Source organism: Plantactinospora siamensis (assembly GCF_042434095.1).
In the GTDB taxonomy this organism is placed as follows: Bacteria; Actinomycetota; Actinomycetes; order Mycobacteriales; family Micromonosporaceae; genus KBS50.
Genome location: NZ_JBHLUE010000034.1, coordinates 282,130 through 396,424, shown reverse-complemented (window position 1 = coordinate 396,424; position 114,295 = coordinate 282,130). Strand labels below are relative to the sequence as shown.

Sequence of the window (114,295 nt, the reverse complement as noted above, 5' to 3'; positions counted from 1 at the left end):
CTGGCGTCGGGAGCGGGAGCGGGGCCTGTCCGCGGGCGAGAAGCGGATGCTCGCCAAGGCCCGGGACATCCTGGTCGGCGAGGTCGCGCTCGCCGAGAAGAGCACCAAGGACGAGGCGGAGACCCTCCTCGACAAGGTGCTCACCGAGGCCTGAGACCCTCTTCGGCCCACCACCCTCGAAGGACCGCGACGTGACCGCGCAGCTCAATCCGCGCGGTGACGTCGCGGTCCTTGTTCCTGCCGGTGGCGCCGGGGTACGCCTCGGCCCCGGCGCTCCCAAGGCGCTCCGCCCGCTCGCCGGTGAGCCCCTGCTGGTGCACGCCGTCCGCCGGGTTTCGGCCGCGCCGTCCGTACGGGTGATCGTGGTGGCCGCCCCGGTCGTGGAGGTGGCCGCCGTTCGGGCCATGCTGGCCCCGGTGGCGCCGGTGATCGTCGTGCCCGGCGGCGCCACCCGGCAGGAGTCGGTGGCCGCCGCCCTGGCGGCCGTGCCGGCGGGGCCGGAGATCATCCTGGTGCACGACGCGGCCCGGGCGCTCGCGCCGAGCGGCCTCGTCGAGTCGGTGGCCGGGGCGGTCCGGGCCGGCCGGGAGGCCGTGATCCCGGTTCTCCCGGTGGTCGACACGATCAAGGAGGTGTCCGGCGCCGATCTGGTGGTGGGCACCGTGGACCGGTCGGCGCTGCGCGCCGTGCAGACGCCGCAGGGCTTCCGCCGCGCGGTGCTGACCGCCGCGCACGCGGCGGCCACGGATCCGCTCACCGACGACGCGGGGCTGGTGGAGAAGCAGGGCGTTCCGGTGGGCTGCGTGCCCGGATCCGAGTACGCGCTCAAGATCACCCGACCGTTCGATCTGCTGCTGGCCGAGCATCTGCTGACCCGGGTCGGCGCCTGAGGGCCCGACCCTGCGGCCCGCCGGCGGGTCCTGGCGTACCCTCGGCTCATGATCGTTCCGCGGGTCGGGGTCGGCACGGACGTCCACGCCTTCGAGGCCGGCCGACCCTGCTGGGTGGCCGGCCTGCTCTGGCCGGACCTCGACGGGCTGGCCGGGCACTCCGACGGCGACGTGGCGGCGCACGCCGGCTGCGACGCCCTGCTCTCGGCCGCCGGCCTGGGCGACCTGGGCTCGAACTACGGGGTGGCCGAGCCCGAGTGGGCGGGCGCCGCGGGCGTCGCGTTGCTGGCCGAGACCGCGCGCCGGGTTCGGCGCGCCGGCCTGGAGATCGGCAACGTCTCGATCCAGGTCATCGGGGTACGGCCCAAGATCGGTCGCCGCCGCGACGAGGCGCAGCGGGCGCTGAGCGACGCGCTGGGCGCCCCGGTGACGGTGTCCGGCACCACCACGGACGGGCTGGGGCTGACCGGCCGGGCCGAGGGCCTGGCCGCCATCGCCGTGGCCACCGTGTACGCCCCACCCACCCCGCGCATCGTCCCCGTGTAAGGAAGGGCCCCCTCTTACCGTTTCCGGTATAGGAAGGGTCCCCTCTTAACGCCCGAAGGCCGCTCAGCGGGCAGTGCGGCCGGACCAGGTCCAGGCGTAGCCGGGGTCCTCGCAGGCCAGTCCGGCGTCGCAGAGGTCCAGCGGCCGGAAGGTGTCGATCATGACGGCCAGCTCGTCGAAGAAGTCGGCCCCGATGGCCCGTTCCACCGCCCCCGGCTGGGGGCCGTGGGTGAATCCGGCCGGGTGCAGCGAGATGGAGCCCTGCTCGATCCCCGAGCCGCGCCGGGCCTCGTAGTTGCCGCCCGTGTAGAACATCATCTCGTCCGAGTCCACGTTGTGGTGGTTGTACGGCACGGGGATGGCCTGCGGGTGGTAATCCACCTTGCGGGGCACGAACGAGCAGATCACGAAGTTCGGGCCCTGGAACGTCTGGTGCACCGGTGGCGGCTGGTGCACCCGCCCGGTGATCGGCTCGAAGTCGTGGATCGAGAACGCCCACGGGTAGAGGTGACCGTCCCAGCCCACCACGTCGAACGGGTGGTTGGCATAGACGAAACGCGTCCACGCAGTGCCGCTGCCACCCGGGCCGGAGGCCCGGGAGCGGTGCCGGACCAGCACCTCGACGTCCTCGCCGTCGACCAGCAGCGGCTCGCCGGGGCCGCGGACATCCCGCTCGCAGTACGGCGAGTGCTCCAGGAACTGCCCGCGGACCGAGAGGTACCGCTTGGGCGGCCCGACGTGGCCGGTGGCCTCGAACGCCAGCAGCCGGACCGGCCCGTCCCCGGTGGGTACGAGCCGGTGCACCACCGAGGTCGGGATGATCACGTAGTCGCCGGCGGTCACCTCCAGCACCCCGAAGGTGGACTCGACCCGCAGGTCACCGGCCTCGACGTACAGGCACTCGTCGCCGATCGCGCTGCGGTACAGCGGCGAGGGACGGTCGGCCACCGCGTACGCGATCCGGACGTCGTCGTTGGCGAGCAGGTACTGGCGGCCCAGCACCGGGTCGGCGCCCGCGGTGTCCAGCTTGTGGGTACGCAGGTGCCGCGGCTTCAGCGGCAGGTTGGGCGCCCGGGTGACGGCGGGCGGGCTGAACTCCTCGGCCGCCACGATCGCCGTGGGCAGGTGCCGGTGGTAGAGCAACGACGAGTCGGAGGAGAAGCCCTCCTGGCCCATCAGCTCCTCGGCGTACAGGCTGCCGTCGGGCTGGCGGAACTGGGTGTGCCGCTTGCGGGGCACCTCGCCGACGCTGCGGTAGTACGGCATGTCAGCCTCCCGATTTGTCCCGGTCACCGGCCGGTGCTGTCCGATAATCGGACGCGGTTGTCCGTTACTCGTAGCGTCCCGTAAGTTCTCTGTTCGTGTCAACGCAGCTGCCCCGGCTCTTCGACGGCCTCGTCGACGACGCCGCGGTCTTCCCGCCGGGCAGCGCCAGCGTGCCCGACGCGGTCGCCGCGCACCGGCGGCACCGGGCCGCCTGGTACGCCGACCTGGTGGGTCCGCTGCTGCTGCCCGCCTCGGCCGTCACCACCGGCGCGCTGACCGGCCTGGTCGAACCCGGCGAGGACCTCGTGATCGGGCTGATCGGGGACACCGGCCTGGACCGGCTGCCCGCGACGCTGTCGTCGACCGGGCTCACCGGCTGCACCGTCCGCCAGGTCGAGGTGCCGGTGGCCAAGCGTGGCGAGGACCCGCAGCCCGGCCTGACCCGGCTCGGCCCGCTGGTGGCCGAGCGCACCGACCTGGACTTCTACGCCGAGGTGCCGCTCACCTTCGGCCTGCTGGCGGCGCTCGACACGATCGCGGCCACCCGGGCCGGCGGCGGGCGGCTGGCCGCGAAGTTCCGCACCGGCGGCCTGGCCGCCGAGCTCTTCCCGACCCCGGTGGAGCTGGCCGCGGTGATCTGCGCCTGCCGGGACCGGAAGCTGCCGTTCAAGCTCACGGCCGGGCTGCACAACGCGCTCCGGCACACCGATCCGGAGACCGGGTTCGCCCACCACGGCTTCGTCAACGTGCTGGCCGCCACCGCGGCCGCGCTCGACGGCGCCGAGGTGGCCGACATGGCCGAACTGCTCGCGGCCACCGACCCGCTCCGGGTGGTGGACCCGATCCGGGCACGCCGGGACGGCGAGCGGCCGCTCTGGGTCGGCTTCGGCTCGTGCAGCGTGGTCGACCCGCTGACCGATCTCATCCGACTGGGCCTGGTGAACGGGGGATTCGAGACATGACCTGGGTGACCGGCGCGGTGGGCTCGCCGTACGGGACGCACAACCTGCCGTACGGGGTGTTCCGCCCCGCGGCCGGTCCCCGATCCGGCGGCGACGACGCGCGGATCGGGGTCCGCATCGGGGACCTGGTGCTCGATCTGAACCGGGCCGAGGAGGCCGGCCTCATCATGGCCGGTGGCGCCCTGCGCCGGCCGGTGCTCAACGAGTTCCTGTCGCTCGGCCGCCCGCAGTGGACCGCCGTCCGGGAGCGGATCGTGGAGCTGCTCACCGACGAGGCGCACCGGGCGGCCGTGCAGCCGCTGCTCGTGCCGCTCGCCGACGTCGAGCTGCTGCTGCCGATCGCGGTGGCCGACTACGTGGACTTCTACTCCTCCGAGCAGCACGCCGGCAACGTCGGCCAGATCTTCCGGCCGGGCCAGCCCGCCATCCTGCCGAACTGGAAGCACCTGCCGATCGGCTACCACGGCCGGGGCGGCACGGTGGTCGTCTCCGGCACCCCGGTGGTCCGGCCCTGCGGCCAGCGTCCCACCCCGGACGGGCCCGTCTTCGGCCCGTCGGCGCGGCTGGACATCGAGGCCGAGGTCGGCTTCGTGGTGGGCGTACCGTCCGCGCTCGGCCGGCCCGTGCCCGTCGACGACTTCCCGGCGCACGTCTTCGGCGTGGTCCTGGTGAACGACTGGTCCGCCCGGGACATCCAGGCCTGGGAGTACCAGCCGCTGGGTCCGTTCCTCGGCAAGTCGTTCGCCACCTCCATCTCGGCCTGGGTGGTGCCGCTGGAGGCGCTCGCCGACGCCTGGGTGCCGGCGCCCCGGCAGGACCCGCCGGTGCTCGACTACCTGCGTGACGTACCGCACCTGGGGCTGGACCTGCGGCTGACCGTCGAGTGGAACGGCAACCGGGTGAGCGATCCGCCCTTCGCCGGCATGTACTGGACGCCGGCCCAGCAACTCGCGCACCTGACCGTCAACGGCGCCGCGCTGCGCACGGGTGACCTCTACGCCTCCGGAACGGTCTCCGGCCCCGAGCGCGGCCAGGTCGGCTCGTTCCTGGAGCTGACCTGGGGCGGCGCCGAGCCGGTCACGCTCGCCGACGGCACGACGCGGACCTTCCTGGTCGACGGCGACACCGTGACGATCAGCGCCACGGCGCCCGGCCCGGACGGCACGACCGTCGCCCTCGGCGAGGTGACCGGCACGATCATGCCGGCCACCGCCGCCCCGGCCACCGCCGGACCGGCCACCGCCGCCCCGGCCACCGCCGCCCCGGCCACTGCCGCCCCGGCCACCGCCGGACCGGCCGGCTTGGCGTCGTCGGAGTCCGGTCAGGACGACGCGACCGCGTAGTCGGCCCAGAGCAGCAGCGGCGGCTGCCCGTCGCTGGCCACCACCCGGTGCACCCAGCTCCGGATCAGGTCGCGGCGCCGGTCCGGGTCCGACCGCCGGCCGGCGGACCAGGTCCGCCACCGCCGTAGCGTCCAGCGCGGCGCGTGGTCCAGCGCCGCCGTGACCACGGCGCCGAACACCTCACCCTCAAGGCGACCCGCCGGTACGGGAGGCCGCCCGCAACCCGCGTCGCACCGGTAGAAGCGCTCCGGTGGCCCGGATCCGCCGAGCCGGTCCGCCGGCACCATCGGGGTGCCGCAGTGGCACCAGATCAACCCCCAGAGGAGGTACGGCGTCGGCCGGCCGGGGTGTTCCCACCAGGCCCGGGCCGGCCCCGGTTCGTTCGATCCGTCCTCTCCGTCCTGCGCCATGGGCTGTCGCCTCCCGTCTTCCCCCGTCAAACCGCCCACGGCAGCCGGCGCCCGGCCGGAGCGATGCGGGCGAATGCCACCGAGTCTGCCGATTCGCGGTGAGCGACGCAATGCTCACTCTTTGGTGATCAAATTTTCGACCGTATCGCCGAGGTCGGCTTCGGGCGATCGACGGGTCTGACTTCCGGCCGGCGGCCGGCACTCCCTGCCGGTAACCCGGTTACGGATCGCGGTGCCGCGTCGTACCGTGGTTCGGGGAGGTGGCCATGTCGACAGTGGCGGTGACCAGGTTGATCGGGGCCGGTGTCGATGAGCTGTGGCGGGTCTTCACCGACCTGCCGGCCCGGGTCACCAACCTGTCCACCGTGGAGAACGTCGAGGTCCGCTCGGCGGGCGCCTTCGGCCCGGGCACCCGGTGGCGGGAGATCCGCACCCTGCCCGACGGCCTCCAGGTCGGCGAGGAGTACGTGGTGGAACGGGTCGATCCGCCGGTGCTCTGCGCGATCACCTCCCCGGGGGTGGGCGCCGACTACCGCATCACCTACCGGTTCACGCCGGTGACGGTGGGCCGGCACCGCGGCTGCACCACGGTGACCGTGATCCAGGAGGGCGGCCCCACCGCGCCGTACGGTCGGCTGTTGGCGCTGATGTTCGGCGGCCTGGCGGCCCGGACGGTCGAGGGCGCCCTGCGCCGCGACCTGGCCGAGCTGGCCGCGGCCGTCGAGCGCCGCGGCGATCCGCGGCAGGCCGGCGATCCGCGGCAGGCCGGCGATCCGCGGCAGGCTGGCGGCGATCCGCGGCAGGCCGGCGATCCGCGGCAGAGCGGCGATGCTCGCCGGGCCGACGGCGATCCGCGGCGGCGTGGTCGCGACGACCCGGCCACCGCCGCCTAGGTTCTGTCTCGCGCTCAATTCGACCCAGAAGTCGCCGGTCTGCGGCGGACCGTCCAGCAAACGTCATGCCTGACAGGCATAATTATGACTTTCAGGTATAGCTGAGGGCCCCGCCGCCGGGCCGTGCCCAGGTCGGTGGATAGGGTCCGGGATATGGCGATTTCGCGGCGACTCCGCCGGGGCCCGCTGATCGGCGCCGCCGTGCTGGCGGTCGTGGTCACCGGCGCGGTGGCCTACCGGGCCTTCGCTCCCGCCGAGACGCTCACGGTGGCCCGGCCGGCGGCCTATCCGGCCGAGCCGGACAGTCCGGCGGGGGTGCGCGGGACGCTGCCGACCGCCCCGCTCATCGTGGCCGGCCGGATCCGGGTCTACGCCGCAGCCCGGGAGGTGAGCGCGGACGGTCCGGTCGACGCGACGTACCGCAACACGCCGACCTGGGCGTACCGGCGCTGGCCCGCGCAGCTCACCGGCGTGGTGGCCACGGCACCGGCCGGCTCGGCCGACTCGGCCGGCTCGGGCGGGGCGGCCGGCTCGGGCGGGGCGGCCGGCTCGGGCGGCGGGGCGGCGGCACCGGCCGGTGCCACCGGGGACGGCGCCGACCCGCTGGTGGTGACGCGCTGGTCGGACGGCGAGCTGGTGGCGCTGGACGCCCGGACCGGCCGGATCGGCTGGCGGGCCGCCGGTCCGGCGACCGACGCCCGGTACGACGGCCGGCGCACCGGCGCGGGCACCGTCTACGCGCCGCCGGGGCTGCGGCTGGCCGCTCCGCCGGGCGGATCCCCCGTGCTCATCGTGGCCGGCCGCACCGAGCTGGTCGGCCTCGACGCCCGCACCGGACGCCGGCTCTGGCGGGTCGACGTGCCGGCGGCGTGCCGGACCGACCAGCTGACCACCGCCGCCGGCGAGTTCGCCGCCATCGACACCTGCGACACGCCGTGGGCGGTGGAGTTCCGGAACGTCGCCACCGGCGCGGTGCTGCGCCGGTGGCATCCGGAGGCCGGCGCCGAATGGACCGGGCTGGCCGGTCTGGGCTGCGCGGCCGGCCGGTCCGGTTGCCCCGCGATCCGCGTCACCGACCGGGCGGGCGGCGGGCAGGGCTGGCTGGTGGACCGGCCGCAGCCGGCCCGGGACGAGCTGCTGGATCCGTCCGGGGTGGCCGTCGTGGACGGGCTCGCCGTCGCGGTCCAGGGCACCGTGGTGCTGGCCCGGCCCGCGGCCGGCGGCCGGGAGCGGTGGCGGCACACCGTCCCGGCCGGCACGACGGTGCTGGCCGTCCAGCCCGGCCGGGTGCACCTGCTCGGCGCCGACCGGCAGCTGCTCACCCTGGACTCCCGGACCGGCCGCGAGCTGTCCCGCTTCGACCTGCGGTACGGCGAGGACGGGACCGGCTGGGACCCGGGCGCCGCGTACGCCGCCGACGGGTTCGTGGCCGTCGAGCGGCTCGCCCCGCCGGTGGACCCGAGCGCCGGCGACCAGCGGTACTACCTGGCCGCCCGCCCGGTCATCCTCGCCGCCACCTGACGCCCCCGCCTCGCCCCACCCGCCGCGGTCGGGGAGGGAGAGGGGTGGCGAGGGGGGTCAGGTCAGGGTGGCCTCGGCTACGGCCAGGAAGAGGTCGTTCTCGGCCGGCGTACCGATGGTGACCCGGACGCCGTCGCCGGGGAACGGGCGGACGATCACCCCGCGCGCCTCGCAGGCCCGGCCGAACTCCACCGCCCGGTCGCCCAGCGGCAGCCAGACGAAGTTGGCCTGGCTCTCCGGGACGTCCGGCAGCAGCTTGCGCAGGGCCGCGGTGACCCGGTCCCGCTCGGCGATGACCAGCGCGCAGCGCCGGCGTACCTCGTCGGCCTGGCCCAGCGCGGCCAGCGCCGCGGCCTGGGCCACCGCGCTGGTGGAGAACGGCGTGACCACCTTGCGCACGGCGGTGGCCACGTCCGGCTGGGCGACCAGGTAGCCGATCCGCAGGCCGGCCAGGCCCCACGCCTTGGACAGGGTGCGCAGCACGGCCACGTTGGGCCGGTCGCCGTACTCGGCCAGCCCGTCCGGCACCTCCGGGTCGGTGACGAACTCCTTGTACGCCTCGTCCAGCACCACCAGCGTGCGCTCGGGCACGGCATCCAGGAAGGCGTCCAGCTCGGCGCGCCGCAGGCTGGTGCCGGTCGGGTTGTTCGGGTTGCAGACCAGGACCAGGCGGGTGCGGTCGGTCACGGCCGCGGCCATGGCCGCGAGGTCGTGCCCGTGCTCGGCCGTGTTGGGCACCCGCACGCTGGTCGCGCCGCTGGTCGCCGCGATGATCGGGTACGCCTCGAAGGAGCGCCACGAGTAGACGACCTCGTCGCCGGGCACGCAGGTGGCGCGTACCAGATTCTCGGCCAGGGCCACCGAGCCGCAGCCGGTGGCGATCCGCTGCGCGTCCACGCCGAACATCGCGGAGAGGGCGTCGCGCAGCGCCACCACGCCCATGTCCGGGTAGCGGTGCGCGGTGGCGGCCGCCTCCGCCACCGCCTCGACCACGCCGGGCAGCGGGCCGTACGGGACCTCGTTGCTGGCCAGCTTGACGGCCTCCGGCAGGCCGAGTTCGCGGGCGAGGTCGGCCGGGCTTCGTCCCGGTACGTAGTTGGGCAGCGCGTCGAGGTCGGCACGGGTGAGCCGGACGGCGGGCACGGGGTCGCCGGGGGTGGTCATTCGGAACCTCCTTGGGGTTTGTCGGCGCCGCCGGCGCCGTCGGCCTGTGCTGTGTTTTCGCGCGCCCCGGCCCGGGTGGCGGGCCGGGGAACCCGGACGACCACGGTCTGCGCGGCCTTGTCGTGCAGCGCCTGGCGCAGCGGCCGGTCGAACAGCGGGTAGAGGCTGTCGATGAACTGGATCACGAAGCCCACGCAGCAGACCCAGAGGAACACCGGCACGCCCCCCAGCACGTTCCACCGGCGCATGGACCGGCCGAAGGTGAGCCCCGGGTCGGCGCCCACGGAGACGACCTTGACGCCCATCAGCCGCTTGCCGAGGGTCTGCCCGGTGGTGGCCACGGCCGGCACCTCGTAGGCGAACCACAGCGCCACGATGATCAGCAGGATCGCGATCTGCAGCCCGGCCGCCTGCTCGCCGGCCTGGGGCAGGTTGTCCGTGGACGAATCCCCGGCCATCGACCGGCGGAGCACCTCCCGGTAGACCGGGGCGACCTCCTGCACGTACCGCCAGACGAACCAGCCGTTGACCACGACGTTGAGCAGCAGCACGGCGAGGATGTCGATGAGCCGCGCGACGAGCCGCGGGCCGAGGGCGGCGAGCGCCAGGCCGTGCGGGCGCGGCTCGGGGAACCGGAAGCCGGGCGGCACCGGGCTGCCGGTCCAGCCGGGTGGCGGTCCGGCCGACCAACCGGGCGGTGCCTGCCCCCAACCCGGCGGCGGCGTCCCCGGCGGCCAGCCGGATGGCGCGCCCTGGCCCCAGCCGGGCGGTGGCTGACCCTGGCCCCAGCCGGGCGGTGGCTGACCCTGGCCCCAGCCGGGCGCGGCGGCGCCGGTCGGCGGGTGCGCGCCGGTGGACGTACCCCCGGGGCGGTCGGCCGGAGCGGTCGGGGCCGCACCGGGCTCGCCTACGACGCCGCTCGGCGCGCCGCCCGGGCTACCCGGCCCGCTCGCCGGCTCGGCGGCCGGACCTGCCGGTTCGGGCTCGGCCGGCGGGGGGCCGGGGGGCGGCGTGGCGTCCACCGGCAGCGGCGCGCCGATCCACCCCTCGCCGTCCCAGTAGCGCTGCGTGCTCGGCTCGGCCGGATCGCGGTACCAGCCCGGTTGCACCGTCACGGCGCGGACCTCGACATTCTCACGCTGGCACCTTATCCGCGTGTGGGTAGGCGCGAGCGGCGCGGCGGCCCTCCCGGACCGCCACGCCGACCGTCGTGCCCGGGTGGGACCGGGTCACAGGTTGCCGCGGGCCTCCTGCTCGCGCTCGATGGCCTCGAACAGGGCCTTGAAGTTGCCCTTGCCGAAGCCGAGCGAGCCGTGCCGCTCGATCAGCTCGAAGAACACGGTGGGCCGGTCCTGCACCGGCTTGGTGAAGATCTGCAGCAGGTAGCCGTCCTCGTCCCGGTCCACCAGGATCTTGCGGGACTTCAGCTCCTCGATCGGCACCCGGACGTTGCCGATCCGGGCCCGCAGCTCCGGGTCGTCGTAGTACGAGTCCGGGGTGTCCAGGAACTCGACGCCGGCCGCCCGCATGGCGTCGACGCTGCCGAGGATGTCGTTGGTGGCCACGGCGATGTGCTGCGGGCCGGCGCCCTGGTAGAACTCCAGGTACTCGTCGATCTGCGACTTCTTCCGGGCGATGGCCGGCTCGTTGAGCGGGAACTTGACCTTGCGGGTGCCGCTCGCTACGACCTTGGACATCAGCGCCGAGTAATCGGTGGCGATGTCGTCGCCGACGAACTCGGCCATGTTGGTGAAGCCCATGACCCGCTTGTAGAACTCGACCCACTCGTCCATCTTGCCGAGTTCGACGTTGCCGACCACGTGGTCGACGGCCTGGAAGAACCGCTTGGGCTGGAGCCCGGCCTCGATGGCCGGCCGCCGGTCCACGATCGGGCCGCGGGCCACGAACCCGGGCAGGAACGGCCCGGTGTAGCGGGAGCGGTCGACCAGCGTGTGCCGGGTGTCGCCGTAGGTGGCGATGCTGGCCACCCGTACCGTGCCGTGCTCGTCGGTGAGGTCGTTCGGCTCGACCAGCCCGGTGGCGCCCTGCGCGGTGGCGTGCGCGTACGCGGCGTCGACGTCCGGCACCTCCATGGCGATGTCGATGACCCCGTCGCTGTGCCGGGCCACGTGCGCGGCGCCGGGGGCGTCCGGCCGCACGGCGCCGGTGAAGACGAATCGGGCCGAACCGCTGGTCAGCACGTATTCGGCGTAGTCCCGGTAGCCCTGCTCGGGCCCGCGGTACGCCACGCAGGTCATCCCGTACGCCGTGGAGTAGTAGTGCGCCGCCTGCTTGGCGTTCCCGACCATGAAGTGGACGTAGTCGAGGCCCTTCACCGGGAACGGGTCATGCGAGATGTCGTGGTCGACGGCGCCGATCAGTACGTCGACGTCAACGTCGTCGCCTGCGCCGTCGGTCGGCCGGTCGATCGCCTGGGTCATCGCGACTCCCTCCAATTGGCGCCCGCTTCGTGGGCGGCGTCCTGTGGCGAGGATCGCTGGTCCCCTGGCCATTGGGCAACTGTCCGACGATCTGGTGGTCAGGTTGCGCATTCCGTATGGTCAACCGGCATGAACGCTGTACAGGATGACCAGCTTGATCGGCTGGATGTCCGACTCGTGGATCTGCTCGCGGCGGAGCCCCGGATCGGGGTGCTGGAGTGCTCGCGCCGGCTCGGCGTGGCCCGCGGCACGGTGCAGGCGCGGCTGGACAAGCTGCTCTCCCGGGGCGTGATCCGGAGCTTCGGCCCGGAGATCTCGCCGGCCGCCATCGGCTTCGCGGTGACCTCCTTCGTCACCCTGGAGATCAGCCAGCGGCACGGCCACCAGGCCGTCACGGCCCACCTGGCCCGGATCCCCGAGGTGCTCGAGGCGCACACGATCACCGGGGCGAGCGACCTGCTGTGCCGGATCGTGGCCCGGTCCAACACCGACCTGCAGCGGGTGATCGACCAGATCGTCTCGTACGAGGGCATCACCCGGGCCTCCAGCCTGATCGCGCTTGCCGAGCAGATCCCGTACCGCGTCCTGCCGCTCGTCCGCTCGATCGGTGGCGGGCAGCCGGCCGCGTAGGCCGGCCGCTACGGACCGTCGCGGCCGCGACGGTCCGTAGCGGCGCCCGCCCGGGAAAGGGCCGCGACACGCCTGCGGGGTGCCACGGTTGTACGTGAACTTGGCTACGGTGATCCGGTGGCGAAGGGGAACGGCCCTTGCGTGAAGTGCTGGCTGGCCTTCGCGGCGGTGGCGGTCGTCATCCTGGCCGTGACCGGCGTCTGGAACCCCTTCCCCAAGATGTGGCAGTGGGCCAGCTCCAGCCGGGCGCTGTCCGACCCCAAGCCGGCCTGGCAGCAGCAGATGGGCGGCACGCCCACCACCGCCACCATCGCCGGCGACGCCGTGGTGGTCGAGGAGCGGACCGTGGTCGAGGCCCGCAGCCGGGCCACCGGCGTGCAGCTCTGGCAGCGCAAGGCCGACTGGGCCGCGGTGGCCGGCGACGGACCGGACGCGGTGGTCCTGGTCGGCAAGCTGCTGACCAGGGGGTACGACGTGCTCGACCCGACCAGCGGGACGGTGCGCCGCAAGGACACCTCGGCGCAGGCCGTCTGGGCATACCGGAACGCCCTGCTGGACGCGCGCTGCAGCAGCTCCACCGACTGCACCCTGACCGCCTGGGATCCGCGCGGCAGCACGGCGCTGTGGAGCACCTTCATCCCTGGCGTGAGCACCGGGCTCACCGCCGACAGCCCGCGGGGGCTCAACCCGCGGCCCATCGACGCCCGCCAGGTGGACGACGACGCGGCCGGCCCGCAGCTGATGCCGCCGCTGCTGGGGCTGCCGGTGGACGGCAAGGTGGTCGTGGTGGACACCGCCATCGGGCGGGTCGTGCAGAACACCAAGCCCGCGCAGGAGGACCGGGTCGTCGTGGTGGGCGGCCGGGTGGTCCGGGTCCAGGCCCGGTCGGCCGACGGCACCTGCTACTTCACCGTGACGGCCACCGACCCGGCCAACGGGCAGGAGGTGTGGCGGCGGACCGGGCTCAACCTGCGCACCGCCGACGGCGCCGGCTGCGCGCAGCGGGAAAACCCGCAGGGCGGCCAGAACGTGCTGGTCGGGGTGGGCGCGGACGGCCGCGAGCTGGTCCTCGACGCGTACGACGGGCGGCAGCTGTGGACCGGCGCCGCCGGCGAGAAGCTGCTCGCGGTCGACGACCGGTACGCGGTGGCCCGGGCCGGCGACCAGAAATCGGTGAACTCGCACGAGCTGGCGTTCGGCGGCCTGCGCTGGACCCGGTCGGTCGACGCCAAGGCCGCGGTGGCGCTGACCCCGTACGCCGCTGTGGTCATCGACAACGAGCCGGACCGGATCATCGCGGTCGACCCGCGGACCGGTCGGGAGCTGGTGAACGTCCACTCGACCGCCAAGGTGCTCGCGGTGGGCCCGGCCGGCATGGTGATCGGCGACGGTCGGGACATCGGCTACCTGCCGTTCGGCACCATCCAGGGCGCACCGGGCCCGGCGCCGGGTCGCCCGGTCGGCAGCCCGACCGGCGACGGCAACGGCGACGGCGTGCCGGCCACGCCCGCCCCGACCTGTGGCGGGCCCAAGAACGAGGTCTGCCCGCCGCCGGCCGACGGCGCCGCCGGCTGATCCCGGGTCGCCGCTGAGCTGGTACGACTCGTCCGGCGCGGCCCCACCGGTCGCGGGGGCAGCCGGCGGTTGTCACCGATGGGCCGGTCTGTCCTAGGCTTGCCCCTCATGAGCAGTGCCGCCGACTTCTCCTACGCGCCCCTGCTGCCGGTGGGGCCGGACCGCGCCGAGTACCGGTTGATCACCGACGAGGGCGTCGACGTCGTACACGGTCCCGGTGGCCGGCGTTTCCTCACCGTGGAGCCGGCCGCGCTGACGGCCTTGACCGCCGAGGCCATGCACGACATCGCGCACTACCTGCGCCCGGCCCACCTGGCGCAGCTCCGGTCGATCATCGACGATCCGGCCGCCTCGCCGAACGACCGGTTCGTGGCGCTGGACCTGCTGCGAAACGCCAACATCGCGGCCGGCGGGGTGTTGCCGATGTGCCAGGACACCGGCACGGCCATCGTGATGGGCAAGCGCGGGCGGCACGTGCTCACCGACGGCGGGGACGCGGAGGCCATCGCCCGCGGCGTCTTCCAGGCGTACACCCGGCTCAACCTGCGCTACTCCCAGCTCGCCCCGCTGACCATGTGGGACGAGCGGAACACCGGGACGAACCTGCCGGCGCAGATCGACCTGTACGCCGAGGACCCGGACGGGCACGCCGACGCGTACAAGTTCCTGTTCATGGCCAAGGGCGGCGGCTCGGCCAACAAGTCCTACCTCTACCAGGAGACCAAGGCGCTGCTGAACCCGAGTCGGATGATGCGGTTCCTGGAGGAGAAGCTGCGGCTGATCGGCACGGCCGCGTGCCCGCCGTACCATCTGGCCATCGTGATCGGCGGCACCTCGGCCGAGTACGCGTTGAAGACGGCCAAGTACGCCAGCGCCAAATACCTGGACGCGCTGCCCACGGTGGGCTCGATGACCGGGCACGGCTTCCGGGACCTGGAGTTGGAGGCGGAGGTGCTGGAGCTGACCCGGCAGTTCGGCATCGGGGCGCAGTTCGGCGGCCGGTACTTCTGCCACGACGTACGCGTGGTCCGGCTGCCCCGGCACGGCGCTTCCTGCCCGGTGGCCATCGCGGTCTCCTGCTCGGCCGACCGCCAGGCCGTCGCCAAGATCACCCCGTCCGGGGTCTGGCTGGAGCGGCTGGAGACCGACCCGGCGCGGTTCCTGCCGGACGTCACCGAGGGCCAGCTGGACGCCGGCGCCGAGGTGGTCCGGGTCGATCTCAACCGGCCGATGGCCGAGATCCGCGCCGAGCTGGCGAAATATCCGGTCAAGACCCGGCTGTCGCTGACCGGCCCGCTCGTGGTGGCCCGGGACATCGCGCACGCCAAGATCGCCGAGCGGCTGGACGCGGGCGAGCCGATGCCGCAGTACCTGCGGGACCACGCGGTCTACTACGCGGGCCCGGCGAAGACGCCGGAGGGCTACGCCTCCGGCTCGTTCGGGCCCACCACGGCCGGCCGGATGGACGCGTACGTACAGAAGTTCCAGGCGGCCGGCGGGTCGTACGTGATGCTCGCGAAGGGCAACCGGTCCAGCCAGGTGACGCGGTCCTGCGCCGAGCACGGCGGCTTCTACCTCGGCTCGATCGGCGGCCCCGCGGCCCGGCTCGCCCAGGACTGCATCAAGCACGTCGAGGTGCTCGAATACCCCGAGCTGGGCATGGAAGCGGTCTGGAAGATCGACGTCGAGGACTTCCCGGCGTTCATCGTGGTGGACGACAAGGGCAACGACTTCTTCGCCGAGGTCACCAAGCCGGTCCTCACCATCGGCCGCAGCTAGGGACGCCGGCGCTCCCGTCCGCGGCGCGCCCGGCGCCGGTTTCAGGTGTTAGGAAGGGCCCCTTCCTATACAAAAAGCGATAAGAAGGGGCCCTTCCTTTCGGCTCATCTGCGGGTGGGGCGGGGGCGGGGCAGGATGGGGTGCGTGACGACTCCAGAGGATGCCGGATTCCGGATCGAACGCGACACGATGGGCGAGGTCGAGGTGCCGGCCGAGGCGCTGTGGCGGGCCCAGACCCAGCGGGCGGTGCAGAACTTCCCGATCTCCGGCCGCGGGCTCGAGCCGGCACACATCCGCGCGCTGGCCCAGATCAAGGGCGCGGCCGCGCAGATCAACGCCGAGTTGGGTGTGCTCGACCCGGAGGTGGCCTCGGCCATCGCCACCGCCGCGGCGCACGTGGCGGACGGCGGCTACGACGACCAGTTCCCGGTGGACGTCTTCCAGACCGGCTCGGGCACCTCGTCCAACATGAACACCAACGAGGTGATCGCCACGCTGGCGTCCCGGGAACTGGGCCGGGACGTGCACCCGAACGACGACGTCAACGCCTCGCAGTCGAGCAACGACGTCTTCCCGTCCTCGATCCACCTGGCCGCCACGCAGGCCGTCATCCACGACCTGGTGCCGGCGCTGGAGCACCTGGCCGGCGCGCTGGAGGGCAAGTCGGCGGAGTTCGAGACGGTGGTGAAGGCCGGCCGGACCCACCTGATGGACGCCACGCCGGTCACCCTCGGCCAGGAGTTCTCCGGGTACGCGGCCCAGGTCCGGTACGGCGTCGAGCGGATCCAGGGCGTGCTGCCCCGGCTGGCCGAGCTGCCGCTCGGCGGCACGGCGGTGGGCACCGGCATCAACACCCCGGTCGGCTTCGCGGCCCGGGTGATCGACCGGCTGCGCGAGCAGACCGGCCTGCCGGTGACCGAGGCCCGCAACCACTTCGAGGCGCAGGGCGCCCGGGACGCGCTGGTGGAGACCTCGGGCCAGCTCAAGACCATCGCCGTGGGGCTCTACAAGATCGTCAACGACCTCCGCTGGATGGGTTCGGGTCCCCGGGCCGGGCTGCGCGAGCTGCGCATCCCGGACCTCCAGCCGGGTTCCTCGATCATGCCCGGCAAGGTGAACCCGGTCGTGCCGGAGGCCGTCCGGCAGGTCTGCGCGCAGGTGATCGGCAACGACGCGGCCGTGGGCTTCGCCGGCAGCCAGGGCGACTTCGAGCTCAACGTCATGCTGCCGGTGCTCGGCCGCAACCTGCTGGAATCGATCCGGCTGCTGGCCGCGGTGAGCCGCCTGCTGGCCGACCGCTGCGTGGTCGACCTGGTCGCGAACGCGGACGTCTGCCTCTCGTACGCCGAGGGCTCGCCGTCGATCGTCACCCCGCTCAACCGCCACCTCGGGTACGACGAGGCCGCCTCGATCGCCAAGGAGGCGCTGGCCCGGGAGGCCACCATCCGGCAGGTGGTGATCGAGCGCGGGCACGTCGAGTCGGGCCGGCTCACCGAGGAGCAGCTGGACGAGGCGCTGGACGTGCTCCGGATGACCCATCCGTGAGTCCGCTGTCGCGCTGAGTCATCAACCGGGCGTTGTCCCGATTGGTGGGCCGAACGCCGTTTTTGCTGGTCTGTCTGTTGTAACCGACAAAATGGGGGTGTTTATCGATCTCCGCTGGTAGTCCAATGACTACGTAACGTCACTGGACGCTGACGCGGGGACAGTGGGGCCCAACGAGGGGTGTTCGACAGGGTGTGCCCGCGCCGGGGAGGAGCAGGGCATGCCCGAGAACCCCAACCAACAACCAGAAGGCGCCGAAACCGAGGAAGGGTCGGTTGCCCTGGCGCCCGCGGTGATCCCGCGGCAGGACACGCCGGACGCGCCGACGGAGGAGGACCTGCCGGCGCCGGCGGCGGCCCCGCCGGACTACTTCGACTTCATCCCGAACTTCGCCAACAGCCCGCTGCCGGTGGTGGTGGGCGGCGTGGTGCAGACCGGCACCGGCATGCGGAAGTTCATCGACCGGCTGCCCGGCTTCGGGCCGGCCAACGCCGACGACCTGGGCAACTACATCCCGGTGGCGGTGCCGGACACCATCACCTACCCGGGCAGCGACTACTACGAGATCGGCATCCAGCAGTACACCCAGCAGCTGCACCGGGACCTGCCGGCCACCCGGCTGCGCGGCTACAAGCAGCTCAACAACGGCACCGACGCGCAGGGCCACAACACCATCGCCCCGCCGGCCCGGCCCTACTACGGCGGTCCGGTGATCATGACGAGGCGGAACCGGCCGGTGCGGGTCAAGCTGGTCAACCAGCTTCCCACGGGAAACCTGTTCCTGCCGGTGGACATCACCATCGGCGGCGCGGGCACCGGTCCGCTGAGCCCCACCGAGCTGTATACGCAGAACCGGGCCATCGTCCACCTGCACGGTGGCGAGACCCAGTGGATCAGCGACGGCACGCCGCTGCAGTGGTTCACCCCGGCCGCCCAGGTGACGTCGTACCCGCGCGGGGCCAGCTATGCCAATGTGCCGGACATGCCCGACCCGGGGCCCGGCGCCATGACGTTCTACTACCCCAACCAGCAGAGCGCCCGGATGCTGTGGTTCCACGACCACACCGAGGGGATAACCCACCTGACCCCGTACAGCGGGCAGATCAGCACGTACTTCATCAGCGACCCGGTCGAGCAGCAGATGATCACCGACGGGGTGATCCCGGCCGACTACACCGAGCTGGTGTTCCAGGACAAGACGTTCGTGCCGGACCCCACCCAGCTGGCCGCGCAGGATCCCACCTGGGACACCGCCAACTGGGGCGGCAAGGGGAGCCTGTGGTTCCCGCACGTCTACATGCCCAACCAGAACCCGTACAACGACACCGGCATCAACGTGATGGGGCGCTGGGACTACGGCCCCTGGTTCTGGCCGCCGTTCACCGGCATCGAGCACGGGCCGGTGCCCAACCCGTACTACGACCCGGTGAACCGGCCCTGGGAGCCACCGTTGCAGCCGGACACCCCCACCCCGTCGGTGGTGCCGGAGTCGTTCGCCGACACCGTGCTGGTCAACGGCGTCCCCTATCCGACGCTGCAGGTGCAGCCCAAGGCGTACCGGTTCCGGATCCTGAACGCCTGCAACGACCGCTTCCTCAACCTGCAGCTCTACTACGCGGCCTCCAACGGCACCATGTGGAACCCGGACGGCACCCTGGCCGACGGGGCGGCCGGCGAGGTGACGATGGTGGAGGCGTGCCCGAACCCAGACTTCCCGCCGACCTGGCCGACCGACGGCCGTGAGGGTGGGGTGCCGGACCCGGCGTCGGTCGGCCCGGACTGGATCCAGATCGGCAACGAGGGCGGCTTCCTGCCCGGCGTGGCCATCGTCCCGCCGCAGCCGATCAACTACCAGTACGACCGGCGGTCCGCCACCGTGCTCAACGTCACCGACCACTCGCTGCTGCTCGGGCCGGCGGAGCGGGCCGACGTGATCGTGGACTTCTCGTCGGCGCCGCCGGGCAGCAAGATCATCCTCTATCAGGACTGCCCGGCGCCGATCCCCGGCTTCGACCCGCGCTACGACTACTACACCGACGACCCGGACCGGACCGACGCCGGCGGCGCGCCCAGCACCCTGCCCGGGTATGGGCCGAACACCCGGACGTTGCTGCAGTTCCAGGTGTCCGGCACCCCGGCCGCGCCGTTCGACCTGGCCAAGCTCGAGGCGCGGCTGCCGCAGGCGTACGGGCAGAGCCAGCCCAAGCCGATCGTGCCGGAGATCGCGTACAACGTGCCGTTCGGTTTGAACGTCACGCACAACACGTACGCCTCCATCCAGGCCACCGACCTGACCTTCGTGCCGGTCGGCGGCGTCACCCCGGTGACGCTGGACCTGCAGCCCAAGGCCATCGTCGAGGACTTCGACCCGGTCTACGGCCGGATGAACACCAACCTGGGCGTGGAACTGCCGAAGACCTCGGCGTTCATCCAGACCACCATCCCGCTGCCGTACATCAACCCGCCCACCGAGATCCTGCGGATGTCCAACCTGGCCACCCCGGTGGGCTCGCCGGGCGACGGCACCCAGCTGTGGAAGGTCACCCACAACGGGGTGGACACGCACGCCATCCACTTCCACTACTTCAACGTGCAGCTGGTCAACCGGGTCGGCTGGGACGGCGTCTACAGCCCGCCTGACCCGAACGAGCTGGGGTGGAAGGACACCGTCCGGATGAACCCGCTGGAGGACGTGATCGTGGCGATGCGGCCCGCGCTGCCGGCCAACCCGCCGTTCAAGGTCGGCGACAGCGTGCGGCTGCTCGACCCGACCCAGGTGCCGGGCACCACGAACGGCTTCGCCCAGATCGACCCGGCCACCGGCGACCCGGCCGTGGTCACGAACGTCCCCTACAACTTCGGCTGGGAGTACGTCTGGCACTGCCACATGGTGGATCACGAGGACTTCGACATGATGCGCCCGATCGTGATCCAGGTGTCCCCGGCCCCGCCGACCGGGCTCACCGCGACCGCTTCGCCGGGCTCGGTCAGCGTCCCGCCGTCCATCGTCCTGCGCTGGACCAACAACGCCACCCTGCCGGCCGCCACCAACGTGCTGCTGCAACGCGCCACCGACGCCAACTTCAGCACCGGCCTGATCAGCTTCAACCTGCCGGCCGGCGCCACCACGTTCACCGACACCACGGCGGTGCCCGGGGTGACGTACTACTACCGGGTGCGGGCGGAGAACTCCGCGTCCTACTCGGCGTGGACGGCCACCGCCTCGGCCAGCGTGTCCCTGGCCGCGCCGACCGGGCTGGTCGCCACGGTGCCCACCGGAACGCCGTTGCGGGTCGTCCTGAACTGGACGAACAACTCGTACGCCACCGGCGTGCAGGTGCAACGGGCCACCAACCCGACGTTCACCGCCGGGCTGGTGACCGTGTCGCTGGGCGTCACGAACACCTACACCGACACCACCGTCTCGGCCAACACCGTCTACTACTACCGGGTCCGCACCAGCTATCTGGGCGCCTTCTCGCCGTTCTCCAACGTGGCCACCGCGACCACGCCCGCCGTGCCGGCGGTGCCCACCAACCTGCAGGGAACCGCGGTGGCCGCCGCCGGCAACACGGCCACCATCACCGTCACCTGGTCGGAGAGCGCCGGCAGCGTCGTCACCGGGTTCACCCTCCAGCGGGCCACCGACGCGGCCTTCACCGCCAACCTCATCACGTTCAATCTCTCCGCCGCCAGCCGTAGCTTCGTCGACACCGGCCGGGCCCGGAACACCACCTACTACTACCGGATCGCCGCCATCAACGCCGCCGGCAGCTCCGGCTTCACCTCCGCGATCGCCGTGAAAACCCCGGCCTGACCCGAAGGAAGGGCCCCTTGTTATCGCTTTTTGTATAGCAGGGGGCCCTTCTTAACGCCCGAACGCCGGGACGCCGGGACGCCGGGACGCCGGGACGCCGGGACGGCCGGACGTCGGGACGGCGGGACGGCCGGACGTCGGGACGGCGGGACGGCCGGACGTCGGGACGGCGGGACGGCCGCACGTCGGGACGTCGGGACGGCCGGACGTCGGGGCGCCAGGTCGTGGGGACGGCCGGACGCCGGGATGCGGCTCAGCCAGGCGGGGCGGGTCCGGAGCGGCTCGGCTCAGCCAGGCGGGGCGGGTCCGGAGTGGCTCGGCTCAGCCAGGCGGGGCGGGTCTGGAGTGGCTCGGCTCAGCCGAGGGCGCGCGCCACGGCCTCGGCCGCCGCCAGCACTTGGCCGCCGACCGCGGCGGCTTCCAGCGGGGCCAGCGCCACCACGCCCACGCTGGCCTCCAGCCCCGGCACGCCGAGCACCGGCGCGGCCACCCCGTACGCGCCGGGTTGCAGCTCACCGCTCGTGGCCACCGGCCGGTCCTGGCCGCGGCGCCCGGCCAGGATGGCCTGCCCGGCCGCCCCGCGGTCCAGCGGGTGCCGGGACCCGGTCCGGTACGCCACGTGGAAGGCCGTCCAGCTCGGCTCGACCACGGCGAGCGCCACGCCCTCGCCGCCCTCCACCACGGTGAGATGGGCGGTCGCGCCGGTCTGCTCGGCCAGCCGGCGTAGCGCCGGCAGCGCCCCCTCGGCCAGCAGCGGCTGCGCCCGCCGGGCCAGGTGCAGCACCCCCACGCCCAGCCGAAGCCGCCCGTTGGGGTCCCGGCGCACCATCCCGTGCTCGCTGAGCGACCCGACCAGCCGGTAGACCACCGTGCGGCCGACCCCGAGCCGCAGCGCCGCCTCGGTGACGGTCAGCCCGCCGGGCGCCTCGGCCACCAGATGCAGCAGCCGCAGCCCGCGGTCCAGGGTCTGCGCCAACTCGACCGGCCGGCCCGCCCGCGTCGCCGGGTCCGCGGTCCGCGCCGGGTCCGCGGTCCGCGCCGGGTCCGCGGTCCGCGCCGGGTCCGCGGTCCGCGCCGGGTCCGCGGTCCGCGCCGGGTCCGCGGTCCGCGCCGGGTCCGCGGTCCGCGCCGGGTCCGCGGCCCGCGCCGGGTCCGCGGTCCGCGCCGGGTCCGCGGTCCGCGCCGGGTCCGCGGCCCGCGCCGGGTCCGCGGCCCGCGCCGGGTCCGCGGTCCGCGCCGGGTCCGCGGCCCGCGCCGGGTCCGCGGCCCGCGCCGGGTCCGCGGTCCGCGCCGGATCCGCGGTCCGCGCCGGGTCCGCCGCCCGTACCGGCCGTCCCGGCTGGCCCGCCGTGTCCATTCCCGAAGCGTACGGCCCGGGTGGGTCGGCTCGGTCACCTCGGGTGCGGGGCGGCCGGCTACCCTTGTCGGGTGACGCTACGCCTGTATGACACCGCCACCCGATCGGTGCGGGACTTCGTGCCCCGCGAGGCCGGCAAGGTGGGGGTCTACCTGTGTGGTCTCACCCTTCAGGCGCCCGCCCACATCGGCCACCTTCGCTCCGGGGTCAACTACGACGTGCTCCGGCGCTGGCTACTGCACTCTGGCTACGAGGTCCGGTTCATCCGCAACCTCACCGACATCGACGACAAGATCCTGGTCAAGTCGATCGAGCAGGGTCGACCGTTCTGGGCGATCGCGTACGCCAACGAGCTGCTGCTGGCCGCCGACTACCGGGCGCTGAACGTGCTGCCGCCCACGTACGAGCCGCGGGCCACCGGGCACATCCCAGAGATGCACGAGCTGATCGCCGAGCTGATCGAGTCCGGGCACGCCTACCCGGCCGGGGACGGATCGGGCGACGTCTACTTCGACGTCACCTCCGATCCGGACTACGGCTCGCTCTCCGGCCAGCAGCCGGACGCCATGCTTCCCGCCGACGACGCGCCGGACCGGGCCAAGCGCGACCCCCGGGACTTCGCGCTGTGGAAGGGCGTCAAGCCGGACGAGCCGGCCGACGCGTACTGGCCGTCGCCCTGGGGCCGGGGCCGGCCCGGCTGGCACATCGAGTGCTCGGCCATGTGCCGGCGCTACCTGGGCGACGAGTTCGACATCCACGGCGGCGGCCTCGACCTGATCTTCCCGCACCACGAGAACGAGATCGCCCAGTCGCGCTCGGCCGGGCTGCCGTTCGCGCGGTTCTGGGTGCACCACGGGCTGCTCAGCCTGTCCGGGGTCAAGATGGGCAAGTCGGTCGGCAACGCGCTGGACCTGGCGTACGTGGCGAGCCTCGGGGTGCGCCCGGTCGAGCTGCGCTACTACATCGTGGCCGCGCACTACCGCTCCCGGATCGACTACACCGAGGAGGCGCTGCGCGAGTCGGCGGTCGCCTTCCGGCGGATCGAGGGCTTCGTTCAGCGCGCCGCCGAACGGGTCGGCGCCGGCGCGCCCGGCGCACTGCCGGCGGGGTTCGCGGCCGCCATGGACGATGACCTGAACACCTCGGCCGCGCTGGCCGTGCTGCACGACGTGCTCCGGGAGGGCAACTCGGGCCTCGCGGCCGGCGACGACGCCGCCGTACGTGATGCGCTGGCCGCCACCCGGGCGATGCTGGACGTGCTGGGCCTCGACCCGCTGGACCCGGCCTGGACCGGCGGCGAGCCCACCGACGACCTGCGGTCCGTGGTCGACTCGCTGGTGGCGCTGGCGCTGGAGCAGCGGGCCCAGGCGCGGGCCCGGAAGGACTGGCCGGCCGCGGACGCGGTACGGGACCAACTCAAGCGGGCCGGCGTGGTGGTCGAAGACACCCCGCAGGGACCGCGCTGGACGATCGGAGATCAGGACTGATGGCCGGCAACTCGCAACGTCGGGGCCGGCGTGTCGCCCCCAAGCAGGGGGCCCGGAAGGGCTCCGGCGGCAAGAACCGCGACTCGCTCGCGGGTCGGGGCCGCACCCTGCCCGCCGACGAACGGCCGTGGCACAAGGGCTACTCGGGCACCGAGAAGCTGCCCGAGCGCACCGCCTGGAAGCAGGACAAGGAGCGCCGGGCGGCCGCCGCGGAGGGACGTACCCCCAAGATCGGAAAGCCGGGCAGCAAGGACACCACCTGGGGCAGGGGCGGTGGCCGCGGGCTGGCCGGCGGCCACACGGCCGCGCGGGGCGCGGCCGGCGGCGGACGCGGGGCGCCCACCCGGTCCGGGCCGCGGGTGGCGCCGGGCCGGAAGTCCAACCCGGCCAAGGACGGCCCCGAGTTGCTCGTCGGGCGCAACCCCGTGCTGGAGGCGCTGCGCGCCCAGGTGCCGGCCACCGCGCTCTACGTGGCCCAGGGCATCGACGTCGATGACCGGATCAACGAGACGGTACGCACGGCGGCCGACCGCGGCCTGGCGATCATGGAGGTCAGCCGCGGCGAGCTGGACCGGATGACCGGCGGCGTGCTGCACCAGGGCATCGGGCTGCAGGTGCCGCCGTTCGCGTACCAGCCGTTCGACGACCTGCTGGCGGCCACCCTGGAGCAGCCGGCCCCGCTGCTGGTGGCGCTGGACGGGGTGACCGACCCGCGCAACCTGGGTGCGGTGCTCCGGTCGGCCGCGGCGTTCGGCGCGCAGGGCGTGTTCGTGCCGGAGCGTCGGGCCGCCGGCATCACCGCCACCGCTTGGCGGACCAGCGCCGGGGCGGCGGCCCGGGTGCCGGTGAGCCAGGTGACCAACCTGACCCGGGCGCTCAAGGCGTGCCAGCAGGCCGGCTTCATGGTGGTCGGGCTGGACGCCGACGGCGAGACCAACCTGTACGACCTGGAGGCGGCCGTCGGTCCGCTGGTCGTGGTGGTCGGCTCGGAGGGTCGGGGGCTGTCCCGGCTGGTCGGCGAGACCTGCGACCTGCTGGTGGGCATCCCGATGGTCTCCGAGATGGAGTCGCTGAACGCCAGCGTGGCCGCGGCCGTCACGCTGGCCGAGGTGGCCCGCCGCCGCGCCGAGATGTAAGGAAGGGCCCCTTCTTATCGTTTTCGGTATAGCAGGGGACCCTTCTTAACGGTCCGGCTCGACGTACCCGAAAGGGGGCGGCCCGCGTAGCGCGGACCGCCCCCTTTTCGGCGTTGCTGGCTGGCGTCAGATCCGGGCGCCGCTCACCGCGTGGAAGGCGTGGTTCTGGCCGGTACGCGGCTTGACGTACACGGTGTCGCCCATGTTCGGCATGTTGCGCCGGTCGGTCCGCACCACGAACCGCTCGGAGCTGCCGGCGATGTCGGCGTTGCCGTACACGTTGGCGTCCGAGCCGAGGTCCTCGACCAGCTCGACCACCATGGGCATGCCGCCCTCGCCCTGGCCGACCAGGTCCACGTCCTCCGGCCGGAAGCCGACGGTGACCTTGTCGGTGCCACCCTCGGCCTTGGCCGCCGCCACCTGCTCGCGGGTCAGCGGCACGGTCATGTCACCGAACGCGGCGCCGGCGTCGGAGAGCGAGACGGTCTTGATGTTCATGGCCGGGGAGCCGATGAAGCCGGCCACGAAGACGTTGGCCGGGGTGTCGTACAGCGCCCGCGGGGTGTCCACCTGCTGCAGGACGCCGTCCAGCAGCACCGCGACCCGGTGGCCCATGGTCATGGCCTCGACCTGGTCGTGAGTCACGTAGACGGTGGTGATGCCCAGCTTGGCCTGCAGGCTGGCGATCTGGGTACGGGTCTGCACCCGCAGCTTGGCGTCGAGGTTCGACAGCGGCTCGTCCATGAGGAAGACCTGCGGCTCGCGGACGATGGCGCGGCCCATGGCCACCCGCTGGCGCTGGCCGCCGGAGAGCGCCTTCGGCTTGCGGCCGAGGAAGTCCTCCAGCTGGAGCAGCGCGGCCGCCTCCTTGACCCGCCGGTCGATGTCGGCCTTCGAGGTCTTGCGCAGCTTCAGCGCGAAGGCCATGTTCTCGTAGACCGTCATGTGCGGGTAGAGCGCGTAGTTCTGGAAGACCATCGCGATGTCGCGGGCCTTCGGGGGAAGGTGGGTGACGTCCCGGCTGTCGATGTAGATCGAGCCTTCGTCGACGTCCTCCAGGCCGGCCAGCATGCGCAGGCTGGTCGACTTGCCACAGCCCGACGGGCCGACGAGGACGAGGAACTCGCCGTCGCCGATCTCCAGGTCGAGGTGGTCGACCGCGGGGCGCTCGGTGCCCGGATAGATCCGGGTGGCCTTCTGGTACGAGACGGTAGCCATGGTGCGGCGCTTCCTTTCACCGGCAGGAACGTGCCGGACGATCCGAGTGAAGGAGCGACCGGGACGTATGCCCCGGCCAGGCCGGCGCGCGAGGCCCCGGCCGACGGTCGGCCCCCTTTGGCCAGGTTTCCCTGGTCGAGGGTGTCGTCCGTGTCACTGCACCGTAAACGGTTTCCGGTTCGCTGCCAAGGCGTGACCGCGGCGGTGGGACGGGGGTCTCCGGGCATACCGGTCAGCAACGGAGTGCCGGGCATCAATCGGTCGGGGGTGGCTCCGCTGCGTGGACCGGCCCGTCACCGGGGGAGAAGGGCCTGGTCGGCCAGTGGACGATCAGCCCCTCGGATGCCCGTCCGGGCCGTGATCAGTCGCTATGCTGACCTCGAAACAGCGCCCCTGTAGCTCAGTTGGCCAGAGCACTCGCCTTGTAAGCGAGATGTCGCCGGTTCGATCCCGGCCGGGGGCTCCAAGCACCACAACGGGTTCCAGCGCGGCGGCCGTCGCCAGGTGGTCGGTTGACAGCAACGCTGACAGCAACGGGCTCACGACAGCCGCCCGTCGAGCTTGCCGAGGGCCTGCCGCATGGCGTCAAGATTCGCATGGGCGTAGACCTTCAACGTGATCTTCACGTCCGCGTGCCGGGCGACGGCCTGGACGACGTGCGGAGGAACGCCGAGCTCCATCAGCAGGGAGACGACCGTGTGCCGCAGGTCGTGCAGACGGACCCCGGGCAACCCGGCGGCCTCGCGGAGCCGGGCGAAGGAGCGGCTGAGGTTGGTCGGCTCCATCGGGGTGCCGCGCTCCGAGGGGAAGAGCAGGTCGTGATCCTCCCAGACCTCCGCGAGCGCGGCCCGTTCCGCCCGCTGGCGTTCCTGGTGGTCGAGCAGCGTGATCCAGGTGACGTCGGGCAAAGGCAGGACCGCCTCAGAGTCCTCGATCTTGGCGTCCAGGAGGTGCAGCTGCCCGGCAACCCGCTGGACAATCTGTTGGACGCGGGGCGTGCCAGCGTCGAGATCAACATCTGACCAGCGGAGGCCGACAAGCTCCCCGCGGCCAGGGATCCGAACGCGGCCGGTGGGATCGGTCGGCCAGCCCGTCCAAGCCCTCATCGCGATACCAGCGCATCCAGCGGTGCACCGCCTGCCGGGACACCCTGAACCGATCCGCGACCTCGGTTACCGGAACCCCGGCCTGAACTTCGAGCACGGCCCGATACCGCTGCTCCGTCATAGTCAACTCCACCAACACTCGACGGAGTGTCACGCATCAAGTGAAGCCACGGCGTAACGCATTAAGCGCAGTACGACAGGCCGGCCGCCGGCATGTCGGGTCTCAGCACGTGCGTGACAGATCAGTCTCAGGACGTGAGTGACACGTCCGGCTAGACGATCTTGTAGTTACTTGTGGGCTCTTGCCGATGGTCGGTCAGGTAGTCGGCTTGTCGTGTTCGGCTTCGAACTCTGCTTTGCGTCGTACTAGGTATGCCGGCCAGTCGGCTCGTGCGGCGTTGACGTCGTGGATGGAGAGCTTGATGACGCCGCAGTGTTCGAGGTCGCAAGTTCGTGGTGCGGTGGCGTCGATCAGGGAGATGCCCATGAGTACTTCGCCGTCGTTGTGGGTGCATAGGACGGGGTGGAAGGAGCAGTCCTCGTAGATGTCTCCTGGGTTGATCTCCCCGGGTTGGTCGACCGTCACGGTTGTCATTGTGCCGGTCCGGGCTGGGCAGGGTGATCCGGTGACTGGCGGCTTCTCGGGGTTCGGGTTTGCGGACCTTGAAACGGGCGATCGGCTTGAGGGTGGTGTGGGGGACTTCGGTGAGGAGTTGGTCGCCGTCGTGGACGCGGAAGGTGGCGTCGGCGGCTTCGACGGTGAGGGTGGTTCCGGCGTGGGCGATGCCGACGTGGATGCGTTGACCGGCGATGACCAGGGATCCTCGGCAGCTGACGCGGCGTTCGACCCGCACGGGTTCGGGCGCCGGTGCTGGTGGTGGTCCGGCGGGACGGGCGTCGCGGATGCCGGCGATCTCGGCGGCGGTGAGTGGGTTGGGCAGGCTGCGCAGCAGGACGCCGTCGGCGGTGATCTGCATGAGGCCGCGGTCGAGGCGGACGGTGACGCGCCTGCCGGCGAAGTGGTAGCCGACGGGGTGTTGCCGACCGGCAAGGCTGATCAGGCCAGTGGCGTTGACGAGCCGCTCGACCTCGATCGGGGCGCCGACCTGAACGGTGCCGGTGGTGATCGGTGGCGGCCCGGCCGGTTGGCCGTCGTCGGCGAGGAGTTGGCGCAGGTGCGCAGCGGTGAGTCGGGACGGGACGGTCTTGAGCCGGACGCCGTCGATGAGCAGGTGAACGACGGTGGTGTCGGCCCACAGGGTGACCGGAAGTCCGGCGCGGTTGGGGCTGAGCCAGAACTGCTGTCCGCAGACGGTGAGGTTGCCCGATGCCGGAACGAGGCGGGTGACCTCCACGGCCAGGCCGACGTCCTCGCTGGCGGCCACCGGCACTGTTGGGGCGACGACATGCCCGGCGGGTGCTGGAGGCGCCGGTGCCGGTGTTGCCGGCAGTGGCCGGCGGGGCGAGGGGATGGTGGTGGCCAGCGCTGGCGGCAGCTGCAGCGGCAGCTGTTCCTCAGCTGGCTGGGCGGTGAAACGGTCGGCAGGGAACGCCATCCCGAGGGACTGGTGGGGTCGTTCGGTGTTGTATTCGTGCCGGAAGGCGTCGATCGCTGCCTGGGCTTCCTCTGGGGTGGCCCAGACCTCGACGTCGTCGAGGAGTTCGCGTTGCAGGGTCTGGTGGAACCGCTCGACCTTGCCGGTGTTGGTGGGTGAGCGGGGCTTGGTCAGCCGGTGGGTGATGCCGTTCTCCCGGCAGATCCGGTCGAACATCACCTCACCGCCACCGCGACCGAACCGGGCAGTGAACTGCTTGCCATTGTCCGTGAGCACCTCCTCGGGAATCCCGAACCTGTGCAGGGCCTCGACGAAGGCGAGACAGATCGCCCGACCGGTGGCCCGCCGGACCACGGCGGCGATGACGCAGAAGCGGGAGTGGTCGTCCACGCCGGTGACGACCTTCGCCTCACCGCCATCGGCCAGCTGGATGCCGCCGACGATGTCCATCTGCCACAGCTCCATCGGCCGGCCACGTTCCCAGCGCCGGTAGTCCTCACGCCGACGCCGACGAGGTGTCGGATCGATCAGGCCGTGCCGGATCAGCACCCGATGCACGGTGATCCGAGACGGGATCGGCCCGGGGCAGTCACGACGGCCAAGCTCATAGAGCAGGCGACGGGCACCCCATCGTGGGTGGTTCCGGCGCAGCTCACAGATGAGCGCCTCCACCTCAGGAGCAGTCTGGCCAGGTGAGGAGCGCGGCCGGCTGGACCGGTCCGCCAGCCCTTCCAAGCCCTCGTCCTGATACCAGGCCAGCCAGCGATGCACCGCCTGGCGGGAGACCCCGAATCGTTCGGCGACGTCCGTGACCGTGGATCCGGCAAGCACCTCCTGGACGGCTCGATACCGCTGTTCCATCACGCTCATCTCCACCAACACTCAGCGGAGTGTCACCCAGGTCCTGATACCGATGTGTCACGCAGGTCCCGAGACCGGACAAGCCGGCCGCCGGCAGCGTGTTCAAAGTTTCTGTACGTCTTCAAGGCGGCCCTGAGCGGGCCGCACGCGCCGCCGCTAGGGCGCGCGTCCGTCGCTCCGCTGGCGCTCCGACTCCGGCCACGCAACACGCCCGGCGGCTGGCGCGGAGAGCGGGAAGCCCAAGGGGCCGCCGCAGAACGACAGAGCGGTTGACCGGGTGATGGTGGGCCAGCAGCCGGCCGGGCCGCGCGGCCACGAGCCCGCGCGGCGTAGGGGAGCGCACGCCGGCCGCGTCGGCGAGCTGGCGGCGGTGCGGGGTTGCGGTTACTGCGCCTCCGGCGGGGGCGCTCAGGCTCCGAGATGGTTGCAACCCCGTCGGCGCGTTGCGGTCCGTGGGTGGTTGCGGGAGCCATCCCGCCAGCCGACGACCCAGGCAAGCCGAGCGGACCACCGCCCGACCCGCCAGCGTCCAACCGTGCGTCAAGGCCGTCTTGACGTGGCGGGCCGGGCGGCGGCCCGCTCCCCGGTGGGCGGGTCGACGGCAGACGGGATGGCAGAGACCGCCTCTTCGTGGTCGCCCGCGTCCACCCGAGAGGTCTTCGAAGTGGTAAAAAGGACACTCCCTCCCGCGTCAGCCGATAGGAACCCCATGCCGAACGAAGCCGTGACCGAAGACATTGTCCGAGAGCGGCTAGCGGAGTTGGGGTACTTCGACCCAGCAGCAGAGATTGTTGTTGAGCGTCAGCAGTCGGCTATCGCGGCGGTAAAAAGACTGCTTAGGCAAGCTTCGAAGACTGGCGGTAGCGGCGTCGGGTACCCGGATTTTATTATCACGTCACCGAAGAACCCGGACTATGTGATCGTCGTAGAATGCAAGGCTTCCAGGGCGCGCCATCAAAGTAGCACCGGCGATAGGATCGCTGAATTCGCCGTGGACGGTGCTCTCCACTACGCAAGCTTTCTGTCCAAGGAGTACAACACAATCGCCCTAGGTGTTTCTGGCGAATCCCTGGACGAATTGTTGGTTAGCACCTTCGTTCATGTGCGAGGCGCGATGGCGTCAACCGAACTAAAGTCGCCGACAGGTGCTGAGCTTGACCATCTAATTCCCTTTAGCGACTAGACCAATGCGGCAGAGTATTCACCCGAGGTCGAAAAGTTGCGCGAAAATGACCTCATGGCATTCAGCCGCGAGCTGCACGACTTCCTTTGGAAGCATGCGAAGCTGACCGAGGAACAGAAGCCGCTCTTGGTCTCGGGAACCCTCATCGTCCTCCAGGACCAATCCTTCGCTAAGGGTTATGGCGACCTGACCTCGCCGGCGAAGCTCCAGAAGCGCTGGGGTGAGGTACTGCGAGAGCAGATCGACGAGGCAGACATCCCGCACTCGAAGAAGATGGATATCGCTCAGCCCTACTCTGGTATTACCGTTCACCCGGCATTGCGGGTAGCAACAACCGAGTTCCCCAAAGGCGTTCTTCATGAAGTAATCAGGCGCATCAAGGAAAAAGTCTGGCCGTTTATTGCGGTTTATAGTGCCCATGATGTAGTGGGCCGCTTCTACGGAGAGTTCCTAAAGTACACCGGCGGCGATAAGAAGGCGCTAGGAATCGTTCTGACGCCGCGCCATATCACCGAGCTCTTCGCGCTCCTCGCCAACGTCCACCCGACCGATCGGGTCATTGACCCTTGCGCAGGTACTGGCGGCTTCCTGATCAGCGCCATGGATCGAATGATTCGCCAGACAACGACCGAAGAGCAGCGTCTGACGGTCAAAAAGAAGAACCTTATCGGCATCGAGCATCAGCCGCACATGTACGCACTGGCGGCCTCTAATATGATCCTGCGTGGCGACGGTAAAGCGAATCTTTACCAAGGCTCGTGCTTCGATGCGCCGTTCAAGCAAGACATCGTCGCCCGCAAGCCGACGGTCGGAATGATTAACCCTCCTTACGCGCAGGGCTCTGGCTCTTTGCACGAGCTGGCATTCGTCGACAATATGTTGGATATGCTCGTTGAAGGCGGCACGGGAATTGCAATCGTCCCCGTGTCGGTGGCAACGGCCCCGAGTACCTTCAAAGATGTCCTTCTGCGGAAGCACACGCTCGAAGCTGTCATGTCCATGCCCCATGAATTGTTCTACCCAGTAGGAGTGGTCACGTGCATTATGGTGTTCACTGCGAAAAAGCCCCATGCTAGGTCAGGTAAGAAGACCTGGTTCGGCTACTGGCGCGACGATGGTTTTATCAAGACCAAGCACATGGGTCGCGTGGACCTATATGGTCAATGGCAGGCGATCCGCGATGGATGGGTGGACGCCTTCATCAATCGTGAAGTCTCTCCCGGGCGTTCTGTCAGTGCCAAGGTCGCAGCCGACGATGAATGGGTTGCCGAGGCATACATGGAAACGGACTACAAGGCGCTAACGTTGGACGACTTTGAAAATGCGGTGCGCAACTACGCGCTCTTTCAGATAGTCAAGACGCAGCCGGTGGAGGAAGGGGCTTCAAGTGAGGACGCTTGATAGCCTTTTCGAAGTAACGTACGGGAACAAATTCGACTACAACAAGATGGCTCCCCGGGCCGACGGAATTGCTTTCGTCGGTAGGCGTGGGTCGAACCAGGGAGTGTCTGGCTACGTTGCTCCCGTCAGAAACGTGAGGCCCTATCCGGCGGGGCTGCTCACTGTCGCGCTCGGTGGCTCGTACGTCTTAGCCACCTTTGTTCAGCAGGCGCCCTTCTACACTGCTCAGAACGTGGCTGTACTTACGCCGCACGATCCTGATATGTCGCTCCACGATCGTCTGTACTACGCGATGTGCATTGAGGCAAACAGGTATCGCTATACCGCATTCGGCCGTGAAGCCAACAGGACGCTCAGAACCCTTATGCTGCCGGATCGAATTCCGGCCGGCGTGGACATGGCTCGGCCAGTGCGCGAGATGATACGAGCCATTCCAAATATCTCCACACCAAGTGGTGACAGTTCCCCCGGTGGCGGCAGGGTTGGCGAGCTGTTTGATATCCGGTACGGCCATAGCTTGGAATTGAACCGGCTAACGAAGGTATCGGCCCCCAATGGCATAAACTTCGTGAGTCGGACGGACAGGAACAACGGGGTTTCGGCAAGGGTTGAGCTCAGTCCCGGTCTTGTGCCTGGTAAGGCGGGTGAGCTTACTGTTGCTCTTGGCGGTACGCCGCTAGCTACCTTCCTTCAGCCCGAACCGTTTCTGTGTGGCCGTGATGTTGCGATTCTCACCCCGCGAGTTGCTACGTCCGACGCCGAATGCCTTTGGTGGGCTATGTGCATCAGGGCCAACCGGTATCGGTACTCATACGGTCGGCAGGCGAACCGCACCTTGGCAGAGTTGGTCCTACCGCCTCTGCCACCGCCAGCGGATCTCCAACGAGCTGTCACCTCGGTCGTAGGTACGCTCCGAGCGCGACTTGTGGGGTCGGTCGAGCAGTTGGGCTAGCCGGCAGCATGGTCAGCAGAAAGTCAGCACGCCCCGCCGCAAGGACCGACAACCGCTGACACAGGCTGGCAAGCGGCACGATGCCAACGCCACTCGCTGGCTTCGGTCCACACTCGTCAGGAGTGCGGTGCCGCCTTTGCAAGGCGGGTGTCCGGGGTTCGCGTGGCGAATCAACCCGTGTGGCCGATTGTGGTACTCCCACGCAGGCGCATGGACTTTCTGGCGACGGCAATCAATTGCTCTCGTGCGCTCTGCTGTCGGGTTCGGGTTGTTGCCCACTCTGCTTCGCCGGGAAGCGTCTCGCCAAAAGCGAGGTCTGCTACTTCGTGATCTCTCAGATGTAGCGATTCGGCCGCTCTTACAACATCCCCGCTCGCCAGAAGCGTAGTCGGGTCAAGCTTTCTACCTGGCGCGCATGCATGAGTCGAGCGCGTTCTCTTAGTTCGTCTAACTCCTCCTCATCGTGGTCTGCTACTCGTCTCGACTCCATGGCGTGACGTGATGTTCGCCCGCTTCCAAAACTGGCATCGAGGAAGGAAACGTAGGTCTCGATAAGGACATCGCGTACCCAGCGGCTCTGTTCGCGTCGTTCAGACATGACGAGATTCGCAGCAGCCAAGCCGGCGGCTAGAGTGGCTGCTCCGGCGCTGAGTAGGGAGGTCACGTCTACCACAGCTAGCCTCGCTTCTCGGAATCGACGGGATCGATCAAGTGCTTGTCTAGGGCCGCCCCAGTTAAGCTAGGGCTCGCACAACATTGCGGTCAATGAGCCCATCGAGGCGGCGCGACCCGCGGAGGCCCAAGGCTTGGTAGGACGACGCCCCAGCGAGCAGCAGTTGCCGACCGTGCGCGGATGCGATGCACAGAGCTTGTAAGCGGGCGTCAGGCAGCGAAGCAGCAAGAAGGCAGCGCGAGCGCTGATGAGTACCGCAACCGATCACCGACCGACGTCCACTACCTGCTCGTTGACGCCAGTCGCCACCGGCTGGCAGAGGTCGGCAGCTTGGGACCGCAACGCCCGACGGGGTGTACCTCGGCGCTCGTAGCCAGGCGACAGTGCGAAATGTGAAGGCGCGACGGAGGCCACGCTGGTACGGCGACTGCCCCGACTGCGGACATTACTGGCGCGAGCATGAGCCGCCGGAGCCCTGTGGCGAGCGCCAGTACGAGATCGACCATGAGGAGCCCGGTGCTCCCGTCGCTGCCTGCACGGCGGTTGCGCCGCCACCGCCTGCTGGTTGACGACAAACCGACGCTAGCGGTGGCTGCCGACAGCAACGGCGACAGCAACGGGCCCAACCACCGAAGGCCCGTAGCGGGCAGAGGCGGATCACGGACCCACGTCACGGACGCGCACGGAAGCGCCCGGACGGCCTGCACAGAGCTTGTAAGCGAGATGTCGCCGGTACGAGCCCGGCCGGGGGCTCCAGGCCGGCCTCAGCGGGTCTCGGCTCTTCGGGGCAGGGTGCGGCCGTACTGAATCGCGCAGATAGTGCCGCCCACCGGCAGAATCGCGGCACTCCAGCCGCTCAGCTCGACGAGCGCGCCGATCGAGACGGCGGTGGTGAACAGAATTACCAGGATGTAGAGGGCGACGCGCCACTCCAGCCGGGACAGCATGCGTCGATTGTCTCGGCCGGGGTACGCCGGAACAACTCCGGTTCCCTCCGGCGCCGCGAGCCTCGGATGCCGCCGGCGTCAGGCCGGGCGGCTACCGTCCCGGCGCAGGTGGGACCAGCGGTCGTCGGCGTCGATCCGCGGGTCGCCGCGGCCGTAGAACTCGGCCAGCTCCCGCTTGGTGAGCAGCAGCGCGGCCGTGGTCACCGCGGCGAGGATCAGGAACACGTTGATCGCGTGCAGGTAGATGTACCAGGACGGGAGCATGTCCGACCAGGCCCGGTCGATGGCCTCGCCCTGGGTGCCGAGGTTGTACGACGAGATCTCCGGCCCGTTGGTGAGCCCGCAGCCGAGCACCATCCAGGCCACCACCGGCAGCACCCAGAGCACCACCCGGATCCGCCGGGACGGCCGGCGTACGGCGAAGGCCAGCGGCAGGATGATCACGGCCGTGATGATGGCGATGGCCAGCGACCAGTGCAGCCCGGCGCGCAGCGCCGCGATGACCTGGAGGGCCTGGTTCTTGTCGTCCATCACCCGGATCAGGTTTTCGGACCCAGCGCTCACCCGGCGCAGCCCGGAGATGGCCGCCAGGGCATCCGCCACGGCCAACGCCACGGCCGCCGCAAACAGCGCCGAGGCGTACTGGATCGGGCGCGGCAGATCGAGGTCTTCTGGGGTGGACATGGTCGGCTCCCCCCGCACGTCCCGCCGAGATTAGCAGCGCCGACCGGCCCGCCGCGTCCCGCGTGCGGCCTGGCCGCGCCCCGGCGCTCCGGACCGCCCGCGCCCCGCGCGCGGCCCGGCGCCCCGGACCGCCCGCGTCCCGCGGCACGGCCGGTGGGGGCGTGCCGCGGGACCGGGGTACGGCCGCTAGAGCGCCGCGGCGAACTGGCGCAGGCCGGCCGGCCAGCCGCCGTCGGAACCGACGCCGCCACGTACGCCCTCCCAGCCGGGCCCGTGCACCTCGAACCCGTCGTGGACGAGCTCGACCAGCGTGCCGGTGTCGGTGGGGGTGAACGTGACGGTTACCCGGCTGCCCGCCGCGTCCTCGGCCGGGATCTGCCAGTTCGGTCCGATCAGCCAGCTGAAGGCGAAGGTGCGCGGCGGGTCCCAGGTGAGGACCCGGCCCCAGGTGCACACGTCGCCGGCGTCGTTCTCCTCCCAGAGTCGGCCGCCGGCGCGCGGCTCGACCCCGATCTCCTTCAACTCACCCTTCTGGACGTGGTGGGCACGAGTCCACCACCGGTCCATGCCGGCGGTGAACACCTCGAAGGCGTGCTCGGGGGCGGCGTCGACCCGGACGCTGGTCCGGACGGCCGTGTCGTCGGTGGTTGCCTTGGTCGTCATGGTTCCTCCTCGATCGGGTTCTGCACGGCTTCCGCGAAGTCGGCCATGGCCCGCTGCCAGAACTGCTCGAAGTAGCCGCGGACCGCCGCGAGTCCCGCCGGGTCGACGGCGTAGACGCGGCGGGTGCCGACGGCGGTCGACGAGACGAGCTGGGCCTCCTTGAGCACCTTGAGGTGCTGCGAGACGGCGGGCCGGCTGATCGGCAGGTCGGCCGCCAACTCGGCGACCGATCGTGGCCCGGCGGCGAGACGTTCGAAGATCGAACGCCGGGTCGGGTCGCCCAGCGCCTCGAGCATCCGTCCTTGGTAAGTGGCCACGAACGGTAAGTCTAGACTTTCCGATGCCGCCGTCAAGCCCGCTTCGACAGATCGCCCACGGCATCGGCGTAGAACGCGCTGCCCGCGAGGTGGTGGGCCACCTCCCGCAACGTCCACGCCGCGTCCTCGGCCCGGTCCAGGCGTTCGTCGTCGATCGCCCGCAGCCGTACGGACCAGATTTGCGCGAGCCGGGTCAGCCGGCTGCGCGCCTCGTCGAGATCCTCGGCGGTGAACGGGGCCAGGTCGGCCGGGGTCGTGCTGGCGGACGCGTGCCAGTGGTCCGGCAGTGGCGCCTCGCCGGCCAGCCTGGCCTCCACCTCGGCGAGGTGGTCCAGCAGGTGGTCGGCGAGCCGGCGGACCGCCTTGTGCGGCGTGTAGACGCGGTCCGCCACCCGCAGCGGCCGCCCGTCCCATTCTGGCCAGGTTTCGGCCAGGCGCAGGGCGTGCGCCACCAGCTCCTCGAGCACCCGGGCCGGGTGCCGGCCGTCCACGGTCGGTCGTTCGTCGGTCATCGGCTCCTCCTTCGACGCGGGAGGCGACCGTAGCCACCGGTCCCTTCGGCCACCGCCGAAACGAGGGCGAGGTGGGTCAGATCTGCCGAAGCCAGGCCACGAAGAACAGCGCGCCGGCGAGCCCGACCAGCAGCGTCAGCGGCAGGACCCATCATCGGGTGGGTCGACCGTCGAGCCAGCCGGTGAGTCGCCGGTGCAGCGCCGCGAGTCCGGCCGCGCCGGCCAGCGCGGCCAGCGCGATCGGGATCCCGACCAGGAAGTGGGCCAGCCAGGCGCCGCCGCGGCTGGGCCCGCCCCATGAGGTGTCGTACGGCCCGTGGTCGACGATGCCGTACAGCATGCCGCGGGCCACGAACAGCGCCAGGCAGCCGAGCGGGATGACGGCCACCGCCGCGAGCAGCAGGCTGAGCAGGCCGTACGCCGCCAGTCGCGGCCAGCCGGGCCGTACCGCCGGATCGGTGCGGCGGCCGGCCAGCCGGCGGGACCAGCCGGTCGCCGCGTCGCCCTGGCCGAGCGGGATGGCCACGGCCGCCGCGACCGCGACCGGCAGCAGGGCGGCGATGTAGCGGACGCCGTCGCCGGTCGCCTGGACGATCCGGTACGCCGGACCGGGTCGGCGTGCGGCGACGGTTGTGGGCTGCGGGTGGACGGTCGGCATGGCTGCTCCTCGGCTGCTGTCGGCGCGAACCTGCGCGCCGCCGGATGAGCGGCGCCGCGCGCCGCCGGGTTAGCGGTGCCGCGCGCCGCGGGTTGATCCGGACGGTACGGCCGGATGCGCCGCCTCCGGATCAACCCGCGGAGCCATCCGATGGTCATACCGGCGGGGTACGGCGGACACGAAGAGTAATCTGAAAGGCGCTCAACGTTAGTGTCCGACGGTTGTTTTTCGGTATGTGACAGGCATTCGTGAGTAGTCGCCGAACGGCTGATGCCGGACCGATGGCGGCTATTTGAAGATGTGTCGGTGGACCGCCCAATTGCCGCCGTGCTGCTCATCATCGGGGTCGTCATGGGCGTCGTCGCCGGCCGGTCCTGGGCTACCGCGCGACGCGCCTGGGGTGACTACACCGTCACCAAGGCCAGCGTGCCGAAGTTCCGCAAGACCGCCTGGGGCCTCATGCGCGCGGCCTTCACCAAGGGTGGCATCGTGGTGCTGATCTGCCTGGCCGCCATGGGCTACGCCGCGGTCGGCAACCACTAGCCAGGCACCCGCCGGGAGCGGCGACCGGCCCGCGCCGGGAAGCGGCGACCGGACCGCGCCGGGGAGCGGCGACCGGCCCGCGCCGGGAAGCGGCGACCGGCCCGCGCCGGGAAGCGGCGACCGGACCGCCGGGAAGCGGCCGCAGGACCGCGCCGGGAAGCGCCGCAGGGGACGCCGGCCCGCTCAGGGTCGGGAGCGGGCCATGGCGCGATCGGCGAGCAGGCCGCGCGGCCGGATCGACCGCACCGGCTCGGTGGCCACGCCGTACCCCCGGAGGATCTCGTTGGCCGCCAGGATGCCGGTGGCGGCCGAGCGCTCCATCAACGCGCTCGGGAAGGCCGTTTGGATCCCGTCGCCGGCCAGATACAGGCCCGCGGCGTCGGTGCGTACCGCCGGTCGGGCCGGATGGCCGCCGGGCCGGAAGGCCGGCGCCTGCGCCTCGACCCGGGCCCGCAGCTCGACCACCGGCAGCCCGGCCGCCTCCGGCCAGAGCGCGACCAGTTCGCGGCGCATCCGCTCGGCCAGCTCCTCGGCTGGCACGCCGGCCTCGCAGGCGTACGCGTGCAGCTCGATCACCGATCCGCCGGTGCGCCGCGCCCAGCGGCCGGCCTCGCTCTCCAGTCGGTGGTAGAGGGTCACCGAGTCCAGGGTGTCCTGCCGGGAGACGCCCGCGAAGATGGGCCGGTCCCGCCGCACGTCGCCGCCGAACCAGTAGCGGGCCACCGCGTACGGTGGTCCGGCCGGGAACGAACCGGGTGCGGCCAGTGCGGGCAGCGCCGCGGCGAGCGTCGGCGAGCCGTCGACCAGGCCGGTGAGCGCCGGCGGGTCCACGGCCAGCACCAGATGCGGCGCAGCGTACCCGGAATTGTCCGTCGAGACGTGCCAGCCGGCGCCGTCCCGCTCGACCGCGACCACCGGTTGGCCGGTGGCCAGCCGGGCGCCGCGGGCCTCGACGTACCGGGCCAGCGGCTGCCAGATGGCCGCGTCGTAGTCCCGGTACGGCGCGTCGAAGGCCAGGCCCTCGGGGTTGCCCAGCAGGTAGAAGTGGAAGTTGGCCACCATCTCGGCGGCCGAGTAGTCCCGTTCGAGGTTGAAGAACGAGTGCGAGAAGACCTCGAAGAGCATGGCCCGGGCCCGGTCGGGCAGCCGCAGCGAGTCCAGCAGGTCGGCGGCCGTCATCCCGTCCAGCTCGGCGAAGGTCCGCTGCGGGTCGTACGCCAGCAGCGGCAGCGCGGCCTGGCCGTCCATTGTGCGCAGGTCGCGCAGCCGCAGGCTGGGGCTGCGGGCCACCAGGGTGAGCAGGTTCAGCGGCGGGGCCGCCGGCAGCCGGCCGAACTCCTCGGTCGGCCAGTCCGAGGACAGCACCGGATAGCCGGGGACCGGCCGCAGGAAGTCCAGCTCCGGGTCGATCCGCCGGAGCACGGCCCGCCAGTTGTAGTACTGCCGGAAGAACGCGTGGAAGCCGTGCTCCACCATCTGCGGCGTGCCGTCGGCGAGCCGATCCGGCCAGGCGGCCAGCCGGCCGCCCAGCCACGGCCGGGACTCCAGCAGGGTCACCTCGACGCCGCGTTCGGCCAGCACCACGGCCGCCGACATCCCGGCGATCCCGCCACCGACCACAATGGCCGCCGCGCCCGCCGGCGCCCGGACCGCGCCGGGATCGCCCGGGTCGGCCAGCTCCGGCCGTACGCCGAGCAGCCGGCCCACCGGTCGGGACAGATCCATGCCGGGTCCCTCCTGAAGGAAGGGCCCCTTGTTATCGCTTTTTGTATAGCAGGGGGCCCTTGTTAACCATCGGACCCCAGCGTCAGGGCACGGGGCGGTTCCGGCAAGCCGGCTCGCGGTCGGATGCCGGCCAGACGTACTCCAGGTCCTCGGAGCCGGCCGGGACTTCCCGCGCGGCGCCGGCGAAGAGCGGGCCGTAGAACTCCGGATCCTTGCGCAGCAGCGCGGCCCGGTGGCTCAGGTGCAGGTCATCCCGACCGAGCCACGGCGGTAGCTCGCCGGCCGCGGCCAGCTCGTACTGGCTGCGGACCGTGCTGATGCCGCAGCCGGCCGCCAGGTCCGCGGCGAGGGTGCCGGCGCAGGTGTCCGCGCGGCCCGCGGCGGTCCACGCCGCGCAGATGTCCAGGCCGTACCGGACCAGCGCCTCCTCGTACCCGGCCCACATCCGTACGGCCGGGTGATGCCGCCAGCCGTACCCGGGCCGGGTGAGCCCGCGCAGCACCTGGATGGCCTCCACCCGCTGCTTGCCGAGCCGGCGCTGGTCCAGCGCCCGGGCCGTGCGGAGGAAGTCCGGGTACGGCAGGAACGTCTGCACGCTCCCGCTCTACCCGCGCTGCGTCCTGGTTAACAGGGGGCCCTTCCTCTACAAAAAGCGATAACAGGGGGCCCTTCCTTTCGGCCGGGCCTGGCTAACATGCGCGGGTGGCGGATCCTTGGCGTGATCGGGCGCGGCGGGCTGTCGAATCGACCCGCCGGCTCCGGCCGGCGGGGGACACCCGCCCGCACTACGTGGTGTGCGGCCAGGACGCGCTCGCGTACCACGTGGTGAACGCGCTGCTCGGGGCCGAACTGCCGGGCGGCCAGCCGCGGATCACGGTGGTCGTCCCGCACCGGCCCCGGGACGACGGTCCGGAGATCCGCAAGGTCCCCGGGATCAGGCTGATCGAGGCCGAACGGCTCGACGAGCGCACCTTCCGCCGGGCCGGGCTGGCCGGCGCGGCGGGGCTGGCCCTGCTGCACCAGGACGACGTGGGCAACATCCACGCGGCGCTCTGCGCCCAGGCGGTCGAGCCGCGGCTGCGGATCGTGCTGCGGATGTTCAACACCGGCCTGGCCAGCGGGGTGCGCCGGCTGCTGCCGGACACCACGGCGCTTTCCGACGCCGCCATGGCCGCGCCGGCCTTCGTGGCGGCCGCGCTCGGCGAGGTCGACCCGACCCACTTCCGGCTGGGCGGTCGCACCCTGCACGTGGCCCGCCGCGCCGACGTGCCGCCGGAGGCGGTGGTGTGCGGGCTGGCCGACACCGGCGATCCGGGCCGGACCCGGGTGCTGCCGCCGGACCAGGAGCAGGCGGACATCGTGCTGGCCGAGGCGAACGGGGCGCCCCCGGGCACCGAGGTGGCCGCCCGGCGGCTCGCCCGGGACCGGCGCCGGCGGCGGCCGTGGCGGCTGGCGGCCCGGGCCGCCCGATCGTTCGCCACCCGCAAGATCGGGATTGCCACCCTGGCCGTGCTGGCCGTGGTGCTCGTGCTCGGGGCGGTGCTCGCCCACACCCGGCACGACAACCTGGGCGACGGGCTCTACTTCACCGTGCTCACCACCCTCAGCGGCGGCGACCTCGATGCCGGCCAGTCGCCGCTGGCCAAGATCATGCAGGTGGTGCTCACCGTCGCGGGCCTGGCCCTGGTCCCGTTGCTCACGGCCGTGGTGGTGGACGGCATCGTCAACGCCCGGCTGGCGCTGGCCACCGACCGTCTCCAGCCGCACCGCGAGGACCACATGGTGGTGATCGGACTGGGCAATGTCGGCACCCGGGTGATGGCCCAGCTGCGGGACCTCGGGGTCGAGGTGGTGGCCATCGACGCCGACCGGGACGCCCGGGGCGCTCCGGTGGCCCGCCGGCTGAACGTGCCGCTGATCATCGGCGACGGCGGCACCGAGGAGGTGCTGACGGCCGCGTCGATCGGCACGGCCCGGGCGTTGCTGGTGCTCAGCACCGACGACGTGACCAACCTGCAGGCCGCGCTGAACGCCCGGGCCGCCCGCGCGGACCTGCAGGTCGTGCTCCGGCTGTTCGACGGGGACTTCGCGGCGCGGATTCAGCGGGCCTTCAACATCGGCATCTCACGCAGCGTGTCCTACCTGGCCGCGCCGGCGTTCGCGGCCGCGATGCTGAATCGGGACGTCATCGCTACCATCCCGGTGCAACGGCACGTCCTGCTGGTGGCCCAGGTCCCGGTGGCCGCCGGGTCCGCGCTGGTCGGCTCGCCGGTACGCGCCGCCGAGCGGCCGGAGTCGGTGCGGGTGATCGCGGTCCGCCGCTCCGGTTCGGCCAACCAGAGCTGGAACCCCGACCCGGAGGAGCCGCTGGCGGCCGATGACCTGCTGACCGCGGTGGTCCGGCGGTCCGGGCTGAGCTGGCTGCTCAAGCAGGCCCGCCCGTCCGCCGACCCGCGCCCGGGCGCCCAGCCGCCCCCGGGCGCCCAGCCGCCCCCGGGCGCCCAGCCGCCCCCGGGCGCCCAGCCGCCCCCGGGCGCCCAGCCGCCCCCGGGCGCCCAGCCGTTCCCGGGCGCCGATCCGCGCCGTGGCACCCAGCCCCCGCCGGGCGCCCAGCCGCCCCCGGGCGCGCCGCCGTCCCCGGGCGCCGATCCGCGCCCGGGCACCCAGCCGCCGCCGGATGTCGGCCGGCGCCCGGACGCCGAGCCGCCGCCGGATGTCGGCCGGCGCCCGGACGCCGAGCCGCCGGCGGGCGCCGGCCGGCGCCCGGGTGCCGAGCCGCCGGCGGGTGCCAAGCCGCCGGGGGGCACCGAGCCGCCGGGGGGTGCCGAGCCGTCGGCCGGTGGCGAGCCGCCGGCGGGGGCCGAGCCGCCGGCTCCCGGCGGGTGAGGGAGCGCCGCAAGTTACCCTCCGGAACGGAAGTTCCGCGCACTGAAGAGCCTTCCTTCAATGCAAATTCCATATCGTCGTGAACGCGTTCCCTGATCCTGTTCGACATTCGTGAATACATCCGAACTGACGGCTTGCCGACACGCCGGCCGGCCGTCATGGTGCTATCAATAGGGAGCTGATCTGTGCTGCGGGCCGTCGATCTTCCCTGCCTTCTTGGCGGCATTGATGCAGGTCAGCCAGTCGACAGTGACGCCGACTGAATGCTGCAACCATTATTCGCGGCTATCGAGAAAAGCCGCCGATAGACGAAGCGGGCCGTCTATGCGTTCAATTCAACTCACGGCACTTTCGGTTGCCCTGATATTGGTGGTGGGCACCGGTTTTGGCGCTCCGGCGCAGGCCAGGGCCACGAATTCCCGCACGCTGGCCGTCCGGCCGGCCCGTCCGATCGGACCCCCACCCGTGGCACGATCCCGGCCCAGCCCACCGGTTCCCCGCCCGTACGGCGCCGCACCCGAGGTGGCGCTGCCGGCCCCGTACGCCGGCGCGGGACCGGCCGGACGGGTGGCGCTGCGGGCGCTGGTGGTGGCGATCGACGACACCGACCCCGGCCTGGCGGTCTGGCGCAGCACGCTGGACCGGGTCGGCGCCGCGTACGACGTGCTGCGCACCCGCACCGACCCGCTGGCCGCGCAGACCCTGGTGCGGCCGGACGGGGCCGGCCGGTACAACGCCATCCTGCTGACCAGCGCCGACCAGCTCTACCCGAGCGGGGACGGCTACGCCAGCGGGCTCGACGCGGACGAGTGGGCGGTGCTCTGGGCGTACGAGCGGGACTGGAGCGTCCGGCAGGCCGTGCTCTACGCGGCCCCGGGCGGCGGGCCAGACGACTACTGCCTCGAGCCGCGCGGCGAGGGTGGGGTGGGCGAGACGCCGCTGTACGCCCAGCTGACCACCGCGGGCGCCGGCGTCTTCGACTACCTGGCCGCGGCCGTCCGCGTCCCGATCACCAACGCGTACGTCTACCGGGCCGGGCTGCGATCCGGCTGCGCGAGCCAGCCGGTGCTGCGGGCCGGCCAGGACGTGCTGGGCGTGCTCGGCACCGCAATGGACGGGCGGGAACGGCTGGCCCTCACGTTCAGCTCCGACCAGCACCAGCTCTCGGCGGACCTGCTGGGCTACGGCCTGTTCCGGTGGGCCAGCCGCGGGCTGTTCCTGGGCGAGATGCGGCACCACCTCAACGTCGACGTGGACGACTGGTTCAACGGGTCGGTGCGCTACCAGATCCCCGGTGCGCCGCCCACCAGCCCGACCGTCCGGCTGACCGGGCACGACGCGTACAACGCGTACCAGCGGCAGGCCGCGCTGCGGGCGCGCTACCCGCTGGCCGGCGGCCTCACCCTGAACCTGGCCTTCAATGGCGGCGGCGCGGACCTCGCGGCCGGGCGGACCTGCTACCCGTCCGGCGGCGAGGCACAGCTCACCAGCACCTCCCGGTGCCTGGCCGGGCAGTTCCGCTGGATCAACCACACGCTCGCCCATCCCGAGCTGAACGACACCGACTACGCCACCACCCGGGACCAGATCGCCGGCAACCTGACCGTCGCGGCCACCCTCGGCCTGCGGACCGACGCCACCATCCTGAAGACGCCGGAGTACTCCGGGCTCGGCGTCTACAGCGAATCCGGCGGCTCCGACGTGCTGCCCCCGGTGGACCACGGCCTCGCGGCTTCCAATCCGGCCCTCATCCAGGCGGCCACCGAGCTGGGCGTGCGGGTGCTGCACGGCAACATGTCGTTCCCCAGCCAGGTGCCGCCGGTGTTCAACGGCGGCATCCCGCACCCGCTGGCCCCCGGCATCCTGGTGGTGCCGGACTGGCCGACCAACATCGCGTACCACGTGACCAACCCGGCCGAGGAGACATCCTTCTACAACTCGTACTACGGGCCGGGCGGCCTCTTCCCGTACTGGCCCCGGGACCTCAGCTACCAGGAGGTCATCTCGGCCGAGATCGACGTGGCGTTCGCGCACGTGGCCAGCGGCTCGATCTACACGCACACGTTCCACATCGCCAACCTGAAGGACTACGGCGAGGGCCGGACGCTGGTGACCGACTACCTGGACAGCCTGCTGGCCCGGTACACCAGCTACTACCGGGTCCCGCTGATCAACTCGGACTGCTCGCGGATCGCCGAGTACGCCCGGCTCCGCAACAGCCACGCGGCCACCCTGGCGGCCGGGGCGGACGCCGTGCTGGACCGGAGCACCGGGCGGGTGACCGTCACGTCCCCGGTGGCCGGGCAGCTGATCGTGAGCGGCGCCCAGACCACCGGCGCCACCAGCTACGGCTCGGACATCTCCGCGGTGCTCACGCTCGCTCCGGGCACGCCGGTGACCTTCGCCCCCCGGGAGCGCCGGTGAGGATCGCGCTGGTGTCGGAGGGCACCTACCCGTACGCGCTGGGCGGGGTGAGCGTCTGGTGCGACCAGCTCATCCGCGGGATGCCGGAGCACCGCTGGGAGATGGTGGCGCTGGTGGTGGACGGCACCGAGACGGAGATCTACGAGCGACCCGACAACCTCGCGGCGGTGCGTCCGGTCCCGCTGTGGGAGGCGCGCCGCGGCGGCGGCCGGACCCGGCCGGATCCCTGCTTCCCGGCCATCTACCGGCCGTTCGTCGAGCAGTTCCTGGCGCCGCTGCCGCCGGACGGCGCCGCGGCCGCCCGGTTGGGCCGGCGGTTCTCCAGTGCCCTCCGCTCGCTGTACGAGTACGGCCGCGCCCACGACCTGGGCACGGCGCTGACGTCCAACGCCGCGCTCAGCGTCCTCACCGACGTCTGGCGGAGCCTGCGCACCGAGCGGTACGACGGTCGGCTCACCCTGGCCGACGCGGTGGACACGGCCAACCTCATCGAGCACATGCTGCGGCCGTTGTCCGCCCGGCCGGTCGAGGCCGACGTGCTGCACGCCGCCATGAACGGCCTCAGCATCCTGCCCGGCCTGGTCGCCAAGTGGCATGGCGGGACGCCGTTGGTGCTCAGTGAGCACGGCATCTACCTGCGCGAGCGTTACCTGGCCGAGCTGGGCGCGGGCGTGACGCAGCCGGTCAAGGTGGCGCTGCTGGGCTTCTTCCGGGCGCTGGCGTCGGCGGCGTACGCGACGGCCGACGTCATCGCCCCGCACTCCCGCTACAACCGGCGCTGGCAGCTGCGCAACGGCGCCGACCCGGGCCGGCTGTGGACCATGTACAACGGGGTCGACCCCGCCATCTTTCCGGTGGCCGGCACCGAACCCGCCGAGCCAACGATCGTCTTCATGGGCCGGATCGATCCGCTCAAGGACCTGCACACGCTGATCCGCGCCTTCGCCGAGGTGGTCCGGCAGCTGCCGGACGCCCGGCTCCGGATTTTCGGCAACGTGCCGCAGGAGAACCTGGACTACCGGGACGCCTGCCTGGACCTGATCGGACAGCTGGGGCTGGCCGGCCGGGCCGTGCTCGAAGGGCGGATCGAACAGCCGCTCGACGCGTACCGGTCGGGGCACATCGTCGCGCTCACCAGCATCTCCGAGGGTTTCCCCTTCACGGTCATCGAGTCCATGGCGTGCGGCCGACCGGTGGTCTGCACCGACGTCGGCGGGGTGGCCGAGGCGGTCGGCGACGCCGGGATCGTGGTGCCGGCCCGGGACGTGCCGGCGATCGCGGCGGCCTGTGTCACCCTGCTGACCGACCACGACCAGCGGGCCCGGAGGGCCACGGCGGCCCGGTCCCGGGTGCTGGAGCACTTCACCCTGGCCCGATGGAACGACGAGTACCGCCAGCTGTACGACAAGCTGGCCGGCGCCGGGACCGTCGAATGACGGCCACGCTGTCCACCTTGGACCCGCTGGACGAGCTGGCCGACCGGCTGTCGCCGCGGCTGGTCCGGCCGGTGGACGCGCTGGAGGTGGCGGCCACGCTCGAGTCGGCCGGTGTCACGGACCGGGCCGCCGCGGTCACCTACCGGCAGCCCGACGTCTTCGCGCTCGGCGAGGAGCTGCTGCACCGGGTGCGCCGCCGGTCCGGCCCGCCGGTCCCGCGCGCCACACCCGCCGGCGGCGGGCGGCGGGCGCTGGCCGACCTCTCGCACGGCGGCCTGTACCTGGTGCCCCTCGCGCTGTTCCCGCCGCTCGGCGAGCTGCTCCGGCCCTGGCCGGTGGCCGTGGTCATCGCGACCGGGGCGCTGGGTTGGGTGTGGTCCGGCGGCGCGGCCTGGGTGGCCTACCAGCTGCTCGGGCGGGGATCGATGGATCCGGCGGTCCGCTGGCTGCGCCGGTGCCTGCTGGCCGCGCTGCCGGTGGCGGCCACGCTGGGGGCGCTGGTGGGCGGGCTGGTAGGCGGGCTGGCGAGCTCGCCGGCCGGCCTGCGCGCGGTCGGCGGCGCCGCGCTGCTGGCCGCCGGCCAGATCTCGTACCAGATGGCAATGACGCTGGCCCTGTTCCGCCACCGGGAGCGCTGGCTGCTGCTCGCCATGGTCCCGGGCGTGGCCGCCAGCGTGGGATACCTGCGCTACGGCGTACCCGGCGCTCCGATCGCCACCGCGGTGGTGGCGGCCTCGGTGACGACCGGCCTGCTGCTGGTGGCCCGGTGCGGCCGGCCCGACGCCGGCGGCGTGGCCGGGGCCGGCCGCGCGGCCCGGCCCCGGTGGCGGGCCCGGCGCGGCGGCACGGCCGGGGCCGGAGGTGCGGCGCGGGCCCGGTGGGGCCGGCGCGCCGGCGCGGTCGGGGCCGGCCGCGCGGCCCGGCGGCGCGGCGGTCTTCCGGTCGCCGGTCTGCCCCGCGGCCAGCGCCGGGAGCTGCCGACCGTGCTGCTGTCCACCGGGCTCACGGCCGCGGTGCTGATCTACGCCCAGAGCCGCTACCTCACCGGCGACCACCAGGTGCTGTACGCGGCCATCCCGCTCTATGCCGGGATGGGTGTGGTGGAGTGGCGGGCGCGGCGCTACACCGAGGGCGCCCGGGAGCTGCTGGACCGGCTCACCGACCCCCGCCGGTTCGCCCGGCGGGCCTGGACCGGGCTGCTGGGCGGCCTGGTGCTCAGCATGTCGGCGCTGGCCGCCCTGGCGGCGCCGCTGCTGGTGGCGCTGCGCGGGATGGGCCTGCTGAGCCCGGCGGCGGTGACGATGGCCGCGGCGCACGTGGCGTTCGGCGGCGCCTGCTTCCTGGCCTTCATCCTCGCCGGCCACGCCCGGTACGGCCGGCTGAGCTGCGCGTTCGGCGCCGCGTTCGGGGCACACGCCGGACCGGTGGCCGCCGTGGCGGGGCTGCGCGGTCCGGTGCCGGACACGGTCGTCTTCCTGGGGAGCGTCGTACTCCTGCAGGCGCTGCTGTTGGTGTGCCTGGCCGATCTGGTCGGCCAGGCGTGGCGGTACAGGTGAGGAGGCACAGATGCACGCGGTGATTCTGGCCGGCGGTAAGGGCGTCCGGCTGCGACCGTTCACCACGGCATTACCCAAGCCGCTGGTGCCGATCGGCGACAGTCACGTGATCCTGGACATCCTGCTCCAGCAACTCGGCCGGTACGGGTTCCGCTCGGTGACCCTTGCCATCAACCACCTCGGGCCGCTGATCAAGGCGTTCGTGGGCGACGGATCCACTTGGGACCTGCGGGTCGACTACGTCGAGGAGACCGTCCCGCTGTCCACCGTCGGTCCGCTGTTCCACCTGCGGAACCGCCTTCCCGAGCACTTCCTGGTGCTGAACGGGGACGTGCTCACCGACCTCGACTTCGGCGACCTGCTGCGGGCGCACGAGGCGTCCGGCGCCCCGATCACCGTGGCGAGCGCGCCGCGCAGCGTACGCATCGACTTCGGCGTGCTCGACGTGGCGGACCGGACCATCACCGGGTTCACCGAGAAGCCGAGCCTCGACTATCGGGTCAACATGGGCCTCTACGGCCTGTCCCGGCGCACCCTCGAGCCCTATCCGGCCGGCCTGCCGTTCGGGTTCGACCAGCTGATCCTCGACCTCCTGGCCCGGGGCCAGCGGCCGGTCAGCTACGACTTCACCGGCTACTGGCTCGATATCGGGCGCCCGGAGGACTACGACGAGGCCAACCACAGCTTCGACCGGCTGCGCCACCTGCTGCTTCCGCACTACTCGAAGGAGAGGGTATGAAGGTCATCCTGTTCGGCCGGTCCGGCTTCATCGGCCGGCACGTACGCGCGGCCCTGGCCGCCGACCCGCGGGTGGCGGAGGTCCGCTGCCCGGGGCGGGACGAGTGCGACCTGGCGGCCGTCGCGGTCGACGAGCTGACCGCCATGATGGACCGGGAACGGCCGGCCGCCGTGGTCAACTGCACGGGCCGGGTCGCCGGCACCGGCCCCGAGCTGCTCCGGGCCAACGCCGAGGTGACCGCCAAGCTGATCGAGGCGATCGCCGCCGCGGCCCCGCGCGCCCGGCTGGTCCGGATGGGCTCGGCCGCGGAGTTCGGGCTGGTGCCGACCGATCGGGCGGTCACCGAGGACGATCCGGCGCTGCCGGTCAGCGAGTACGGCCTCAGCCAGTTCGCCGGCACCCGGCTGCTCGAACTGGCCTGCGCGGCCGGCCGGATCGACGGGGTGGCGCTGCGCGTGTTCAACCCGCTGGGGGCCGGGCTGCCCGAGGCCAACCTGCTGGGCCGGGCCGCGGCCGTGATCCGGCGGGCGCAGCGGCTCGGCGACACCGAGATCACCCTCGGGCCGCTGTCGGCGTACCGGGACTTCGTGGACGTGCGGGACCTCGCGGCGGCCGTGGTGGCCGCGGTGTGCGCCGGCCCGCTGCCGGCCCGGGTGTTCAACGTGGGCAGCGGGCGCACGGTCGCCAGCCGGGAGGCCGTGCGGCTGCTCGCCGAGGCGGCCGGGTTCACCGGCCGGATCCGCGAGGAGGAGGCGCCGCCCGCCCGCTCGGCGGCGGTGCCGTGGATCCAGGCCGACATCTCCCGGGCGCGCCGCCTGCTCGGCTGGTCGCCGGAGCACGACCTGGCCTCGTCGGTCAAGGCCGTGCTGGCCGGTACGGAGGGTTGACCGTGCCGGGCCGGCCGGCGTTCACCCAGGTCCGCGACTGGGCGTACCAGTTGCAGGCCTACGCCGGCGACGGCGTGTCCGAGCTGGTCGGCTCCGCGCACCAGCTGGTGGTCATCGACCTGGCGCGGGACGCCGGCAGCGACTGGTTCACCGCCGCCGAGACCGGCCGGCTGCGCGCGGCCGGCAAGTGGGCGCTGGCCTACTTCGAGATCGGCAGCATCGAGGAGTACCGGCCGGAGTATCCGGTGCTGCGCGACCGGTACCCCGGGCTGATCCTGAACCGCTGGCCGAGCTGGCCGCAGGAGCACTTCGTGCGGTACTGGGACGAGCGCTGGTGGGACCTCGTCGTCCGGCCCCGGGTCGACCAGGCGATCCGGGCCGGCTTCGACGGCGTCTACCTGGACACCCCGCTCGCGTACGAGGAGATCGACCTGGCCCTGGTGCCGAGGGCCACCCGGGACTCGCTGGCCTGGTTGATGGTCGGCCTGATCGGTCGGCTCAGCCGGTACGCCAAGGAGCACAAGCCGGGCATGCTGGTGGTCCCGCAGAACTCCCCGGAGCTGCGCCGCTGGCCCGGCTACACCTCGTCGATCGACGGCATCGGGATCGAGGAGCTCTACTACCGGGCCACCGATCTGCCGTGCACCGCCGACTGGTGTGCCACCAACCTGGCCAACGTCCGGGCCCTGCGGGCGGCCGGCAAGGCGGTGCTGGCCGTCGACTACGCCACCAACCCGGCACACATTCGGCACGCCTGCGACCGCTACCGGGCGGAGGGCTTCGCCGGCTACGTGACCACCGTTGATCTCGATCGGCTCAGCGGAAGCTGCCCGAGCGGCGGTTGAGAAGAGGAGGGAACATGCCACAGACAGTCGGAGTGGTCGGGATGGGGTACGTCGGCCTGACGCTGACGGCCGCCCTGGCCAGCCGGGGATACACCGTGCACGGGGCCGAGATCCACCCCACGGTGCTCGAGGCGCTGTCCCAGGGCCGGCCGCACATCTTCGAACCGGGCGTCGAGGAGGTGTTCCGGGAGCTGCTCGGCAGCCGCATCTTCGTCGACGCCGAGCTGCCGAAGGGCGTCGTCGAGGTGGCGGTCATCAGCGTCTCGACGCCGGTCGACGAGCAGACCAACCTGCCCAACCTGAGCAACCTCGCGGCCGCGGCCCGGCAGGTGGCCGGCAACTGCGGCCCGGAGACCCTCGTGGTGGTGCGCAGCACGGTCCCGGTCGGCACCAGCCGGCGGGTCGTGCTGCCGGCCCTGGTCGAGGCCTGGGGCCGGGCCCGGCTGGTGATGGCGCCCGAGCGGACGATCCAGGGGCAGGCGCTGCGCGAGTTGGTGGAGCTGCCGCAGGTGGTCGGCGGCCTGGACGAGGCCAGCCGGGCGGACGGGCTGGAGTTCTTCGCCGGGCTGGCCGCCCGGCTGGTCCCGGTGTCCAGTCTGGAGGCCGCCGAGCTGGTCAAGCTCGCCAACAACTGCCACACCGACGTGACCTACGCGTACGGCAACGAGGTGGCGCTGATCGCCGAGCGGCACGGCCTGGATCCGCTGGAGGTGATCCGCGCCGCCAACCTCGACTATCCCCGGCCCGACCTGGCCCGGCCGGGGTACGTGGGCGGCGGCTGCCTGTCCAAGGACCCGTACCTCATGCTGGGCAGCGCCGGGGCGCGCGAGCCATTCCTGATCGGCCCGGCCCGGCGGCTCAACGAGCACCTGCCGGTGCACGTGGCCGGCCGGGTGGTGGAGCTGATCCGGGCCGAGCTGGGGCGCAGCGAGGGCGCCCGGCTCGCGGTGCTGGGCTGGGCGTACAAGGGCTGGCCGCCCACCGACGACATGCGCGGCACGCCCATCGCGGCCATGATGCCGGTGTTCAGCGCGGCCGGCCTGGTGGTCTCCGGGCACGACCCGCTGGTGGCGCCCGAGGTGATCCGCCGGTACGGGGGCGACCCGGTGAGCCTCGACAAGGCGTTCAGCGAGGCGGACGCCGTACTGGTGATCAACGATCATCCCGACTACCGGGCGCTGGAGGTCTCGTCCCTGCTCGCGGCCGGCCGGCCACGGCTGGTCTTCGACTCGTGGCGGGTGCTCGACGAGGCGGCCGTGCGCGCGGCCGGGGTCCGGTACGCCGGCATCGGCTACCTCGCGGCGGCGGGTTCGTGAGGGCGCTGCTGCTCGGCGGGGCCGGGTTCGTCGGGCTGCACCTCGCCCGGCGGCTGCTGGCCGACGGCTGCTCGGTGACGATCGTCGACGACTTCTCGCGGGGGCGGGCGGACCGGGAGTTCGACCTGCTCGCCGCCGACCCCCGGGTCGACGTGCGGGCGGCCGACCTGACCGACCCGGCCGGCTGGGCGGACCTGCCGCACGGCTGGGACCAGGTGTACCTGCTGGCCGCCGTGGTGGGGGTGCGCAACGTCGAGTCGGACCCGGCCCGCGTGGTCCGGGTGAACTCGCTGGCCGCGCTGCACGCGGTGGACTGGTTGGCGCCGGGGGACCGGGTCTTCTTCGCATCGACCAGCGAGGTGTACGCCGGCGGTGTCGACCTCGGCGTCGTTCCGGTGCCCACCGCCGAGGACGTACCGGTCGTGCTGGCCGACGTCACCGCGCCCCGGTTCGCGTACGCGGTCAGCAAGCTGCTCGGCGAGGCGGCGTTCCTGCACGGCGCCCGCGCCCGGGGGTTCTCCGCCGTGGTGGGCAGGTTCCACAACGTCTACGGCCCGCGGATGGGGGCCGACCACGTCATCCCGGAACTGTCCCTGCGGGCGCTCCGCGGCGAGGACCCGTTCCGGGTGTACGGGGTGAACCAGCACCGGGCGTTCTGCTACGTCGACGACGCGGTGGAGGCGATGGTCCGGCTGATGCGCGCCCCGGCCGCGGCCGGTCGGATCGTGCACATCGGCGACGACACCGCGGAGACGAACATCGGCGACCTGGCCAAGCTGGTCCTGGAGATCAACGGCACCAGCCCGGCGCTGGCGGCCGTGGCCGCGCCGGCGGGCTCGGTGGCCCGGCGCCGTCCGGACCTGCGGCTGCTGCGCGAGCTCACCGGATACCGTCCGGCGGTCCCGCTGGCCGAGGGGGTACGCCGCACCTACGAGTGGTACCGGGAGTGCTGGCCCGGGCGGTGAGGGACGCCTCAGCCCGCCGGGGTCTCGGCGCCGATGCCGGCCGGGACCTCGGCGCCGAGCACCGCCTGCTCGTCGGGGCGGTGCTCGAGCACGTCGGAGAGGTAGGAGTGGACCGCGGGCGCCATCCCGACGTCCCGGCCGGACTGCTCGGACAGCAGCCACTTGTGCTCGATGATCTGCGCGAAGATCTCCTGCGGCTCCAGCTTCCGGCGCAGCCGCGCCGGGACGGCCCGGACCACCGGCTCGAAGACCTCGGTGAGCCACCGGTGCGCCGCCTGCTCCTCGTCGGTCAGGCTGCTCTCCGCCCGGTACGCGTCGAGATTGTTGAGCAGCTGGCGGGCCTGGTTCTCCTCGGCGTCCAGGCCGGTGAGCCGGAGCAGCCGCCGGCTGTGGTGTCCGGCGTCGACCACCTTGGGTCGCACCAGGTAACGCCCGTCGTCGACCAGCGACATGGCCACCTCGGCCACATCGAACCCGAGGTCGTTGAGCCGGCGGATCCGGCCCTCGATGTCGTGCCGGTGGTCGCGTTCGATCTGCTGCTCGTAGGTGATCTCGTGCCAGAGCCCCTCGTACCGGCGGACCACCTCCTCGCAGACCGTCTCCGGGTCGATGGCGTCGTGCAGCAGCCCGGCCGCCTGGAGGTCGAGCGCCTCGCCGAAGATGTTCACCCGGGCGATCTCCAGGTCCTCGCCGCGCTGCCCGGCCGAGAGCCGGCCGTGCAGGGCGCCGGTCTCGGCATCCACCAGATAGGCGGCGAAGGCGCCGGCGTCCCGCCGGAACAGCGTGTTGGACAGCGAGCAGTCGCCCCAGAAGAAGCCGGTGAGGTGCATCCGGACCAGCAGCACGGCCAGCGCGTCGAGCAGCCGGGTCATCGTCTCCGGGCGCAGCGTGTGCGAGAACAGCGCCCGGTACGGCAGGGAGAACTGAAGGTGCCGGGTGATCAGCACCGGGTCCAGCGGCTCGCCGTCCGGGGCCTGCCGGTCGGCCACGATGGCGACGGCCTCGACGGACGGGAAGTCGATCCGCTCCAGGCTGCGCAGCAGGTTGTACTCCCGCTCCGCGACCCGCTCGCCGGTCTCCTTGACCGCGTACACCGTGTCGCCGAGCCGGACGAACCGCACCACATGGCGCGAGATGCCCTGCGGAAGGGCCACCAACTGGTCCGCCGGCCATTCCTCAAGCGGGGCCGACCACGGCAGGTCGAGCAGCGCCGGGTCGATGAGGGCCGAGGTGATGCGCACGGGGACAAGCATGACGCCTGCGGCGGGGGAGCGCCGCACACCGTGGCTGGGACCACATTCGCCGCCGGCCGGTAGCGTGGTCGCGTGCGACAGAACCAGGGGGTACGGCGGCTGCGGGCCCGACCGGTCCGCCCGGCCGGATGGTGGTTCGACCTGGTGCTGCTCGCCGCCTTCGTCGCGCTGACCGTCGCGCTGGCCACCGGCCACCTGTACGGCGTCGACCGCGCGGTCGCGGACTGGGCCGCCGCGCACCGGCCGGCGGCCGGATACTGGATCGCCCGGGTGCTCAACACGCTCGGCCAGGGCGGACTGATCCTGATGCCGGTGGCCGCCGTGCTGGGCGGCCTGCTCGTCCTGCGTACCCGATCGGTCCGGCCGGCCCTGGTGTTCGGCGGCGCATTCGTGCTGCTCTATCTGGTGGTGGGGCCGCTCAAGCTGTGGACGGATCGGGCCGCGCCCAGCGCCACGGTGAAGAAGCCGTACCTGTCGCAGGCGGACGCCGTCCGCCTCTTCCACACCCCGGGCACGTACGGGCTGTCGTACCCGTCGGGCCATCTGGCCAACGCGATCGTCTGGTACGGCGCGATCGCGCTGCTGCTCGCGGCGCTGTTCCGGGCCTACGGCCGGGCCGCTCCGCCGGCGCTGATCCGGGCCGTCCGGGCGCTGCCGCCGGCGATCCTGCTGGTCACCACGACCTATCTCGGCTGGCACTGGCTGACCGACTCGGTGGCCGGCCTGCTGCTGGGCCTGCTCCTGGGCCGGCTGCTGAGCCGGGTCCCCTGGGACGACGTGCCGCTGCCGGCCGCCCTGCGCCGCTGGGACCGCCCCGCGGTCTTGGCGCCGCCCGCCGCACCGGCACCGGCGAAAGGGACGGCCTGGGAGTCGACCTCGATGCCGGGGTCGGCCTCAATGCCGGGGTCGGGGCCGCGGTCGGGGTCGGGGTCGGGGTCGGGGTCGGGGTCGGGGTCGGTCGAGGATGGCGCCCGGGCCGACTGACCGGCCTCCGGCAGGCGGGCGTGGGCGGGCGCGAGTGGTGGCCTCTCCCGGCGCTGGCAGTCGGCCGACCGGTTCCGATGTCACGCGCAGTGACCTCAGGCTCCTGTCGGTATGCCGACTGTCGAGGTGCCCGGCTCGCCGGGCGGCTCTACGTTTTCTCGTCATGACTATCGGTGAATTCGTTCGGGCCCGCTGGGCTCGGATCGTCGGCATCGGCCTGGCGGCCGTGCTGGTCGTCGTGGGCGGCCAGCAGGCCGGTCTGGCCGCCACACCACGGGGCTTGCCCGCACCGCCGGCCGCCCCTGCCGTGCCTGCGGCCGGTGCGCTGCCCGCCGTGCCTGCGGCCGGCCCGGCCATGCCCGCCCAGCCGGGGAACCAGTCGGTGAGCGTGCCGCCGGCCCTCGATCCGCCGCCCGGGCAGGTGCTGCGGGCGCGGTTCTTCGCGGCCGGCACCCAGGTCTACCGGTGCGCCGACGGGGCCTGGACGTTCGTCGAACCCGCAGCCAACCTCGTCGGCTGGCAGACCGACCCGGTACGGCCGCGGACCGCGATCCACTTCCGGGGGCCGAGTTGGGAGTCGACCGAGGACGGTTCGCTGGTCGAGGCCCGTGCCGTGGCCTCGGTGCCGGCGCCGGCGCCGGGGACGATCCCGCAGCTGCTGCTGCAGGCGACCGCCAACCGCGGCACCGGGATCTTCGGGCAGGTCAGCTACGTGCAGCGGCTGGCCACCAGCGGCGGCGCGGCACCGGCGGGCGGCTGCGCGGCCGGCGCCACGACCGGCGTGCCCTACCGGGCCGAGTACCGGTTCTACGTTCCGGGTTCCGCCTGATCATCCGCGATCTGGACGGGGGACCGGACAGATCGAGCGCCGCTGGCCGGAGCCGGGCGGGTTTCGTCGTGGCACTCCGGTCTGATGGCGCTGCCCGTCGGGGTATGACGCGCCCGCGCCCAGCCCCGTAAGGTCAGCGCCGTGGATCAGCTGGCGCGGCGGCTCGGCGTACCCGATGCCGTGGTGATCGGCCTCGGCTCGATGCTGGGCGCCGGCGTCTTCGTGGTGTTCGCCCCGGCGGCGGCCGCGGCCGGGGGGTCGGGCCTGCTGCTCGCGCTGGCGCTGGCGGGGTTCGTGGCGTTCTGCAACGCCACCAGCTCGGCCCGGCTCGCCGCCCGGTACCCGGAGTCGGGCGGCACCTACGTGTACGGCCGCGAACGGCTCGGCGGCTTCGCCGGATTCCTGGCCGGCTGGAGCTTCGTCACCGGCAAGACCGCGAGCTGCGCGGCCATGGCGCTCACCATCGGCGCGTACCTGTGGCCGGCGCACGCCCGGGTGGTGGCGGTGGCCGCCGTGCTGTTGCTCACGGCCGTGAACCTGCGCGGGATCGGCAAGACGGCCGGCGCCACCAGGGCGCTGGTGGCCGTGACGCTGGCGGTGCTGGCGCTGGTCGTCGTCGTGGGCGGGCTGACCGGCGCTGCCGACCCGGCCCGGATCGGCGACCTGGCCGGCACGCCGCCGCGCGGCGTGCTCACGGCCGCCGGGCTGCTCTTCTTCGCGTTCGCCGGGTACGCCCGGATCGCCACGCTGGGCGAGGAGGTCCGGGAACCGGAGCGGACGATCCCCCGGGCCGTGCCGCTGGCGCTCGGCGTCGTGCTGGCGGTGTACCTGGTGCTGGCCCTGGTGACGCTGTCGGTGCTGGGCCCGGCGCGGTTGGCCCGGTCCGCCGCTCCGCTGGCCGATGTGGTGAGCGCGGCCGGCCAACCGGGGCTGGCCTGGGTGGTCCGGGCTGGCGCGGTGGTGGCGGTGACCAGCGTGCTGCTCGCGCTGATCGCCGGGGTGGGCCGGACCACGCTGGCCATGGCTCGCCGCCGCGACCTGCCGGCGGCGCTCGCGGCCGTGCACCCGCGGCACCGCGTCCCGCACCGCGCCGAGCTGGCGGTGGCCGCCGTGGTGATCACGGTGGTCTGCCTGGGTGGCCTGCGCGGCGCCATCGGCTTCTCCAGCTGCACGGTGCTGGTCTACTACGCGGTGACCAACGCCGCCGCGCTGACCCTGGAACCGGAGCCGGGTCGCCGGCTCCCGGTCCGGGCGCTGGCCGTGCTGGGCCTGGCCGGGTGCGTCCTGCTCGCGGTCAGCCTGCCGCCCGGCAGCGTGCTGGCCGGCTTCGGCGTGCTTGCCGCGGGCGCGCTGGCCTACCTTCTCCGGCGCCGCCTGGCCCGTCCGGCCGGGTGACGCCGGCCGCGCCCCGCGCCGGCAGGTCCGGCGGTCGGTCAGTCCACCCAGGCGCCGGCCCGCATGACCCGGACCACCTGCAGGTTGTCGTCCAGCACCACCAGGTCGGCGCGCCAGCCGGGGAGCAGCGAGCCGAGCTGGCCGTCCAGGCCCAGCGCCCGGGCCGGGGTGGCCGAGGCCATCCGGCTGGCGTCCGGGATCGCGATGCCGGCCGCGACCGCCCGGCGCAGCGCGGCGTCCATGGTGAGGGTGCTGCCGGCGATGGCGCCGGGGCCACCGTCCGGCTGCCGCAGCCGGGCCACCCCGTCGGTCACCACCACGGCCTGCCCGCCGAGCTCGTAGTCGCCGTCGGTCATCCCGGCGGCCGACATGGCGTCGGTGATCAGGGCAGCCCGGTCCGGGCCGGTCACCGAGGCCGCAAACGAGAGGGTGCCGTCGTGCAGGTGCACCCCGTCGGCCACCAGCTCGCACACCACGTCCGGGGCGGCGAGGAGCGCGTACACCGGTCCGGGCTCGCGGTGGTGCGGGGTCCGCATGCCGTTGAAGACGTGCGTGCCCACCGTGGCGCCCGCGTCGATGGCCGCCCGGGTCTGCTCGTACGTGGCGTCGGTGTGGCCGACGGCGGCCACCACGCCGCGGGAGACCAGCAGCTTGATGGCGTCCAGCGCGCCGTGGCGCTCCGGGGCCAGGGTGACCATCCGCACCGTCCCGCCGCCGAGGTCGAGCAGCTCGGTCAGCTCGTCCGGATCGGCGTCGCGCAGGTGCTCGGGGTGCTGCGCCCCGCACCGCAGCTCGGAGAGGTAAGGCCCCTCGTAGTGGATCCCGGCGAGCACCCGCTCGGCCACCAGCGGCGCGTACGCGGCGGTGGCCGAGCGCATCGACTCGGCCGGGGAGCTGACCAGGCTGGCCAGCAGGGTTGTGGTGCCGTGCCCGAGGTGGAAGTCGGCGGCCCGGCGAGCGGACTCCGGATCGCCGGTGGTGAAGGTGTGCCCACCGCCGCCGTGCGTGTGCATGTCGACGAAGCCGGGCACGATCCAGTGGCCGTCGCGGATCGACGGGTACTCGGCCACCGCCGTGATCCGCTCGCCGTCGATCTCCACGCAGCCCTGCCGGATCACCCCGGAGGGCATGACCACCTTGCCGGCCACCCGCAGCACCATCAGGAACTCTCCAAACCGTCCAGAGCAAGCAGTGCGGCGCCGAGGCACCCCGCCTCGTCGCCGAGCGCCGCGCCGACCAGCGCCGGTTCCCGGTGGAAGGTGAGCCGCCGGGCCAGCGCGGTGCGCAGCGGGCCGAGCAGCTGTTCGCCGGCCTCGGCCAGCCCGCCGCCGACGACGATCACCGAGACGTCGTAGAGCGTCTGACCGGCGAGCAGGCCGTCGGCGAGCGCATCCACCGTATCGCGCCAGACGGCGACGGCCGCCGGGTCGCCGGACCGGGCTCGCGCGGCCACCTCGGCCGCGGTGATCGGCGGGCCACCGGCGACCGCGACCGGGGCGGCGGCCTCCGGAGCGCCGGCGTCCTGGGCGCCGGCGTCCTGGGCGCCGGCGTCCTGGGCGCCGGCGTCCTGGGTGCCGGCGTCCTGGGTGCCGGCGTCCTGGGTGCCGGTGAGCTGGACGCCGGCGGGCTGGGCGCCGGTGCGGGCCGCGTAGCCGCGCGCCACCGCGGCCGCCGACGCGACCGCCTCCAGGCAGCCGCGCTGGCCGCACCCGCAGGGCGGCCCGTCGGGGCGTACCACGAGGTGGCCCAGCTCACCGGCGGCGCCGTGCGCGCCCGCGGCGGCCGACCCGCGCACCACGTGCGCGGCCGCGATCCCGGTGCCGACCGCGACGAACAGCACGTGGTCGTGGCCCCGACCGGCGCCCAGGCGCGCCTCGGCGAGCCCACCGGCCCGCACGTCGTGGCCGAGCGCCGCCGGCAGCCCCAGGTGGTCGCGCAGCAGCCCGCGCAGCGGTACGTCCCGGAAGCCCACGTTGGCCGACCAGGCCGCCACCCCGGTGGCCTCGTTCACCACGCCCGGCACCACGATGCCGGCCGCCACCGGGGTCCAGCCGCGGTCCCGGGCGGCGTCGGCCAGGCCGGCCGCGACGGTCCGGATGGTGTCGACGACCGCGGCCGGCCCCCGGGCCGCCAGCGTCGGATGCCGCTCGGTGTGCCGGGCCACGCCGTCCGGCGAGACCAGCGCGGCCTTGATCCCGGTGCCGCCCACGTCGAGCGCGAGGACGACGTCGGTCATCCGGGCAGCACCACCGAGCGGGCCAGGTGTCGGGGCCGGTCCGGGTCCAGCCCGCGGCCGGTGGCCAGGGCCACCGCGAACCGCTGGGCCAGCACGAGGTCGGCCATCGGGTCCAGCGGGGTACGCCCGGCCGCCCAGCGGCCGAGCACGGTGTGCGAGCCGTGGGTGCGGCTGTGCAGGAAGGTGGCGCCGGTGGCGCCGACCTCGTCCGGCAGGCCGGCCGGCACCGGGCCGAGCGCCCAGACCAGCCGGTCCGGCCCGGCCACCGCGATGGGCCCGTGCCGGTAGTCCATCGCCGGGTACGCCTCGGCCCAGAACCGGGCGGCCTCCCGGCACTTGAGCGCGGCCTCCTGAGCCAGCCCGACGGTCCAGCCGGCGCCGAGGAAGGTGACCTGCTCGATCCGCGCCGGGTCGACTGGAAGCGGGCAGCGCACGGCCACCTCGGCGTCGGCGGCCAGCGCCGGGACGTCGTCGCCCAGGGCGGCGCGCAGCAGCGCGAGAACGCTGGTGGCGAACCGGGTCTGCAGCACCGAGCGCTCGTCGGCGAACTCCAGCGCGATCGTCGCGGTCGCCAGCTCGGCCGCCGGCGCGGCCGGATCGGCCACCAGCAGCGTGACCGGGGTGCGCCCGCGTACCGTCCGGAGCAGGTCGATCACCTCGGTCGTGGTGCCGGACCTGGAGATGGCCAGGATCCGGTCGTACCGCCGGCCGGCCGGGAACTCCGACGCCTGGAACGCGTCGGTCTCGCCCTGGCCGCGGCCCTCGCGTAGCCCGGCGTACGCCATGGCCATGAACCACGAGGTGCCGCAGCCGACCACGGCCACCCGCTCGGCGGGCCGGGGCAGGTCGGCCGCCGCTCCCGGGGCCAGCTCGGCCGCGCGCAGCCAGCACTCCGGCTGGCTCGCGACCTCCGCATCGACGTACGTCATCCATGCTCCTCGCGGGCGTTCGCCGGTGTACCCGTGCGCGGGCTTGCTGCGCGAAACGGCTCGGACCGGTCGTCTTCGGCGCATCATTCTGCGTGAGCGGGCCGGAGCGTGGCAACAGTCCGGACGATCGCGCAGCTCAACCGTTTGCCTCGCGCTCGTTTCGCGCACTATCGTGCACGCAATCAATCACGCTACGTGCAGGAGGGTTCCGGTGGACCGGTACGCCAGATGGAACGCCCTGCTCGAGCTGCTCACCGACAGCGGCCGGGTGAGCGTCGAGGACGCGGCCGGCCGGCTGGGCGTCTCCCAGGCGACCATCCGGCGCGACTTCGACCAGCTCGCCCAGCAGCAGATGATCACCCGTACCCGCGGTGGCGCGGTGGCCAACGGCGTCTCCTACGACCTGCCGCTGCGCTACAAGACGGCCAAGCACTCGGCCGAGAAGCAGCGGATCGGCGCGGCGGCCGCCGCGCTGGTCTCGCCCGGGATGGTGGTCGGGCTCAACGGCGGCACCACCAGCACCGAGGTGGCCCGCGCCCTGGCCGTGCGCGCCGACCTGAACACCAGCGCCGAGGGCGCCCAGCTCACCGTGGTGACCAACGCGCTGAACATCGCCAACGAGCTGCTGGTGCGGTCCCGGATGAAGGTGGTGGTGGCCGGCGGCGTGGTCCGGCCCAAGTCGTTCGAGCTGGTCGGCCCGCTCGGCGGGGCGCTGCTGCGCGAGGTGACCCTGGACGTGGCGCTGCTGGGTGTGGACGCGGTCGACCCGCAGCTCGGCGCGGCGGCCCACCACGAGGGCGAGGCGGCCATGAACAACCTCATGGTGGCCCGGGCCAAGCGGGTCGTGATCATCGCCGACTCCTCGAAGCTCGGCGGGCACGCCTTCGCCCGGATCTGCCCGGTGGAGCGGATCGAGACCCTGGTGACCGACTCCGGTGGGGACAACGAGACCGTGCAGGGGTTCCGGGAAGCCGGCGTGCACGTCATCTGCGCCTGACGCCGGCGGCGCCGGATCCCGCCACGAAATCCTTTGTCGCCGGGGCGTTTCGGGCCCCCGCTACTACGGATAGCAGAGTATTGTCCCTCCCGTCATATCGGGGGAGAGCCGGGAGGATCGGTGCCTGCCGTACTCGAAATTGAAGGGCTGCGGAAGACGTACCGCAGCCGCCGCCGGGGCACCCGGCGGGCGCTGGACGGGTTCGACATGGTGGTGGAGGCCGGCCAGGTGCACGGCTTCCTTGGGCCCAACGGGTCGGGCAAGACCACCACGCTGCGGACGCTGCTCGGGCTGATCCGTCCGGACGGCGGGCGGATGGAGCTGCTTGGCGAGCAGGTCCCGGCCGCGCTGCCGCGGGTGGCCGGCCGGGTGGGCGCCATCGTGGAGAGCCCGCAGTTCTTCCCGAACTTCTCGGCGCGGGACACCCTCTCGCTGCTGGCCGGCGCGGGCGACGTGCCGCGGACCCGGGTCGACGAGGTGCTGGAGCTCGTCGGGCTGCGGGAGCGGGCGAAGGAGCGGGTCAAGACGTACTCGCTGGGCATGAAGCAGCGGCTGGCCGTGGCCTCCGCGCTGCTCAAGGATCCCAAGCTGCTGATCCTGGACGAGCCGGCCAACGGCCTGGACCCGGGCGGCATCCGGGAGATGCGGTCGCTCATGCGCGACCTCGCCACGTCCGGGATGACCGTCGTGCTGTCCAGCCACATTCTCGGCGAGGTGCAGCTGATCTGCGACTCGGTCACCATCATCTCGCTCGGTCGCCGGGTGGCCGCCGGTCCGGTGGCCGAGGTGCTGGCCCAGCATTCCGGCGGCGGCTACCGGGTCCGCCTGGAGGCCGCGGCCGACCTGCCGGTGGCGGCCGAGGAGCTGGTCCGGGCCGGCGCCCGCACCACGGTGGCCGAGGACCACCTGCTGGTGCAGGGCGTGGACAAGCCCGCCTCGATCACCCGTACGCTCGCGGCCCGCGACCTGTACGTCAGCGAGCTGGCGCCGGTCACCGTGGACCTGGAGAGCGTCTTCCTCGAACTGACCGGCACCGCTCCGGTGCCGGGCCAGCACCGCCAGGTCGACGAGTCGGCGGTGCCCGGCCAGACCGGACCGACCCAGGGAGGGTGGGGGGTATGAGCCTGTACCGCACCGAGCTGCGCCGGCTGTTCAAGCGCCGGCTCACCAAGCTGATGCTGGCGCTGCTCGTCCTCGGGCTGGCCGGGATCGCCGTGGCGTTCAGCCTCAGCAGCCACAAGATCGGCCCGACCCAGCTGGCGGCCGCGCAGGCCTCGGCCGACGCCAACTACCAGCAGGTGGTGCGCGACCAGCAGGAGCAGGCCCGCCAGTGCGAGGCCGCCAAGGCGCGCGGCGAGAACATCACCGACCGGTACCCGCCCAACTGCGACTTCGGCGAGCCGCGCCGGGAGGACTTCCAGGCCGAGTGGTACCTGCCGTACCAGTTCGACTTCCGGAAGGAGTACGCCGTCTTCATCTCGGTCTTCGCCGGCATCGTGGCGCTGTTCGGCTTCATCGTCGGCGCCTCGTACGTGGGCGCCGAGTGGAGCACCGGCGGCATGATGAACCTGCTGCTGTGGCGGCCGAAGCGGCTCAGCGTGCTCGGCACGAAGCTCGCGGCGCTGCTCACCGGGATGCTCGGGCTGGCCGTGGGGCTGGGCGCCGCGTGGACGCTGGTGTTCTGGCTGATCGGCCGGTACCGCGGCGTCACCGGCAAGCTCACCAGCGGCGTCTGGCAGTCCTTCGCGCTCAGCGGCGCCCGCGGCGTGGCCCTGGTGCTGGCGGTCGCGGTGGTGGCCTTCGGGCTGGCGTCGATCGGCCGGCACACGGCCATGGCGCTCGGCGCGGCCGTGGCGGTCGGCGTGGTGAGCGAGATCGGCCTGCGCATCGCGCTGCAGATCGCCGGGGTCAAGTTCGCCGGCCGGTACGTGCTGTCCAGCTACGCCGTCTCCTGGTTCAACAAGAAGATGGTGTTGGAGGACTACAAGGCCTGCAACTTCACCCAGGGCGAGTGCCGGCCGGCGCAGTACCTGATCACCTGGCAGCAGTCGGCCTGGGTGATCGGCCTGGGCACGCTCGTGGTGCTGGTGGCGGCGCTGTGGCTGATGCGGCGACGGGACGTGGCCTGAACTCCGCCTCCCGGGCTCCCGGCGCGGCCTCCTCGGCGCCGGCGAAACCGGGACGTCGCGGCCCGTCGGGATGTCGCAGCTGTCGGCTAGCCTGACGGCCACCGCATTCGCCAGCTGCCGGGGAGCGTCATGTCATCGAGTGTCGGCGCTTCCGATCCGGACGAGTCCGATCCGCCGGCCGAGCCCGGCTTGACCGAGCGGGAGCGGGCGATCCTCGACTTCGAGCAGCGCTGGTGGCGGCACGCGGGCGCCAAGGAGCAGGCCATCCGGGACACCTTCGACATCTCTGCCACCCGCTATTACCAGCTGCTCAACGGGTTGCTGGACAATCCGGCCGCGCTGGCGGCGGAGCCGGTCCTCATCGGCCGGCTCCGCCGGTTGCGCTCGACCCGGGCCCGCGGCCGCCGCCGGTGAGCGGGCGTCACCGCTCGTACGTGCGCAGCCCGTTCCCCAGCGCGATGAAGGTGGGCGCCCACTCGCCGACGAAGATGCCCCACCGGTCGGCCCGGTCCATGCCCGAATGTTCGAACCGGTTGGACACCGCCCAACTGGCGAACGAGATCCCGATGCTCGCCAGGCCCGCCATGTAACAGTGCTCGGCGCGCAGCCCCATGTCGTGCAGTTGCTTCAACATCCCGCGACCCCCGTTCTCGCCGGTGGTGGCCGTCCTGCCCCTGACCACCGGCTTCGACGCTACCGGCCGGCCGGCCGGGCGGGCCGGGAATCGCGGATCGGCGCCCCGACGGGCCGATGGTGGGACCCGGCGGGCCGCACCGCCGGCCCAACAGCTACGGCGGATCGGCGCCCCGACGGGCCGATGGTGAGACCCGGCGGTCCGCACCGCCGGCCCAACAGCTACCGGATCGAGGGCCCAGCCACTCACCGGATCGAGGGCCCGCCGGCCCTCTGGATCGAGCGCCAGCCGGCGCACCGGCCCGCCGGGCCGCCAGGGCGGCGGACAGGTCCTATGGTGAGAGCGTGACCGCGGGACGGACCCTGGAGATCGCCGGCCGGGAGGTGACGATCACCAATCCGGACAAGGTGATCTTCCCCGCCGCCGGGCACACCAAGCTGGACCTGGTCCGCTACTACCTCGCGGTGGCCGAGGGGGCGCTGCGCGGTGTGGGCGGGCGCCCGATGATCCTCAAGCGGTTCGTCAAGGGCATCGACCAGGAGGCGTTCTTCCAGAAGCGGGCGCCGACCACCCGCCCCGACTGGATCGAGGTGGCCGAGCTGCACTACGCGTCGGGACGGTCCGCCGCCGAGGTGGTGGTCCGGGACCCGGCCCAGCTCGCCTGGGTGATCAACCTGGGTTGCGTGGACCTCAACCCGCATCCGGTCCGGGCGGAGGATCTCGACCACCCCGACGAGCTGCGCATCGACCTCGACCCGGTCCCCGGGGTCTCGTGGCAGCAGATCGTCGACGTGGCCCTGGTGGTCCGGGAGGTGCTGGCCGATCACGGGCTGGTCGGCTGGCCCAAGACCTCCGGCTCGCGCGGCTTCCACATCTACGCGCGGATCGCCCCCGACTGGTCGTACCCGCAGGTCCGGCTCGCGGCTGAGACGGTGGCCCGGGAGGTGGAGCTGCGTGCGCCCGAGCTGGCCACCAGCCGGTGGTGGAAGGAGGAGCGCGAGGGCGTCTTCGTGGACTTCAACCAGAACGCCAAGGACCGCACCGTGGCCTCCGCGTACTCGGTCCGGCCCACCGCCGACGCGCGCGTATCCACGCCGCTGGACTGGGACGAGGTGGCCACCTTCCGGCCGGAGAGCGGCACGCTCAGCGCCGTGGCACGCCGGTTCGCCGAGCGGGGGGACCCGTGGTCCGGGCTGGACGGGTCCGCCGGCTCGCTGGAGCCGCTGCTCGACCTGGCCCGCCGGCTCGGCCCGGCCGAGAAGCCGCCGCGCGGGCAGCGAGCGTCGGCGGAGTCCGGCGGCGGTCGGCGGCAGCCCACCATGCCGCTCATCGAGATAGCTCGTGCCAAGACCCGGGACGAGGCGCTGGCCGGGCTGGACCGGTGGCGGGACCGGCACCCGACGGTGACGCCGTACCTGAAGCCGGCGGACACGCTGGTGGACGGCATGCGCGGCAGCAGCTCGATCTGGTACCGGATCCGGATCAACCTGCAGCACGTCCCGGTGGCCGAGCGACCGGAGCAGGAGCCGCTGGAGGTCGACTACGACCCGTGGGCGGGTCGCGCGCCCACCGGACAGCCGGGCGGAAAGCCGGGCGGAGACCCGTCGGAAAGGCCGTAGGATCGCCGATCGTGGCAGGTGACGTCCGGCTCACGCCGGTGAACGAGGAGACCCTGGAGCCACTGCTGTCGGTGGCCGCGGCCGAGGCCGAGCCGGACGAGGTGATGCCGCCGGTGGAGGCGCCCGCCGGGTGGTCGCAGGCGCGCCGGGAGGCGTTCCGGGAGTTCCACCGGGCCAGCTTCGGCGGCCTGGACGGACCGACCCGTACCGTCATGTTCGCCATCCACGCCGGCGACGAGGTTGTCGGCATGATCCGGATGAGCCGCACCGACACGCCGGGCAGCGTCGAGACCGGGATGTGGCTGGGCCGGTCGGCCCGCGGCCAGGGGATCGGGATGGCGGCGCTGCAAGCGCTGCTCGACGAGGCGGTCCGGTCCGGCGCCAGCCGGGTGGTCGCCAACACCACGTCCGGCAACGGCGCGGCGCTGGCCGTTCTCAGCCGCTGCGGCGCCGTGCTGCGCTCCGACGGCTCCGCCGTCCGCGCCGAGCTGCGGCTGGACTGCTGAGCCGCGGTCAGCGCCGCCGGTAGGGGTCCTCGGGGGCGCGCAGCAGCGACGGGTCGCGGCGGATCAGCTCGGCCAGCCGGGCCGCCGACTCCTCGTTGTCGCTCTCCGCATCCGGCACCCAGGTGGTGGGCGAGGGCAGCGGATCCGGCGCCCAGCCGGCGTCGGCGGGCGCCTGTGGGACGGGCGGCGGCGCCGGCCAGGCGGCCGGCACCGGGATTTCGGGCCCGCGGCGTCGCGGCGCAGCGGTCGCGGCCGCTCCCGGAGCGCCGTTCGCCGCGGCCGGAACCAGCGGCGCGGCCCGCGCCGGCGAGACCGGCTCGGTGGCCGGGGCCGAGGCCACGACCGGCTCGGTGGCCCGGGCCGGTACGACGGGCTCGGTGGCCCGCGCCGGCGCTACGACGGGCTCGGTGGCCCGCGCCGGCGCCACGACCGGCTCAGTGGCCCGCGCCGGCGTCACCGCATGGTGGGCGCCGGTCGTGGTCGGCGGCGGATCCTCCTCGTCGGGCAGCACGATCAGCTCGCCGTTCAGCCACTCCACCCGTACGCCCGCGCCCGCCGAGCCCTCCTCGGCCCACAGCGCGACGCGCAGCCGGGGATGCTGGGCCACCACGCGGCGTACCGCCTCGATGACCTCCGCGATGCCCGCCGGCTCCCCGGCCGGCCGCTCGGTGTGCTCAGCGGACCGGCGCCGGGTCAACTCCTCCATCCGAGCCATCCGGTCCAGCGCGTCGTCGAGTTCGCCCCGCATCCGACCCCCTCTCCTGCTCACCCTCCGGCCCGGAACCGGGCCGATCCGCCCGCGCGGACCCGGTCGACCCTCCCGCGGCCGGCGGGATCCACCCGATTCTCCCGCAGTCCGCGGTGCCGGACCGATCCTCCCGCGCTGCGGGATTCCGGCCGACCCGCCCCGGGATCAGGCCGACCCGTCCCGCAGCGCCCGGGCCAGCGCCCGCTCCAAGACCATCAGCAACGCATCCCGGACGGACAGCCGGTCCCGGGCGTCGAACCGGGTGATGGGCACGTTCTCGCTGATGGCGAGGGCCCACCGGATCTCGTCCAGCGAGTGCTCGAGCCGGCCGTGGAACGCGTTGACCCCGACCACGAACGGCAGCTCGGCCCGCTCGAAGTAGTCGACGGCGGGATAACAGTCGTCGAGCCGCCCACTGTCGACGACCACGAGCGCGCCCAGGGCGCCCCGGGCGAGATCGTCCCACATGAAGCCGAAGCGGGCCTGGCCGGGCGTGCCGAACAGGTAGAGCTTGAGGCTCTGGTCGATGGTGACGCAGCCGAAGTCCATCGCCACCGTGGTGGTGGTCTTGCCAGAGCTCGTGCCCGGATCGTCGACCCCGATGCCGGCGGTCGTCATCTCCGCCTCGGTGGTCAGCGGCGCGATCTCCGAGATCGCGCCCACGGTCGTGGTCTTGCCCACCCCGAAACCACCGGCGATCAGCACCTTGACCGGCACGGGCGGCGTGCTGACGGCGGCGTGCCGGGCCGGCCGGTACCGCGCCGGACCGGGGTCGACCACCCGCCAGTTAGGAGAGCGCACGGAGTCCATGGATAACTCTCAGGATGAGATCGGGATTGGTGGAAGGGTCGGCCTCGACGTGGACGTCGAGGTAGCCGGCGGCCCGCAGGTCGCCGACCAGAACGCGGGCCACCCCGAACTGCAGGCGCAGCCGGGCCGAGATCTCGACGACGGACAGCGGCTCCTGGCACAGCTGCACGATGCCCTGCGACTCGGGGGCGAGCTCGACCAGCGGCGGCCTGCCCCCGCCCAGCCGGGTGGTCACCTGGGTCTCCAGCCCGATGGCCGGGTCCGCGCCGGTGACCCGGCCGGCGGTGAGCACGAACGGTCGCGGCGCGGCCGGCGAACCCGCCGGGATGCCCGGCTGTGCGCGGCCGTCGTCCCCGCCGCCGAGCGGCAGCGGGGACGACAGGAAGGGCCGGATCCGGACCCGGTGGTCCGGGTCCGGATCGTCGTCACGGGGCCAGGTCACGACTGGACAGAGTTCTTCAGCTCGACGATCAGCCGCGGGGTGAGCGCGGCCCCGGCCCGACCGGCGAAGAGCGTCATCTCGTACGCCACCGTGCCGAGGTTGGCCGTCCGGTCCGCGACCACACCCAGCACCGAGCCGCTGCTGATCGAGCTGACCAGCAGGTAGCCATCGGTCATGTCCACCACGACGCGGTTGAGGCTGCCCAGCGCGTACCAGTTGGCCGCACCGCCGGCCAGGCTGGTCAGCCCGGACACCACCGCGGCGAGCCGCTCGGCGTTGGACCGGTCCCGGATCGCAGACATGGCCATCAGCAGGCCGTCCGAGGACACCGCGATCGCTTCCAGCACCCCCGCCGTGCTGGTGGTGAACGAGTCCAGCAGCCAGTTGAAGGTGCGCGCCTCCGGGCTGAGATCGGCCGGCCCGTGCTGATCGGAGCGGTCCAGATGGTTCTGCGTGAAGGGACTGTTCATCGTGGTGATCCCTCTTCGTCGCGGTCTTCGGATCTGATCTCGGCGAGCGCGCGGGCGACCCCGGACTCGAACTCGGTGATGAGGCTGCGGGCCTCCTCGGGATCCGCGGGTGCGGCCGGCGGCGCCGGCCGGTCGAGTCGGACCGCCGTCGGTCCCAGCGTGCTGCCGGGCACCCGGCGGGTGAGCCGGGTCGGCCCGTCGTCATCCGGGCCGGATCGTACGCCGGGATCCGTTGGCGGAGACAGCTCGACGGACTCCTCCTGGGCCCGGCGTACCCCGTCCTCGAACTGCTCGACGAGCGCCCGCACGGCCGCCGGATCGCCAGCCGGATCGCCCGACGAGCCGGTCGGCGCCGGCTCGGCGCCAAGCCGGGCACCGGGCACGCCGAGCGGCGCCGGACCCGCCGGCGCGGTGCCCGGGCGGGCGCCGTTCGACCTCGTCGGCAGGTGGGTGCCGGGTACCCGCTGGCGCAGCGGCGGGCGGCCGGCCCGGATGCTGGCCGTGCCCCGGACCGCACGGGCCGCGGCCGGGCTGCCGCCGTTGCGGCGCGGGTCCGGGACGGCGCCCTCGGGCTGCGGGTCCTCGGGCTGCGGGCTCTCGGCGCCGACGCCGGCTGCCCCGGCCGGGGCGTCCAATTCGCCCGCGGCGTTGCCGGTCACCAGGTCGAAGGCGTTCCAGGACTGGCCCGCCATCAGGCGGGTGGCCCGAGCGACCAGTTCGGGGCTGAAGGCGGTCGCCGGGCCATCCGGACCGGAGCCCGCATCGACGGTCGCCGGCTGGCCGGCCACCGCGCCGGCAAGCTGTTCGGTTCGGGTCGCTCCGGCATCCCGGGGCGCGCCGACGAGTTGTTCCGTCCGGGCCGCGTCGGCGTCCCGGACGGTCCGGGCCGCGTCGGTGTCCCGGGCGGGCCGAGCCGCGCCGGCGGTGGGCATCGCGCCGGCCATCCGCTCGGCGGGCGGTGCGGCCGGTCCGGCGGGGCTCGCCGGTCGGTCGGGCCGGAACCGCAGGTCCCGGGTGACGGCCGCGGGATTGGTCGGCGCGGGCGGCAGTTCGACCGTGGCGCCGGTCGGGGGGCCCGGCACCGGGCCGCCGGCGCCGGGCGGCCAGCTCGACATCCCGATGGCCCGGGTCGCCGTGCCGGCGGGCCCGTCCGGCCGCCCGGGGCTGAGCAGCGCCTCGGCCAGTTCCAGGTCGACGGTGACCCCGCCGCCGGGGGTCGGCGACAGCGCGACCCGCCAGCCGTGCCGGCGGGCCAGCCGGCCGACCACGAACAGTCCGAGCACCTCGGTCGGGGCGAGGTCGAGCCGCTCCCGGCGGGTCAGCCGGGCGTTCTCCTCGGCCATCCGCTGCTCCGGCATCCCGATTCCGTGATCCACCAGGCTGAGCCGGGCGCCCTCGGCGGTCCGGGCGCCGCTGACGCTCACCCGGGTGTGCGGCGGGGAGAACGAGGTGGCGTTCTCCATCAGCTCGGCCAGGGCGAGCACGAGGTCGCCCACCACGGCGGGTGCCACCAGGATGTCCGGCTCGACCCGGACGTCCACCCGGGTGTAGTCCTCGATCTCACCGAGCGCCAGCCGGACGATGTTGGCCAGCGAGGCCGGTTCGGTGTGCCCGTCGGTGCCGGTCGACCCGGAAAGCACCACCAGGCTGCTGGCGCTGCGGCGCAGCCGGCTGGTGACGTGGTCCAGCCGGTAGAGGTGCTGCAGCCGGGTGGGGTCGGTCTCCCGGTGCTCGAGGCGGTCGAGCAGCGAGATCTGCCGGCCGACCAGGTTCTGCGTACGCCGACCGACGTGGCCGAACATCTGCGCCACGTTGCGCCGGCTCACCACCTGGCGTTCGACCAGCCGGGCGGCGGTGCCCTGGACCCGCTCGAAGGCCCGGGCCAGGTCGCCGATTTCGTCCCGGGCCCGGACGTCGACCCGGTCCAGCCGCAGCGGCGCCGTCGATTCGGCCTCCTCGTCGGCGATCCGGGTCAGCTCGGTCTCGGCCAGCCGGGCCACCCGGTCCGCGGAGCGGGTCAGCCGGGTCAGCGGACGGGACACCGTACGCGCCAGCAGCAGGCTCAGCACGATCACCAGCACCAGCACCAGCAGCGCCGCGCCGGCCACCAGGTACGCCTCGGTCAGCGCCCGCCGCTGCTGGCCGCTCACCTCGGCGATGACGTCGACGGCCACCTTCTTCTCGACGAACTGGCCGAGCGTGATCATCGAGGCGGCCGCCGGGAACAGCGTGTCCAGCGGGATGTTCCCGACCGCGGCGCCCGGGTCCGCGGCGCCCACCGTGAGGATGTCCTTGGTGCTCCGGGCCGTCGCCGCCGCCTCCTCCAGCTTTGCCAGCTGGAACTGCTCCGGAGTGGCCAGCGACAGGAACCGGTTGTTGGTGACCTGCAGCGCGGCCAGCGAGGCGATGAAGGCGGCGCTGGCCCGCTCGGTGGCCGCCGGATTGCCCTTGGCGGCCACCACCAGCACGATCAGGGTGGCGGTGGCGCTGACTCCCTCGTCGGTGCGCAGCAGCGCGTCCAGCGCGAGGATCTGCCGGCCCGCCGTCGTGCGGGTGTCCACGTCGTACTGCAGCCGCAGCGCGTCGATGAGCCCGTTGTCGACCGGCGCGAACCCGGCCATCACCTGGTCGGTGCTGGCCTGCCGGGTCAGCACCGCCGACCGCAGGTCGGTCAGCCGGCCCACATTGTCCAGCGCGCTTCGCACCCGGACCGTCAGCCGGCCGTCGAACTCCGCGGTCAGGTCGGCCACCCGGTCGGAGACGGTGGCCGACTTCTGCACCAGCTGGCTCCGGCTGGTCCGGCCCAGGAGATAGCCGATGGAGAGCAGGCGTTCCTGCTGGAGGTCCTGGACCAGCGTGCCGACCCGGTTGGCGATCCGGACCGAGCTCTCCAGATCGCCGGCGCGGTTGGCCGCGGCGATCCGGTCGCCCACCACCGGCACGGCCAGCGCCGCCAAGCTGAGCAGCGGGACCAGGACGAGCAGCGCGAGTTTGCCGCGGATCCGCAGCCTACCGAGCAGCATCTTCAGCGTCCCCACCGTGCTGGCTGGTTGTCCCGTACCGCGGCGGCCGGCGCCGGGTGAGCGTTCGATCCCGGGCCCACCGGGACCGGCTCGACCCAGTCCAGCGGTTCCCACCGGCGCTGGTCGGCGCCCGGGAGGCCGGTCGGCGGTCCGCCGGCCACCGGCCGATCCTCCTCACGCGGGGCCGGGTCCACCAGGCCGGCCGCGGCGGCCACCGCGGCGATCCGCTCCCGGGCGGCCCGTCGCCGCGCCGCGAGCACGGCCGCGGTCACCACGGCCGCCACGAGCAGTACCGCCAGGGCCGCGGCGCCGAGCGCCAGCCAGCGACGGCCGCCGGTGTGATCCGCGCGGTCCCGGATCAGGGAGTCGAGTTCGGCCAGCACGATCGTGCCGAGGTCGGCGGCAGCGCGCTGTGCGGTCTCCCGCGCCGTTGCCACCTTGGCGGCATCCGGCAGCGCCACCCTGGCCCCGCGGGTCTGCCCGGTCGCGGCCGCACCGGGCAGCCCGGGCAGCGTGGTGGCGCCGGCCAGGCCGCCCATGGCTCGCTGGTACGCGTCCAGCCGGCTGAGCAGGTTGCCGCCGAGGTTCGTGTTCTCGGTGCTGTCGATGGCGGCCTGGAGGTCGGTCACCGCGTCGTTGGCCGGTTGGAAGGTGGCGAGCCCGGCCGCGGTCAGCTCCGTAACCGCGCTGAGCTGCTCGGCGGCCGGCCTCGCGGCAGCGAGCTGGACCGCGTCGGCGAGCCGGCCGGCGGAGATGAGCGCCGCCGGCAGGTCCCGGGCCGAGACGTCCTGCAGCATCGCCGAATCCTCCTCCGGGTCGCGGGCCATGCCGGAGCTGTCCTGCACCTTGCCGTACAGCGCCAGCAGCAGGTCGGTCACCTCCTGGTAGGCCGACACCGTCTCCGGAACCGAGCCGCCGGGCCGTTGCGGCAGGGCGTCGATCTTGGTCCGGATGGTCGCCCAGCGGTCCCGCGTGCGCAGCGCCTCGCCCCATCGGTCGTCCGCGGAGTTGGCCTGCCCGACGGCCCGGTCCAGTGATTCCCGCGCCACCTGCCGGCCGGTGACCACCGCCGACTGGGCATCGGCGAGGGCGCTGGTCAGCGGCCACAGCGCCTGCAGGTACGCGACGCCGTCGCGTTCCCGGGCCGCCGTCGTCCGGTCGCCGTCCACGTCCCGCCAGACCTGCGTGAACAGCACGGCCACCGGGAGCAGCAGGGCGATGGCCAGCACCAGTGGCAGCGTGATGCCCGGCGCGGACGGCCGTGGCGCGGCCGGGGTGGTGCGATCACTCATCGTCGGTCTCCTCCGGCAGGGGAGTGGTGGCGGACGTGCTCGGGTGGCCTCGAACCGCGGCGTCGGCTGGTGACCCGGTGGCGGTTGCGGTGCGGTCCTCGGGACCCAGTTCGGCCCGGCCGGTCGGCCGGGCCGAACTAGTCCCATGCATCGGACCGGAAACCTAACTGATGTCCGAGCGCAACCCTCGGCTTCGAAGAGTCAGGTTTCTGTCACCGCACCCTTTGACTACTCTGCGTACCGTCGACCGAGCCGTAGGTTGCGATTGGTGGACTCGGACCGGTGGATTAGGAGATGTGTGGGAAAACATCGGAATTCACGGAATCCGAAGTTGACTCGCCGGCCGCCGCGAACGTTGCTCGTTCGCGTTCAACCGGCTGCCGAACGGTGTGCCCGGGCAACCTAACGGGGGATCTCAGCCATCACTCAGGTGGACGCCCGTACGGTTGGCTCCATGCCCACCGCTGCCCGGCTGCGTCGCGCGCTGCCCCGGATCACCGCCCGGCGCGCGGTCGCCGCGGCGGCGGTGACCGCCCTGCTCGCCGGGCTCGTCACCTGGGCCGCCTGGCCCGACCGCTCGACGGTCACCGGCGCCGATGCCCGGCTCACCGTCCGCTCCGGACCGTCCGGCACCGAACCGGTCGACCTGGACACCCGCTTCTATCTGCCGCGGGGCGCCTCGGCGGCCCGGCCCGTTCCCGCGGTGCTGCTGGCGCACGGCTTCGGCGGTACGAAGGACTCCGTCCGCTCCGACGCCGAGAACCTGGCGAACCGCGGCTACGCCGTACTGACCTGGACCGCGCGGGGCTTCGGCCGCAGCGGCGGGCAGATCCACCTGGACAGCCCGGACTACGAGGTGCGGGACGCGTCCCGGCTGCTCGACTGGCTGGCCGCCCGCCCGGAGGTCCGGCGCGACGCCGCCGGTGATCCCCGGGTCGGGGTGGTGGGCGGCTCGTACGGCGGCGCCCTCGCGCTGCTGCTCGCGGCCCAGGACCCGCGGGTGGACGCCATCGTGCCGATGATCACCTGGAACGATCTGGCCCGGTCCTTCCTGCCCGAGTCCGCCGGCCGGCCGGTCACCGACGGCGTCTTCAAGAAGGGCTGGGCCGGGGTGTTCTTCGGCGGCGACTCGGGGGTGACCGCGGGCGGGCCGGCCGGCGCCGGTGCCGCGGGCGGGCCCCCCGGTGCCGCGGCCACCGCCGACCCGTCCTGCGGCCGGTTCGCCCAGGACGTCTGCCAGGCGTACCTGAAGCTGGCCACGACCGGCCGGGCCGATCCGGCGGCCGTGGCGCTGCTGCGCCGCTCCAGCCCGGCGCCGGTGCTCGGCCGGATCAAGGCGCCCACCCTGCTGGTGCAGGGTGAGGCCGACACGCTGTTCCCGCTGTCGGAGGCGGACGCCAACGCCCGGGGCATCGCGGCCGCCGGCACGCCCGTCCGGGTCGCCTGGTACACCGGCGGGCACGACGGTGGCGCCGGTCCGCAGAACGACCAGGACCGGGTCAACTACCTCACCGCGCAGTGGCTGGACCACTACGTCAAGGGCACCGGCGCGACGCCCGGCACCGGCTTCACCTGGTCCCGGCTGGCCGGGTTCGACGCGCTCGACCGGGGCCTGGTGGCCACCGGCTACTCCACCGACCGCTATCCCGGGCTGACCGGTTCGGCGAGCCGGCCGGTCGGCCTGGCCGGGCCGGCGCAACGGATCGCCAACCCGCCCGGCGGCAACCCGGCCGCCATCTCGGCGCTGCCCGGGCTCGGCGGCCTGTCCTCGGCGGCCGGGGCGGCCGGCGGCCTCGGCGGCGCGCTCTCCGGCACGGACCTGCCGGGCCAGCACGCCCGGTTCGAGTCGGCCCCGCTGGCCGAGGCCGTCGACGTGGCCGGCGAGCCGACGGTGTCCATCCGGGCCGCGTCGCCCACCGGCGAGGCGGTGCTGTTCGTCAAGCTGTACGACGTCGACCCCAAGGGCGTCGCCACGCTGCCGGAGGGGCTGGTGGCGCCGGTCCGGCTCACCGGGCTGCCCACCGACCTCGCCGCCGCCCGACCGGTCACGGTGACGCTGCCGGCCATCGTCCGCCGAATCGAGGCCGGACACCGCCTGCGGATCGCGGTGGCCACCTCGGATCAGGCGTACGCCACCCCGGCCCAGCCGGCCGTGTACGCGGTGGCCCTGGGCGGCGACGCGGTCACCCTGCCGACGCTGAGCGGCACGCCGATCGCCACCCCGGCCGTCGTCTGGCGCTGGGTCCTCGCCGCTCTGGTGGCCGCCCTGCTGCTCGGGCTCGCCGGCACGGTGCTGTTCCTGCGGCTGCGGTCCCGCCGGCGGGCCGACTCGGTGCACCCGGAGTACGCCTCGGTGCCGCTGGTCGTGCGCGGCCTGCGCAAGGAGTACGCGGATGGGTTCGTGGCGGTGTCCCGGGTGGACTTCGAGGTGCACCCCGGCCAGGTGGTCGGGCTGCTGGGGCCGAACGGCGCCGGCAAGACGACCACGCTTCGGGTGCTGATGGGGCTGACCCGGCCGACCGCCGGGGAGCTCTACGTCTTCGGGCACCGGCTGGTCCCCGGGTCTCCCGTGCTGTCCCGGATCGGCGCGCTGGTCGAGGGCCCGGGCTTCCTGCCACACCTGAGCGGCGTGGAGAACCTGCGGGCGTACTGGCGGGCCACCGGACGGCCGCTGGCGGACGCGCACCTCGACGAGGCGTTGCGGATCGCCGGCCTGGGCGACTCGGTCCGGCGCCGGGTGCGGACCTACAGCCACGGCATGCGGCAGCGGCTGGCCATCGCGCAGGCCATGCTGGGCCTGCCCGAGGTGCTGGTGCTGGACGAGCCGACGGACGGGCTCGACCCGCCGCAGATCGCCGAGATGCGCCGGGTGCTCCAGCGGTACGCCACCGGCGGCCGGGCGGTGCTGGTCTCCAGCCACCTGCTGGCCGAGGTGGAGCAGACCTGCACACACGCGGTGGTGGTGAACAAGGGCCGGGTCGTCGCGTCCGGGCCGGTGGCCGACATCGTCGGCGACTCGCCCAGCGTCCGGTTCGACGTGTCCGATCCGGCCGCCGCGCGGGCGGTGCTGGATCGGATGGCCGGGGTGCGGGTGCTGCCGGACGGCGACGGCGCGCTGGTGGTGGACACCAACGGCACGGCCCGCAGCGAGGTGGTGGCCGAGCTGGTCCGGGCCGGCGTGGGAGTGGACCGGGTGGTGCCGCGCCGCCGCCTGGAGGACGCGTTCCTCGCGCTGGTCGGCGAGAACTCTCGGGGAAGCGGGGACCGCTGATGACGCGTACACCGGATGGGTCGGCGACCGGCGGACCGGGGGTGGCCGAGCGGGCCGCGGGCCTGGCGGGCGCCGCGCCCGGCTACCGGCCGGCCGCCACCCTGCCGCTCTGGGCGGAGGTACGTCGCCAGGCCGCGCGGCGGCGCACCCAGCTCGCGCTCGGCTGCATGGTCCTGCTGCCGCTGGTCGTGCTGGTGGCCTTCCAGTTCAACTCGGGCGGCCGGGACCGCGGCGGCGACGCCCAGTTCGGCAGCCTGGTCGACCTGGCCACCTCGGGTGGGCTCAACTTCGCGCTCTTCTCGCTCTTTGTCTCGGCGTCGTTCCTGCTGGTGGTCGTGGTGGCGCTGTTCTGCGGCGACACGGTGGCCAGCGAGGCGAGCTGGGGGAGCCTGCGCTATCTGCTGGCCGCGCCGGTGCCCCGGGCCCGGTTGCTGGCCGTGAAGCTGGTGGTGGCCCTGGCGTACTGCGGGGTGGCGCTGGTGCTGCTGGTCGGCACGGCCCTGGCCGCCGGCACCCTGCGGTACGGCTGGCACCCGCTGCGCAGCACGGTGGCGGCCGAGATCCCGGCCGGAGACGGCATGCTGCGGCTGGTCGGGATCCTCGGCTACCTGGCCGTGGTGCTGCTGGTGGTGGCCGGCCTGGCCTTCCTGCTCTCGGTCTCCACCGACGCGGCGCTGGGCGCCGTGGGCGGCGCCGTCCTGCTGTGGATCGTGTCCAGCATCCTGGACCAGATCACCGCGCTCGGCGTGCTCCGGAACTTCCTGCCGACCCACTTCAGCACGGCCTGGCTCGGGCTGCTGTCCACCCCGGTGCAGACCGACGACGTGGTCCGCGGCTGCGTCTCGGCGCTGGCCTACGCCGCCGTGTTCGTGTCGCTGGCCTTCTGGCGGTTCACCCGCAAGGACATCACCAGCTAACCCTCCCCGCCCGCCCCGGCCGGGGGTGCGGTCCTCGGATGTGGAACGCGGTCGAGGTGGGGGGGCGTGGCGGGTAGGGTGGGCGGCACAACTGCATACCTCATCCAGAGGGGCTGAGGGATACGGCCCGATGACGCCCCGGCAACCACCGTGCGCTGCTCGACGACGAGCGCGGCGCGGCAGGTGCCAATTCCGTCCCCGCCGCGTGACGCGGGGAAAGATGAGAGGACTCGACGAGATGACGTCGACAATTCCGGCAACCGCCCGCACCAGCCCCGCCCGTGCCCTGATCTGTCGCGGCTGCGGCGCCGAATATCCGCTGATCGCCCAGCATGCCTGTTATGAGTGCTTCGGCCCGTTGGAGGTGGGTTACGACGCGGCGGCGCTGGCCCGGGTGACCCGGGCCGAGATCGAGGCCGGCCCGGCCAACATCTGGCGGTACGCTCCGCTGCTGCCGACCGGTCAGGACCCGTCCGCCCGGGTGACCCTGGATCCCGGGCTGACCCCCCTGGTGGCCGCGCCCCGGCTCGGCGCCGAGTTCGGCATCGACGCGCCGCTGTGGATCAAGGACGACAGCGCGAACCCCACCCACTCGTTCAAGGATCGGGTGGTCTCGGTGGCGCTCACGGCCGCCCGCGGTCTCGGTTTCACCCGCTTCGCCTGCGCCTCGACCGGCAACCTCGCCAACTCGGTGGCCGCGCACGCGGCCCGGGCCGGGGTGCCGTCGGTGGTGTTCATCCCGGCCGACCTGGAGTCGGGCAAGGTGGTCACCACGGCCGTGTACGGCGGCGAGCTGGTGGCCGTGGACGGGTCGTACGACGACGTGAACCGGCTCTGCGGCGAGCTGGTGGAGACCGACGAGTTCGAGGACACGGCCTTCGTCAACGTCAACGTGCGGCCGTACTACGCCGAGGGCTCCAAGACCCTCGGGTACGAGGTGGCCGAGCAGCTGGGCTGGCGCATCCCCGAGCAGGTGGTGATCCCGATGGCCAGCGGCGAGCTGCTGACCAAGGTGGACAAGGCGTTCACCGAGCTGGTGGAGATCGGCCTGGCCGAGGCGCCGGCCGGCGGCTGGCGGGTGTTCGGCGCCCAGTCCGCCGGGTGCAACCCGATCGCCACGGCGCTGCACGCCGGCACCGACGTGATCACCCCGGTCCGGCCCACCGGCATCGCCAAGTCGCTGAACATCGGCGACCCGGCCGCCGGGGCGTACGCGCTGGAGGCGGTGCGGCGGACCGGTGGCTGGATGGACTTCGCCGACGACGACGAGATCCGCGACGCCATCCGCCGGCTCGCCCGGACCACCGGGGTCTTCGCCGAGACGGCGGGCGGCGTGACGGTGGCCGTGCTGGCCAAGCTGGTGGCGTCGGGTCGGCTCGATCCGGCGCGGGAGACGGTCGTCTACAACACCGGCGAAGGGCTCAAGACGTTGGACGCCGTGGCCGGCGTGGTCGGGCCGACGCACCGGGTACGGCCGTCGCTGCGGGCCGCCCGGGAGGCCGGCCTGCTCGGCTGACCGGGCTTCCGCGAGCATCCACTGGATGGATGTTCCACGGCGGCCGGACGGGGGAGCGGACCACTGCGGTCGGTAGCTGGGAATTCGCTGCGAGTAGAAGGAAAACAGCCTTCGGGTACTTGACTGGACATCCTGCACGACGCAAGATGCTCCGTGCGGGAGGGCGTCCGCCGGAGACTTTTCAAGCTCTACCGACCCAGCGCCGGAGGCGTTGTGCGTTCGTCCCTCCCGACCAAAATCCTTCGCGTGCCCGGTGGCCGGTGTTGTCGGCCACCGGGCACGTCCTTTGGGGCGCCGTCGCCGGCCGTCGCCCGCGGTCGCCCGCCGTCGCCTGCCGGCGGCGAGGCGTCGCCCCTGGCCGCGAGGCGTCGAAATTCGGTCGCGGCGGCCGGTCGGGATGCGGCACGGTCGGCGGATGACCATCGAGGTGCTGCCGTTCGATCCGGCCGACCAGGGCGACGTGGAACAGGCGTACCGGATCCGGGTGGCCAGCCTGGCCGCGGCCGCGCCGGACTTCCCGGCGCCCAGCCGGCGGTCGTTTCTGACCGCGCTGCGGCATCCGCTGCCCGGCCACGAGTTCCAGCGCTTCCTGGCCCGGCTCGGTGGGGTGCCGGCGGGCTTCGCCGTGCTCGAACTGCCGCTGCTGGACAACACCGGGAACGCGGAGGTGGAGCTGGACGTACACCCCGACCACCGGCGTCGCGGCCTGGGCCGCGCCCTGCACCAGCGGGTCGTGGCGGCGGCGTGCGACCGCGGCCGGAAGTGGCTGGTCGGTGAGGCCGTGTCCGGGCTGCCCGGTGCGCCGAGCCGCGATCCCGCCGGCGCCGGCTTCGCCCGGGCCATGGGTGCCCGGGTCGCGCTCTCCGAGGTGCGTCGCCGGCTGGAGGTGCCGGCCGTGGACTGGCCCGCGCTGGACCGGACCGTCGCCGCGGCATGGCAGCGGGCGTCCGGTTACTCGCTGCTGCGCTGGGTGGGGCCGACCCCGGCCGAGCACCTGGCCGACATCGCCTACCTCAACTCCCGGCTCAACACCGACGCCCCGACCGGGGAGCTGGCCTGGGAGGCGGAGAAGCTGGACGCGGAACGGCAGGCCGCGGTCGAGCGGGCCTTGATCACCGAGCGCGGCCGTCCGGCGTACGGGGTGGCGGCCCGGCACGACGCGACCGGCCGGCTGGTCGCCTGGACCCAGCTGGTCCGCGCGGAGAGTTCGGCCTGGCACGCCCTCCAACAGATCACCCTGGTCGACCCGGAGCACCGCGGGCACCGGCTGGGCCTGATCATCAAGATCGAAAATCTGCGGTACGCGGTGGCGGGTGAGCCCGAGTTGCGGGCGATCGACACCTGGAACGCCGCGGTGAACGACCACATGATCTCGATCAACGAGATCCTCGGCTACCGCCCGATCGACGCCTGGGAGGCCTGGCAGCTCCCCCTCTGACCGCCCGGTCCCCGCCTGCCCCGCCCGGTCCCCGCCCGGTCCCCGCCCGGTCCCCGCCCGGGCTCCGCCCGGTCCCCGCCCGGCCCCCGCCTGCCCCGCCCGGTCCCCGCCCGGTCCCCGCCCGGGTTCCGCCCGGCCCCCGCCTGCCCCGCCCGGCCTCCGCCCGGTTCGGTCGATCATGGAGTCATGGTGGGGGATCGGTGTTTCCCTGTCCCCGTCGCGGCCGCCACAACTCCATGATCGACGAGGTCGACCGGCCGACGCGGGCGGCCCAGGGGCGCAGCGGGACGTCGCGGTAGCCGCCGGCGGTCAGGCCCGCCCGCCGTTCCAGCACGTTGCGTGCGCCGTAGTCGCCGGTGAGCGCGTACGACCAGCCGCAGGCGGCCCAGTAGACCGGCCAGAAGAGCGGGCCGAGCCGGGCGTACTGCCCGACATGCCGGGTCTCGTGGCCCAGCAGCTCGGCCCGGTCGGGATGCAGCAGCCAGTCGGCCGGTTGTCGGGTGAAGATCACCGAGCCGACCGTGAAGCACTCCTGCCTGGGCAACGGTCCGCGGTAGTCGCCGGCGATGAACACCCCGTACGCCGTCCGGTGGCGCCGGGTCCGGGTCGCGGCGGCCACCGCCAGGCCGACCAGCGTGGTGCCGTTCGCCCAGGTGGCGACGGTCCGTACCCGGTGCGGGCTGGGTGGCATGCCACCAGCATGCGCCCGCCCGACCGGGCCGGCTGTCGGCTGCGTGACCGGACAGGGCGGTTAGGAGGGGGCCCTTCCTATACAAAATGCGATAACAAGGGGCCCCTCCTTCGGGTGGCATGATGGCGGGCATGACGGAGACCCCGCATCCCCTCTACGCCGCGCATGCCGAGACCCTCAACCGGGCCCTGCACGCCATCAGCGAGCGCGGCTACTGGTCCGCTTACCCCGAGTCGCCCAGCCCCCGGGTGTACGGCGAAACCGCCGCCGCCGACGGCGAGGCGGCGTTCCAGGCGTATCTCGGTGCGGACTTCCCGCTGGACCAGCCCGGCACGGCGGACCGGGTGGCCACCGAGGCCAGCCCGTTCGGCGTCGACCTCGCGGTCCGCTACCCGCACGCCGGCCCGGACGAGTTGATCGCCGCCGCCACGGCCGCGCTGCCGGCGTGGCGGGACGCCGGTCCGCAGGCGCGGGTGGGCGTCTGCCTGGAGATCCTCGACCGACTGCACAAGCACGTCTTCGAGCTGGCCAACGCGGTGCAGTTCACCAGCGGGCAGGCGTTCGTGATGGCCTTCCAGGCCGGCGGGACGCACGCCCTGGACCGGGCGCTGGAGGCGGTGGCGTACGCGTACTCCGAGATGACCCGGCACCCCGGCACCGCGGACTGGGAGAAGCCGGCCGGCAAGGGCGACCCGCTGCGGATGGTCAAGACCTACCACGTGGTGCCGCGGGGCGTGAGCCTGGTGATCGGCTGCAACACGTTCCCGACCTGGAACTCCTACCCGGGGCTGTTCGCGTCGCTGGCCACCGGCAACCCGGTGATCGTCAAGCCGCACCCGCTGGCCGTGCTGCCGCTGGCGATCACCGTCCGGTACGCCCGGGAGGTCCTCGCCGAGGCCGGGTTCGACCCGAACCTCGTGCTGCTGGCCGCCGAGGCGCCGGACGAGAAGCTCGCCTCCACCCTGGCCACCGACCCCGCCGTCAAGATCGTGGACTTCACCGGGTCGACCGCGTACGGCGACTGGCTGGAGGCCAACGCCCGGCAGGCGGCGGTCTACACCGAGAAGGCCGGCCTGAACACGGTCATCATCGACTCGACCGACGACTTCGCCGGGCTGTGCCGCAACCTCGGCTTCACCCTGACGCTCTACAGCGGACAGATGTGCACCACGTCGCAGAACATCCTCGTGCCGGCCGCCGGCATCGAGACCGACCAGGGCCACAAGAGCCTCGACGAGGTCGCCCAGGGGATCGCGGCGGCGGTGGGCAAGCTGACCGGTGACCCGGCCCGCGGCGTCGAGCTGACCGGCGCCATCGTGAACGAGGGCGTGCTGCGGCGGCTGGACGAGGTGGCCGGGGTCGGCGAGGCGGTGCTCCCGTCGCGCACGGTCGAGCACCCGAAGTTCCCCAAGGCCGTGGTGCGCACCCCCACCATCGTGAAGCTGGGCGCGGACGCCGGGCAGACGTACGACCGGGAGTGGTTCGGCCCGATCTCGTTCGTCATCGGCACCGACTCCACCGAGCACAGCCTCGAGATCTTCCGGGACACCGTGGGCCGGCAGGGCGCGCTGACCGCCAGCGTCTACTCGACCGACCCGGCCGTGCTGGACGCCGCCGAGAAGGCGGCCGTCGACGTGGGCGTGCACCTGTCCTGCAACCTCACCGGCGGGGTGTTCGTGAACCAGTCCGCCGCGTTCTCGGACTTCCACGCCAGCGGCGCGAACCCGGCCGCGAACGCGGCCCTCACCGACGGGGCGTACGTGGCCAACCGGTTCCGCATCGTGCAGAGCCGCCGCCACGCCTGAGCGTAAGGAAGGGCCCCTTCTTATCGCTTTCGGTATAGGAGGGGCCCCTTCTTAACGGCTGGTCCTCTTAACCGGCGGTCATCCCGTGCGGGTGAAGTCGGCCACCCAGTTGGTCTCCCAGCTCGCCTCACCGTCGGTCGAGAACGCCTGCTCCCACCGGGCCGTCGTACCGGTGATGTCGATCCACAGGTAGCGCACCCGGATGGCGCGGCCGGCGAAGACGTCGTCGCAGGTGAACTCGCCGCGGCCGGCCTCGTCGAAGCGGCCGACCACCGGCGGCAGCGACAGGCCGGTCCGGCTGCTGGCCCAGTAGATCGACCATTCGTCGCGGTCCGCGTCGTGCAGCCGGAGCGTGAGCCCGCCCCAGCCCTGGCTGGGGAACCTCGCCTCATCCACGTTCCCCCGGCCGTCCAGCACGGACCAGCAGCGGTGGGTGCCGGGAAACTCGTACCATTCGTCCGTCCCGGTCAGCGGCGAGCGTAGCCGGCGCTGCCGGGACGTCCATTCGCCGGTGAACCAGTCAAAGGTGTTGTCCATGGCCGGGGAGGCTATGTCCCGTCCCTGCCACCTTCCGTCAGCGTTGGCCGGATCCATTCGCCCCGGCGCTCAGGCCGGGCGGCGCATCTGGAGTTCGGTCAGCACGGGCACGGTGGGGTGCGGGGCGCGTACCCCGGTGTCGGTGAATCCCAACCGCTCGTACGCCCGGACCGCGCGGTCGTTGCCCACCACCACCTCCAGCAGCAGGTCCGAGCGGCCGCACTCGCGGGACCAGGCGGCCACCGCCTCGACGAGCTCGCCCAGCAGCCCGCTGCCGCGCCAGGCCGGCGTCAGGTAGACGGCGAAGATCACCGTGAGGTTGGGGTCGTACGGCGCCACCGTCCCGCCGGCGTGCCCGACCAGCCGCCCGCCGGCGTCGGCCACGAACTGGCCGCGGCGGGGTCCGGTGGCGCACTCGGCGACCCGGGCCGCGAACTCGGCGTGCGGCCGGGCGGCGGCCTGGGCGACCGTCTCCAGGAAGGCGAGGGGCGAGTCGGCCAGCATCTCCAGCCGGAGCGCCCGCATCCGGGCGGCGTCGGCCGCGGCCACCCGGCGCACGATCGGGAACCCCGGCGCCGCCGGCCCGCCGGCCGGCCGCCCGCGGCCGTCCGCGTGGCCGGGGTGCCGCGCCGGCGTGCCGGACCGGTACGGGTGGGACGGCCGGCGCGTGGCTCGAGCGCTCGTCATGACGCATGCCTACCCGCTGCCGGCCGAGGACGGCAACCCGAATGGGCCCGCGGTGGCTCGCGATGACGACGGTGGCCCGCGGTGGCGACGGTGGCCTGCCGTGCCGACGGTGGCGACGGTGGCCCGCCGTGCCGACGCTGGCTCGCGGTGCCGACGGTGGCTCGCGGTGCCTGCGGCGCCTGCGGTGTCCGCGGTGGCCCGTGGCGCGGCCGTCCACGGTGGAAGGATGCCGGACCGGCCGGTCCGGCGCGCGGCGTCTGACCGGGGTCTGACCGGTCGGGTTGGCGGGCCCCGAACGGTCGGCGCTGGCGGCCCATCCACCCTTGGTCCCATGGATGGGACCGGTCCCGGACATCGATCGCCGTGTGCCGTCGCTGCCCGCAGCGGTCGGTGCCGGAGCGGGGGGCCAGCGCCCGTTTTGGGGTAGTGCGCGGTCGTCACGCCTCGTGTAGCGTGCGATTTCGGTTGCCGCTTTCGATGGCCCGCCACGGGTCCATCGGCCGGCGACTCGGGCCGGCGCATGCCGGGCCGGGGGTCCACCCGGACCCGCATCATCGGAGTGAGGAAGTGCACCGTGGCACAGGGCACCGTGAAGTGGTTCAACAGCGAAAAGGGCTACGGGTTCATCGCGGTCGACGGCGGGCAGGACGTGTTCGTCCACTTCTCCGCGATCCAGATGGACGGCTACAAGGCCCTTGATGACGGGCAGCGCGTCGAGTTCGAGATCGCGCAGGGCCAGAAGGGCCCGCAGGCCGAGCAGGTCCGTCTCATCGCCTGAACCGGTTCCGGCGAGCTCCCCCTGGGGTTGCGGCACGTCTCCCGGGGCTGCGGCACGGCCAGCCCATCCTGCATGATCATGGCCGTCGTCCGCCGCCGTCGCTGAGGAGCCCCGGTGACCGAGCCATCCGACCCGTACCGTCCAGATCCGGGCGACCCAACCGTTCCGGGTCCGCCCGCCGCTGACCCTGGCGCGCCCCCGCCCGGCGGCCAGCCCCCGCCCGGCGGCCAGCCCCCGCCCGGCGGCCAGCCCCCGCCCGGCGGTCAGTCGCCGGCGGCGTCCGGTGAGCCGCCCGCCGCGCCCGGCTGGTCCCAGCAGCAGGGTGGCTGGCCGCAGCAGCAGGGCTGGCCCGCGGCCGGCGCCGGCCAGCAGCCGGCCGACGCGCCGACCGCCGGGTGGTCGTACCCCGGCGGCTGGCCGCAGCAGCAGGGCTGGCCCGCGGCCGGCGCCGGCCAGCAGCCGGCCGACGCGCCGACCGCCGGGTGGTCGTACCCCGGCGGCTGGCCGCAGCAGCCCGCGGGTTCGCCGTACCCCGCCGGCTGGTCGTACCCGGCGGGTTGGTCGGCCGGGTACGACCCGAGTGACCCGCTGGTCAACCCGCCCGGCGGCGGAATGTCCGGGTGGTTTGACCGGGGCGTCGGCGCGGTGCGGCGGGGCTGGCGCTCGCTGGCGCTGTTGCTCCTGATCACGGCGGGACTGCCGGCCCTGGTGCTGAGCCTGCTGTCGGCGGCCTTCGCCCCGCACACGCTGACGGTCACGGCCGGCGAGCAGGATCCCGACGCGCTCGGCCGGATGTTCGGCGGCCTCCTGGCGTACGAGGGGATCGTCCTGGGCGCGGCCCTCCTGCTGAGCGTGCTCCAGGCGGTCGGCTGGGCCGGCGGCGCGTGGCTGGTCACCCAGCAGGCCGCCGGCCGGCCGGTGTCGCTCGGCCTGGCCTTCCGGTACGGGCTGCGCCGCGCTGCGGGCCTGTGGGGTTGGTACCTGCTCGCCAGCCTGATCGCCGTGGCCGGCACCTGCGCGTGTGTCCTGCCGGGCATCTATCTCGGCTTCGCGCTGAGCATGGCGGGCCCGATCTTCCTGTTTGAGCGGGGAAACCCGATCGGTCGGTCGTTCGGGATGGTGCATGCCCGGTTCGGGATGGTCCTGGGCCGGGTCGCCACGGTGGTTGGGCTGGCGGTGGCCGGCAGCCTGGTGATCGCGATGATCCAGGCCGCCGGCAGAGCGCTCGGCGGTGCGACCGCGGACGGCCTGCCGGCGCTGTCGCCCGGGTACGTCGGCACCGCGTTGATCACCAGCGCGCTCTCCGTGCCGATCTACCTCGTCGTCCTGGTGGGGCTCCTGATCACGTACGCCGAGCAGCGCGCCCAGGAGGCGCCGGTGAACACCGCCCGACTGGCCGAGGAACTGGGCTGACCGATCCCGGAGGCGCTTGCACTCGCCGGGTGAGAGTGCTAAACAAGGGATTGGCACTCGCACCATGTGAGTGCCAATGGTCGGGGCGGTAGGGCCACGGTCGCGGCGCTGGAGGGCGGCGCGGCACATGGCCGGTCGTCGCGGGCTGTCCGCCCGGCCGGCGGACGTCACTGTCGCCAGGTAGTGACGTCCGAAGGTGCGTAGTCAGGCGGCAGGTTCGGGTCCCACGGACCCGGGCGGCCGTTGAGCGTCCAGGAGGACAACGCCGTATGGCCAAGATGATCGCGTTCGACGAAGAGGCGCGCCGCGGCCTCGAGCGGGGCATGAACCAGCTCGCCGACGCCGTGAAGGTGACGCTCGGTCCCAAGGGCCGCAATGTCGTGCTCGAGAAGAAGTGGGGCGCTCCCACCATCACCAACGATGGTGTGAGCATCGCCAAGGAGATCGAGCTCGAGGACCCCTACGAGAAGATCGGCGCCGAGCTGGTCAAGGAGGTCGCCAAGAAGACCGACGACGTGGCCGGTGACGGCACGACGACGGCGACCGTTCTGGCGCAGGCGCTGGTCCGCGAGGGCCTGCGCAACGTCGCGGCCGGCGCGAACCCGATGGCCCTGAAGCGGGGCATCGAGGCCGCGGTCGCGAACGTGTCCGAGGAGCTGTCCAAGCTCGCCAAGGACATCGAGACCAAGGAGCAGATCGCCTCCACCGCCTCCATCTCCGCTGGTGACACCAGCGTGGGTGAGATCATCGCCGAGGCGATGGACAAGGTGGGCAAGGAAGGCGTCATCACCGTCGAGGAGAGCAACACCTTCGGCCTCGAGCTGGAGCTCACCGAGGGTATGCGCTTCGACAAGGGCTACATCTCGCCCTACTTCTGGACCGACCCGGAGCGTATGGAGGCCGTCCTCGACGACCCGTACATCCTGATCGTGAACAGCAAGATCTCGTCGGTGAAGGACCTGCTGCCGATCCTCGAGAAGGTCATGCAGTCGGGTAAGCCGCTGGCCATCATCGCCGAGGACGTCGAGGGCGAGGCCCTGGCCACCCTGGTCGTCAACAAGGTCCGGGGCACCTTCAAGTCGGTCGCCGTCAAGGCGCCGGGCTTCGGTGACCGCCGCAAGGCCATGCTGACCGACATCGCCATCCTCACCGGTGGCCAGGTCATCAGCGAAGAGGTCGGCCTCAAGCTGGACGCCGTCGGCATCGACATGCTGGGCCGGGCCCGCAAGGTCGTGGTGACCAAGGACGAGACCACCATCGTCGAGGGCGCCGGCGACGCCGACCAGATCAACGGCCGGGTCAACCAGATCCGCGCCGAGATCGAGAAGAGCGACTCCGACTACGACCGCGAGAAGCTGCAGGAGCGCCTGGCCAAGCTGGCCGGCGGTGTTGCGGTGATCAAGGTTGGCGCGGCCACCGAGGTCGAGCTGAAGGAGCGCAAGCACCGCATCGAGGACGCCGTGCGCAACGCCAAGGCGGCCGTCGAGGAGGGCATCGTCCCGGGTGGTGGCGTCGCGCTGGTGCAGGCCGGCAAGAGCGCCTTCGACAAGCTCGACCTGACCGGTGACGAGGCGACCGGCGCGCAGATCGTGAAGATCGCGCTGGACGCCCCGCTGCGGCAGATCGCCGTGAACGCCGGCCTCGAGGGCGGCGTCGTGGTGGAGCGGGTTCGCAACCTCGACCCGGGTCACGGCCTCAACGCCGCGACCGGCGAGTACGTCGACCTGCTCTCCTCGGGCATCATCGACCCGGCCAAGGTGACCCGGTCGGCGCTGCAGAACGCCTCGTCGATCGCGGCGCTGTTCCTGACCACCGAGGCCGTGGTGGCGGACAAGCCGGAGAAGACCCCGGCCGCCCCGGCGGCGCCGGGTGGCGGGGACATGGACTTCTGAGTCCAGACTCCACGTAGTCAATCAGGGGCGGGTCGCGCGAGCGGCCCGCCCCTGATCCGTCCGGCTCACCTCGCCGACCGGCCCGATCCGCGATGCCGGCCGCCCCGGCTCGGCGGGTCGGCCGCCGGCACGGGCGCGTCCACCAGCTCCACCGGTTCGACCGGTGGGTCGAGGTCCGGCCCGTCCAGCTCGGCCCGCTGGGCCAGGTCGCCGAAGTCGATCCGGTCGGCCTCCGCGGGCGGGCCGGTGGGCTCGGGTACGCCCGGCTCGCCGCCGGTTTCCTCGCTCGCTGCCATGGCTGCCACCTCCCCACCTCACGGTAGGGGCGGACCGGGGGGCCAGCGGCCGAACCGGGCTATCCACCGGCGATCGGCGTTTCGGCCGTTCTGCCGTCGATTGGCTTGCCAAACAGCACGAAGTCGCGGAGCCGCCTCCGCACTCGGTGGCCCTCAGGGCAGCCGAATCGGATCGGTTCGACCGATCCCCACGGTTCGTCCAGCGAAGTGCACCAGCACACCGGCCCACAGGGTGGCTCCCCGGGTGACGAGCACGTCTCCCCAGAGCACGTCGAAGACGTACCGGGAGCGGTACTCCTGCCGGGCGTTGTCCTCGGCGCGGTGTATCCGCGCGGTCACCTCGGCCAGCCGGGTGGTGGCCAGGTGGTCGAAGGCCCTGGTGCCGGTGAAGCGGCCCCAGGCGGCGCCGCGCCGCGCCGAGTAGCGCAGCTCGACGACGCCGAGGTTTATGTTGACGTATCCGTCCTCCACATGCTGGTCCCACAACACGCTTCGGGCGTGCACCGTGACGGCGTCCTCCTCGCAGCCACAGCGGCGGGGATCGGCGCCGTCGGCCACCGGCTCCGGAGGCAGCGCGGGCGCCGGGTGCGCCGGGTCGGCTCGCGGCACGCCCCACCACTTGTGACGCCAATCCTCGGAATGCTCGCCGCAGGCGGTCACGACCGTCTCGGTCAGGGCCCAGCTCGGGACCCGGCGGCCGGTCTCGGCGGCGGACAGCGCGCTGGCCGAGTAGCCGGTCCGGGCGGCGAGTTGCCGAAGCGTCATCCCGGATCGCAGGCGCAGCTCGCGCAGCGCCTCGGGGAGAGGCCCGGACACCGGCCGGTCCGGCTGTCTCCGGCCATTGTGCACAGCCGAAGGATACCGCTGGTCAGCTCGTGGCCGTCGTACACCACCGTGCACATCCAGCCCGATGGTATTGATCCGGTCGGGACCCTCGCCGATCCTCGCTCCGGCGGCCGAACGAGGGCGGGCTCGGCTCAGTTGCCGGCCGTTGGCCGCCGAGTCGCCCGTACGTCGGGGATGGGAACCTGGATGACCGACAATTCACGATCGACGGCCAGCCTGATGGGCCGGTTAGGCAATCGGGCGCCGTCCGCCCGGGACGTCGCCGGACCGGGACCGGATCGGCCATCCGGCCCACCATACGAGGGCAGGGACGCCGCCGGCGTGGCGTCGGTGCGGGTGGACGAACGTGGCCGGGTGCTGGACGTCCGGTTGGAACCGAGATGGGCCGAGCGGATCGGGCCCGGCGATCTCGGGGCCTCGATCTTCGAGGCGTATCGCGCGGCGGAGTTGCAGGCGGCGGTGGCGGTGTACAACACGGCCACGGCCGCCGCCCCCCGAGAGGCCCAGCCGGACCTCCGAGAGCTGGCGAGGGACGCGGCGGATCGACCCCGGATGAGCCTGGCCGAGTGGTTCGGCGCCACCGAATACCAGCTGGCGGAGACGACCGCTGAGCTGGAACGGCTGGAGCGGTTCAAACCGCCCGCCGAGCCGGGCGAGCGGACGCAGCTCGGGCCGCGTGGCCTGGTCGGGGCCGTCCTGGCCGGGCGGCAGGTCAGCGGGGTGACCGTACGGCTGGGCCGGGGTCCTCGACCGTCCGCTGTGGACCTCGCCCGGGACGCGCAGTTGGCCCTGCAGAGCGCCGGCCGCAACGAGGGGGGACCTGATGGCCGACGATGACCACGTCAGTGTCGTCACGCCCGCGCTGCGCAAGGAGGCCGGCAAGTGGGGCGGCATGGGCAACGACATGGGTACGGTCAAGCGGAGCGCCGCGGCGCTCACTCTCTGGCAGTCGGCCTTCTATGTGGCCGAGCCGACCGGGTTCACCGTGGCGCCACATTCGAACGCCTACAACGACATCCAGGGCTTCATGGTGTCGGTCCTCGGCGGCGGTGAGACGGAGTTCCACCAGCTGGACGGGGCGCTGATTCGGGCCGCCGACTCGTACGAGTCGGCGGACCACGGCGCCTCGGCCGATCTCAACAAGATCTACAGCGTGCCACCGATCCCGGCCGCCGGCTCGGGCGGAGCGGACCTGCGTGGTGGGGGCGGTCACGCCCCCGATCTCAAGGGCGAGGGCGCCTCCCGGCCGGCGCGGCCGCCGGATGGGTCCGAGTATGAGGAGAGCCTGTCGTGACGCCGCCCACGGGTCAGGTCAGCACCACGGATGTCAAGCAGATGGAAGGAGATTTCCACAAGGCCACCGAGAGCGTCCGTACCGCACTGCACTCGGTCAATTCCAAGTTCGGCGAGTTCGAAACCAGTACCGCCGGCATCAGGATTGCCCTGCAGATTGCCCAGCCGGCCATCGGGCAATGGGTCAACGACAACATCGAGACCGCGCGTAAGCGGATCGACGAGATAGCGGGCAAGGCGAACTACGTGCTGGATCACTGCACGCCGGTCCTGTCGCTCATGACGACGAGCTTCCACTGGCTCGACCAGGTGCAGTCGCCGCTGTCCGACCTGGCGTTCACCGCCGGCAACCCGGCCGACGCGAACCTCGCCTACTGGCAGGGCGGGGCCGCCACCGCGTACGGGACCAAGCAGGGCCAGCAACAGGCCGCGCTGCAGGATGTGAAGGACAAGGCCGCGTTCATCAGCGGATGGCTGATGGGCATCGCCCGGTCCAACGTCGATTACATGACGACGATGAGCCAGATCCTCACAAAGATTGTCGGCAAGATTGTGCAGGCAATCGCCGACGCGGCCGGCGTGGTCACCATCGTGCTTGCCGCCACCGCACTGTCGGACTCGGTCGGAGACCTGGTCACCGACGGCCTGAACCTGCTGGTCGACGAGATTAACCGGTTCGTCGCAATGGCCGACGACATCCGGCAGGTCAGGGAGCAGACGGGCGACCACTCCAACCTCCCCGGCGGCAGATGGCCGGAGGCGGTGTACGGCTGAGGGGCCGCCGCAGGCGGCCGACCGGACCGGCGCGGCTACCGCCGAGCCGTCGACGTCCGGTCCGCCGCTCGTCCCCGGCGGCCGGCGGGTGTCCTCGGCGGGCCGCGCGCTTCCTCAGCGCGCGGCGCGGACGGCCGCGTACGCGTCGACCAGGCCGGCGCCGCTCGCGGCGGGTCCGATGGCACAGCCGCCGTTGCCGCCGCCCGCGCCGTCGACCGGAGGCGCCACCGGGGCGGCCGTGTCCCGCAGGATGCGCCGGGTCCGCGCCAGATCCCCGATCAGGGCCGGGTTGGCCGACCAGATCAGCGCCACCACGCCGGCCACGTGAGGGGTGGCCATCGAGGTGCCGTCCAGCGTGCCGTACCCGCCGCCGGGCAGTGCGGACAGCACCCCCGCCCCCGGCGCCACCAGGTCCGGCTTGCCGGCCCCGGCCCCGGGCTCGTCCGGGCCGGTCGCGCCGCCGTCCGGGCCGGTCGCGCCGCCGGGCCGGTCGGGCCGGTCGGGCCCGGCCGTACCGCTCGCCGGGCCGCGGCTGGAGAAGTCGGCCACCCGCCGGTTCCGGTCGACGGCCCCGATCGTCTCGACCTCCGGGTACGGCGCGGGCGGGTCGCTGATCGAGCCGCACCGCGGGCCGGTGTTGCCGGCCGCCGCCGCCAGGAAGACGCCGGCGGTGGCGAGCGCCGCGGTGGCCGGGCGCAGCGTCCCCGGGTTGCAGCCCTCGATCGGCGGGCAGCCCCACGAGTTGGTGAGCACCTGGGCGCCCCGCTCGGGCCGGCCGTCGGTGAACGGGTCGCCGCCGGTGCGGAACGGCGCCAGCATGAACTGCAGGCAGTCCAGGTAGTGCGCCGGGCTGCCGAGGTTGCGGTCGAGGTTGACGCAGCCGATCCAGCGGGCGCCGGGCGCCACCCCCACGCCCGTGCCGCCGACCGCCGTGGCCAGTGTGTGGGTGCCGTGCCCGTTGTCGTCGGTCGGCCGGGTCGTGCCGTTCCACGGGTCGTACCAGGAGTCGTCCCCGCCCCGGAAGTTGCCGGCGAGGGCCGGATGGGTCAGGTCGGCCCCCGAGTCCGAGCCGCCGACCAGGATGCCCGAGCCGTCCACCCGGAATTCGGCCCGAACCCGGTCGGCGCCGATGGCCGAGATATTCCACGGGGTGCCGGTCGGTGGCCCGGCCGAGCCGTGCCGCGGCGTGACGGGCGCGGGCAGCGGCCGGGGGTTCTGGTCCAGCAGCACCCGGTCCACGTCGGGGCGGCGGGACAGCCAGGCCCGGACGGCCGGACCGCCCTCCACCTCGATCCCGTTCACCAGGTAGTACGGGGTGTAGCGCAGGTGCCACCGGTCCAGCTGACGGCGCAGCGGCGCCTGCGCGGTCTCGGCCTGGCTCACCAGGGCGCGGTAGACCTCGGTGGCCCGCTCGATCCGCCCGGCCGGGCCGGTCCGCCCGGTATCCACCCCGGACAGGTCGGCCTGCCGCTTCAGCATCACGAACAGCCGCTCGCCGTGCAGGCCCGGCTGGCCCGCGCCGGCGTACGCCCCGAGGGTTCCGACCAGCAGCAGGGCGGCGGCCGCGGCGGCCAGCGGGCGGGCGGGCCGGACGGCGCGCCGGCGGGCGGAGCCGGCGCCGTAGCCGACTCCCAGCAGCAGCGCGAGGCCGAGCGAGGCGGCGGCCGCGACTGCGGCCCAGAACGGCACGTCCCGGCCCTCGACCAGCACCAGCGAGATCTCCTCGGGGTCGGTGAACGCCAGCGGCCCGAGCGCCGCGAGACCGATCAGCAGGCCGACCGGCGCCGCTGCGCCCACGCCGGCGCGGCGGGCCAGCACCCAGAGCGCGGCCGCGGCGAAGCCGAGCGGCGGCAGCAGGAGCAGCTCGGCCAGTTGTGCCCCGTCCTGCCCGGTGGCCGCGGCCAGCGGCAGCAGTCCGGTCCCGGCCACCAGGCCGGCCAGCAGCACCGTGAACGCCGGACCGGCCGCGCCGGCGCTGGCCGGTTCCGCCGGGTACGCCGCGCCAGCCGGCCCCGCGGGGTATGCCGCGCCGGCCGGCGGTGGCGGGTATGCCGCGCGGGCGGAGGTGCGGAAGCCGTGCCGGCGGATCGGGGCGAGGACGGCGGTCCCGAGCCAGCCCACGGCGGCGGCCGCGGCCACCGCGAGCACCGTCTCCAGCGCGCCACCCAGCGCGCCCGCGAGCGTCCACGGCAGCAGCACCACCAGCCCTGCCGCCACCGCCAGCGCGGCCGGAGCGGTCGGCCACCCGGGGCGGAGCCGGGCCCGACGCTTCGCGCGGGGCGCGGCCGGGCCCGACGCTTCAGCCGGGGCCACGGCCGGCGCCGGGGTGCGCCGGGCGCGGCGCTCGGGGCGTACCCGGGAAAGGAGCCAGGCCAGGACGGCGGCCGCGGCGGCCAGCGCGGCCAGGTAGGTCTCGTTCAGCGGCGGCGGAACCAGCCGGCACAGCCCGAGCAGGCCGAGCGCCGCGCAGCCGCGCAGCCAGGTCCCGCCGGTGGCCCGGACCGCGGCGGACCGGGGAAGCCGGGCCAGCAGCAGCGCCGGCACCCCGGCCAGCAGGGCCGCGAGCACCGCCGGCAGCGGTCGGGCCCAGCCCGGCGTGGCCAGCCCCTCGATCAGCAGCACCTGGGCCAGCAGCCAGCCGGACGCCTGACCGGCCACCGGGACGGCCACCACCCAGAGCCCCACGAACACGGCGGCCACCACGGCCCCGGTGCCCCCCGGCGGCCGCTGCGGGTGGCCGGGAGGTGAAGGCGGCAGGGCGGACCCGGTCTGCATGAGGCGAACACTACGGGTCGCCGGCGACCCGTCCGGGACAGCGCCGGTTACCGTGGATGGGTGCGCGATCCGAGCGTTTCCCGAAATGTCGCCGGCCAGCTCTCCCCGGCCCGGCGGGCCGCCGACCTGCGCCGGTTGCGGGCCGAGCGGTTCGACGTGCTGGTCATCGGGGGTGGGGTGACCGGTGCCGGCGCGGCCCTCGACGCGGCCTCCCGCGGGCTCAAGGTGGCCCTCGTCGAGGCGCGCGACTTCGCGGCTGGCACGTCCAGCCGGTCCAGCAAGCTGATCCACGGCGGGCTTCGCTACCTCGAGCAGCTCGAGTTCCACCTGGTGCACGAGGCGCTGACCGAGCGCGGCCTGCTGGCCACCCGGCTCGCGCCCCACCTGGTCCGCCCGGTGCCGTTCCTGGTGCCGCTGCCCGCCGGTTCCGGCGCCGGCGGCATCCCCGGCCGGGCGTGGCGACGGGCCTACTACGGCCTGGGGGTGGCCGCGTACGACGCGTTCGCCGGCCTGTTCGGCCAGGGCCGCGGCATGCCGTTGCATAGGCACCTCACCCGGGAGGGGGCGCGCCGGCTGTTCCCGAGCCTGCGCCCGGACGTGACGGCCGGCGCCATCCGCTACTACGACGGCCAGGTGGACGACGCGCGGCTCGTGGTGACGCTGGCCCGGACCGCCGCCAGCCAGGGCGCGGCCGTGGTCACCAGCGCCCGCGCGGTGGGGCTGGTGCGGCAGGCCCGGGAGGTCACCGGGGTCCGGGTCCGGGACATGGAGGCGCCCGCCGGCGCCCCGGACGCGGAGTTCGAGGTACGGGCCCGCACGGTGATCGGCGCCACCGGGGTGTGGAGCGACGACATGTCCCGGATGCTCGGCGACGTGGGCCTGCGCCCCGGGATGCGGGTGCGCGCCTCCAAGGGCGTACACCTGGTGGTGCCCCGCTCGGCGATCACCGGCGAGGCCGGGCTGATCCTCCGGACGGCCAGCTCGGTGCTGTTCGTCATCCCCTGGGGCGGGCACTGGATCATCGGCACCACCGACACCGACTGGCGGCTGGACCGGGCCCACCCGGCGGCGTCGGCGCGGGACATCGACTACCTGCTCGACCAGGTCAACACCGTGCTCGACCGGCCGCTCACGGCCGCCGACATCGAGGGGGTGTACGCCGGGCTGCGGCCGCTGCTGTCCGGCGAGGCCGACTCGACGTCGAAGCTGTCCCGCGAGCACGCCGTGGTGGAGCCGATGCTCGGGCTGGTGCTGGTGGCCGGCGGCAAGTACACGACGTACCGGGTGATGGCGGCCGACGTGGTGGACCGGGCCGCCCGCCGGCTGGGCGCCGTGCGCCCGTCCCGGACCGCGGACCTGCCGCTGCTCGGGGCCGACGGGTACGCCTCGACGTGGCGGGATCGGGCCGACCTGGCCCGCCGGCACGGCGTCCCGGTGGGCGTGCTCGAACACCTGCTGGAGCGGTACGGCACCCTCGCCACGGACCTGCTCGCGCTGATCGACGCCGATCCGCTGCTGGCCTCCCCGCTGGCCGGCGCCCCGGAATACCTGGCCGCCGAGGTGACGTACGCGGCCCGGGCCGAGGGGGCGCTGCACCTGGACGACGTGCTGACCCGGCGGACCCGGATCTCCTTCGAGACCGCCCACCGCGGAACCGAGTCGGCCGAGCACGCGGCCGAGCTGATGGGCGCCGTGCTCGGCTGGGACGAGGCGGTTCGGGCCCGCGAGGTGGCGCACTACCTGGCCCGGGTGGCGGCCGAGCGGCAGTCGCAGCGGATGCCCGACGACGCCACCGCCGACGCGGCCCGGCTCGGCGCGCTCGACGTACGCGGGTTCGCGGCCGACCGCGGCGAGGAGGAGCCGTCGCAGGACGCCCTGCGCGCCTGAGTCGAGCCCGTCAGCCCGGTGTGGCCGGGGCTACAGCACCTTGCCGGGGTTGAGCAGGCCGGCCGGGTCGAGGGCGTCCTTGATGGCCCGCTGCACCCGCATCCCCACCGGCCCCGCCTCGCGGGCCAGCCAGTCGCGCTTGAGCAGGCCGACGCCGTGCTCGCCGGTGCACGTCCCGCCGAGGGACAACCCCAGCTCCATGATCGCGTCGAACGCGTGGCGGCCACGGTCGAGGCTGGCCGGGTCGGCGCGGTCCACCACGATGTTCGGGTGCATGTTGCCGTCCCCGGCGTGCCCGACCACCCCGATCGGCACCTCGTGCTCGACGGCGATCCGGTCCACCCCGTCGAGCAGGTCGGCCAGCCGGTCGCGGGGGACCGCCACGTCGTCGATGACCAGCCCGCCGTTGCCGTCCGGGTAGGTCTGCGCCGCCAGCCGTTCCATGGCCGGGTGGGCCAGCCGGCGGGCCTGGAGCAGCGCGGTCGCCTCCACCGGGTCGGTGGCGGCGAACACCTCCGTGGCGCCCGCCGCGGCGCAGAGCTTCGCGATCCGGTCCAGGTCGCCGGCCGCCCGGGCGCCGGTGTCGGCCGCCGCCAGCAGCAGCGCGCTCGCGTCCGTGCGCAGCCCCATCGGCCGGTACGCCTCGATTGCCCGCAGGTGTACCCGGTCGAGCAGTTCCAGCAGGCTCGGGGTGAGGCCCTGCCCGGAGATCTCCGCCACGGCGTCGCCGGCCGCGGCCGCGGAGTCGAAGACCGCCACCAGGGTGAGCGACTCCTCGGCGGCCGGCCGCAGCGCCACGGTGATCTCGGTGATCACCCCGAGGGTGCCCTCGGAGCCGACGAAGAGCCGGGTGAGGTCGTACCCGGCCACCCCCTTGGCGGTCTGTCGCCCGGTCCGGAGCACCTCGCCGGAGGCCAGCACCACCTCGAGGCCGAGCACGTACTCGCCGGTGACGCCGTACTTCACGCAGCACATCCCGCCGGCGTTGGTGGCCACGTTCCCGCCGATGGTGGAGGACTCCCACGAGCCGGGGTCGGGCGGGTAGCGCAGGCCGTGCCGGGACACCGCCGCGGCCAGCGTCGCGTTGACCACGCCCGGTTGCAGCACGGCGATCCGGTTCACCGGGTCGATCCGGCGGATCTCGTCCATCGAGGTCATCGACAGCACCACGGCGCCGTCCACCGCGTTGGCCGCGCCGGCCAGCCCGGTCCGCGCGCCCTGCGGCACCACCGGTACGCCGTGCCGGGCGGCCAGCCGGACCGTGGTCACCACGTCGTCGGTGTGCCGGGGGCGTACCACCACCGCCGGGGTGCCCGCCGGGCACAGGTCGGCCTCGTCCCGCCGGTGTCCGGCCAGCAGATCCGGGTCGCTGAGCACGGCGGCCGCGCCGAGCGCGGCCCGGAGATCTTCGATGAGGTCGGGCATGATTTGCACGCTAGCCCGCGCCCCGGCCCGGCGGCCATGCCGGCCCGTCCGGCCGCCCGCGCTAGCGTGGCGGCCGTGCTGTTCGTCGACCCACCGGTCTGGCCCGCCCGGGGACGGCTCTGGTCCCACCTGATCAGCGACGTGTCCTACGCCGAGCTGCACGCGTTCGCCGAGCTGCTCGGGGTGCCGCGCCGGGGGTTCGACCGGGACCACTACGACCTGCCCGCCGAGCGTTTCCAGACGGCCGTCTGGCTCGGCGCCCGGGTGGTGCCGGGCCGGGAGATCGCCGCCCGGCTGCGCTCCGCCGGCCTGCGCCGGCCGCGGCACCTTGCCGGCCCGGGCGGGCTCAGGTCGCGGCCGTGAGCGCGGCCAGCTCGCGTCGCATATTGGCCCGGGCCGGCTCGGTCCAGCGCGCGGCCAGCTCGGGCAGGCGGTAGAGCTCGGGCAGGGCGAGCAGTTCGCGCAGCACGGTGGCCCGGCCCACCCGGAAGAGCGGGTCCGGTACGTGCGCGTACTCCCGGCGTACCGCGGCGGCGTACCGGTCGTATTCGTCCGGTTGGCCGGCCAGGACGGCCAGGTCGGCGTCGCAGAGCAGGCCGCCGTTCCGGTCGCCCGGCTCGGGCCGGTGCGTCGCGGTGAGCAGCACCAGCCGCTCCACCTCCACGATCCGGGTGTCCGGCAGCCCGGCCTCGACCAGCAGCGTGCCGGCCAGCGCCGCGCTCTCCCGCTCGTTGTGCCCGGCGGCCGCGTGGCAGTCGTACACCGCGTCGTGGCACCAGGCGGCCAGCCGGACGAGGTCGGCGTCGGCGGCCGCGCCGGCGTGCTCATCCACCGTGGACAGCACCGCCCGCAGGTGTGCCTCGGTGTGGTACTGCCGGTGCGGTTCGCGCCACCGGTGCAGCAGCTCGGTGCCGACTCCGGTGACCGCGTCCCGGTCCCGGCAACCGGCGGCCAGCGCGGTGGCGGTCCAGCGGTCGATGAGGGCGGTCATGGTCCGAGTCTGCCGCATGGGCGGTTTCCGGCCGGATGATTCAGCGCGCCCGGGACGGGTAGTCCGGCCCATGCCGCAGCGGGACGAGCCGGTCAGGGTCCGGATCGCCGGCGTTGCCGTGCCCGCCGACCCGCAGGCCGCCAAGGCCGCGGCGCGGGAGCTGCGCCGCCGGGTCCGGCCGACGCTGCGGGACCGCGTGCACCGGGTCCGGTTCAATCTGGTCCTGGCGCTCCAGGCCGGGATCGCGGCGAGCCTGTCCTGGGCCATCGTGCGTTTCCTGCTGAAGAACCCCGATCCGGTCTTCGCGCCCATCTCGGCCGTCGGTACCCTCGCGGCCTCCGTGGGCCAGCGGCTCCGGCGGACGATCGAGCTGATCATCGGCGTGGCGGTCGGCATCGGCGTCGGCGACCTCTTCATCGCCGCGTTCGGGATCGGCTGGTGGCAGCTCGGCATGATCACCACGCTGGCCGTGCTGATCACCATCTTCCTGGGCGGCGGCCCGTCGGTGGTGGTCCAGGCGGCGGTCACCGCGCTGTTGCTGGTGGCGCTGCGCCCCAAGAGCCCGAACCTCGAGTTCCCGCGGGTCATCGACGCCCTCGTGGGCGGGTTCACCGCGCTCGGCGTGGGCCTGGTGCTGCTGCCGTTCAACCCGTTGCGGGTGGTCGACCGGGCCGCCCGGCCGGCCCTGGACACCCTGGCCCGGGAGCTGGACGTCACCGCCAAGGCGCTGTCCGCCGGCGACCCCGACCGCGCCCAGGCGGCGCTGGACCGGGTGCAGGAGGTCGAGCAGCACATGCAGGGCCTGCAGGAGGCCCTGGAGGGCGGCCGGGAGACCGCCACGCTGGCCCCGGTCCGCTGGCACCGCCGTGGCGCCCTGGCGCAGTACGTCGAGGGCGCGGAGTTCATCGAGCACGCCGTGGCCAACGCCGGAACGTTGATCCGGCGCAGCGTCACGGCGCTGGAGGACGACGAGCCCGTGCCGGAGGCGCTGCCGGAGGCCGTCGGCCAGCTCGCCGAGGCGGTCCGGCAACTGCTCACCGAGTTGGGCGCGGGGGCGGAGCCGGAGGCCACCCGGGAACGGTCGCTGCGTGCGGTGGGCGCGGCGGGCCGAGCGTACGCCGAGGGGGTGGGCTTCTCCGGCAGCGTGGTGGTGGCGCAGATCCGGACGACCGCCAGCGACCTGCTGCGGGCCAGCGGCATCGAGCGGACCGAGGCCAACCGGCTGGTCCGCCGGGCGGTGGAGGCGGGCCGGTCGGGCCGGCCGGACGCGGAGGCCGAGGCGGAGGCGAAGGCCCGGCCGGCCGAGCAGGGCGAGCAGGGCGAGCAGGGCGAGCAGGGCGGGCCAAAACCCGCCGCGGGGGAGCCGGCGGCGTCCGCGGCGGAGCAGCCGGCCGGCCGGCGGGGCGGCCGGTCACCGGAGGAGGAACGGCACGCCGCGGCGGCGCTGGAGGCCGCCGGGCGGGCCTCGGGGCCGGTCCACGAGCGGGCGCCGGCGGAGCACCGGGCCCGGGCACCGGGCGGCACCGGCCGGGGCGGCGCCGGGAACGGCCAGGGCGGCGCCGGGGACGGCCGGGGCACGGCCGGGGACGGCCGGGGCGGCGCCGGGGACGGTCGGAACGGCGCCGGGGACGGCCGGGGCGGCGCCGGGGACGGCCGGACGGCCGCGGCCGGGGACGGTCGGACCGGCGGCGTCGATGCGGCCGGGGACGGTCGGGCCGGCGGCGTCGATGCGGCCGGACCGACCGGCCGGCGGCAACTACGCTGACGTCATGGCCGACACCCCGCCCGGCGGAGGATTTTCTCCGCCGTCGCCACCCGCGTCATCCGGGCCGCCCGCGCCCCCGGCGGTCGCCGAGCCGCCGGCCCCAGCGGCGCCGGGCCGGTTCCCGGCCGCCGACCCCGGCGCCAGCATGGCGACCGGCGCGGATCCGGGTGCGGCCGAGCCGCGCTCGGGTGGCCGGGCGACCCGGATCCGCCGGCTGGGCTGGCGCCGGGGGCTCGTGCTGGCCGCGGTCATCCTGGTCATCGCCGGCTGCGCCGTCGCCATGCTGCTCACCCTCGGCGAGAGCCTGGGCGCCCAGGCGCTGCTGATCGGCATCGCCGCCGCGATCGTGCCGGTTCCCGTGCTGGTGGCGTGCTTCCTCTGGCTCGACCGGTACGAGCCGGAGCCGGTCAGATATCTGGTGCTCTGCTTCGGTTGGGGCGCCGCCGTGGCCACGTACGCCTCGTTGCAGGTGAACGACCTGGCGGCAAAGGCGTTCGCCTCGGCCGGGCTGCCCGAGGCGCTGGTCGCGGTGCTGGTGGCGCCGGTCATCGAGGAGACGAGCAAGGCCGCCTTCCCGATCCTGCTGCTCATCTTCCGCCGCCGCGAATGGTCGGGCATCGTCGACGGGATCGTCTACTGCGGACTCTCGGCGGTCGGCTTCGCGATGGTGGAGAACATCCTCTACCTGGGCGGACACGGGTACGCGGCCGGCGCGCAGCAGTACGGCCCGGCCACCGGCGCCCAGTACCTGTTCGCCACGTTCATCGTCCGGATCCTGTTCTCCGGGTTCGCGCACCCGCTGTTCACCTCGATGACCGGCGTCGGGCTCGGGCTGGCGGCCCGGGCGGCGGACCGCCGGGTGCGGATCCTGGCGCCGATCGCCGGCCTGCTCGTGGCGATGATGATGCACGGCACCTGGAACCTCGTCCCGTCGCTGGCCGTGGCGCTGAAGCAGAACCTGATCCTGCTCTACGGCTATCTGAGCGTGATGGTCCCGATCTTCTTCGGCATGGTGGGGCTGGCCATCTGGCTGCGCAGCTGGGAGGGCCGGCTCACCGAGCGGACCCTCACCGACTACGTCCGGTCCGGCTGGCTGACCCCGCCGGAGGTGGCGGCGCTGGGCAGCCTGGGCCGGCGACACGCGGCCCGGCAGTGGGCCAGGCGGGTGGCCGGCGAGGCCGGACGGCGCGCGATGCGCGACTACCAGTTCTCCGCCACCAAGCTCGCGCTGCTGCGCGACGGCCTGCGCCGGGGGCTGGACACCCGGCCCGCCGAGATCGCCCGCAGCACCGAGGAGGAGCGGGAGCTGCTGGTCCGGATCGCGGGGCTGCGCTCCGTCTTCGTCGGCCGCGATCCCCAGGTCCCGGCCGCCATCTGGGACGGCAGCCGCTACCACGTCACGTTCCCGGATGGCGTACGGCGCACCCTCGAGCCGCCCGACGAGCCGGTGGTGCCCATCCCGGTCGTGCTGACCCCGCCGCCGGGCCACGGCCGCCCGGGCTGGTGACCCCGCCGCGGGCCACGGCCCTCCGGGCCGGTGATCACTGGGGCGCGGGTCAGAGATAGAGGCCGGTGCCGTCGTTCTCCACCCGCTGGGCCGCCACGGCGTGCACGTCCCGCTCCCGCAGCAGCACGTACTCGCGACCGTGCAGCTCCACCTCGGAGCGGTCCTCGGGGTCGAACAGCACCCGGTCGCCCGTGACGATCGACCGGACGTGCGGGCCCACCCCCACCGCGGTCGCCCAGGCCAGCCGCCGGCCCATGGCGGCGGTGGCTGGGATGACGATGCCGGCGGTGGAGCGCCGCTCGCCCTCGGCCCCCTCGAGGCGGACCAGCACGCGGTCGTGCAGCAGCCGGATCGGCAGGCTGGAATCGGTGGTCGGGTCGGCGGTCACGACGCAGACGGTACCGCGTCCGGTCCGCGCCCCCGCCCGGGACCACCCCGGTCCCGCGGCAAGTCGCCGCTGGTCCCGGCGTCGGGCGGCCCGGAATCCGGGTGCCGGTGCGAGACCAACACGGTTGGCCCGGTACGGCTACGGTATGAGGGCCGATTCTCGTCCAGGAGGTGCGCTTGAGTCGCTTCGAGCAGGTACGGGCGCGGCTGCGCCATGCCTACGAGTCGGGGCGGGAGTCGGTCCGGTCGGCCAGCCGGGAGCGCGGCTCCGGTTCCGCTGCCGCCGCTGACTCAGACGTTCCGGGCGTCCCCGGCGTCCCGGTCGCCCCGCTCAGCCCTCCCACGCCGGAGTCGGAACCGCAGCTCACGCCGTACGCGTCGCTCGCCAACGAGGACGACGCGGAGGTGCCGCACGCGCTCCGGCTCGCGGCGGCCTGGTCCTGGCGGTTGATCGTGGTCGGCATCGTGGGCTGGGCGCTGATCCGGGTGATCGGGGCCATCCAGGTGGTGATGATCCCGCTGGCCATCGCGCTGCTGCTCTCCGCGTTGCTCGCGCCGGCCGTCGGCTGGCTGCTCCAGGCCCGCCTGCCGCGCTCGCTGGCCACCGCCATCGTGCTGATCTGCGGCATCGCGGCCGTGGTGGGCACCCTCACGGCGGTGGTGAACGAGTTCATCGCGGGTGTGCCGGAGCTCAGCGCCAAGGCGACCGACGGCGTGCGGACGATCCAGGAATGGCTCAAGACCGGCCCGCTGCACCTGTCCGACAACCAGCTGAACAAGTACATCGACCAGGGCCAGCAGTGGGTGAACGAGAACACTCAGTCGCTCACCAGCGGCGCGCTCTCCACGGCGGCCACCCTGTTCGAGGTGCTCACCGGGATGCTGCTGGTGCTCTTCGCCACGTTCTTCTTCCTGCGAGACGGCCGCAAGATCTGGCGGTTCCTGGTGCGGCTGCTGCCGGTGAACGCGCGCTGGCGGGTCGACGACGCCGGCACGGCGGCCTGGGCGACCCTGGTGGCGTACGTGCGGGCCACCGTCCTGGTGGCCTTCATCGACGCGCTGGGCATCGGCATCGCGCTGTTGATCCTCAAGATCCCGTTCGCGGTGCCGCTGATCGCCCTGGTCTTCCTGGGCGCGTTCATCCCCATCGTCGGCGCCGCGCTGTCCGGCACGGTGGCCGTGCTGGTGGCGCTGGTGGATCAGGGCTGGGTGATCGCGCTGGTCGTCCTCGGCGCGGTGATCGTGGTGCAGCAGCTGGAGGGGCACGTGCTGCAGCCGATCATCATGGGCCGCGCGGTGGCCATCCATCCGCTCGCCGTGATCGTCGGGATCGCCGCCTTCGCCGTGCTGGCCGGCATCGTTGGCGCGATCGTCGCCGTACCGCTGATCGCCGTGCTCAACACGGCGGTCCGCCGGCTCACCGCCCGGCGGGTGCCGGAGCTGCCGCCGGATGCCGTGGTGGTGACCGCGCAGACCCCCTGAGTCCACCGCCCGGCCCGCTGACCAGGTCGGCCCGCGACCGGGCGCCACCCGGGTCGCGTCCGGCCGGCGGCCGGGCGTCTCGGCCCCGCGGGCGCGGCCGCGGCCGGGCACCTCAGCCCCGCGGGCGCGGCTCCGCGGCCGGGGGCCTCGGCCCCGCGGACGCGGCCGGGCGCCTCGGCCGCGCCAGAGCGGGCGATGGCCGGGCGTCTCAGGTCTGCCGCAGCCGGTCCAGGGCGCCGCGGGCCACCTCGGGCCGCGTGGTGTACCAGAACGGCGGCAGCGATCGGCGCAGGAACGGGCCGTAGCCGCGGGCCGTCTCCAGCCGGGAGTCCAGCACGGCCACCACGCCACGGTCGGTGGTGGAGCGGATCAGCCGGCCCACCCCCTGGGCCAGCCGGATGGCCGCGATCGGCACGCTCACGGACGCGAAGCCCGAGCCGCCGGTGGCGTCCACGGCCGCCGCGCGGGCCGCGGCCAGCGGCTCGTCCGGACGGGGGAACGGAAGCCGGTCGATCACCACGAGCTGGCAGGCGTCTCCCGGTACGTCGACGCCCTGCCACAGCGAGAGCACCCCGAACAGGCAGCTGGCTCGATCCTCCCGGAACCGGCGGACCAGCAGCGGGAGCGACTCCTCGCCCTGCAGCAGGATGGGCAGGTCGGTGCGGGCCCGCAGCAGCTCCGCGGCCTGCGTCGCGGCGCGGCGTGAGGAGAACAGCCCGAGGGTGCGCCCGCCGAGGGCGCTGACCAGCGACACCAGCTCCTCTCCGGCCGCCGCGGGCAGCCCGGAGACGCTGGGCCGGGGCAGGTGCGCGGCCACGTACAGGATGCCCTGCCGGGCGTACTCGAACGGCGAACCGACGTCCAGCGACTGCCAGCCGGCGCCGGACGCGGCGCCGTCCGTGCCCGGGCCGTCGTCGGCGGGGCGCGCCGGGCCGTCCGCTCCGGCCGGCGAGCGTCGGCCCGGCCGGTCGGCGGCCGCGGCCGCGGCGGCCGCCGCGGGGGACGGCGGGGTGGCCGCCGGCGCCTCCAGGCCGAGCGCCCGGGCCACGGTGTCGAACCGGCCGCCCAGGGTGAGCGTGGCCGAGGTGGCCACCACGGTGCGCTCGTCGTACAGGTGGGTGGCCAGCGTGCCGGCCACCGACAGCGGCGCCACGACCAGCGCCCGCCGGCCGCCGCCGGCGCCCTCGGGCTTCTCCACCCAGGCCACGTCGTGCTCGTCCTCCGCCAGCAGCCGCTGCGCGGTCTTCGACAGCTCGTCGAGCACGGCCTTCGCCTGCTGCTTGCGTACCGGGTCGGGATCGTCGGCCTTGATGTCGCCGATGCCGTCGAGGGCGAGCCGGGTCGCCGAGTCGAGCAGGGTGCAGGCCTCGTGCAGCGGGCCGGGCAGGCCGGCGGTGATCCGCCCGGCGGGCGCCTCGGCCAGCGCCACGGCCAGCGCGTCGCCGGCCGCCACCATGGCCTCGGCGGTCTCCGGCTTGAGCAGCGGGCGGGCCCGCCGGGCGGCCCGGTCGATGAGCTCGGGCACCAGCTCCGCCTGGGCCGCCGAGGAGACCCGGTCGGCCAGCTCGTGCGCCTCGTCCACGATGAGCAGCTTGTGCGGCGGCACGATGTGCCGGCCGGCGAGCATGTCGACGGCCAGCAGGCTGTGGTTGGTGACCACGATGTCGGCCTCGCGGGCGCGTACCCGGGACGCCTCGGCGAAGCACTCGTCCCCGAACGGGCAGCGGGCCGCGCCCACGCACTCCCGGGCCGGCATGGAGACGGTCCGCCAGAGCTGGTCGTCCACCCCCGAGTCCAGCTCGTCCCGGTCGCCCGTACCGGTCTGCTCGGCCCACTCCCGGACCCGGTCCATCTGCTTGCCCAGCCGGCCGGCCGCGCCCAGCCACTTCGGCTGGCCGGCCCGGGGCTCGTCGAACAACGCGTCGGCCGGCTCCTCCTCGGTCGAGGCGTCCAGGCGGGCCAGGCAGAGGTAGTGGTGCCGGCCCTTGAGCACCGCGAACGTCGGCCGGCGGCCGAGCACCGGCCGGACCGCCTCGGCGAGCCGCGGCAGGTCGTGGTCGACGAGCTGCGACTGCAGCGCCAGGGTGGCCGTGGAGACCACCACCGGGCCGTCCACGGTCAGCGCCGGCGCGAGGTAGGCGAGCGACTTTCCGGTGCCGGTGCCGGCCTGGACCAGCAGGTGCTCCCGGGTGCTGATGCTGCGCGCGATGGCGTCGGCCATCTGCTGCTGACCGGGCCGGGGCGCGCCGCCGGGCACCGCGCCCACGGCCGCCGCGAGCAGCTCGGCGCCGCTCGGTCGGCCGCCGCTGCGGCGGGTGGGCGAGGGGCTGGTGTCGGTCGCGGCGGTCACCGTGCGACGGTACCCGCCCCGGCCGACAGGCCCGGTGACCGTCCGGGCGCGGCGCGCGGACCGCGCCGACGGCGCCCCGGACCGCCGGCACCGCCCCGGACCGCCGGCGACACCCCGAATCGGCGACCCCCCCCGAATCGGCGGCGCCCGGGCCGACGAGGGCCCGGCCCGCACGTGGCGGGCCGGGCCCGAGGTCACTCGGCGAAGCGGCCGGTACGCGTGCCGGCGCCGATGTCTCAGCCGGCCGGCGGGTACGGGTCGTCGCGGTAGGTCCGCTCCTCCTCGATCTTCCCGTCTCCCTTGTGCACGATCACCTGGCTGGGCTCGTGCTTGTGCGCCGTCTCCCGGCCGCCCTGGAGAGCCTCGTGCTTGGTGTCGTAGGAGTCGACGGTCTTCGAGTCCTTCTCGACCTTCCACTGGTCATTCTGGCTGTCCGGAACGACGTGGTACTGATCCCGATCCTGTGCCACCTGTGCCTCCCAAACGTCGAATGTGTCTCGTGCTTCCCCGCGCATCGACGTACCCGAGCGTCGGCGCCGGAAAACCGGGCGGCCGGCGGCGGTCAACCGTCCGTCGCCGGCGCGTCACCGGCATCGGTTAAGGTGCGGAGCATGCCGAGCGAAATGGTCCGGGTCGTTTACCGCAAGTACGACGGCGGCGCGCACCGGGACTATCCGGCCCGTCGGCTGGCCGAGGACGAGCTGGGCACCTGGCTCGGCGTCACCGTCGGCACCGCGTCCGTCTATCATGGCCGCCCGTCGGTGGAGCAGATTCCGTTCGTGCTGCTGGTCCCGCACCGGGCGTGGTGGACCGGCATGTTCAACCCGCCCCCGCGGACCAGCGAGGTCTACTGCGACATCACCAGCCCGGCCCGCTGGGAGGGCGACACCGTCCACCTCTACGACCTGGATCTGGATGTGGTGCGCCGGCGTGCCTCGGGGGTGGTCGAGCTGCGCGACGAGGACGAGTTCGCCGAGAACCGGGTCCGGTACGGCTACCCGGAGGAGCTGGTGCGGCAGGCGCGGGCGGCGGTCGACTGGCTGCTGGGCGCGCTCGGCGACGGCACCGAGCCGTTCGCGTCGGCGTACCGGAAATGGTTGGCCCTGGTGGTGTGATTGGCGGCCGCCGCGGCCGTCGGGTGAAGGCCCGGTGGTCAGGGCCGGGGTGTCCAGTCGGTGGCGTCCGGGCCGAGCGGCGGCACCCGGGTCAGCTTGTCCGGGTTGATCTGGTTGAAGCCCGCCGTGATCCGCCCGTCGCGGATGTCGAAGGCAAGCACCGACTTCCACGGCCGGCCGTCCCGGAACGTCCCCTCGAACTGCACCCCGAGCGCGCCGTTGACCAGCACCGGCTCGGTCCGGAGCCGCTTCACCTGCCGGTCGGCCAGCCGGAACAGGCCGAGGACGAACTGGGCCACCTTCGGGGCGCCGTGGATCGGCTGCCGCGCGGCCGGCACGTGCCCGCCGCCGTCGCCGATGAACACCACGTCCGGCGCCAGCACCTCGAGCAGCCGATCCAGGTCGCCCGACTCGGCGGCCGCGAGGAAGGCGGTGAGCACCCGTCGCTGCTCGGCCAGGTCGACGTCCGGCCCGGGGCGGGCGCCGGCCACCGCCCGGCGGGCCCGGGAGGCGAGCTGGCGGGCCGCCTCCGGCGTCCCACCCAGGGTGGTCGCCACGTCGGCGAACGGGACCGCGAAGATGTCGTGCAGCACGAAGGCCACCCGCTGCTCGGGCGACAGCCGGTCCAGCAGCACGAGCAGGGCGATCCCGAGCTGGTCGGTGGCCACCGCCCGATCGGCCGGGTCGGGCGCGAAGCCACCGCCGGCGGGCGGCTCGGGCACGCCCGGCAGCCGGTCGACCACCGGCTCGGGCAGCCACTGACCCGGGTACGCCTCCCGGCGCACCCGGGCGGAGCGGAGCACGTCCAGACAGATCCGGCCGATGGTCCGGGTCAGCCAGCCGCGCAGGTCCCGGATCTCGGCCCGCGCCTCGGGGCTGCCGAGGGCCTTCGCGTACCGGAGCCAGGTTTCCTGTACGGCGTCCTCGGCCTCGGCCCGGCTGCCCAGCATCCGGTAGGCCACGCCGGTCAGGTGGGATCGTTCGGCCTCGAACTCCGTGGCCAGGTCCGGCTCCGGCACCCTCGCTCCCCCCTGAAGGCCCGGCGCGGCGGTGGGCCCGCGCGGCCGGGGCGCAGAGTGAGAATTCTGCCCGACCGGGGACGGGCCGGTCGAGCCGGATGTGACCGGGCCGCGCCGAGTGGCCGATCCGGCGTACCCGGGTGATGATCCTCGGATGAAGCAGGCGGCCGACCAGATCCGTGCGCTGTTGCGCGCCCCCGCCACCGGCGACGGCCCGGTGGATCTCGCGGCGATCGACCCCCGTGGCACGCCGGGGTTGCCCGAGAAGCGGCGGGGCGCCAAGGCCAAGTCGTGGGCCCGCGAGCGGGTGACCGAGCTGGGCGGCGACCTGGCCACCCAGCAGGAGATGCTGTACGCCGGCGCCCAGGTGGATCCGCCCGCCGACCGGCGGGTGCTGCTGGTGTTGCAGGCCATGGACTGCGGCGGCAAGGACGGCACGATCCGCCGGGTGGCCGGCGCCATGAACCCGCTGGGGCTGCACATCCGGGCGTTCGGGCCGCCGACCCCGGAGGAGCTGCGGCACGACTTCCTGTGGCGGATCCGCCGCTCGCTGCCGCCGCGGGGCTACGTGGGCATCTTCAACCGGTCCCACTACGAGGATGTGCTGATCGCCCGGGTGGAGTCGCTGGTGTCCCCGCAGGTGTGGCGCGGCCGGTACGACGAGATCAACGCCTTCGAGCGCGAGCTGACCGACTCGGGCTACACCCTGGTCAAGGTGTTCCTGCACATCTCGCCGGAGGAGCAGCGGGAGCGGCTGCTCAAGCGGCTGGACAACCCCACCAAGCACTGGAAGTACAACCCGGCCGATCTTGACGCCCGGGCCCGGTGGGACGACTACCAGGCGGCGTACGCGGAGGCCATCGGCCGGTGCGCGGGCCCGGACGCGCCCTGGTACGTCGTGCCGGCGGACCGGAAGTGGTACCGCGACTGGGCGGTCGCCAATATCCTCGCCGAGACGTTCGCCGATCTTGGGTTGGGGTATCCGCCGGGCAACTTCGACGTGGCCCACGAACGGAGCCGGCTGCTTGATGCCTGATGTCCGGTTCTAGGTGAACATCAGGTGAACTGGGGATTAATCGAGGTCAACCAGGGGGAGGCCGCGTGGAGCGGCCTTTCGCCGTTCCCTAGCATTCCCCCGGCGGGCCCCCTCGTGCCGCCCATTGCCCCTGTTGTCGAGACGACGAGGTCCCTGCCGTGAAGTTCTCCTTCCGCCCGACCGAGGGCGCCTTCTACGAGCTGTTCACCAGTGCCGCGCGGAACCTGGTCCGCGGCACCGAACTGCTCCAGGAGCTGGGCCTGCCGGGCGCCGAGGTGCAGTCGGTGAGCGAGCGGCTCACCGAGGTGGAGCACGACAGCGACCAGATCACCCACCAGCTCTACCAGAAGATCAACTCGACCTTCATCACCCCGTTCGACCGGGAGGACATCTACTCGCTCGGCTCCCTGCTGGACGACGTGATGGACCACCTGGAGGCGGCCGGCAACCTGGTCTACCTGTACGGGCTGACCAGCCTGCCCGCGTTGCCCCGTGAGCTGCACGAGCTGGTCAACGTGCTGGACCAGCAGGCGAAGCTGACGGCCGAGGCCATGCCCCGGCTGCGGGCCATGAAGGACCTCGAGCCGTACTGGATCGAGTGCAACCGGCTCGAGAACGAGGGCGACCAGGCGTACCGGATGCTGCTGGTGCGGCTGTTCAGCGGCGAGTACGACGCGCTGACCGTGCTGAAGATGAAGGAGGTCGCCGACGAGCTGGAGGCGGCCTGCGACGCATTCGAGCACGTGGCCAACACGGTCGAGACAATCGCGGTCAAGGAGTCCTGAGCGCGTGGACGGCAACCTCATCGCCGTACTCGCGGTGATCATCGCCGCGATGGCGTTCGACTACACGAACGGCTTCCACGACGCCGCCAACGCGATCGCGACCAGCATCTCCACCCGGGCGCTGACCCCGCGGGTGGCGCTGGCCATGGCCGCGATCGGCAACTTCGCGGGTGCGCACCTGGGCGCCGGGGTGGCCAAGACCGTCGGCGACGGGCTGGTGAGCCTGCCGACCGGGCGGGCCAGCCTCGGCGTGGTGTTCGCCGGCGTGCTCGGCGCGATCGCGTGGAACCTGATCACGTGGTATTTCGGCCTGCCGTCGTCGTCCTCGCACGCGCTCTTCGGCGGCCTGGTCGGCTCCACGCTGCTGGCCAGCGGCGGCCACGTGAAGTGGGGCAACATCCTCGACAAGGTGATCATCCCGATGGTGCTCTCGCCGGTCGTCGGCCTGGCGCTCGGCTTCCTCGTGATGCTCGCGATCCTGTGGCTGTTCCGGAAGGGCCAGCCCGGCAAGCTCAACCGCGGCTTCCGGCACGCCCAGACCGTCTCCGCGGCCGCCATGTCGGTGGGCCACGGCATGCAGGACGCCGCCAAGACCATGGGCATCGTGGTGCTGGCGCTCTACACCGGCGGCTACCAGTCGGACAAGACGCACATCCCGCAGTGGGTGTTCTGGACCTCGGCCACCATGCTGGCGCTGGGCACCTACTCCGGCGGTTGGCGGATCATCCGGACCCTGGGCCGGAAGATCATCGACCTGGGGCCGCCGGAGGGCTTCGCGGCCGAGAGCGTGGCCAGCGCGGTGCTCTACTTCAACGCCCTGGTGCTGAAGGCGCCGATCTCGACCACGCACACGATCACCTCGGCGATCATGGGCGTCGGCGCCACCAAGCGGCTCTCGGCGGTGCGCTGGAACGTGGCCGGCAACATCGTGATCGCCTGGATCACCACCTTCCCGGCCGCCGCGGCCATCGCCTGCCTGGCCTACCTCCTGGTCCGCCCGATCTTCTGAGGCCCGCCTCACTCGTAACGCACGCCGATGAGGTCGCGAATGCCGTCGAGGAGGGTCATCACCTCACCCGTGGCCGAGTGCGGCACCAGCGGGCTCTCCACCAGCCCGGCCGCCAGGCAGCGCTGCACCTCGGCCGCCTCGTACTGGTAGCCGCCCCCGGTGAGCCCGCTCGGGATCTCCTCCGGTTCCGCGCCGCCGCGGTGCAGGACCAGCCGGTCCGGCCGGTAGAAGGGGCTCGGCAGCTCGATCCGGCCCGCCGTGCCGGTCACCGTGGCGGCCACCGGCGTGGCGCCGGTGATCCCGCAGGTGAGCGCGGCCAGCGCGCCGGAGTCGTAGCCCAGCAGCACCCCGGTGTTCTCGTCCACGCCCTCGGCCGACAGCCGCGCCCAGGCCCGCACCTGGTCGGGGACCCCGAGCAGCAGGTGCGCCAGGCTGATCGGGTAGACGCCCAGGTCCAGCAGCGCCCCGCCACCCAGCTCCGGAGCGCGCATCCGGTGCTCCGGCGGGAACGGGCCGGCCACCCCGAAGTCGGCGGTCACGCTGGTCAGCCGGCCGATCGCGCCGTCGGCCACCAGCTTCACCATCCGGAGCACGCCGGGATTGCAGCGCATCCACATGGCCTCCATGAGGAACACGCCGCGGTCCCGGGCCGTCCGCACCAGCTCCGCGCTGCTGGCCGCGTCGAGCGTCATCGGCTTCTCGCACAGCACCGCGCGGCCGGCGGTCAGGCAGATCATCGCGGCCTCGTGATGCGCCGAGTGCGGCGTGGCCACGTACACCACGTCGACGCCGTCGTCGGCGGCCAGCTCGGCCCAGGAGCCGTACGCCCGCGGGATGTCGTGCCGGTCGGCGAACGCCCGGGCGGCCTCGGCGGTGCGCGAGCCCACCGCGACGATCTCGGCGCCCGGCAGCCGTCGCAGGTCGGCGACGAAGGCGGTGGCGATGCCGCCCGTGGCCAGGATTCCCCATCGAGTCATGCCCGCACGCTACGCCCGCCCGGTGGGCCCCGCGATCTTGCAGCTGCGGGTGGCGGCTCGCGGCGGATGACCCGTTCGACGCAACCAGAAGCGCAAGATCGCGAGAGCGGTGGGCGGCGGGCTAGGCTCGCGGGATGACGATCGACGGCCGGAGCTTCCCGGTGCCGGACGCGCTGGCCGAGCACGCCCGCCGGTTCGCGGCCGAGGGCCGGCCGCCGGCGACCCCGCGGGTGGCGGCCACCGTGCTGCTGCTGCGGCCCGCGCCCGATGGCGGCTTCCAGGTGTACGTCATCCGCCGGCTGGCCGCGATGACCTTCGGCGGCGTGTACGCCTTTCCCGGCGGCGGCGTCGACCCGTCCGACTCGGGCGTGCACCTCGGCTGGTCCGGACCGGCGCCGGCCGAGTGGGGGCGCCGGCTCGGCATCGCGGCCGATCCGGCGCAGGCGGTCGTCTGCGCGGCGGCCCGGGAGGTGTTCGAGGAGGCGGGCGTGCTACTCGCCGGTCCCCGACCCGGGTCCGTGGTGGGCGACGTGAGCGGCCCGGAATGGGAGGCCGACCGGTTGGCGCTGGTGAAGCATCGGACCGGCTTCGCCGACCTGCTCCGGGAACGCGGCGTCACCTTCCGCTCCGACCTGCTGCTGCCGTGGGCGCGCTGGATCACCCCCGAGTTCGAGCCGCGCCGCTTCGACACGTACTTCTTCCTGGCCCTGCTGCCGGCGGGGCAGCGGACCCGGGACGTCAGCGGAGAGGCCGACCACACTATGTGGATCTCCCCGGCCGACGCGCTGGCCCGGGCCGCGGCCGGGGAGATCGAGATGCTGCCGCCCACCCTGGTCACCCTCGCCGAGGTGGCCGAGCACGCCGACCTCGCCGCCCTGGCCGACGCGGCCGCGCGCCGCGACGCGGCCTCGCCCATCTCCCCCCGCCTCGGCACGGCCCCCGACGGCACCCCGCGCTTCCTGCTGTAAGGAAGGGCCCCTTCTTATCGCTTTTTGTATAGGAAGGGGCCCTTCCTAACACGTAACCCGGTGGACAGCCGCCTGGGGACCGGCGAGGCTCTCCGGATGTCCGCGCAACTCTCCTGGCCGGCCGGTTACTCCGGTCGACCGGCCGGTCCCGACGACGTACCCGCCATCCACCGCCTGGTCGCCGCCGCCGAGATCGACCGGTACGGCCGGGTCGAGACCGATCCGGACGCCATCGCCGCCGACCTGCGCCGGCCCGGACTGGATCCGACGGTCGACACGCTGCTCTGCTTCGACGCAGCGGCCGAGCTGGCCGGCTGGGCCTGGGCCAACCGGCGATCCGAGGTGGACGTCCACCCGGCGCACCGGGGGAGGGGACTGGGCGCCGCGCTGCTGGACTGGACCGTGTGGCGGGCGCGAGCCAGCGGCACCGCACGGCTGGTGCAGATCGTCCCCGACGGTGACGCGGCGGCCACCGCGCTGGTGCGGTCCCGGGGCTTCGAGCCGAAGGCCACGCAGTGGCTGCTGGGCATCGACCTGACGGCGGAACCGGAGCTCCCCGAGCCGCCCGCCGGGATCGCCGTCCGGCCGTTCCGCGCCGGCGACGAGCGGGCGGTGCACCGGCTGGTCGAGGACGCCTTCGACGAGTGGCAGCAGCGGCGCCGGTCGTACGAGGAATGGGCGCTGCTGACGGTGCAGCGCGACGCCTTCGCCCCGCGGCTGTCGCCGCTCGCCTTTCACGGCGACGAGCTGGTCGGCGCGGTGTTGTCGCTGGATGATCCGGCGCTGGGGGAGGGGTACGTCGAGCGGGTGGCCGTACGCCGGGACCACCGCAACCTCGGCATCGCCCGGCTGCTGCTGCGGCACGCGTTCGCCGCGTTCCACCGGCGCGGGCAGCGCAGCTGCGCGCTGTGGACCCACTCGGAGACCGGCGCGCTGTCGCTCTATGAGCGGGTCGGCATGTCGGTCCGGCGCAGTTCCACGATCTACCAGAAGCACCTCGCCGCCGGCCGTTAGGAAGCCGGCCGTTAAGAAGGGGCCCCTCCTCTACCGAAAGCGATAAGAAGGGGCCCTTCCTTTCGGGCGGTCAGCCGAAGCGGCCGGTGATGTAGTCCTCAGTCTTCTTCTGGCTGGGGTTGCTGAAGATCTTCTGGGTGTTGTCGTACTCGATCAGCCGGCCGGGGTCGCCGGTCTTGTCGATCGAGAAGAAGGCCGTCCGGTCGGAGACCCGGGCCGCCTGCTGCATGTTGTGCGTGACGATGATGATCGTGAACTCGTCCTTGAGCCGGAACATCAGGTCCTCGATGGCCAGCGTGGAGATCGGGTCGAGCGCCGAACAGGGCTCGTCCATGAGCACGACCTGCGGCTCCACCGCGATGGTCCGGGCGATGCAGAGCCGCTGCTGCTGACCGCCGGAAAGGCCGGCGCCCGGCTTGTCCAGCCGGTCCTTGACCTCGTCCCAGAGGTTGGCCGAGCGCAGCGCCCGCTCGGCCGCGTCGGCCAGCACGGACTTCTTCCGTACGCCGTTCAGCTTCAGCCCGGCCACCACGTTGTC

General features: G+C 73.4%; 94 protein-coding genes, 1 tRNA gene, 6 pseudogenes and 1 riboswitch (2 of these 102 running past the window's edge). Of the genes and pseudogenes, 58 read left to right on the top strand and 43 right to left on the bottom strand.

Annotated features, from left to right (window positions below; genetic code table 11):
* The 3 genes in view from ACFFHU_RS30890 to ispF are tightly spaced (at most 48 nt apart) and all read left to right on the top strand, a layout consistent with a single transcriptional unit that may run on beyond the window.
* Positions 1-154 carry the 3' end of a CarD family transcriptional regulator gene (locus ACFFHU_RS30890; RefSeq protein ID WP_007073334.1) on the top strand. Its footprint begins 332 nt before the window's first position, so only the last 154 of its 486 coding nucleotides appear in the window; its start codon lies off the left edge, out of view; it ends in the stop codon at positions 152-154.
* Positions 155-191: 37 nt separating this feature from the next.
* Entirely contained in the window at positions 192-890 is a 699-nt protein-coding gene (ispD, locus tag ACFFHU_RS30885; protein WP_377344047.1) for a 2-C-methyl-D-erythritol 4-phosphate cytidylyltransferase, read from the top strand.
* Between the two features lie 48 nt (positions 891-938).
* A complete protein-coding gene (gene ispF / locus ACFFHU_RS30880) occupies positions 939-1,436 on the top strand; it encodes a 2-C-methyl-D-erythritol 2,4-cyclodiphosphate synthase (protein WP_377344045.1) in 498 nt (165 codons plus the stop codon).
* A 63-nt stretch (positions 1,437-1,499) separates the two neighbouring features.
* Here the strand turns inward: ispF and ACFFHU_RS30875 are convergent, their stop codons facing one another.
* Positions 1,500-2,702, bottom strand: a complete 1,203-nt coding sequence (locus ACFFHU_RS30875; RefSeq protein ID WP_377344043.1) for a homogentisate 1,2-dioxygenase — start codon at positions 2,700-2,702, stop codon at positions 1,500-1,502.
* A gap of 95 nt (positions 2,703-2,797) precedes the next feature.
* Here ACFFHU_RS30875 and ACFFHU_RS30870 point away from each other — a divergent pair, with 95 nt between their 5' ends.
* Positions 2,798-3,664, top strand: a complete 867-nt coding sequence (locus ACFFHU_RS30870; RefSeq protein ID WP_377344041.1) for a hypothetical protein — start codon at positions 2,798-2,800, stop codon at positions 3,662-3,664.
* A pseudogene (gene fahA, locus ACFFHU_RS30865) lies at positions 3,661-4,866 on the top strand (fumarylacetoacetase); the annotation flags it as partial. The gene ACFFHU_RS30870 and the pseudogene fahA, both read left to right, overlap by 4 nt.
* Positions 4,867-4,985: 119 nt before the next feature.
* Here the strand turns inward: fahA and ACFFHU_RS30860 are convergent.
* Positions 4,986-5,417, bottom strand: coding sequence for a hypothetical protein (locus tag ACFFHU_RS30860; protein WP_377344039.1), 432 nt, complete (start codon positions 5,415-5,417; stop codon positions 4,986-4,988).
* Positions 5,418-5,683: 266 nt separating this feature from the next.
* On the opposite strand from ACFFHU_RS30860, the pseudogene ACFFHU_RS30855 reads away from it, so the two are divergent.
* Both ACFFHU_RS30855 and ACFFHU_RS30850 read left to right on the top strand, forming a co-directional pair.
* Positions 5,684-6,136: pseudogene (locus ACFFHU_RS30855) on the top strand (SRPBCC family protein); the annotation flags it as partial.
* A 327-nt stretch (positions 6,137-6,463) separates the two neighbouring features.
* Entirely contained in the window at positions 6,464-7,831 is a 1,368-nt protein-coding gene (locus tag ACFFHU_RS30850; protein WP_377344037.1) for an outer membrane protein assembly factor BamB family protein, read from the top strand.
* Between the two features lie 57 nt (positions 7,832-7,888).
* Here ACFFHU_RS30850 and hisC read toward each other — a convergent pair whose 3' ends face one another.
* The 3 genes from hisC to hppD all read right to left on the bottom strand — a co-directional run bounded on the left by hisC (position 7,889) and on the right by hppD (position 11,436).
* Positions 7,889-8,995: a histidinol-phosphate transaminase gene (gene hisC / locus ACFFHU_RS30845; RefSeq protein WP_377344036.1), complete on the bottom strand. Its 1,107-nt coding sequence runs from the start codon at positions 8,993-8,995 to the stop codon at positions 7,889-7,891.
* Positions 8,992-10,110: an RDD family protein gene (locus tag ACFFHU_RS30840; protein ID WP_377344034.1), complete on the bottom strand. Its 1,119-nt coding sequence runs from the start codon at positions 10,108-10,110 to the stop codon at positions 8,992-8,994. The genes hisC and ACFFHU_RS30840 overlap by 4 nt, the downstream gene beginning before the upstream one ends.
* Before the next feature lie 114 nt (positions 10,111-10,224).
* The gene (gene hppD / locus ACFFHU_RS30835; RefSeq protein ID WP_377344033.1) at positions 10,225-11,436 is read right to left on the bottom strand and encodes a 4-hydroxyphenylpyruvate dioxygenase; all 1,212 of its coding nucleotides are present in this window, start codon (positions 11,434-11,436) and stop codon (positions 10,225-10,227) included.
* A 129-nt stretch (positions 11,437-11,565) separates the two neighbouring features.
* On the opposite strand from hppD, the gene ACFFHU_RS30830 reads away from it, so the two are divergent.
* The 5 genes from ACFFHU_RS30830 to ACFFHU_RS30810 all read left to right on the top strand — a co-directional run bounded on the left by ACFFHU_RS30830 (position 11,566) and on the right by ACFFHU_RS30810 (position 20,782).
* A complete protein-coding gene (locus ACFFHU_RS30830) occupies positions 11,566-12,066 on the top strand; it encodes an Lrp/AsnC family transcriptional regulator (protein WP_377344031.1) in 501 nt (166 codons plus the stop codon).
* 117 nt (positions 12,067-12,183) lie between these two features.
* The gene (locus tag ACFFHU_RS30825; protein WP_377344030.1) at positions 12,184-13,641 is read left to right on the top strand and encodes an outer membrane protein assembly factor BamB family protein; all 1,458 of its coding nucleotides are present in this window, start codon (positions 12,184-12,186) and stop codon (positions 13,639-13,641) included.
* 108 nt (positions 13,642-13,749) lie between these two features.
* Complete coding sequence (locus ACFFHU_RS30820; protein ID WP_377344029.1) at positions 13,750-15,420, top strand: fumarate hydratase; 1,671 nt, start codon at positions 13,750-13,752, stop codon at positions 15,418-15,420.
* Between the two features lie 135 nt (positions 15,421-15,555).
* Complete coding sequence (locus ACFFHU_RS30815) at positions 15,556-16,965, top strand: class II fumarate hydratase (RefSeq protein WP_377344027.1); 1,410 nt, start codon at positions 15,556-15,558, stop codon at positions 16,963-16,965.
* 220 nt (positions 16,966-17,185) lie between these two features.
* Positions 17,186-20,782, top strand: a complete 3,597-nt coding sequence (locus ACFFHU_RS30810) for a hypothetical protein (protein ID WP_377344026.1) — start codon at positions 17,186-17,188, stop codon at positions 20,780-20,782.
* Positions 20,783-21,137: 355 nt separating this feature from the next.
* On the opposite strand, the gene ACFFHU_RS30805 is transcribed toward ACFFHU_RS30810, so the two are convergent.
* The gene (locus tag ACFFHU_RS30805) at positions 21,138-21,758 is read right to left on the bottom strand and encodes an IclR family transcriptional regulator (RefSeq protein WP_377344081.1); all 621 of its coding nucleotides are present in this window, start codon (positions 21,756-21,758) and stop codon (positions 21,138-21,140) included.
* 452 nt (positions 21,759-22,210) lie between these two features.
* Here ACFFHU_RS30805 and cysS point away from each other — a divergent pair, with 452 nt between their 5' ends.
* Both cysS and rlmB read left to right on the top strand, forming a co-directional pair.
* Positions 22,211-23,626, top strand: coding sequence for a cysteine--tRNA ligase (gene cysS, locus ACFFHU_RS30800; RefSeq protein WP_377344025.1), 1,416 nt, complete (start codon positions 22,211-22,213; stop codon positions 23,624-23,626).
* Entirely contained in the window at positions 23,626-24,762 is a 1,137-nt protein-coding gene (gene rlmB, locus ACFFHU_RS30795) for a 23S rRNA (guanosine(2251)-2'-O)-methyltransferase RlmB (protein WP_377344023.1), read from the top strand. The genes cysS and rlmB overlap by 1 nt, the downstream gene beginning before the upstream one ends.
* Positions 24,763-24,888: 126 nt before the next feature.
* Here rlmB and ACFFHU_RS30790 read toward each other — a convergent pair whose 3' ends face one another.
* The gene (locus ACFFHU_RS30790) at positions 24,889-25,980 is read right to left on the bottom strand and encodes an ABC transporter ATP-binding protein (protein WP_377344021.1); all 1,092 of its coding nucleotides are present in this window, start codon (positions 25,978-25,980) and stop codon (positions 24,889-24,891) included.
* A gap of 389 nt (positions 25,981-26,369) precedes the next feature.
* On the opposite strand from ACFFHU_RS30790, the gene ACFFHU_RS30785 reads away from it, so the two are divergent.
* Positions 26,370-26,446 (top strand) — tRNA-Thr (locus tag ACFFHU_RS30785).
* 73 nt (positions 26,447-26,519) lie between these two features.
* Here the strand turns inward: ACFFHU_RS30785 and ACFFHU_RS30780 are convergent.
* The 3 genes and pseudogenes from ACFFHU_RS30780 to ACFFHU_RS30770 all read right to left on the bottom strand — a co-directional run.
* A complete protein-coding gene (locus tag ACFFHU_RS30780) occupies positions 26,520-27,086 on the bottom strand; it encodes a tyrosine-type recombinase/integrase (RefSeq protein ID WP_377344019.1) in 567 nt (188 codons plus the stop codon).
* Positions 27,034-27,213 (bottom strand): annotated as a pseudogene (locus ACFFHU_RS30775) (helix-turn-helix domain-containing protein); the annotation flags it as partial. The pseudogene ACFFHU_RS30775 and the gene ACFFHU_RS30780, both read right to left, overlap by 53 nt.
* 547 nt (positions 27,214-27,760) lie before the next feature.
* Positions 27,761-29,512: pseudogene (locus ACFFHU_RS30770) on the bottom strand (IS481 family transposase); the annotation flags it as partial.
* A 700-nt stretch (positions 29,513-30,212) separates the two neighbouring features.
* Here ACFFHU_RS30770 and ACFFHU_RS30765 point away from each other — a divergent pair.
* Positions 30,213-30,686, top strand: a complete 474-nt coding sequence (locus tag ACFFHU_RS30765) for a VRR-NUC domain-containing protein (protein ID WP_377344018.1) — start codon at positions 30,213-30,215, stop codon at positions 30,684-30,686.
* A 54-nt stretch (positions 30,687-30,740) separates the two neighbouring features.
* Positions 30,741-32,087 carry an HsdM family class I SAM-dependent methyltransferase gene (locus ACFFHU_RS30760; protein ID WP_377344017.1) on the top strand — a complete coding sequence of 449 codons (1,347 nt, stop codon included), beginning with the start codon at positions 30,741-30,743 and terminating at the stop codon, positions 32,085-32,087.
* Positions 32,088-34,476: 2,389 nt separating this feature from the next.
* Here the strand turns inward: ACFFHU_RS30760 and ACFFHU_RS30755 are convergent.
* The 6 genes from ACFFHU_RS30755 to ACFFHU_RS30730 form a co-directional block, all read right to left on the bottom strand.
* Positions 34,477-34,659 carry a hypothetical protein gene (locus ACFFHU_RS30755; RefSeq protein WP_377344016.1) on the bottom strand — a complete coding sequence of 61 codons (183 nt, stop codon included), beginning with the start codon at positions 34,657-34,659 and terminating at the stop codon, positions 34,477-34,479.
* A gap of 78 nt (positions 34,660-34,737) precedes the next feature.
* The gene (locus ACFFHU_RS30750; protein WP_377344015.1) at positions 34,738-35,343 is read right to left on the bottom strand and encodes a hypothetical protein; all 606 of its coding nucleotides are present in this window, start codon (positions 35,341-35,343) and stop codon (positions 34,738-34,740) included.
* A gap of 186 nt (positions 35,344-35,529) precedes the next feature.
* Complete coding sequence (locus ACFFHU_RS30745) at positions 35,530-36,006, bottom strand: SRPBCC family protein (RefSeq protein ID WP_377344013.1); 477 nt, start codon at positions 36,004-36,006, stop codon at positions 35,530-35,532.
* The gene (locus ACFFHU_RS30740; RefSeq protein ID WP_377344012.1) at positions 36,003-36,323 is read right to left on the bottom strand and encodes an ArsR/SmtB family transcription factor; all 321 of its coding nucleotides are present in this window, start codon (positions 36,321-36,323) and stop codon (positions 36,003-36,005) included. The genes ACFFHU_RS30745 and ACFFHU_RS30740 overlap by 4 nt, the downstream gene beginning before the upstream one ends.
* Positions 36,324-36,355: 32 nt before the next feature.
* Positions 36,356-36,835: a hypothetical protein gene (locus ACFFHU_RS30735; RefSeq protein ID WP_377344010.1), complete on the bottom strand. Its 480-nt coding sequence runs from the start codon at positions 36,833-36,835 to the stop codon at positions 36,356-36,358.
* Positions 36,836-36,986: 151 nt separating this feature from the next.
* Entirely contained in the window at positions 36,987-37,493 is a 507-nt protein-coding gene (locus ACFFHU_RS30730; protein WP_377344009.1) for a hypothetical protein, read from the bottom strand.
* A gap of 306 nt (positions 37,494-37,799) precedes the next feature.
* On the opposite strand from ACFFHU_RS30730, the gene ACFFHU_RS30725 reads away from it, so the two are divergent.
* Complete coding sequence (locus tag ACFFHU_RS30725; protein ID WP_377344008.1) at positions 37,800-38,036, top strand: hypothetical protein; 237 nt, start codon at positions 37,800-37,802, stop codon at positions 38,034-38,036.
* 183 nt (positions 38,037-38,219) lie between these two features.
* Here ACFFHU_RS30725 and ACFFHU_RS30720 read toward each other — a convergent pair whose 3' ends face one another.
* Both ACFFHU_RS30720 and ACFFHU_RS30715 read right to left on the bottom strand, forming a co-directional pair.
* Entirely contained in the window at positions 38,220-39,761 is a 1,542-nt protein-coding gene (locus ACFFHU_RS30720; RefSeq protein WP_377344007.1) for a hydroxysqualene dehydroxylase, read from the bottom strand.
* Positions 39,762-39,843: 82 nt separating this feature from the next.
* Positions 39,844-40,356, bottom strand: coding sequence for an MSMEG_6728 family protein (locus ACFFHU_RS30715; RefSeq protein WP_377344006.1), 513 nt, complete (start codon positions 40,354-40,356; stop codon positions 39,844-39,846).
* A gap of 107 nt (positions 40,357-40,463) precedes the next feature.
* Between ACFFHU_RS30715 and ACFFHU_RS30710 the strand changes: the two genes are divergently transcribed.
* From ACFFHU_RS30710 to ACFFHU_RS30670, 9 genes are all read left to right on the top strand, one after another.
* Positions 40,464-42,647, top strand: coding sequence for an NAD-binding protein (locus tag ACFFHU_RS30710; RefSeq protein WP_377344005.1), 2,184 nt, complete (start codon positions 40,464-40,466; stop codon positions 42,645-42,647).
* 465 nt (positions 42,648-43,112) lie between these two features.
* Positions 43,113-45,071, top strand: coding sequence for an Agd3-related carbohydrate-binding protein (locus ACFFHU_RS30705; RefSeq protein ID WP_377344004.1), 1,959 nt, complete (start codon positions 43,113-43,115; stop codon positions 45,069-45,071).
* Positions 45,068-46,507 carry a GT4 family glycosyltransferase PelF gene (gene pelF / locus ACFFHU_RS30700; protein WP_377344003.1) on the top strand — a complete coding sequence of 480 codons (1,440 nt, stop codon included), beginning with the start codon at positions 45,068-45,070 and terminating at the stop codon, positions 46,505-46,507. The genes ACFFHU_RS30705 and pelF overlap by 4 nt, the downstream gene beginning before the upstream one ends.
* Entirely contained in the window at positions 46,504-48,063 is a 1,560-nt protein-coding gene (locus ACFFHU_RS30695) for a hypothetical protein (protein ID WP_377344002.1), read from the top strand. The genes pelF and ACFFHU_RS30695 overlap by 4 nt, the downstream gene beginning before the upstream one ends.
* Positions 48,064-48,073: 10 nt before the next feature.
* Positions 48,074-48,802 (top strand): sugar phosphate nucleotidyltransferase, encoded by a 729-nt coding sequence (locus ACFFHU_RS30690; protein WP_377344000.1) that lies wholly within the window; start codon positions 48,074-48,076, stop codon positions 48,800-48,802.
* Complete coding sequence (locus ACFFHU_RS30685) at positions 48,799-49,689, top strand: NAD-dependent epimerase/dehydratase family protein (RefSeq protein WP_377343999.1); 891 nt, start codon at positions 48,799-48,801, stop codon at positions 49,687-49,689. Before ACFFHU_RS30690 ends, ACFFHU_RS30685 begins: the two co-directional genes overlap by 4 nt.
* A gap of 2 nt (positions 49,690-49,691) precedes the next feature.
* Positions 49,692-50,534 (top strand): glycoside hydrolase family 191 protein, encoded by an 843-nt coding sequence (locus tag ACFFHU_RS30680; RefSeq protein WP_377343997.1) that lies wholly within the window; start codon positions 49,692-49,694, stop codon positions 50,532-50,534.
* 14 nt (positions 50,535-50,548) lie between these two features.
* Positions 50,549-51,850, top strand: coding sequence for a nucleotide sugar dehydrogenase (locus ACFFHU_RS30675; protein WP_377343996.1), 1,302 nt, complete (start codon positions 50,549-50,551; stop codon positions 51,848-51,850).
* Positions 51,847-52,815 carry an NAD-dependent epimerase/dehydratase family protein gene (locus tag ACFFHU_RS30670; RefSeq protein WP_377343995.1) on the top strand — a complete coding sequence of 323 codons (969 nt, stop codon included), beginning with the start codon at positions 51,847-51,849 and terminating at the stop codon, positions 52,813-52,815. Before ACFFHU_RS30675 ends, ACFFHU_RS30670 begins: the two co-directional genes overlap by 4 nt.
* Before the next feature lie 8 nt (positions 52,816-52,823).
* Here ACFFHU_RS30670 and ACFFHU_RS30665 read toward each other — a convergent pair whose 3' ends face one another.
* Positions 52,824-54,068, bottom strand: a complete 1,245-nt coding sequence (locus ACFFHU_RS30665; RefSeq protein ID WP_377343994.1) for a DUF4032 domain-containing protein — start codon at positions 54,066-54,068, stop codon at positions 52,824-52,826.
* A gap of 72 nt (positions 54,069-54,140) precedes the next feature.
* On the opposite strand from ACFFHU_RS30665, the pseudogene ACFFHU_RS30660 reads away from it, so the two are divergent.
* The 3 genes and pseudogenes from ACFFHU_RS30660 to ACFFHU_RS30650 form a co-directional block, all read left to right on the top strand.
* Positions 54,141-54,857: pseudogene (locus ACFFHU_RS30660) on the top strand (phosphatase PAP2 family protein); the annotation flags it as partial.
* Positions 54,858-55,215: 358 nt separating this feature from the next.
* On the top strand, positions 55,216-55,881 hold the full coding sequence (locus ACFFHU_RS30655; protein ID WP_377343992.1) for a DUF3455 domain-containing protein: 666 nt from the start codon (positions 55,216-55,218) through the stop codon (positions 55,879-55,881).
* Positions 55,882-56,022: 141 nt separating this feature from the next.
* Positions 56,023-57,276: an APC family permease gene (locus tag ACFFHU_RS30650; protein ID WP_377343991.1), complete on the top strand. Its 1,254-nt coding sequence runs from the start codon at positions 56,023-56,025 to the stop codon at positions 57,274-57,276.
* A gap of 38 nt (positions 57,277-57,314) precedes the next feature.
* On the opposite strand, the gene nagA is transcribed toward ACFFHU_RS30650, so the two are convergent.
* From nagA to ACFFHU_RS30635, 3 genes are read right to left on the bottom strand one after another with little or no spacing between them, the layout of a single operon-like run.
* Complete coding sequence (gene nagA / locus ACFFHU_RS30645; RefSeq protein WP_377343990.1) at positions 57,315-58,436, bottom strand: N-acetylglucosamine-6-phosphate deacetylase; 1,122 nt, start codon at positions 58,434-58,436, stop codon at positions 57,315-57,317.
* Positions 58,436-59,512 (bottom strand): ROK family protein, encoded by a 1,077-nt coding sequence (locus ACFFHU_RS30640; protein ID WP_377343988.1) that lies wholly within the window; start codon positions 59,510-59,512, stop codon positions 58,436-58,438. The genes nagA and ACFFHU_RS30640 overlap by 1 nt, the downstream gene beginning before the upstream one ends.
* Positions 59,509-60,441 carry an SIS domain-containing protein gene (locus tag ACFFHU_RS30635; RefSeq protein ID WP_377343987.1) on the bottom strand — a complete coding sequence of 311 codons (933 nt, stop codon included), beginning with the start codon at positions 60,439-60,441 and terminating at the stop codon, positions 59,509-59,511. Before ACFFHU_RS30635 ends, ACFFHU_RS30640 begins: the two co-directional genes overlap by 4 nt.
* Before the next feature lie 211 nt (positions 60,442-60,652).
* On the opposite strand from ACFFHU_RS30635, the gene ACFFHU_RS30630 reads away from it, so the two are divergent.
* The 4 genes and pseudogenes from ACFFHU_RS30630 to ACFFHU_RS30615 form a co-directional block, all read left to right on the top strand.
* Positions 60,653-61,438, top strand: coding sequence for a DeoR/GlpR family DNA-binding transcription regulator (locus ACFFHU_RS30630; RefSeq protein ID WP_377343986.1), 786 nt, complete (start codon positions 60,653-60,655; stop codon positions 61,436-61,438).
* A gap of 120 nt (positions 61,439-61,558) precedes the next feature.
* Positions 61,559-62,560: an ABC transporter ATP-binding protein gene (locus tag ACFFHU_RS30625; protein ID WP_377343985.1), complete on the top strand. Its 1,002-nt coding sequence runs from the start codon at positions 61,559-61,561 to the stop codon at positions 62,558-62,560.
* Positions 62,557-63,567: an ABC transporter permease subunit gene (locus ACFFHU_RS30620; RefSeq protein ID WP_377343984.1), complete on the top strand. Its 1,011-nt coding sequence runs from the start codon at positions 62,557-62,559 to the stop codon at positions 63,565-63,567. Before ACFFHU_RS30625 ends, ACFFHU_RS30620 begins: the two co-directional genes overlap by 4 nt.
* Before the next feature lie 183 nt (positions 63,568-63,750).
* Positions 63,751-63,981, top strand: a pseudogene (locus tag ACFFHU_RS30615) (DUF3263 domain-containing protein); the annotation flags it as partial.
* A 7-nt stretch (positions 63,982-63,988) separates the two neighbouring features.
* Here the strand turns inward: ACFFHU_RS30615 and ACFFHU_RS30610 are convergent.
* The gene (locus tag ACFFHU_RS30610; RefSeq protein WP_377344079.1) at positions 63,989-64,201 is read right to left on the bottom strand and encodes a hypothetical protein; all 213 of its coding nucleotides are present in this window, start codon (positions 64,199-64,201) and stop codon (positions 63,989-63,991) included.
* A gap of 344 nt (positions 64,202-64,545) precedes the next feature.
* Between ACFFHU_RS30610 and ligD the strand changes: the two genes are divergently transcribed.
* Positions 64,546-65,820 (top strand): non-homologous end-joining DNA ligase, encoded by a 1,275-nt coding sequence (gene ligD, locus ACFFHU_RS30605; RefSeq protein ID WP_377343983.1) that lies wholly within the window; start codon positions 64,546-64,548, stop codon positions 65,818-65,820.
* An 11-nt stretch (positions 65,821-65,831) separates the two neighbouring features.
* Positions 65,832-66,326 carry a GNAT family N-acetyltransferase gene (locus ACFFHU_RS30600; RefSeq protein WP_377343981.1) on the top strand — a complete coding sequence of 165 codons (495 nt, stop codon included), beginning with the start codon at positions 65,832-65,834 and terminating at the stop codon, positions 66,324-66,326.
* Between the two features lie 7 nt (positions 66,327-66,333).
* Here the strand turns inward: ACFFHU_RS30600 and ACFFHU_RS30595 are convergent, their stop codons facing one another.
* The 6 genes from ACFFHU_RS30595 to ACFFHU_RS30570 form a co-directional block, all read right to left on the bottom strand.
* Positions 66,334-67,074 carry a hypothetical protein gene (locus ACFFHU_RS30595; protein WP_377343980.1) on the bottom strand — a complete coding sequence of 247 codons (741 nt, stop codon included), beginning with the start codon at positions 67,072-67,074 and terminating at the stop codon, positions 66,334-66,336.
* 165 nt (positions 67,075-67,239) lie between these two features.
* Entirely contained in the window at positions 67,240-67,884 is a 645-nt protein-coding gene (locus tag ACFFHU_RS30590) for a GTP-binding protein (protein WP_377343979.1), read from the bottom strand.
* Positions 67,862-68,326 carry a DUF742 domain-containing protein gene (locus ACFFHU_RS30585; RefSeq protein ID WP_377343978.1) on the bottom strand — a complete coding sequence of 155 codons (465 nt, stop codon included), beginning with the start codon at positions 68,324-68,326 and terminating at the stop codon, positions 67,862-67,864. The genes ACFFHU_RS30590 and ACFFHU_RS30585 overlap by 23 nt, the downstream gene beginning before the upstream one ends.
* Positions 68,323-68,796, bottom strand: a complete 474-nt coding sequence (locus ACFFHU_RS30580; protein WP_377343977.1) for a roadblock/LC7 domain-containing protein — start codon at positions 68,794-68,796, stop codon at positions 68,323-68,325. The genes ACFFHU_RS30585 and ACFFHU_RS30580 overlap by 4 nt, the downstream gene beginning before the upstream one ends.
* Positions 68,793-71,819: a sensor histidine kinase gene (locus tag ACFFHU_RS30575; protein WP_377343976.1), complete on the bottom strand. Its 3,027-nt coding sequence runs from the start codon at positions 71,817-71,819 to the stop codon at positions 68,793-68,795. Before ACFFHU_RS30575 ends, ACFFHU_RS30580 begins: the two co-directional genes overlap by 4 nt.
* Before the next feature lie 2 nt (positions 71,820-71,821).
* Complete coding sequence (locus ACFFHU_RS30570; RefSeq protein WP_377343975.1) at positions 71,822-73,111, bottom strand: hypothetical protein; 1,290 nt, start codon at positions 73,109-73,111, stop codon at positions 71,822-71,824.
* 454 nt (positions 73,112-73,565) lie between these two features.
* On the opposite strand from ACFFHU_RS30570, the gene ACFFHU_RS30565 reads away from it, so the two are divergent.
* The 4 genes from ACFFHU_RS30565 to ACFFHU_RS30550 all read left to right on the top strand — a co-directional run bounded on the left by ACFFHU_RS30565 (position 73,566) and on the right by ACFFHU_RS30550 (position 80,253).
* Positions 73,566-76,382: an alpha/beta fold hydrolase gene (locus ACFFHU_RS30565; protein WP_377343974.1), complete on the top strand. Its 2,817-nt coding sequence runs from the start codon at positions 73,566-73,568 to the stop codon at positions 76,380-76,382.
* On the top strand, positions 76,382-77,299 hold the full coding sequence (locus tag ACFFHU_RS30560; protein WP_377343973.1) for an ABC transporter permease: 918 nt from the start codon (positions 76,382-76,384) through the stop codon (positions 77,297-77,299). The genes ACFFHU_RS30565 and ACFFHU_RS30560 overlap by 1 nt, the downstream gene beginning before the upstream one ends.
* Before the next feature lie 97 nt (positions 77,300-77,396).
* Positions 77,397-77,526: riboswitch (SAM riboswitch) on the top strand.
* Positions 77,527-77,537: 11 nt separating this feature from the next.
* Positions 77,538-78,815 (top strand): threonine synthase, encoded by a 1,278-nt coding sequence (thrC, locus tag ACFFHU_RS30555; RefSeq protein WP_377343972.1) that lies wholly within the window; start codon positions 77,538-77,540, stop codon positions 78,813-78,815.
* Between the two features lie 415 nt (positions 78,816-79,230).
* A complete protein-coding gene (locus ACFFHU_RS30550; RefSeq protein WP_377343970.1) occupies positions 79,231-80,253 on the top strand; it encodes a GNAT family N-acetyltransferase in 1,023 nt (340 codons plus the stop codon).
* 184 nt (positions 80,254-80,437) lie between these two features.
* On the opposite strand, the gene ACFFHU_RS30545 is transcribed toward ACFFHU_RS30550, so the two are convergent.
* On the bottom strand, positions 80,438-80,944 hold the full coding sequence (locus ACFFHU_RS30545) for a hypothetical protein (protein WP_377343968.1): 507 nt from the start codon (positions 80,942-80,944) through the stop codon (positions 80,438-80,440).
* A gap of 131 nt (positions 80,945-81,075) precedes the next feature.
* On the opposite strand from ACFFHU_RS30545, the gene paaN reads away from it, so the two are divergent.
* On the top strand, positions 81,076-82,749 hold the full coding sequence (gene paaN, locus ACFFHU_RS30540; protein WP_377343967.1) for a phenylacetic acid degradation protein PaaN: 1,674 nt from the start codon (positions 81,076-81,078) through the stop codon (positions 82,747-82,749).
* Between the two features lie 78 nt (positions 82,750-82,827).
* Here the strand turns inward: paaN and ACFFHU_RS30535 are convergent, their stop codons facing one another.
* Positions 82,828-83,286, bottom strand: a complete 459-nt coding sequence (locus ACFFHU_RS30535; RefSeq protein ID WP_377343966.1) for a hypothetical protein — start codon at positions 83,284-83,286, stop codon at positions 82,828-82,830.
* Between the two features lie 69 nt (positions 83,287-83,355).
* Entirely contained in the window at positions 83,356-83,973 is a 618-nt protein-coding gene (locus tag ACFFHU_RS30530; protein WP_377343964.1) for a GNAT family N-acetyltransferase, read from the bottom strand.
* A gap of 574 nt (positions 83,974-84,547) precedes the next feature.
* On the opposite strand from ACFFHU_RS30530, the gene ACFFHU_RS30525 reads away from it, so the two are divergent.
* From ACFFHU_RS30525 to groL, 3 genes are all read left to right on the top strand, one after another.
* Complete coding sequence (locus tag ACFFHU_RS30525) at positions 84,548-84,751, top strand: cold-shock protein (RefSeq protein ID WP_203864050.1); 204 nt, start codon at positions 84,548-84,550, stop codon at positions 84,749-84,751.
* 114 nt (positions 84,752-84,865) lie between these two features.
* Positions 84,866-86,164, top strand: coding sequence for a hypothetical protein (locus ACFFHU_RS30520; protein WP_377343963.1), 1,299 nt, complete (start codon positions 84,866-84,868; stop codon positions 86,162-86,164).
* A 269-nt stretch (positions 86,165-86,433) separates the two neighbouring features.
* A complete protein-coding gene (gene groL / locus ACFFHU_RS30515) occupies positions 86,434-88,056 on the top strand; it encodes a chaperonin GroEL (protein WP_377343962.1) in 1,623 nt (540 codons plus the stop codon).
* 65 nt (positions 88,057-88,121) lie between these two features.
* Here the strand turns inward: groL and ACFFHU_RS30510 are convergent, their stop codons facing one another.
* Positions 88,122-88,352 (bottom strand): hypothetical protein, encoded by a 231-nt coding sequence (locus ACFFHU_RS30510; protein WP_377343961.1) that lies wholly within the window; start codon positions 88,350-88,352, stop codon positions 88,122-88,124.
* Positions 88,353-88,505: 153 nt separating this feature from the next.
* Complete coding sequence (locus ACFFHU_RS30505; protein ID WP_377343959.1) at positions 88,506-89,168, bottom strand: helix-turn-helix domain-containing protein; 663 nt, start codon at positions 89,166-89,168, stop codon at positions 88,506-88,508.
* A gap of 366 nt (positions 89,169-89,534) precedes the next feature.
* On the opposite strand from ACFFHU_RS30505, the gene ACFFHU_RS30500 reads away from it, so the two are divergent.
* The 3 genes from ACFFHU_RS30500 to ACFFHU_RS30490 are packed head-to-tail and all read left to right on the top strand — an operon-like array spanning position 89,535 to position 91,265.
* Positions 89,535-90,035: a hypothetical protein gene (locus tag ACFFHU_RS30500; RefSeq protein WP_377343958.1), complete on the top strand. Its 501-nt coding sequence runs from the start codon at positions 89,535-89,537 to the stop codon at positions 90,033-90,035.
* Entirely contained in the window at positions 90,022-90,492 is a 471-nt protein-coding gene (locus ACFFHU_RS30495) for a hypothetical protein (protein ID WP_377343957.1), read from the top strand. Before ACFFHU_RS30500 ends, ACFFHU_RS30495 begins: the two co-directional genes overlap by 14 nt.
* A complete protein-coding gene (locus ACFFHU_RS30490; protein ID WP_377343956.1) occupies positions 90,489-91,265 on the top strand; it encodes a hypothetical protein in 777 nt (258 codons plus the stop codon). Before ACFFHU_RS30495 ends, ACFFHU_RS30490 begins: the two co-directional genes overlap by 4 nt.
* Before the next feature lie 114 nt (positions 91,266-91,379).
* Here ACFFHU_RS30490 and ACFFHU_RS30485 read toward each other — a convergent pair whose 3' ends face one another.
* Positions 91,380-94,040, bottom strand: a complete 2,661-nt coding sequence (locus tag ACFFHU_RS30485; RefSeq protein WP_377343955.1) for a S8 family serine peptidase — start codon at positions 94,038-94,040, stop codon at positions 91,380-91,382.
* 60 nt (positions 94,041-94,100) lie between these two features.
* Here ACFFHU_RS30485 and ACFFHU_RS30480 point away from each other — a divergent pair, with 60 nt between their 5' ends.
* A complete protein-coding gene (locus ACFFHU_RS30480; RefSeq protein ID WP_377343954.1) occupies positions 94,101-95,927 on the top strand; it encodes a glycerol-3-phosphate dehydrogenase/oxidase in 1,827 nt (608 codons plus the stop codon).
* Positions 95,928-95,957: 30 nt separating this feature from the next.
* Here the strand turns inward: ACFFHU_RS30480 and ACFFHU_RS30475 are convergent, their stop codons facing one another.
* On the bottom strand, positions 95,958-97,352 hold the full coding sequence (locus tag ACFFHU_RS30475) for an FAD-binding oxidoreductase (RefSeq protein WP_377343953.1): 1,395 nt from the start codon (positions 97,350-97,352) through the stop codon (positions 95,958-95,960).
* Positions 97,353-97,427: 75 nt separating this feature from the next.
* On the opposite strand from ACFFHU_RS30475, the gene ACFFHU_RS30470 reads away from it, so the two are divergent.
* Entirely contained in the window at positions 97,428-97,715 is a 288-nt protein-coding gene (locus ACFFHU_RS30470; protein WP_377343952.1) for a DUF4031 domain-containing protein, read from the top strand.
* Here the strand turns inward: ACFFHU_RS30470 and ACFFHU_RS30465 are convergent.
* A complete protein-coding gene (locus ACFFHU_RS30465; protein ID WP_377343951.1) occupies positions 97,699-98,343 on the bottom strand; it encodes an HD domain-containing protein in 645 nt (214 codons plus the stop codon). The two genes, ACFFHU_RS30470 and ACFFHU_RS30465, sit on opposite strands and share 17 nt — an antisense overlap.
* A 70-nt stretch (positions 98,344-98,413) precedes the next feature.
* Between ACFFHU_RS30465 and ACFFHU_RS30460 the strand changes: the two genes are divergently transcribed.
* Positions 98,414-100,108: an FUSC family protein gene (locus tag ACFFHU_RS30460; protein ID WP_377343950.1), complete on the top strand. Its 1,695-nt coding sequence runs from the start codon at positions 98,414-98,416 to the stop codon at positions 100,106-100,108.
* Positions 100,071-101,615 carry a PrsW family intramembrane metalloprotease gene (locus ACFFHU_RS30455; RefSeq protein WP_377343949.1) on the top strand — a complete coding sequence of 515 codons (1,545 nt, stop codon included), beginning with the start codon at positions 100,071-100,073 and terminating at the stop codon, positions 101,613-101,615. The genes ACFFHU_RS30460 and ACFFHU_RS30455 overlap by 38 nt, the downstream gene beginning before the upstream one ends.
* Before the next feature lie 49 nt (positions 101,616-101,664).
* Here the strand turns inward: ACFFHU_RS30455 and ACFFHU_RS30450 are convergent, their stop codons facing one another.
* On the bottom strand, positions 101,665-102,003 hold the full coding sequence (locus ACFFHU_RS30450; RefSeq protein WP_377343947.1) for a GroES family chaperonin: 339 nt from the start codon (positions 102,001-102,003) through the stop codon (positions 101,665-101,667).
* Between the two features lie 176 nt (positions 102,004-102,179).
* Between ACFFHU_RS30450 and ACFFHU_RS30445 the strand changes: the two genes are divergently transcribed.
* Positions 102,180-103,484, top strand: a complete 1,305-nt coding sequence (locus tag ACFFHU_RS30445; protein ID WP_377343946.1) for an AI-2E family transporter — start codon at positions 102,180-102,182, stop codon at positions 103,482-103,484.
* Positions 103,485-103,692: 208 nt separating this feature from the next.
* Here the strand turns inward: ACFFHU_RS30445 and ACFFHU_RS30440 are convergent, their stop codons facing one another.
* Complete coding sequence (locus ACFFHU_RS30440) at positions 103,693-105,834, bottom strand: ATP-dependent DNA helicase (protein WP_377343945.1); 2,142 nt, start codon at positions 105,832-105,834, stop codon at positions 103,693-103,695.
* Positions 105,835-106,070: 236 nt separating this feature from the next.
* Entirely contained in the window at positions 106,071-106,304 is a 234-nt protein-coding gene (locus ACFFHU_RS30435) for a DUF2188 domain-containing protein (RefSeq protein WP_377343943.1), read from the bottom strand.
* A gap of 141 nt (positions 106,305-106,445) precedes the next feature.
* On the opposite strand from ACFFHU_RS30435, the gene ACFFHU_RS30430 reads away from it, so the two are divergent.
* The gene (locus tag ACFFHU_RS30430) at positions 106,446-106,949 is read left to right on the top strand and encodes a DUF402 domain-containing protein (protein WP_377343941.1); all 504 of its coding nucleotides are present in this window, start codon (positions 106,446-106,448) and stop codon (positions 106,947-106,949) included.
* A 38-nt stretch (positions 106,950-106,987) separates the two neighbouring features.
* Here the strand turns inward: ACFFHU_RS30430 and sigJ are convergent, their stop codons facing one another.
* Positions 106,988-107,968 carry an RNA polymerase sigma factor SigJ gene (gene sigJ, locus ACFFHU_RS30425; protein WP_377343940.1) on the bottom strand — a complete coding sequence of 327 codons (981 nt, stop codon included), beginning with the start codon at positions 107,966-107,968 and terminating at the stop codon, positions 106,988-106,990.
* Positions 107,969-108,122: 154 nt separating this feature from the next.
* Here sigJ and ACFFHU_RS30420 point away from each other — a divergent pair, with 154 nt between their 5' ends.
* The 3 genes from ACFFHU_RS30420 to ACFFHU_RS30410 all read left to right on the top strand — a co-directional run bounded on the left by ACFFHU_RS30420 (position 108,123) and on the right by ACFFHU_RS30410 (position 110,798).
* On the top strand, positions 108,123-109,004 hold the full coding sequence (locus ACFFHU_RS30420) for a PPK2 family polyphosphate kinase (protein ID WP_377343938.1): 882 nt from the start codon (positions 108,123-108,125) through the stop codon (positions 109,002-109,004).
* 158 nt (positions 109,005-109,162) lie between these two features.
* A complete protein-coding gene (locus ACFFHU_RS30415) occupies positions 109,163-109,789 on the top strand; it encodes a DUF47 domain-containing protein (RefSeq protein ID WP_377343937.1) in 627 nt (208 codons plus the stop codon).
* Positions 109,790-109,793: 4 nt separating this feature from the next.
* Positions 109,794-110,798 carry an inorganic phosphate transporter gene (locus ACFFHU_RS30410; protein WP_377343936.1) on the top strand — a complete coding sequence of 335 codons (1,005 nt, stop codon included), beginning with the start codon at positions 109,794-109,796 and terminating at the stop codon, positions 110,796-110,798.
* Positions 110,799-110,806: 8 nt separating this feature from the next.
* Here the strand turns inward: ACFFHU_RS30410 and ACFFHU_RS30405 are convergent, their stop codons facing one another.
* On the bottom strand, positions 110,807-111,775 hold the full coding sequence (locus ACFFHU_RS30405) for a Gfo/Idh/MocA family protein (RefSeq protein WP_377343935.1): 969 nt from the start codon (positions 111,773-111,775) through the stop codon (positions 110,807-110,809).
* 134 nt (positions 111,776-111,909) lie between these two features.
* Between ACFFHU_RS30405 and ACFFHU_RS30400 the strand changes: the two genes are divergently transcribed.
* Positions 111,910-112,743 carry an NUDIX hydrolase gene (locus ACFFHU_RS30400; RefSeq protein ID WP_377343934.1) on the top strand — a complete coding sequence of 278 codons (834 nt, stop codon included), beginning with the start codon at positions 111,910-111,912 and terminating at the stop codon, positions 112,741-112,743.
* A 96-nt stretch (positions 112,744-112,839) separates the two neighbouring features.
* A complete protein-coding gene (locus ACFFHU_RS30395) occupies positions 112,840-113,757 on the top strand; it encodes a GNAT family N-acetyltransferase (protein WP_377343933.1) in 918 nt (305 codons plus the stop codon).
* Positions 113,758-113,827: 70 nt separating this feature from the next.
* On the opposite strand, the gene pstB is transcribed toward ACFFHU_RS30395, so the two are convergent.
* Positions 113,828-114,295: the 3' portion of a phosphate ABC transporter ATP-binding protein PstB gene (gene pstB / locus ACFFHU_RS30390; RefSeq protein WP_377343932.1), read on the bottom strand. It continues 309 nt past the right edge of the window; 468 of the gene's 777 nt are visible here — the last part of the coding sequence; its start codon lies beyond the right edge, outside the window; it ends in the stop codon at positions 113,828-113,830.

Excerpts from the sequence above, each read along its gene's own strand:
- ispF (WP_377344045.1), top strand. The coding sequence starts at position 939 with ATGATCGTTCCGCGGGTCGGGGTCGGCACGGACGTCCACGCCTTCGAG.
- ACFFHU_RS30875 (WP_377344043.1), bottom strand. The coding sequence starts at position 2,702 with ATGCCGTACTACCGCAGCGTCGGCGAGGTGCCCCGCAAGCGGCACACC.
- ACFFHU_RS30860 (WP_377344039.1), bottom strand. The coding sequence starts at position 5,417 with ATGGCGCAGGACGGAGAGGACGGATCGAACGAACCGGGGCCGGCCCGG.
- ACFFHU_RS30850 (WP_377344037.1), top strand. The coding sequence starts at position 6,464 with ATGGCGATTTCGCGGCGACTCCGCCGGGGCCCGCTGATCGGCGCCGCC.
- hisC (WP_377344036.1), bottom strand. The coding sequence starts at position 8,995 with ATGACCACCCCCGGCGACCCCGTGCCCGCCGTCCGGCTCACCCGTGCC.
- hppD (WP_377344033.1), bottom strand. The coding sequence starts at position 11,436 with ATGACCCAGGCGATCGACCGGCCGACCGACGGCGCAGGCGACGACGTT.
- ACFFHU_RS30830 (WP_377344031.1), top strand. The coding sequence starts at position 11,566 with ATGAACGCTGTACAGGATGACCAGCTTGATCGGCTGGATGTCCGACTC.
- ACFFHU_RS30820 (WP_377344029.1), top strand. The coding sequence starts at position 13,750 with ATGAGCAGTGCCGCCGACTTCTCCTACGCGCCCCTGCTGCCGGTGGGG.
- ACFFHU_RS30815 (WP_377344027.1), top strand. The coding sequence starts at position 15,556 with ATGGGGTGCGTGACGACTCCAGAGGATGCCGGATTCCGGATCGAACGC.
- ACFFHU_RS30810 (WP_377344026.1), top strand. The coding sequence starts at position 17,186 with ATGCCCGAGAACCCCAACCAACAACCAGAAGGCGCCGAAACCGAGGAA.
- rlmB (WP_377344023.1), top strand. The coding sequence starts at position 23,626 with ATGGCCGGCAACTCGCAACGTCGGGGCCGGCGTGTCGCCCCCAAGCAG.
- ACFFHU_RS30790 (WP_377344021.1), bottom strand. The coding sequence starts at position 25,980 with ATGGCTACCGTCTCGTACCAGAAGGCCACCCGGATCTATCCGGGCACC.
- ACFFHU_RS30780 (WP_377344019.1), bottom strand. The coding sequence starts at position 27,086 with ATGAGGGCTTGGACGGGCTGGCCGACCGATCCCACCGGCCGCGTTCGG.
- ACFFHU_RS30765 (WP_377344018.1), top strand. The coding sequence starts at position 30,213 with ATGCCGAACGAAGCCGTGACCGAAGACATTGTCCGAGAGCGGCTAGCG.
- ACFFHU_RS30760 (WP_377344017.1), top strand. The coding sequence starts at position 30,741 with ATGGCATTCAGCCGCGAGCTGCACGACTTCCTTTGGAAGCATGCGAAG.
- ACFFHU_RS30755 (WP_377344016.1), bottom strand. The coding sequence starts at position 34,659 with ATGCTGTCCCGGCTGGAGTGGCGCGTCGCCCTCTACATCCTGGTAATT.
- ACFFHU_RS30750 (WP_377344015.1), bottom strand. The coding sequence starts at position 35,343 with ATGTCCACCCCAGAAGACCTCGATCTGCCGCGCCCGATCCAGTACGCC.
- ACFFHU_RS30745 (WP_377344013.1), bottom strand. The coding sequence starts at position 36,006 with ATGACGACCAAGGCAACCACCGACGACACGGCCGTCCGGACCAGCGTC.
- ACFFHU_RS30735 (WP_377344010.1), bottom strand. The coding sequence starts at position 36,835 with ATGACCGACGAACGACCGACCGTGGACGGCCGGCACCCGGCCCGGGTG.
- ACFFHU_RS30730 (WP_377344009.1), bottom strand. The coding sequence starts at position 37,493 with ATGCCGACCGTCCACCCGCAGCCCACAACCGTCGCCGCACGCCGACCC.
- ACFFHU_RS30720 (WP_377344007.1), bottom strand. The coding sequence starts at position 39,761 with ATGGATCTGTCCCGACCGGTGGGCCGGCTGCTCGGCGTACGGCCGGAG.
- ACFFHU_RS30695 (WP_377344002.1), top strand. The coding sequence starts at position 46,504 with ATGACGGCCACGCTGTCCACCTTGGACCCGCTGGACGAGCTGGCCGAC.
- ACFFHU_RS30690 (WP_377344000.1), top strand. The coding sequence starts at position 48,074 with ATGCACGCGGTGATTCTGGCCGGCGGTAAGGGCGTCCGGCTGCGACCG.
- ACFFHU_RS30685 (WP_377343999.1), top strand. The coding sequence starts at position 48,799 with ATGAAGGTCATCCTGTTCGGCCGGTCCGGCTTCATCGGCCGGCACGTA.
- ACFFHU_RS30675 (WP_377343996.1), top strand. The coding sequence starts at position 50,549 with ATGCCACAGACAGTCGGAGTGGTCGGGATGGGGTACGTCGGCCTGACG.
- ACFFHU_RS30665 (WP_377343994.1), bottom strand. The coding sequence starts at position 54,068 with ATGCTTGTCCCCGTGCGCATCACCTCGGCCCTCATCGACCCGGCGCTG.
- ACFFHU_RS30655 (WP_377343992.1), top strand. The coding sequence starts at position 55,216 with ATGACTATCGGTGAATTCGTTCGGGCCCGCTGGGCTCGGATCGTCGGC.
- nagA (WP_377343990.1), bottom strand. The coding sequence starts at position 58,436 with ATGGTGCTGCGGGTGGCCGGCAAGGTGGTCATGCCCTCCGGGGTGATC.
- ACFFHU_RS30640 (WP_377343988.1), bottom strand. The coding sequence starts at position 59,512 with ATGACCGACGTCGTCCTCGCGCTCGACGTGGGCGGCACCGGGATCAAG.
- ACFFHU_RS30635 (WP_377343987.1), bottom strand. The coding sequence starts at position 60,441 with ATGACGTACGTCGATGCGGAGGTCGCGAGCCAGCCGGAGTGCTGGCTG.
- ACFFHU_RS30620 (WP_377343984.1), top strand. The coding sequence starts at position 62,557 with ATGAGCCTGTACCGCACCGAGCTGCGCCGGCTGTTCAAGCGCCGGCTC.
- ACFFHU_RS30610 (WP_377344079.1), bottom strand. The coding sequence starts at position 64,201 with ATGTTGAAGCAACTGCACGACATGGGGCTGCGCGCCGAGCACTGTTAC.
- ACFFHU_RS30595 (WP_377343980.1), bottom strand. The coding sequence starts at position 67,074 with ATGCGGGGCGAACTCGACGACGCGCTGGACCGGATGGCTCGGATGGAG.
- ACFFHU_RS30590 (WP_377343979.1), bottom strand. The coding sequence starts at position 67,884 with ATGGACTCCGTGCGCTCTCCTAACTGGCGGGTGGTCGACCCCGGTCCG.
- ACFFHU_RS30580 (WP_377343977.1), bottom strand. The coding sequence starts at position 68,796 with ATGAACAGTCCCTTCACGCAGAACCATCTGGACCGCTCCGATCAGCAC.
- ACFFHU_RS30575 (WP_377343976.1), bottom strand. The coding sequence starts at position 71,819 with ATGCTGCTCGGTAGGCTGCGGATCCGCGGCAAACTCGCGCTGCTCGTC.
- ACFFHU_RS30570 (WP_377343975.1), bottom strand. The coding sequence starts at position 73,111 with ATGAGTGATCGCACCACCCCGGCCGCGCCACGGCCGTCCGCGCCGGGC.
- ACFFHU_RS30565 (WP_377343974.1), top strand. The coding sequence starts at position 73,566 with ATGCCCACCGCTGCCCGGCTGCGTCGCGCGCTGCCCCGGATCACCGCC.
- ACFFHU_RS30560 (WP_377343973.1), top strand. The coding sequence starts at position 76,382 with ATGACGCGTACACCGGATGGGTCGGCGACCGGCGGACCGGGGGTGGCC.
- thrC (WP_377343972.1), top strand. The coding sequence starts at position 77,538 with ATGACGTCGACAATTCCGGCAACCGCCCGCACCAGCCCCGCCCGTGCC.
- ACFFHU_RS30550 (WP_377343970.1), top strand. The coding sequence starts at position 79,231 with ATGACCATCGAGGTGCTGCCGTTCGATCCGGCCGACCAGGGCGACGTG.
- ACFFHU_RS30545 (WP_377343968.1), bottom strand. The coding sequence starts at position 80,944 with ATGCCACCCAGCCCGCACCGGGTACGGACCGTCGCCACCTGGGCGAAC.
- paaN (WP_377343967.1), top strand. The coding sequence starts at position 81,076 with ATGACGGAGACCCCGCATCCCCTCTACGCCGCGCATGCCGAGACCCTC.
- ACFFHU_RS30535 (WP_377343966.1), bottom strand. The coding sequence starts at position 83,286 with ATGGACAACACCTTTGACTGGTTCACCGGCGAATGGACGTCCCGGCAG.
- ACFFHU_RS30530 (WP_377343964.1), bottom strand. The coding sequence starts at position 83,973 with ATGACGAGCGCTCGAGCCACGCGCCGGCCGTCCCACCCGTACCGGTCC.
- groL (WP_377343962.1), top strand. The coding sequence starts at position 86,434 with ATGGCCAAGATGATCGCGTTCGACGAAGAGGCGCGCCGCGGCCTCGAG.
- ACFFHU_RS30510 (WP_377343961.1), bottom strand. The coding sequence starts at position 88,352 with ATGGCAGCGAGCGAGGAAACCGGCGGCGAGCCGGGCGTACCCGAGCCC.
- ACFFHU_RS30495 (WP_377343957.1), top strand. The coding sequence starts at position 90,022 with ATGGCCGACGATGACCACGTCAGTGTCGTCACGCCCGCGCTGCGCAAG.
- ACFFHU_RS30485 (WP_377343955.1), bottom strand. The coding sequence starts at position 94,040 with ATGCAGACCGGGTCCGCCCTGCCGCCTTCACCTCCCGGCCACCCGCAG.
- ACFFHU_RS30475 (WP_377343953.1), bottom strand. The coding sequence starts at position 97,352 with ATGCCCGACCTCATCGAAGATCTCCGGGCCGCGCTCGGCGCGGCCGCC.
- ACFFHU_RS30465 (WP_377343951.1), bottom strand. The coding sequence starts at position 98,343 with ATGACCGCCCTCATCGACCGCTGGACCGCCACCGCGCTGGCCGCCGGT.
- ACFFHU_RS30460 (WP_377343950.1), top strand. The coding sequence starts at position 98,414 with ATGCCGCAGCGGGACGAGCCGGTCAGGGTCCGGATCGCCGGCGTTGCC.
- ACFFHU_RS30455 (WP_377343949.1), top strand. The coding sequence starts at position 100,071 with ATGCGGCCGGACCGACCGGCCGGCGGCAACTACGCTGACGTCATGGCC.
- ACFFHU_RS30430 (WP_377343941.1), top strand. The coding sequence starts at position 106,446 with ATGCCGAGCGAAATGGTCCGGGTCGTTTACCGCAAGTACGACGGCGGC.
- ACFFHU_RS30420 (WP_377343938.1), top strand. The coding sequence starts at position 108,123 with ATGAAGCAGGCGGCCGACCAGATCCGTGCGCTGTTGCGCGCCCCCGCC.
- ACFFHU_RS30405 (WP_377343935.1), bottom strand. The coding sequence starts at position 111,775 with ATGACTCGATGGGGAATCCTGGCCACGGGCGGCATCGCCACCGCCTTC.
- ACFFHU_RS30400 (WP_377343934.1), top strand. The coding sequence starts at position 111,910 with ATGACGATCGACGGCCGGAGCTTCCCGGTGCCGGACGCGCTGGCCGAG.
- ACFFHU_RS30395 (WP_377343933.1), top strand. The coding sequence starts at position 112,840 with ATGTCCGCGCAACTCTCCTGGCCGGCCGGTTACTCCGGTCGACCGGCC.